This is a genomic window from Ciceribacter sp. T2.26MG-112.2, from assembly GCF_900492205.1.
Lineage (GTDB): Bacteria > Pseudomonadota > Alphaproteobacteria > Rhizobiales > Rhizobiaceae > Allorhizobium > Allorhizobium naphthalenivorans_A.
Genome location: NZ_UEYQ01000005.1, coordinates 1 through 111,720 on the forward strand (window position 1 = coordinate 1; position 111,720 = coordinate 111,720).

At 63.8% G+C, this 111,720-nt stretch carries 108 protein-coding genes, 1 tRNA gene and 1 riboswitch (1 of these 110 only partly in view); of the genes, 59 read left to right on the forward strand and 50 right to left on the reverse strand.

Features of this window, described 5'->3' with window-relative positions; genetic code table 11:
- Positions 1-200: 200 nt before the first annotated feature.
- Entirely contained in the window at positions 201-461 is a 261-nt protein-coding gene (locus DYZ14_RS09650) for a hypothetical protein (protein ID WP_154720480.1), read from the reverse strand.
- Positions 462-828: 367 nt separating this feature from the next.
- Between DYZ14_RS09650 and DYZ14_RS09655 the strand changes: the two genes are divergently transcribed.
- Positions 829-1,533, forward strand: a complete 705-nt coding sequence (locus tag DYZ14_RS09655) for a TetR/AcrR family transcriptional regulator (RefSeq protein ID WP_154720481.1) — start codon at positions 829-831, stop codon at positions 1,531-1,533.
- Positions 1,534-1,547: 14 nt separating this feature from the next.
- Positions 1,548-2,567, forward strand: a complete 1,020-nt coding sequence (gene ilvC / locus DYZ14_RS09660; RefSeq protein WP_115669207.1) for a ketol-acid reductoisomerase — start codon at positions 1,548-1,550, stop codon at positions 2,565-2,567.
- A gap of 67 nt (positions 2,568-2,634) precedes the next feature.
- Here ilvC and DYZ14_RS09665 read toward each other — a convergent pair whose 3' ends face one another.
- The gene (locus DYZ14_RS09665; RefSeq protein WP_154720482.1) at positions 2,635-3,015 is read right to left on the reverse strand and encodes a type II toxin-antitoxin system VapC family toxin; all 381 of its coding nucleotides are present in this window, start codon (positions 3,013-3,015) and stop codon (positions 2,635-2,637) included.
- Complete coding sequence (locus DYZ14_RS09670; protein WP_154720483.1) at positions 3,012-3,221, reverse strand: AbrB/MazE/SpoVT family DNA-binding domain-containing protein; 210 nt, start codon at positions 3,219-3,221, stop codon at positions 3,012-3,014. Before DYZ14_RS09670 ends, DYZ14_RS09665 begins: the two co-directional genes overlap by 4 nt.
- 194 nt (positions 3,222-3,415) lie before the next feature.
- Between DYZ14_RS09670 and DYZ14_RS09675 the strand changes: the two genes are divergently transcribed.
- Together DYZ14_RS09675 and DYZ14_RS09680 are read left to right on the forward strand one after the other, a co-directional pair.
- Positions 3,416-4,642 carry an aminotransferase-like domain-containing protein gene (locus DYZ14_RS09675; RefSeq protein ID WP_154720484.1) on the forward strand — a complete coding sequence of 409 codons (1,227 nt, stop codon included), beginning with the start codon at positions 3,416-3,418 and terminating at the stop codon, positions 4,640-4,642.
- A 232-nt stretch (positions 4,643-4,874) separates the two neighbouring features.
- Positions 4,875-6,056, forward strand: coding sequence for an acyltransferase family protein (locus DYZ14_RS09680; RefSeq protein ID WP_195949892.1), 1,182 nt, complete (start codon positions 4,875-4,877; stop codon positions 6,054-6,056).
- Positions 6,057-6,090: 34 nt separating this feature from the next.
- Here the strand turns inward: DYZ14_RS09680 and DYZ14_RS09685 are convergent, their stop codons facing one another.
- Positions 6,091-7,992, reverse strand: coding sequence for a CASTOR/POLLUX-related putative ion channel (locus DYZ14_RS09685; protein ID WP_154720486.1), 1,902 nt, complete (start codon positions 7,990-7,992; stop codon positions 6,091-6,093).
- Between the two features lie 262 nt (positions 7,993-8,254).
- On the opposite strand from DYZ14_RS09685, the gene DYZ14_RS09690 reads away from it, so the two are divergent.
- Genes DYZ14_RS09690 through DYZ14_RS09700 form a run of 3 tightly spaced genes read left to right on the forward strand, consistent with a single transcriptional unit; the run spans position 8,255 to position 11,958 of the window.
- A complete protein-coding gene (locus DYZ14_RS09690; RefSeq protein ID WP_154720487.1) occupies positions 8,255-9,235 on the forward strand; it encodes an ABC transporter substrate-binding protein in 981 nt (326 codons plus the stop codon).
- A gap of 12 nt (positions 9,236-9,247) precedes the next feature.
- Positions 9,248-10,942 (forward strand): ABC transporter permease, encoded by a 1,695-nt coding sequence (locus DYZ14_RS09695; RefSeq protein ID WP_154720488.1) that lies wholly within the window; start codon positions 9,248-9,250, stop codon positions 10,940-10,942.
- A complete protein-coding gene (locus tag DYZ14_RS09700; protein WP_154720489.1) occupies positions 10,930-11,958 on the forward strand; it encodes an ABC transporter ATP-binding protein in 1,029 nt (342 codons plus the stop codon). Before DYZ14_RS09695 ends, DYZ14_RS09700 begins: the two co-directional genes overlap by 13 nt.
- 10 nt (positions 11,959-11,968) lie before the next feature.
- Here DYZ14_RS09700 and DYZ14_RS09705 read toward each other — a convergent pair whose 3' ends face one another.
- Positions 11,969-12,355 carry a DUF4189 domain-containing protein gene (locus DYZ14_RS09705; protein WP_154720490.1) on the reverse strand — a complete coding sequence of 129 codons (387 nt, stop codon included), beginning with the start codon at positions 12,353-12,355 and terminating at the stop codon, positions 11,969-11,971.
- Positions 12,356-12,517: 162 nt separating this feature from the next.
- On the opposite strand from DYZ14_RS09705, the gene DYZ14_RS09710 reads away from it, so the two are divergent.
- The 5 genes from DYZ14_RS09710 to DYZ14_RS09730 all read left to right on the forward strand — a co-directional run bounded on the left by DYZ14_RS09710 (position 12,518) and on the right by DYZ14_RS09730 (position 16,125).
- Complete coding sequence (locus DYZ14_RS09710) at positions 12,518-13,624, forward strand: endonuclease/exonuclease/phosphatase family protein (protein ID WP_154720491.1); 1,107 nt, start codon at positions 12,518-12,520, stop codon at positions 13,622-13,624.
- The gene (locus tag DYZ14_RS09715; RefSeq protein ID WP_154720492.1) at positions 13,624-14,364 is read left to right on the forward strand and encodes an NUDIX hydrolase; all 741 of its coding nucleotides are present in this window, start codon (positions 13,624-13,626) and stop codon (positions 14,362-14,364) included. Before DYZ14_RS09710 ends, DYZ14_RS09715 begins: the two co-directional genes overlap by 1 nt.
- 73 nt (positions 14,365-14,437) lie before the next feature.
- Complete coding sequence (locus DYZ14_RS09720) at positions 14,438-15,355, forward strand: PhzF family phenazine biosynthesis protein (protein WP_154720493.1); 918 nt, start codon at positions 14,438-14,440, stop codon at positions 15,353-15,355.
- 125 nt (positions 15,356-15,480) lie between these two features.
- A tRNA-Lys gene (locus DYZ14_RS09725) sits at positions 15,481-15,556 on the forward strand.
- A 236-nt stretch (positions 15,557-15,792) separates the two neighbouring features.
- Positions 15,793-16,125 (forward strand): hypothetical protein, encoded by a 333-nt coding sequence (locus DYZ14_RS09730; RefSeq protein ID WP_154720494.1) that lies wholly within the window; start codon positions 15,793-15,795, stop codon positions 16,123-16,125.
- A 272-nt stretch (positions 16,126-16,397) separates the two neighbouring features.
- On the opposite strand, the gene DYZ14_RS09735 is transcribed toward DYZ14_RS09730, so the two are convergent.
- From DYZ14_RS09735 to DYZ14_RS09745, 3 genes are read right to left on the reverse strand one after another with little or no spacing between them, the layout of a single operon-like run.
- Positions 16,398-17,198 carry a heme ABC transporter ATP-binding protein gene (locus DYZ14_RS09735; RefSeq protein ID WP_154720495.1) on the reverse strand — a complete coding sequence of 267 codons (801 nt, stop codon included), beginning with the start codon at positions 17,196-17,198 and terminating at the stop codon, positions 16,398-16,400.
- Positions 17,198-18,286, reverse strand: coding sequence for a FecCD family ABC transporter permease (locus DYZ14_RS09740; RefSeq protein WP_154720496.1), 1,089 nt, complete (start codon positions 18,284-18,286; stop codon positions 17,198-17,200). The genes DYZ14_RS09735 and DYZ14_RS09740 overlap by 1 nt, the downstream gene beginning before the upstream one ends.
- Positions 18,283-19,176 carry a heme/hemin ABC transporter substrate-binding protein gene (locus DYZ14_RS09745; protein WP_154720497.1) on the reverse strand — a complete coding sequence of 298 codons (894 nt, stop codon included), beginning with the start codon at positions 19,174-19,176 and terminating at the stop codon, positions 18,283-18,285. The genes DYZ14_RS09740 and DYZ14_RS09745 overlap by 4 nt, the downstream gene beginning before the upstream one ends.
- A gap of 229 nt (positions 19,177-19,405) precedes the next feature.
- On the opposite strand from DYZ14_RS09745, the gene DYZ14_RS09750 reads away from it, so the two are divergent.
- From DYZ14_RS09750 to DYZ14_RS09785, 8 genes are all read left to right on the forward strand, one after another.
- A complete protein-coding gene (locus DYZ14_RS09750; RefSeq protein WP_154720498.1) occupies positions 19,406-19,747 on the forward strand; it encodes an antibiotic biosynthesis monooxygenase family protein in 342 nt (113 codons plus the stop codon).
- Positions 19,748-19,758: 11 nt separating this feature from the next.
- A complete protein-coding gene (hutX, locus tag DYZ14_RS09755; protein WP_154720499.1) occupies positions 19,759-20,280 on the forward strand; it encodes a heme utilization cystosolic carrier protein HutX in 522 nt (173 codons plus the stop codon).
- 112 nt (positions 20,281-20,392) lie between these two features.
- Complete coding sequence (locus tag DYZ14_RS09760) at positions 20,393-22,873, forward strand: mechanosensitive ion channel family protein (RefSeq protein WP_232365493.1); 2,481 nt, start codon at positions 20,393-20,395, stop codon at positions 22,871-22,873.
- 117 nt (positions 22,874-22,990) lie between these two features.
- The gene (locus DYZ14_RS09765; protein ID WP_154720501.1) at positions 22,991-23,254 is read left to right on the forward strand and encodes a hypothetical protein; all 264 of its coding nucleotides are present in this window, start codon (positions 22,991-22,993) and stop codon (positions 23,252-23,254) included.
- A gap of 295 nt (positions 23,255-23,549) precedes the next feature.
- Entirely contained in the window at positions 23,550-24,371 is an 822-nt protein-coding gene (locus DYZ14_RS09770) for a response regulator (RefSeq protein ID WP_115669225.1), read from the forward strand.
- A 125-nt stretch (positions 24,372-24,496) separates the two neighbouring features.
- Complete coding sequence (locus DYZ14_RS09775; RefSeq protein ID WP_154720502.1) at positions 24,497-25,831, forward strand: diguanylate cyclase domain-containing protein; 1,335 nt, start codon at positions 24,497-24,499, stop codon at positions 25,829-25,831.
- Between the two features lie 126 nt (positions 25,832-25,957).
- Positions 25,958-26,884 carry an ABC transporter ATP-binding protein gene (locus DYZ14_RS09780; protein ID WP_154720503.1) on the forward strand — a complete coding sequence of 309 codons (927 nt, stop codon included), beginning with the start codon at positions 25,958-25,960 and terminating at the stop codon, positions 26,882-26,884.
- The gene (locus DYZ14_RS09785; protein WP_154720504.1) at positions 26,881-27,642 is read left to right on the forward strand and encodes an ABC transporter permease; all 762 of its coding nucleotides are present in this window, start codon (positions 26,881-26,883) and stop codon (positions 27,640-27,642) included. Before DYZ14_RS09780 ends, DYZ14_RS09785 begins: the two co-directional genes overlap by 4 nt.
- 18 nt (positions 27,643-27,660) lie before the next feature.
- On the opposite strand, the gene DYZ14_RS09790 is transcribed toward DYZ14_RS09785, so the two are convergent.
- The 3 genes from DYZ14_RS09790 to DYZ14_RS09800 are packed head-to-tail and all read right to left on the reverse strand — an operon-like array spanning position 27,661 to position 29,402.
- On the reverse strand, positions 27,661-28,362 hold the full coding sequence (locus DYZ14_RS09790; protein WP_195949913.1) for a retropepsin-like aspartic protease family protein: 702 nt from the start codon (positions 28,360-28,362) through the stop codon (positions 27,661-27,663).
- Positions 28,359-28,580, reverse strand: coding sequence for a DUF1289 domain-containing protein (locus tag DYZ14_RS09795; RefSeq protein ID WP_154720506.1), 222 nt, complete (start codon positions 28,578-28,580; stop codon positions 28,359-28,361). The genes DYZ14_RS09790 and DYZ14_RS09795 overlap by 4 nt, the downstream gene beginning before the upstream one ends.
- Before the next feature lie 39 nt (positions 28,581-28,619).
- On the reverse strand, positions 28,620-29,402 hold the full coding sequence (locus tag DYZ14_RS09800; protein WP_154720507.1) for an adenosylcobinamide-GDP ribazoletransferase: 783 nt from the start codon (positions 29,400-29,402) through the stop codon (positions 28,620-28,622).
- A 130-nt stretch (positions 29,403-29,532) separates the two neighbouring features.
- Between DYZ14_RS09800 and cobT the strand changes: the two genes are divergently transcribed.
- Positions 29,533-30,552 carry a nicotinate-nucleotide--dimethylbenzimidazole phosphoribosyltransferase gene (gene cobT, locus DYZ14_RS09805; protein WP_154720508.1) on the forward strand — a complete coding sequence of 340 codons (1,020 nt, stop codon included), beginning with the start codon at positions 29,533-29,535 and terminating at the stop codon, positions 30,550-30,552.
- On the forward strand, positions 30,545-30,946 hold the full coding sequence (locus tag DYZ14_RS09810) for a diacylglycerol kinase (protein WP_154720509.1): 402 nt from the start codon (positions 30,545-30,547) through the stop codon (positions 30,944-30,946). The genes cobT and DYZ14_RS09810 overlap by 8 nt, the downstream gene beginning before the upstream one ends.
- 32 nt (positions 30,947-30,978) lie before the next feature.
- On the opposite strand, the gene DYZ14_RS09815 is transcribed toward DYZ14_RS09810, so the two are convergent.
- Positions 30,979-31,944 (reverse strand): endonuclease/exonuclease/phosphatase family protein, encoded by a 966-nt coding sequence (locus tag DYZ14_RS09815; protein WP_154720510.1) that lies wholly within the window; start codon positions 31,942-31,944, stop codon positions 30,979-30,981.
- Positions 31,945-32,051: 107 nt separating this feature from the next.
- On the reverse strand, positions 32,052-33,587 hold the full coding sequence (locus tag DYZ14_RS09820) for a sensor histidine kinase (RefSeq protein ID WP_154720511.1): 1,536 nt from the start codon (positions 33,585-33,587) through the stop codon (positions 32,052-32,054).
- On the opposite strand from DYZ14_RS09820, the gene DYZ14_RS09825 reads away from it, so the two are divergent.
- The 4 genes from DYZ14_RS09825 (at position 33,550) to DYZ14_RS09840 (ending at position 36,138) form a co-directional block, all read left to right on the forward strand.
- The gene (locus tag DYZ14_RS09825; RefSeq protein WP_232365494.1) at positions 33,550-34,287 is read left to right on the forward strand and encodes a thermonuclease family protein; all 738 of its coding nucleotides are present in this window, start codon (positions 33,550-33,552) and stop codon (positions 34,285-34,287) included. The two genes, DYZ14_RS09820 and DYZ14_RS09825, sit on opposite strands and share 38 nt — an antisense overlap.
- Positions 34,288-34,308: 21 nt before the next feature.
- Positions 34,309-34,920 (forward strand): glutathione S-transferase, encoded by a 612-nt coding sequence (locus DYZ14_RS09830; RefSeq protein ID WP_154720512.1) that lies wholly within the window; start codon positions 34,309-34,311, stop codon positions 34,918-34,920.
- A gap of 11 nt (positions 34,921-34,931) precedes the next feature.
- Positions 34,932-35,585 carry a uracil-DNA glycosylase family protein gene (locus DYZ14_RS09835; RefSeq protein WP_154720513.1) on the forward strand — a complete coding sequence of 218 codons (654 nt, stop codon included), beginning with the start codon at positions 34,932-34,934 and terminating at the stop codon, positions 35,583-35,585.
- A gap of 64 nt (positions 35,586-35,649) precedes the next feature.
- Positions 35,650-36,138, forward strand: coding sequence for an Lrp/AsnC family transcriptional regulator (locus DYZ14_RS09840; protein ID WP_115669237.1), 489 nt, complete (start codon positions 35,650-35,652; stop codon positions 36,136-36,138).
- Positions 36,139-36,148: 10 nt separating this feature from the next.
- Here the strand turns inward: DYZ14_RS09840 and DYZ14_RS09845 are convergent, their stop codons facing one another.
- The 4 genes from DYZ14_RS09845 to DYZ14_RS09860 form a co-directional block, all read right to left on the reverse strand.
- Positions 36,149-36,841, reverse strand: coding sequence for a DNA alkylation repair protein (locus DYZ14_RS09845; RefSeq protein WP_154720514.1), 693 nt, complete (start codon positions 36,839-36,841; stop codon positions 36,149-36,151).
- Complete coding sequence (locus DYZ14_RS09850; RefSeq protein ID WP_154720515.1) at positions 36,838-37,710, reverse strand: NAD(P)-dependent oxidoreductase; 873 nt, start codon at positions 37,708-37,710, stop codon at positions 36,838-36,840. The genes DYZ14_RS09845 and DYZ14_RS09850 overlap by 4 nt, the downstream gene beginning before the upstream one ends.
- Before the next feature lie 89 nt (positions 37,711-37,799).
- Positions 37,800-38,054, reverse strand: coding sequence for a hypothetical protein (locus DYZ14_RS09855; protein ID WP_154720516.1), 255 nt, complete (start codon positions 38,052-38,054; stop codon positions 37,800-37,802).
- Between the two features lie 95 nt (positions 38,055-38,149).
- Positions 38,150-38,959, reverse strand: a complete 810-nt coding sequence (locus DYZ14_RS09860) for a methyltransferase domain-containing protein (RefSeq protein ID WP_154720517.1) — start codon at positions 38,957-38,959, stop codon at positions 38,150-38,152.
- Positions 38,960-39,119: 160 nt separating this feature from the next.
- Here DYZ14_RS09860 and DYZ14_RS09865 point away from each other — a divergent pair, with 160 nt between their 5' ends.
- Positions 39,120-39,842 (forward strand): DUF2270 domain-containing protein, encoded by a 723-nt coding sequence (locus DYZ14_RS09865; RefSeq protein ID WP_154720518.1) that lies wholly within the window; start codon positions 39,120-39,122, stop codon positions 39,840-39,842.
- 6 nt (positions 39,843-39,848) lie between these two features.
- On the opposite strand, the gene DYZ14_RS09870 is transcribed toward DYZ14_RS09865, so the two are convergent.
- From DYZ14_RS09870 to DYZ14_RS09885, 4 genes are all read right to left on the reverse strand, one after another.
- The gene (locus DYZ14_RS09870) at positions 39,849-40,115 is read right to left on the reverse strand and encodes an usg protein (protein ID WP_154720519.1); all 267 of its coding nucleotides are present in this window, start codon (positions 40,113-40,115) and stop codon (positions 39,849-39,851) included.
- Between the two features lie 224 nt (positions 40,116-40,339).
- Positions 40,340-41,170 (reverse strand): ABC transporter permease, encoded by an 831-nt coding sequence (locus DYZ14_RS09875; RefSeq protein WP_154720520.1) that lies wholly within the window; start codon positions 41,168-41,170, stop codon positions 40,340-40,342.
- Positions 41,167-41,970: an ABC transporter permease gene (locus DYZ14_RS09880; protein WP_154720521.1), complete on the reverse strand. Its 804-nt coding sequence runs from the start codon at positions 41,968-41,970 to the stop codon at positions 41,167-41,169. Before DYZ14_RS09880 ends, DYZ14_RS09875 begins: the two co-directional genes overlap by 4 nt.
- A gap of 108 nt (positions 41,971-42,078) precedes the next feature.
- A complete protein-coding gene (locus tag DYZ14_RS09885; protein WP_154720522.1) occupies positions 42,079-42,855 on the reverse strand; it encodes an ABC transporter substrate-binding protein in 777 nt (258 codons plus the stop codon).
- Positions 42,856-43,218: 363 nt separating this feature from the next.
- Here DYZ14_RS09885 and DYZ14_RS09890 point away from each other — a divergent pair, with 363 nt between their 5' ends.
- A complete protein-coding gene (locus DYZ14_RS09890; protein WP_154720523.1) occupies positions 43,219-45,651 on the forward strand; it encodes an OmpA family protein in 2,433 nt (810 codons plus the stop codon).
- 82 nt (positions 45,652-45,733) lie between these two features.
- Here the strand turns inward: DYZ14_RS09890 and mobB are convergent, their stop codons facing one another.
- The 5 genes from mobB to moaA form a co-directional block, all read right to left on the reverse strand.
- Positions 45,734-46,258, reverse strand: a complete 525-nt coding sequence (gene mobB, locus DYZ14_RS09895) for a molybdopterin-guanine dinucleotide biosynthesis protein B (protein WP_154720524.1) — start codon at positions 46,256-46,258, stop codon at positions 45,734-45,736.
- The gene (gene mobA / locus DYZ14_RS09900; RefSeq protein WP_154720525.1) at positions 46,255-46,881 is read right to left on the reverse strand and encodes a molybdenum cofactor guanylyltransferase MobA; all 627 of its coding nucleotides are present in this window, start codon (positions 46,879-46,881) and stop codon (positions 46,255-46,257) included. The genes mobB and mobA overlap by 4 nt, the downstream gene beginning before the upstream one ends.
- A complete protein-coding gene (locus tag DYZ14_RS09905) occupies positions 46,878-48,098 on the reverse strand; it encodes a multidrug effflux MFS transporter (protein ID WP_154720526.1) in 1,221 nt (406 codons plus the stop codon). Before DYZ14_RS09905 ends, mobA begins: the two co-directional genes overlap by 4 nt.
- Positions 48,099-48,141: 43 nt before the next feature.
- Entirely contained in the window at positions 48,142-49,053 is a 912-nt protein-coding gene (locus DYZ14_RS09910) for a DMT family transporter (protein ID WP_154720527.1), read from the reverse strand.
- A 141-nt stretch (positions 49,054-49,194) separates the two neighbouring features.
- On the reverse strand, positions 49,195-50,184 hold the full coding sequence (gene moaA / locus DYZ14_RS09915) for a GTP 3',8-cyclase MoaA (RefSeq protein WP_154720768.1): 990 nt from the start codon (positions 50,182-50,184) through the stop codon (positions 49,195-49,197).
- A 209-nt stretch (positions 50,185-50,393) separates the two neighbouring features.
- On the opposite strand from moaA, the gene DYZ14_RS09920 reads away from it, so the two are divergent.
- Positions 50,394-50,756, forward strand: coding sequence for a gamma-butyrobetaine hydroxylase-like domain-containing protein (locus DYZ14_RS09920; RefSeq protein ID WP_154720528.1), 363 nt, complete (start codon positions 50,394-50,396; stop codon positions 50,754-50,756).
- A 29-nt stretch (positions 50,757-50,785) separates the two neighbouring features.
- Here DYZ14_RS09920 and DYZ14_RS09925 read toward each other — a convergent pair whose 3' ends face one another.
- The gene (locus tag DYZ14_RS09925) at positions 50,786-51,253 is read right to left on the reverse strand and encodes a MarR family winged helix-turn-helix transcriptional regulator (RefSeq protein ID WP_154720529.1); all 468 of its coding nucleotides are present in this window, start codon (positions 51,251-51,253) and stop codon (positions 50,786-50,788) included.
- 46 nt (positions 51,254-51,299) lie between these two features.
- On the opposite strand from DYZ14_RS09925, the gene DYZ14_RS09930 reads away from it, so the two are divergent.
- From DYZ14_RS09930 to DYZ14_RS09940, 3 genes are all read left to right on the forward strand, one after another.
- Positions 51,300-52,238 carry an alpha/beta hydrolase gene (locus tag DYZ14_RS09930; RefSeq protein WP_154720530.1) on the forward strand — a complete coding sequence of 313 codons (939 nt, stop codon included), beginning with the start codon at positions 51,300-51,302 and terminating at the stop codon, positions 52,236-52,238.
- Positions 52,239-52,309: 71 nt separating this feature from the next.
- Entirely contained in the window at positions 52,310-52,918 is a 609-nt protein-coding gene (locus DYZ14_RS09935; protein ID WP_154720531.1) for a pyridoxamine 5'-phosphate oxidase family protein, read from the forward strand.
- A gap of 111 nt (positions 52,919-53,029) precedes the next feature.
- A complete protein-coding gene (locus tag DYZ14_RS09940; protein ID WP_154720532.1) occupies positions 53,030-53,827 on the forward strand; it encodes a M15 family metallopeptidase in 798 nt (265 codons plus the stop codon).
- 15 nt (positions 53,828-53,842) lie between these two features.
- Here the strand turns inward: DYZ14_RS09940 and DYZ14_RS09945 are convergent, their stop codons facing one another.
- The 5 genes from DYZ14_RS09945 to fumC form a co-directional block, all read right to left on the reverse strand.
- Positions 53,843-54,910, reverse strand: a complete 1,068-nt coding sequence (locus DYZ14_RS09945) for a GGDEF domain-containing protein (protein WP_154720533.1) — start codon at positions 54,908-54,910, stop codon at positions 53,843-53,845.
- A gap of 224 nt (positions 54,911-55,134) precedes the next feature.
- Positions 55,135-56,742 (reverse strand): fumarate hydratase, encoded by a 1,608-nt coding sequence (locus DYZ14_RS09950; protein WP_154720534.1) that lies wholly within the window; start codon positions 56,740-56,742, stop codon positions 55,135-55,137.
- A 95-nt stretch (positions 56,743-56,837) separates the two neighbouring features.
- Positions 56,838-57,122 (reverse strand): type II toxin-antitoxin system RelE/ParE family toxin, encoded by a 285-nt coding sequence (locus DYZ14_RS09955; protein WP_154720535.1) that lies wholly within the window; start codon positions 57,120-57,122, stop codon positions 56,838-56,840.
- A 7-nt stretch (positions 57,123-57,129) separates the two neighbouring features.
- A complete protein-coding gene (locus DYZ14_RS09960) occupies positions 57,130-57,390 on the reverse strand; it encodes a ribbon-helix-helix domain-containing protein (protein ID WP_154720536.1) in 261 nt (86 codons plus the stop codon).
- Between the two features lie 49 nt (positions 57,391-57,439).
- The gene (gene fumC / locus DYZ14_RS09965; RefSeq protein ID WP_154720537.1) at positions 57,440-58,831 is read right to left on the reverse strand and encodes a class II fumarate hydratase; all 1,392 of its coding nucleotides are present in this window, start codon (positions 58,829-58,831) and stop codon (positions 57,440-57,442) included.
- 155 nt (positions 58,832-58,986) lie between these two features.
- Between fumC and DYZ14_RS09970 the strand changes: the two genes are divergently transcribed.
- The 4 genes from DYZ14_RS09970 to DYZ14_RS09985 all read left to right on the forward strand — a co-directional run bounded on the left by DYZ14_RS09970 (position 58,987) and on the right by DYZ14_RS09985 (position 62,730).
- Complete coding sequence (locus DYZ14_RS09970; protein WP_154720538.1) at positions 58,987-59,319, forward strand: ArsR/SmtB family transcription factor; 333 nt, start codon at positions 58,987-58,989, stop codon at positions 59,317-59,319.
- Positions 59,320-59,330: 11 nt separating this feature from the next.
- Positions 59,331-59,825, forward strand: coding sequence for an arsenate reductase ArsC (locus DYZ14_RS09975; RefSeq protein ID WP_154720539.1), 495 nt, complete (start codon positions 59,331-59,333; stop codon positions 59,823-59,825).
- A 24-nt stretch (positions 59,826-59,849) separates the two neighbouring features.
- Complete coding sequence (locus DYZ14_RS09980; RefSeq protein ID WP_210209286.1) at positions 59,850-60,524, forward strand: MIP/aquaporin family protein; 675 nt, start codon at positions 59,850-59,852, stop codon at positions 60,522-60,524.
- A gap of 313 nt (positions 60,525-60,837) precedes the next feature.
- A complete protein-coding gene (locus DYZ14_RS09985) occupies positions 60,838-62,730 on the forward strand; it encodes a L,D-transpeptidase family protein (protein ID WP_154720540.1) in 1,893 nt (630 codons plus the stop codon).
- 33 nt (positions 62,731-62,763) lie between these two features.
- Here DYZ14_RS09985 and gph read toward each other — a convergent pair whose 3' ends face one another.
- Positions 62,764-63,438: a phosphoglycolate phosphatase gene (gene gph / locus DYZ14_RS09990; RefSeq protein ID WP_154720541.1), complete on the reverse strand. Its 675-nt coding sequence runs from the start codon at positions 63,436-63,438 to the stop codon at positions 62,764-62,766.
- A 161-nt stretch (positions 63,439-63,599) separates the two neighbouring features.
- Here gph and rpiA point away from each other — a divergent pair, with 161 nt between their 5' ends.
- From rpiA to gor, 3 genes are all read left to right on the forward strand, one after another.
- On the forward strand, positions 63,600-64,298 hold the full coding sequence (rpiA, locus tag DYZ14_RS09995; protein ID WP_115669266.1) for a ribose-5-phosphate isomerase RpiA: 699 nt from the start codon (positions 63,600-63,602) through the stop codon (positions 64,296-64,298).
- Positions 64,299-64,316: 18 nt separating this feature from the next.
- Positions 64,317-64,853, forward strand: coding sequence for a DUF2059 domain-containing protein (locus DYZ14_RS10000; RefSeq protein ID WP_154720542.1), 537 nt, complete (start codon positions 64,317-64,319; stop codon positions 64,851-64,853).
- A 128-nt stretch (positions 64,854-64,981) separates the two neighbouring features.
- Positions 64,982-66,370 carry a glutathione-disulfide reductase gene (gene gor, locus DYZ14_RS10005; protein ID WP_154720543.1) on the forward strand — a complete coding sequence of 463 codons (1,389 nt, stop codon included), beginning with the start codon at positions 64,982-64,984 and terminating at the stop codon, positions 66,368-66,370.
- A gap of 505 nt (positions 66,371-66,875) precedes the next feature.
- Here the strand turns inward: gor and DYZ14_RS10010 are convergent.
- Positions 66,876-67,775 carry an alpha/beta hydrolase family protein gene (locus tag DYZ14_RS10010; RefSeq protein ID WP_154720544.1) on the reverse strand — a complete coding sequence of 300 codons (900 nt, stop codon included), beginning with the start codon at positions 67,773-67,775 and terminating at the stop codon, positions 66,876-66,878.
- Positions 67,776-68,039: 264 nt separating this feature from the next.
- Between DYZ14_RS10010 and DYZ14_RS10015 the strand changes: the two genes are divergently transcribed.
- The gene (locus tag DYZ14_RS10015) at positions 68,040-69,416 is read left to right on the forward strand and encodes a class II 3-deoxy-7-phosphoheptulonate synthase (RefSeq protein ID WP_154720545.1); all 1,377 of its coding nucleotides are present in this window, start codon (positions 68,040-68,042) and stop codon (positions 69,414-69,416) included.
- Between the two features lie 86 nt (positions 69,417-69,502).
- Positions 69,503-69,919 carry a GFA family protein gene (locus DYZ14_RS10020; protein WP_154720546.1) on the forward strand — a complete coding sequence of 139 codons (417 nt, stop codon included), beginning with the start codon at positions 69,503-69,505 and terminating at the stop codon, positions 69,917-69,919.
- Here DYZ14_RS10020 and DYZ14_RS10025 read toward each other — a convergent pair.
- Positions 69,883-70,803, reverse strand: a complete 921-nt coding sequence (locus tag DYZ14_RS10025) for a hypothetical protein (protein ID WP_154720547.1) — start codon at positions 70,801-70,803, stop codon at positions 69,883-69,885. The genes DYZ14_RS10020 and DYZ14_RS10025 overlap by 37 nt on opposite strands.
- Positions 70,804-71,026: 223 nt before the next feature.
- Complete coding sequence (locus DYZ14_RS10030; protein WP_154720770.1) at positions 71,027-72,955, reverse strand: LTA synthase family protein; 1,929 nt, start codon at positions 72,953-72,955, stop codon at positions 71,027-71,029.
- Positions 72,956-73,156: 201 nt separating this feature from the next.
- On the opposite strand from DYZ14_RS10030, the gene DYZ14_RS10035 reads away from it, so the two are divergent.
- The 4 genes from DYZ14_RS10035 to DYZ14_RS10050 all read left to right on the forward strand — a co-directional run bounded on the left by DYZ14_RS10035 (position 73,157) and on the right by DYZ14_RS10050 (position 78,767).
- Positions 73,157-74,836 (forward strand): NAD+ synthase, encoded by a 1,680-nt coding sequence (locus DYZ14_RS10035; protein WP_154720548.1) that lies wholly within the window; start codon positions 73,157-73,159, stop codon positions 74,834-74,836.
- A 36-nt stretch (positions 74,837-74,872) separates the two neighbouring features.
- Complete coding sequence (locus DYZ14_RS10040) at positions 74,873-75,706, forward strand: TolB family protein (RefSeq protein WP_154720549.1); 834 nt, start codon at positions 74,873-74,875, stop codon at positions 75,704-75,706.
- A 42-nt stretch (positions 75,707-75,748) separates the two neighbouring features.
- Positions 75,749-75,963: riboswitch (cobalamin riboswitch) on the forward strand.
- Between the two features lie 46 nt (positions 75,964-76,009).
- Positions 76,010-76,711, forward strand: a complete 702-nt coding sequence (gene bluB / locus DYZ14_RS10045; protein WP_154720550.1) for a 5,6-dimethylbenzimidazole synthase — start codon at positions 76,010-76,012, stop codon at positions 76,709-76,711.
- A gap of 178 nt (positions 76,712-76,889) precedes the next feature.
- Positions 76,890-78,767, forward strand: coding sequence for a methyl-accepting chemotaxis protein (locus tag DYZ14_RS10050; protein ID WP_195949895.1), 1,878 nt, complete (start codon positions 76,890-76,892; stop codon positions 78,765-78,767).
- 107 nt (positions 78,768-78,874) lie between these two features.
- On the opposite strand, the gene DYZ14_RS10055 is transcribed toward DYZ14_RS10050, so the two are convergent.
- The 5 genes from DYZ14_RS10055 to DYZ14_RS10075 all read right to left on the reverse strand — a co-directional run bounded on the left by DYZ14_RS10055 (position 78,875) and on the right by DYZ14_RS10075 (position 84,465).
- Positions 78,875-79,939 carry a DUF2865 domain-containing protein gene (locus DYZ14_RS10055; RefSeq protein WP_154720552.1) on the reverse strand — a complete coding sequence of 355 codons (1,065 nt, stop codon included), beginning with the start codon at positions 79,937-79,939 and terminating at the stop codon, positions 78,875-78,877.
- Between the two features lie 182 nt (positions 79,940-80,121).
- Positions 80,122-80,763, reverse strand: a complete 642-nt coding sequence (locus DYZ14_RS10060; protein ID WP_115669276.1) for an acyl-homoserine-lactone synthase — start codon at positions 80,761-80,763, stop codon at positions 80,122-80,124.
- A 129-nt stretch (positions 80,764-80,892) separates the two neighbouring features.
- A complete protein-coding gene (locus tag DYZ14_RS10065) occupies positions 80,893-81,636 on the reverse strand; it encodes a helix-turn-helix transcriptional regulator (protein WP_154720553.1) in 744 nt (247 codons plus the stop codon).
- A 153-nt stretch (positions 81,637-81,789) separates the two neighbouring features.
- Entirely contained in the window at positions 81,790-84,096 is a 2,307-nt protein-coding gene (locus DYZ14_RS10070) for an NADP-dependent malic enzyme (RefSeq protein WP_154720554.1), read from the reverse strand.
- Between the two features lie 183 nt (positions 84,097-84,279).
- Positions 84,280-84,465, reverse strand: a complete 186-nt coding sequence (locus DYZ14_RS10075) for a lipoprotein (protein ID WP_154720555.1) — start codon at positions 84,463-84,465, stop codon at positions 84,280-84,282.
- A 184-nt stretch (positions 84,466-84,649) separates the two neighbouring features.
- Here DYZ14_RS10075 and DYZ14_RS10080 point away from each other — a divergent pair, with 184 nt between their 5' ends.
- The 6 genes from DYZ14_RS10080 to DYZ14_RS10105 all read left to right on the forward strand — a co-directional run bounded on the left by DYZ14_RS10080 (position 84,650) and on the right by DYZ14_RS10105 (position 90,395).
- The gene (locus DYZ14_RS10080) at positions 84,650-85,255 is read left to right on the forward strand and encodes a TetR/AcrR family transcriptional regulator (protein WP_210209283.1); all 606 of its coding nucleotides are present in this window, start codon (positions 84,650-84,652) and stop codon (positions 85,253-85,255) included.
- A 94-nt stretch (positions 85,256-85,349) separates the two neighbouring features.
- Positions 85,350-86,204, forward strand: a complete 855-nt coding sequence (locus tag DYZ14_RS10085; protein ID WP_154720556.1) for a UDP-2,3-diacylglucosamine diphosphatase — start codon at positions 85,350-85,352, stop codon at positions 86,202-86,204.
- A gap of 189 nt (positions 86,205-86,393) precedes the next feature.
- Positions 86,394-87,542 (forward strand): ABC transporter permease, encoded by a 1,149-nt coding sequence (locus tag DYZ14_RS10090; protein ID WP_232365496.1) that lies wholly within the window; start codon positions 86,394-86,396, stop codon positions 87,540-87,542.
- Between the two features lie 8 nt (positions 87,543-87,550).
- Positions 87,551-88,378, forward strand: a complete 828-nt coding sequence (locus tag DYZ14_RS10095) for an ABC transporter ATP-binding protein (protein ID WP_154720557.1) — start codon at positions 87,551-87,553, stop codon at positions 88,376-88,378.
- The gene (locus DYZ14_RS10100) at positions 88,378-89,748 is read left to right on the forward strand and encodes an MCE family protein (RefSeq protein WP_154720558.1); all 1,371 of its coding nucleotides are present in this window, start codon (positions 88,378-88,380) and stop codon (positions 89,746-89,748) included. Before DYZ14_RS10095 ends, DYZ14_RS10100 begins: the two co-directional genes overlap by 1 nt.
- Before the next feature lie 29 nt (positions 89,749-89,777).
- On the forward strand, positions 89,778-90,395 hold the full coding sequence (locus DYZ14_RS10105) for an ABC-type transport auxiliary lipoprotein family protein (RefSeq protein ID WP_115669284.1): 618 nt from the start codon (positions 89,778-89,780) through the stop codon (positions 90,393-90,395).
- 154 nt (positions 90,396-90,549) lie between these two features.
- On the opposite strand, the gene DYZ14_RS10110 is transcribed toward DYZ14_RS10105, so the two are convergent.
- The gene (locus DYZ14_RS10110; RefSeq protein WP_154720559.1) at positions 90,550-96,270 is read right to left on the reverse strand and encodes an apolipoprotein A-IV repeat region-like domain-containing protein; all 5,721 of its coding nucleotides are present in this window, start codon (positions 96,268-96,270) and stop codon (positions 90,550-90,552) included.
- A 481-nt stretch (positions 96,271-96,751) separates the two neighbouring features.
- On the opposite strand from DYZ14_RS10110, the gene DYZ14_RS10115 reads away from it, so the two are divergent.
- Together DYZ14_RS10115 and DYZ14_RS10120 are read left to right on the forward strand one after the other, a co-directional pair.
- Positions 96,752-97,123: an Hpt domain-containing protein gene (locus DYZ14_RS10115; protein ID WP_115669286.1), complete on the forward strand. Its 372-nt coding sequence runs from the start codon at positions 96,752-96,754 to the stop codon at positions 97,121-97,123.
- A gap of 141 nt (positions 97,124-97,264) precedes the next feature.
- A complete protein-coding gene (locus tag DYZ14_RS10120; RefSeq protein WP_154720560.1) occupies positions 97,265-97,585 on the forward strand; it encodes a 2Fe-2S iron-sulfur cluster-binding protein in 321 nt (106 codons plus the stop codon).
- A 270-nt stretch (positions 97,586-97,855) separates the two neighbouring features.
- Here DYZ14_RS10120 and DYZ14_RS10125 read toward each other — a convergent pair whose 3' ends face one another.
- A complete protein-coding gene (locus DYZ14_RS10125) occupies positions 97,856-98,482 on the reverse strand; it encodes a DUF922 domain-containing Zn-dependent protease (RefSeq protein WP_154720561.1) in 627 nt (208 codons plus the stop codon).
- Positions 98,483-98,585: 103 nt separating this feature from the next.
- Here DYZ14_RS10125 and folP point away from each other — a divergent pair, with 103 nt between their 5' ends.
- The 3 genes from folP to folK are packed head-to-tail and all read left to right on the forward strand — an operon-like array spanning position 98,586 to position 100,328.
- Positions 98,586-99,455 (forward strand): dihydropteroate synthase, encoded by an 870-nt coding sequence (gene folP / locus DYZ14_RS10130; protein ID WP_445292373.1) that lies wholly within the window; start codon positions 98,586-98,588, stop codon positions 99,453-99,455.
- Complete coding sequence (gene folB, locus DYZ14_RS10135; protein WP_154720562.1) at positions 99,452-99,820, forward strand: dihydroneopterin aldolase; 369 nt, start codon at positions 99,452-99,454, stop codon at positions 99,818-99,820. Before folP ends, folB begins: the two co-directional genes overlap by 4 nt.
- Positions 99,804-100,328 carry a 2-amino-4-hydroxy-6-hydroxymethyldihydropteridine diphosphokinase gene (folK, locus tag DYZ14_RS10140; protein ID WP_269749444.1) on the forward strand — a complete coding sequence of 175 codons (525 nt, stop codon included), beginning with the start codon at positions 99,804-99,806 and terminating at the stop codon, positions 100,326-100,328. The genes folB and folK overlap by 17 nt, the downstream gene beginning before the upstream one ends.
- Before the next feature lie 47 nt (positions 100,329-100,375).
- Here the strand turns inward: folK and DYZ14_RS10145 are convergent, their stop codons facing one another.
- The 4 genes from DYZ14_RS10145 to DYZ14_RS10160 all read right to left on the reverse strand — a co-directional run bounded on the left by DYZ14_RS10145 (position 100,376) and on the right by DYZ14_RS10160 (position 104,224).
- Positions 100,376-100,927: a hypothetical protein gene (locus DYZ14_RS10145; protein WP_154720563.1), complete on the reverse strand. Its 552-nt coding sequence runs from the start codon at positions 100,925-100,927 to the stop codon at positions 100,376-100,378.
- 132 nt (positions 100,928-101,059) lie between these two features.
- Positions 101,060-102,142 (reverse strand): YcjF family protein, encoded by a 1,083-nt coding sequence (locus DYZ14_RS10150; protein ID WP_154720564.1) that lies wholly within the window; start codon positions 102,140-102,142, stop codon positions 101,060-101,062.
- Positions 102,139-103,614: a YcjX family GTP-binding protein gene (locus DYZ14_RS10155; RefSeq protein ID WP_154720565.1), complete on the reverse strand. Its 1,476-nt coding sequence runs from the start codon at positions 103,612-103,614 to the stop codon at positions 102,139-102,141. The genes DYZ14_RS10150 and DYZ14_RS10155 overlap by 4 nt, the downstream gene beginning before the upstream one ends.
- 112 nt (positions 103,615-103,726) lie before the next feature.
- Positions 103,727-104,224 carry a SixA phosphatase family protein gene (locus DYZ14_RS10160; protein WP_154720566.1) on the reverse strand — a complete coding sequence of 166 codons (498 nt, stop codon included), beginning with the start codon at positions 104,222-104,224 and terminating at the stop codon, positions 103,727-103,729.
- A 279-nt stretch (positions 104,225-104,503) separates the two neighbouring features.
- Between DYZ14_RS10160 and dksA the strand changes: the two genes are divergently transcribed.
- Positions 104,504-104,923, forward strand: coding sequence for an RNA polymerase-binding protein DksA (gene dksA, locus DYZ14_RS10165; RefSeq protein ID WP_115669517.1), 420 nt, complete (start codon positions 104,504-104,506; stop codon positions 104,921-104,923).
- 94 nt (positions 104,924-105,017) lie between these two features.
- Here dksA and DYZ14_RS10170 read toward each other — a convergent pair whose 3' ends face one another.
- Positions 105,018-106,439: a flagellar biosynthetic protein FliO gene (locus DYZ14_RS10170; protein ID WP_154720567.1), complete on the reverse strand. Its 1,422-nt coding sequence runs from the start codon at positions 106,437-106,439 to the stop codon at positions 105,018-105,020.
- A 277-nt stretch (positions 106,440-106,716) separates the two neighbouring features.
- On the opposite strand from DYZ14_RS10170, the gene cckA reads away from it, so the two are divergent.
- Both cckA and DYZ14_RS10180 read left to right on the forward strand, forming a co-directional pair.
- Positions 106,717-109,338 (forward strand): cell cycle histidine kinase CckA, encoded by a 2,622-nt coding sequence (cckA, locus tag DYZ14_RS10175; protein ID WP_154720568.1) that lies wholly within the window; start codon positions 106,717-106,719, stop codon positions 109,336-109,338.
- Between the two features lie 137 nt (positions 109,339-109,475).
- Positions 109,476-110,213, forward strand: a complete 738-nt coding sequence (locus DYZ14_RS10180) for a helix-turn-helix transcriptional regulator (protein ID WP_154720569.1) — start codon at positions 109,476-109,478, stop codon at positions 110,211-110,213.
- A 34-nt stretch (positions 110,214-110,247) separates the two neighbouring features.
- Here the strand turns inward: DYZ14_RS10180 and DYZ14_RS10185 are convergent, their stop codons facing one another.
- On the reverse strand, positions 110,248-111,174 hold the full coding sequence (locus DYZ14_RS10185; protein ID WP_115669518.1) for a pseudouridine-5'-phosphate glycosidase: 927 nt from the start codon (positions 111,172-111,174) through the stop codon (positions 110,248-110,250).
- On the reverse strand, positions 111,174-111,720 hold the 3' portion of the coding sequence (locus tag DYZ14_RS10190; RefSeq protein ID WP_195949897.1) for a carbohydrate kinase family protein. It continues 470 nt past the right edge of the window; 547 of the gene's 1,017 nt are visible here — the last part of the coding sequence; its start codon lies off the right edge, out of view — the gene reads right to left on this strand; its stop codon occupies positions 111,174-111,176. Before DYZ14_RS10190 ends, DYZ14_RS10185 begins: the two co-directional genes overlap by 1 nt.

Sequence of the window (111,720 nt, forward strand, 5' to 3'; positions counted from 1 at the left end):
CGGTCGATATTGCCGGACGAGTGTTCCACATTGGGGCCGCTGCGGCTGGCGGATTCCAGGGCGAAGGCGGAGGTCGTGCCGGCAAGCGAGGCGATGACGGCGGTTGCTGCGATGAGGTTCTTCATGGGAATTATCCTTTCTGAGTGAGGTTCACCCAGGTCGGCAGATGGAGTCGGCCTGAGAGGTTGGGGCTGTTCCGGTTATTCGTGGGAGGGCGTGCCGACGGTGACGCCGCGGCCGGAATCAAAGCCGTAGATGACATTGAGATTGCTGCTGTCGACTGGTGCGCGGTCTGCCTTGGCGCCCGTATCCCGGATGATGGAGCCGACGACCGTACGGTCGATATTGCCGGACGAGTGTTCCACATTGGGGCCGCTGCGGCTGGCGGATTCCAGGGCGAAGGCGGAGGTCGTGCCGGCAAGCGAGGCGATGACGGCGGTTGCTGCGATGAGGTTCTTCATGGTGTCGTTCCTTGATGTCTTCCGATTGGAAGCGGGGGGTAAATCGGATCGAACTGTTCGGTTCGATGAGTGTTATTTGCGCCCGGAACTTGAAGATTGCAATAGTTAGTTGCGCGCAATCGAACTCTTTGGTTCGACGTTACGTCTGCCCCTTGAAATTCCGTTCTAAGAATTAGTCTATTTAAAACAACTGGATAAGGCGTCATTCCTTGTCGGGAAAAGATGCAAAATGGGCCCGGTTACGCATTGTCAACAAAATGTGACGTGCCAATCTCGACCCTTGCGATCGGTGTTTCTGCCTACCGAAAACGCTTGACGAAGACCTCTCAACCCCTTAAACAGAACCGTACCGTACGGTACTTGAAAGATGTCCATCGTGCAGACCGAAACCGCCAATGCCGAATTTTCGCCGCGCCAGAGCGCCGTTCTCGCCGAAGCCTTGAGGCTTCTGGTGGAGGGGGGCGACAAGGCATTGACGACGGCCGGCCTGGCGCGGGCGGCCAATTGCTCCAAGGAGAGCCTGTATAAGTGGTTCGGCGATCGCGACGGGCTGCTCTCGGCGATGATTTCCTACCAGGCGAGCAAGGTTCGCACCTTCGAGCGCCCCGGCGAGCGGCTGACGGCGGCAAGCCTTGCCGAGCACCTGGAGGTGTTTGCCCACGACCTGCTCGAGGTTCTGGCGGGAGACGTGTCGCTGGCGCTCAACCGGCTGGCAATCGGCCAGACCAATCGCGACGGCTCGAAGCTCGGCACGCTGTTGCTCGAACGTGGGCGGCGGCAGATCGACCGGCGGGCGAGGGCGCTGCTGGACGCCGGCCAGCGCGACGGGCTGTTGCGCTTCGCCGACGGCGAGGAGGCCTATCGGACGCTTTACGGGCTGATCGTCTCCGACATGCACGTGCGCATGCTGCTCGGCGACATGCCGCAGACAAAGAGTTTCGCTGCCAGGGCGGAGAAGGCGGTCAACGCCTTCCTCACGCTCTACGGCACGGAAAAGGTTCTGGCCGGCCGCGACGGGGGAACCCGTTCCGGCCAGCCGGTCAATGACAGTCACCACAACCGACAAGCATAGGGAAGGAACTTAAAATGCGCGTCTATTACGATCGTGATGCCGATCTCAATCTCATCAAGGCGAAGAACGTCGTCATCGTCGGCTACGGCTCCCAGGGCCGCGCCCATGCGCTGAACCTCAAGGATTCGGGCGCGGCCAATGTCGCGATCGCGCTCAAGGCCGGCTCGCCGACCATCAAGAAAGCCGAAGCCGACGGCTTCAAGGTCATGACGGTCGCCGACGCCGCCAAGTGGGGCGACCTGATCATGATGGCGACCCCGGACGAACTGCAGGCCGACATCTACAAGGCCGACATCGCCGGCAACATCCGTGACGGCGCGGCGATCGCTTTCGCCCACGGTCTCAACGTCCATTTCGGCCTGATCGAGCCGAAGGCTTCGCTCGACGTCGTGATGATCGCGCCGAAGGGCCCGGGCCACACCGTTCGCGGCGAATACCAGAAGGGCGGCGGCGTTCCCTGCCTCGTTGCCGTTCACCAGAACGCCTCGGGCAACGCCCTTGAACTCGCTCTCTCCTACGCCTGCGGCGTCGGTGGCGGTCGTTCGGGCATCATCGAGACCAATTTCCGCGAAGAATGCGAAACCGACCTGTTCGGCGAGCAGGTCGTCCTCTGCGGCGGCCTGGTCGAACTGATCCGCGCCGGTTTCGAAACCCTGACCGAAGCCGGCTACGCGCCGGAAATGGCCTATTTCGAATGCCTGCACGAAGTGAAGCTGATCGTCGACCTGATCTATGAAGGCGGCATCGCCAACATGAACTACTCGATCTCGAACACGGCCGAATGGGGCGAATACGTCACCGGTCCGCGCATCATCACCGCCGAGACCAAGGCCGAGATGAAGCGCGTGCTGCACGACATCCAGACCGGCAAGTTCACCTCGGACTGGATGCAGGAATACCGCGCCGGTGCCGCCCGCTTCAAGGGCATCCGCCGCATGAACGACAGCCACCAGATCGAAGAAGTCGGCACCAAGCTGCGCGCCATGATGCCGTGGATCGGCAAGAACAAGCTGGTCGACAAGTCGGTCAACTGAGGCGGTAGGCAATAGCCGATAGGCAGCAGGATTTGAGGGCCGGGAAGGGCAACTTTCCCGGCCTTTGCTATGGTTGCTTCGGGTGGAAACGCACGTTTTGCAGATGCTCGAAATGCTGGTCGCACGTCAGAAGATCTGCGTCATTGCCGATTGCGGTCGCATAGACGATGGCATCAGCCATGGCGAGTTTATGTTCGCGGGCTACCTCGGCCGCCAAGAGCGCGATGCGGCTGTCCAAGGGGGCGACGATGCACGTCATCGTGAAGGCCAGAAGGCTATCGCTGATGCTTTCCCCGCGTTCGCGATTGAGCCATTTGGCCAACTCGTATTGACCGATCGTCGGAACGATGCAGTTCTCGGTTTGGGGGAAATCGTCCGCCAGGGCATCCCCCGTTTTGCTGCCAAGCAGCCATTCGATCCAGGCGGACGTATCGACGACCCGTTTCAAAAGCGGTCGCTTCGGTCGCGAATATCGGACGCGTCAGCGCCCTTGGCGATGCCCTTGAGTTCTGCGAGCTCGGGAACGGGCATTACCAATACGCCTACGCCTTTCGGAATGAAAACGAACCGCTGACCCGCCTTCCAGTTTTGCCGGTCGCGAACGTCCTTGGGGATGGATATCTGGAACTTGGATGAAAGTGTTGCGGTCTCCATCTCTTACCTCGTCTGCATCGATGGCCTTCGTTAAAAATATAGCACGATCCGTCGACAGTTGCGAGGTAGCCGCGCAGTGAGGGCATCGTGTCGGGGGGGGGGTGATCGACTGGCTCGATAGGTCAGCATTATTGACATATCTTCTATCGTGTGGTCATTTTCACCCTCAACGATAGAACGCAGAGGAAACCCCCGTGCTGAATTGGGATCATGTCTTTGCCACGCGCATGTCACGCATGCGCGCCTCTGAAATCCGCGAACTGCTGAAGCTTCTGGAGCGGCCGGACATTATTTCGTTTGCCGGCGGCATTCCCGATCCGACGCTGTTTCCCGAAGAGGCATTCAAGGCGGCCTATGCGGAGATTTTCAGCGGCGACCGGGCGGCGGCGGCGCTGCAATATTCGGTCAGCGAAGGCTACAGGCCGCTGCGCGACTGGCTGCGGGGCGAAATGGAGAAGATCGGCATCCCTTGCACCGCCGACAATATTTTCATCACCTCCGGCTCGCAGCAGGCGCTCGATTATCTCGGCAAGCTGTTCCTGTCGCCGAAGGATACGGCGCTCGTCACCTGGCCGACCTATCTCGGCGCGCTTCAGGCCTTCAATGCCTATGAACCGAACTACGACCAGCTGACGCTGGCCGGCAACCGCACGCCGGAAAGCTACAAGGCGACGGCCGAAAATCTGGGCGGGGCGGTCAAGTTCGCCTATCTTTCGGCTGTTTTTTCCAACCCGACCGGCGAGACGGTATGCCTTGCCGAGCGCGAGCGTCTGCTGAAGCTTGCCGAGGAACTCGACATCGCCCTCATCGAGGACGCGGCCTATCAGGCGCTGCGCTATGACGGCGAGGCGATCCCGCCGATCCTTTCGCTCGAGATTGCCGAGAAAGGGTCGATCGAGGAGACCCGCACCATCTATTGCGGCAGTTTCTCCAAGACGCTCGCGCCCGGCCTGCGGGTCGGCTTCGTCGTCGCCAACCAGACCGTCATCCGAAAGCTGGTGCTGATGAAGCAGGCGGCCGACCTGCATTCCTCTTCGATCAACCAGGTCGCCATCGCCCATGTCGCCGTGCGGCATTTCGATTCGCAGGTCGCCAAGATCCGCGCCGCCTATAGCGCGCGGCGGGACGCGATGCTGAAGGCGCTTGCCACCTACATGCCGGCCGGCACGACCTGGACCCGGCCGGAGGGCGGCATGTTCATCTGGGTGACGCTGCCGGAAGCAATGGACGGGGCCGAGCTTTTGGCGTGTTCGGTCGAGACCGAAAAGGTCGCCTTCGTCCCGGGCCAGGCCTTCTTTGCCGACCGGTCGGGCGCCAATACGCTGCGGCTCTCCTTCTCCTGCGCCAACGAGACGATGATCGACGAGGGGATCAAGCGCCTCGGTCGGCTGGTCCAGGGCGCGCTGGCCGCCGCCGCCTGAGGACCAACGGGATCGTCCTGGAGCGGTGGTGGCGTGGTCGCCGGCCTAGCGGCTGGTCGTCTGCGGCCCGTAGGGCCATCGCAGCCAGACCTTCCGCCGGACTGCACCGCTGCGGGGTCGTCGCTGCTTAACCTTGTTGGCGGAAACCGGCCCGGCGAATGCAGCCCGGCGTTGAAGGGGCACGGGGTTGCGTGACATGTTAAGGGCTGGCATGGGAAACCGAGGAGGGGGCATGCGGTTCCTGGCATTCGACGGCTTGAGAGGCCTGTTTTCGCTGCTCGTGGTCCTCGCGCACGTGCCGGCGGCGACGGTGCTGCGTCAGTCCGGCCTGAGTGCGACGGGCGATACGCTCGTCGATCTGTTCTTCGTCTTCAGCGGCTTCGTCATCGCCGCCGGTTACGAGACGCGGCTGCTTCAAGGATACGGCACGGGCCGCTTCCTCGTCGAGCGGCTCGGACGCATCTATCCCATCCACTTCGTCATGCTGATGGTTTTCATTGCCACCGAGATCGCCTTCGCCACCGTGCTCGGTTCGCTCGGGCAGCAGGGTCGGGTGCCCTTCGAGGGGGACAAGGCGGTGGAGGCGATCTTCACCCATCTGACCCTGATCCATGCCTGGAACGTCCATGACATGCCGACGTGGAACTACCCGACCTGGAGCCTGTCGACGGAGTGGGCGGCCTATATCGTCTTCGCGGTTGCGCTTCTTGTCCTGCGCCGGCGCTTCACAACTGCGGCCGTGGTCGGGATCGGCGTCTCCATCCTGGTCTTGCTGACGGTCGCCCCGAACGGCATGAAGTCCTACCACGATTATGGCGTGTTCCGGTCGATCCTCGGCTTTTCGGCCGGTGTGCTCGCCTATCGTGCCTTCGACGCCCTGAACCGCCGCCAGGCTTTTTCCGCGCTTTCGAGGCCGGTCTTTACGGCTCTGGAAGTCGGTGGACTTGCCGGGCTGTTCGGGTTGCAGGTGGCGTTCGGAGCTACGGATTTCGCCGTCGCGCTACCGCTCGTCTTCACGCTGCTGATGATCGTGTTCGCCTATGGCAAGGGCCATGTCTCTGCCCTGATGGGCAGCCGGCCGCTCGTCTATCTCGGTACGATTTCGCTGTCGATCTATGTCGTGCACGTCTGGATCATCATGCGCGCCGGCAATGTGGCGGCGCTCGCCGAACGGCTGACCGGCCTGGATCTCGTCACTTACGTCGCGGAGGGCGATTCACGCCATCTCGAACTCGCGCTGCCGCCGCTTGCGGCAAACCTCCTTGCCCTGCTGGTCGTTGCCGGCGTGGTACTCGTCAGCCACTTCACCTATCGCTACGTCGAGCTTCCCGGCCAGGCACTGTTCCGCCGCCTGGCGAAACGCCTGTTGCCGGCGGACACAGGGCCGGGACGGGCCGTGACCGTAAACCCCTGAGGGTGTCGCTTGTTTGCGGCGGATGCGACGGTTTTCAGTCCCGGGCGAGCACGATGACCATGTCTTCCGGGTGATACTGGATCGGATCCGAGCGGGACGGGTTGACCGTCACACCGCCGAGATTGCGGGTGTCGGCCTCGTCCTCGCGCTGGCGACGGTAGCCGATGGCGATCTCGCCGCGACGCAAGGCCGCGAGTGCCACGGTGAAGAAGTTCACCGGACGGTCGATCGCCACATAGTCGCTCATCGGGCGCATGTAGATCTCCGAGCCGTCCTCGTCGAGCAGTTCGGCAAAGATCGCCGCCATGAACTCGTTCTCGGAGGCCTGGGCGAGCATCAGGCTAACCAGCTTGTTGCTGACGACGAAGTCGTCGGCGCGCGTCACCTCGGCAAGCTCGCGGTTGCGCACGTCGGTCATTTCGCTCACCACATTGATGTGGCAACCGGCCCGCTCGGCGATCCTGCGGATATGCAGGAGGGTGATCAGCGTGCGCGTATCGGCCGACTGCATGCTCATGTCGTCGCTGTAGCCCAGCACCAGGACGTGGTCATAGCTCGGGATGTCCAGGCGATCGAGGGCGGTGCGGCTGCTGGTGTCGATCTCGTGGTATTCGATCGCCATATTGCCGTTTGGCAGCCGCAGACCGGCCATGTCCGCCTTGAATTGCGGCGTGTCGGCTGCGATCGTCAGATGCGAGCCGGGGGTGACATAGCGGCAGAGTTCGGAGGCGATGAGCGGGCCGCGGCGGTTCCAGCCGAGCACCAAGGTCCGTTCCGGCCCGGCAGGGCGCCTCACCGCAGGCAGGATCGCCTCCTTGGCGAGAGCAACGTCATTGCCCCAGGTCTTGATCGAGTCGTCGTCCTCGGCGATGATCACGACCCGTTCGCCCGGCTCGATCAGCCGGTTGGGGGCCGGGTTGAGGTGGATCTTGCCGGCGCGGTCGCAAAGGCCGATCAGCGTGCAGTTCTCATAGGCCATGACGCCGGCGGCGAACGGCTTGCCATGCAGCGCCGGTTGCTCGAGCGTGTAGATTTCGCAGCCGTCGAAATCGAGCAGCTCGGAATAGACGGCCGACAGGCCGGACTGCCGGCTGGTATGGACGACGATCCGCGAGATCAGGTCGTCGGCCAGCACCATCTGCATTTCCTTACCGCCGACGATGCGGGCGACCTCGGCATTGTGCGCGTCGCGGATCTCGGCGGCGATCATGTAGGGCTCAGGGCGGCGCTTCGGATCGTTGACCAGCGCCAGAACCGATTTGATGACCTGCGAATCCGGATCTTCGTCCTCGGGTGAGAGCACGATGATCGAGCGGGAGTTCTGCGGATTGACGATGTCGAGGTCGTAGAGATCGGTCGGGTCGCCGCTGCGGCAGATGATCTTGGTGTTCTTCAGATCGGCCACCTTGGTGGCGATCTCGTCTTCCATCTCGACCTTGTCCTTGTTCGCCATGATGACGATGCGGGGTCGCCGGCGGCTCTGGTTGGCGATCACCAGCTCCGAAATGACGTCGAAGATCGAAGACGACCAGTTGAGGATGATCGTGTGGTCGGTCTCCAGTACGCGCGAGCGGCCCTTGCGCAATTCGTCGAGCTTGTTCTCGAGGCCGGAGCTGATGACGCCGATCAAGGCGGAGAAGACGAAGATGCCGGCGAGTGTCACGACGAGCGCGACAAGGCGGAAGCCCCAGCCCTGGTCGCCACCCATGGTGCCGGCGTCGAAGGTGCGCATCAGCGATGCCCAGGTGCCCTCGATAAAGGAGACCGGTTCGCCGCCTTCCGGCGCGATGCCGGTAATGGCGAGAAAGGCGCCGGCCAGCGAGATGACCACCAGCGAGATCAGGGCCAGCCACCCGATCAGCGCCACCGCGCCTCCGGCCATGCTCTTGTCGAACTCATAGCGCATGCGCGCCCGCCAATTTCCGCCCGTCTTCATGCTGATGCTTTCATCTGGTCTTTGAGAGGTAAGTAAATCCGCCATTGCAGGAAATGCCAACTCCCGCAACGTCCAAGCTTCGCAAGGTTGAAGAAAACCCATAAAAGTCCAATGGCAAGGACAAGGTGAGGGGCCGCCGTGCCTCCATGACGACGGGCCGCAGGCGACCGGCGCGATTTGGCTGTCGAAAAAAGCTGAATGTCATCCACGTGTTATACATGCGCACTAAGCAGCGACATCACATCCACACGAGGACGTTCCGATGAAAACCCTGCTTTCCGCTTTCACCGCCCTTGCGGCCTTCGGTTTCATGGCGGTTTCCGCCAACGCCGCCAATCTGGTGCTCTACACCAGCCAGCCGAACGAGGACGCGCAGGCGACCGTCGACGGCTTCATGGCCGCCAATCCCGATATCAAGGTCGACTGGGTGCGCGACGGCACGCCGAAGATCATGGCCAAGCTGATGGCCGAAATCGAAGCCGGCAATCCGGCCGCCGACGTTCTGCTGATCGCCGACACGGTCACCATGGAGCGCATGAAGCAGGCCAACCATCTCCTGGCCTACAAGTCGCCGGAAGCGGCCAACTATGACGCTGCCCTCTATGATGCAGACGGCGCCTACTATTCGACCAAGCTGATTACCACGGGCATCATGTACAACACCGCGGCTGCCATGAAGCCGACCAAGTGGGCCGACCTCGCCAAGCCGGAAGCCAAGGGTCTCGTCACCATGCCGAGCCCGTTGACCTCGGGCGCCGCGCTCATCCATGCCCAGACGCTGGCTGGTGTTTCCAGCCTTGGTTGGGATTACTACAAGGCGCTGCAGGCCAATGGCGCCATCGCCGCCGGTGCCAATGGCGGCGTGCTGAAGGCTGTCGCTTCGGGCGAGAAGGCCTATGGCATGGTGGTGGACTTCATGCCGATCCGCGAGAAGGCCAAGGGCGCTCCGGTCGAGTTCATCTTCCCGGAAGAGGGCGTTTCTGCCGTCACCGAGCCGGTCGCCATCCTGTCGACCACCAAGAACGAAGAGGCCGCCAAGAAGTTCGTCGACTACGTCCTGTCGGAAAAGGGCCAGGAAGGCTTCCTGAAGCTCGGCTACATTCCGGCCCGCAACGGCATGCCGGTTCCGGAAGGTTTCCCGGCCCGTGACACGATCAAGGTCCTGCCGATCGACCCCGCCGCAGCCCTCAAGGCGACGGACGCCGACCTGAAGACCTTCTCGGGTATTTTCGGCACGAACTGATCGAACGGATCAATGCCGCATCACCTTGCCAAAGCGAACAGCCAGCCCCGCTGGCTGTTTCCTTTTGTCGTCTCGTTCGTCGCTCTCCTGTGCGTCCTGCCGCTGGCACGGCTGGTCGCAGCCGGCATTTCCACGCTGTTCTCCGGTCGCGCCCTCGACCTCCTCGAGGAACCGGCCGTGTGGTCGGCAGCGGTCAACACGCTCACCACCTCCTTTTTCGGAATGATCGCCGCGGTCGCGATCGGCGGGCTGTTCGCCCTGGCGCTGACGCTTGCCGAAGTGCGCGGCAAGTGGCTGCTGAGCTTCCTGTTCATGCTCCCGACGATGATTCCACCACAGGTTCAGGCGCTTGCCTGGGTCGGCATGTCCGGTCCGTCGAGCCCGCTATTGAAGGCGCTCGGCATCGCGCCGCCGATGGGAAGTCCGCAGCCGCTCTATTCGGTCGGTGGCATTGCGCTTCTTTATGGCGTCCAGCACGCGCCGCTGGTCTATCTTTCGCTCAGGGCCGGCCTTCTCGCCCTGCCGCGCGACGGCATCGAGGCGGCCAAGCTCGCCGGGGCCTCGCCGTGGCGGGTGCTGAAAGACATCATCCTGCCGCTGTCGCTGCCGGGCATCATCGCCGGGGCGGCCATTGCCTTCGTCTCCGGCGTGGGCAATTTCGGCATTCCCGCCATCCTCGGCCTGCCGGCGCAGATCTACACGCTGCCGACGCTGATCTATTCGCGGCTGGCGAGCTTCGGCGGCAATACGTTCGGTGACATCGCCGTGCTGTCGGCGATGATCGGCCTGATGGCGGTCGCCGGCCTGCAGATCCAGGAACGGGCGCTCAGGGGCCGGGACTATCGTGTCATTGGGCTGTCCGGCGCATCGGCAACCTTCCGCCTCGGACGCTGGCAGTCGCCGCTCGACGTTTCCTTGTGGCTCCTGCTGCTCATCATGCTGATCGCGCCCTTCTTCGCGCTTGTCTCCGCCTCGCTCGTGCCGGCCTATGGCGTGGTGCTGTCGCTCAAGACCGCGTCGCTTTCCGCCTATGAGGAGATCCTGTTCCGCCAGACGGTGACGAGGACCGCCTTTGCCAATTCGCTCTTCCTTGCGGGCACGACCTCGTTCGGGCTTCTCGTAATCGGCGTGCTGGCCGGCTACACGCTGACGCGCGGCACGAGCCGCTGGACCGGTCTGCTCTCGGCGATGATCGAAATCCCCTATGCGCTGCCTGGCATCGTCATTTCAGTCGCCTTCGTGCTGGTCTTTGCCGCACCCTTGCCCGTTCTCGGCGTCACCATCTACGGGACGATCTGGATCATTCTTGCGGCCTATTTCGCCAGCTTCCTTGCGGTCGGGCTGAAACCGGTGGTGAGCGCACTGCGCCAGCTCGACCCGGCGCTCGAGGAGGCGGCGCGGCTGTCGGGCGCCAGCTTCTACCGCCGGCTGTTCGACATTATCGTGCCGCTGATCGCGCCGGCGGCCGGCGCCTCGGTGATCCTGGTCTTCCTTATCTCCTGCAACGAGCTGACGGTCTCGGCCCTTCTGTGGTCGGCCGGCACCCAGACGCTCGGTGTCGCGATCTACAATCTCGACGACAGCGGTTCCTACGATCTCGCCTCGGCCCTTTCGGTCCTGGTGGTGCTGATGGTCGTGGTGTTGATGCTGCTGCTCGAACTGATGGCGGCACGGCTGCCGAAAGGAGTCGTCCCATGGCGAAACTGATCCTGCACAAGCTTTGCAAGGACTACGGCACGGGGCGGCCGGCGGTCGACGACGTATCGCTCGACATTCGCGAGGGCGGCTTTCTGGCGCTGCTCGGGCCATCGGGCTGTGGCAAGACCACGGTGCTGCGCATGATCGCCGGGTTCGAGACCCCGAGCGACGGTTCGATCCTGCTGGGTGAACGGGTGCTGGCCGATGCGAGCGGCGTCATTGCGCCGGAAAAGCGCAACATGGCCATGGTCTTCCAGTCCTATGCGCTGTGGCCGCACATGACCGTGGCCGCCAATGTCGGCTATCCGCTGAAGGTCAGGGGCATTTCCGGTGAGCGCTACCGGGCGAAGGTGACGGATGCGCTCAAGGCCGTGCGGCTCGAGGCCTATGCCGAGCGCCGACCGGCGGACTTGTCCGGGGGGCAGCGGCAACGCGTGGCGCTGGCGCGCTGCCTGGTGACGGCGCCGGACGTGGTGCTGCTCGACGAGCCGCTGGCCAATCTCGACCGGCACCTGCGCCAGGAGATGGAGGAGACGTTCCGCGAATTCCATGCCCGATCCGGCGCGACGATGATCTACGTCACCCACGACCAGGCCGAGGCCATGGCGCTGGCCACCGATGTGGCGGTGATGTCGGAGGGAAAGCTCCTGCAGGTGGCGCCACCGGCCGAGATCTATGCGCGACCCGAGGGACGTCTGGTCGGTGGTCTGATAGGGCAGGGGGTGATCCTCACACTGCCGGAGCGGGGCGCCGACCGGCGTGATCTGGGATGGGGCGAAATCCTGGCACGGCTGATCTCCGGTCAGGCGGACGAGCCGTCGATGGACGTGCTGGTGCGGCCGCAGGACGTCGTGCTCGGCGGCGACGGGCTTCCGGCGGAGGTCGAAGGCGTGTTGTTCGAGGGCGAGCGTTATGCCCTGCGGCTGAAGCTCGGCGACGGCCGGTTGCTGCGCGCCTACAGCCGGACGGCCTGCACCGAGGGCGAACGGGTGGCGGTGACGATCACCGCCGGTTGGCGCCTCTAGAGTTTGCCGTCTACTGCGCGCCCGAGCAGACCCAGCGCGCGACGCGGCAGCCGGCGCTGTGTTGGTTGCAGACGCCGATCGCCTCAAGTTCGGCCCGACGGCGGTCGGAGCCCCAGCCCGAGCCCCAGCCGCCGTTCTGGCCGACGGCAAGCGCGCCGCAGGCGTTCTTGAACCAGATCGCCACGCGGCAGTCGCGGGCGCGGCCGGAACATTCGCGCAGGGCCCGGCGCTCGGCATCGGCGCGGGTCGAGAAGGAGTGCGACCAGCCATCGGCGCGGGTCGTTGGCGAATAGGCGATCGCGCCGTAGCTGTCGGCACGGGCGGTGGTCGGGGCAGCGGCGGTGAAGGCCAGGATGAGGACGGCCAGGAAGGCTGACAAGGATCGGATGGCGTGCATGGAGAATTCCCCCGGTCATGCGTGATCTGAGGATCATAGGTTGAACGGCGCTGCGGGCGAAAGGACGTTTTTGGGGGCATGAGACCGGCCTGCGACGCTCTGGCCCTTTCGCACGCGGCACGGCGGCTCTAGGTTGGACCTTGAAACACGGAACGAAAAGCCATGACGCTCAGACTAGGCAGCTTCAATATCGAAAACCTGATGACCCGGTTCGATTTCACCGGCTTCCGCAACCAGTTGCGCAAGGATCGGGTGCTGCACCTGTTCGACGTGCGAAGCGAGCAGGACTATCAGCGGCTGGAAGCTGCCCGCGTCGTCGCCTCGACGGACGATACGCGCCAGCTTTCGGCGCTTGCCATCGCCGATGCCGCCGCAGACATCCTGTGCCTGCAGGAGGTCGACAGCATGGAGGCACTCAAGGCCTTCGAATACGGCTATCTGTTTCGCATGGTCGGCGCCGGCTATCGCCACAAATATCTGGTCGAGGGCAATGACAGCCGCGGCATCGACGTCGGCGTGATGATGCGCGACGAGACCCGCGACGGCGAGAAGATCGAGATTGTCGACATCCGCAGCCATGCGGCCTTGACCTATGGCGACCTCGATCTGTTCACCCCGGAACTTGCCGCCAATGCCAAGCCAGATGATCGGATCTTCAAGCGCGATTGCCTGGAGCTCGAGCTGAAGATCGGCGGGCGGCCGCTGGCGCTCTATGTGGTGCACCTGAAATCGATGAGCAACGGCCGCGACGGGGCCGACGGGCGAAGCTACACCATGCCGGTGCGCGAGGCGGAGACCAAGGCGATCCGCCACATCATCGAGGCGCGTTTCGGCAAGGGGCAGACCGCGGACAAGAACTTCGTCATCTGCGGCGACATGAACGACTATCAGGAGCGGGTGGACGTGATCGGCGACCGCCGCTCGGGCTATCGATTCGTTCCGCGCGACCGGCTGGAGAGCGCGCTCGACGTCTTTTCTGTCGACGGCTTTGCGGAAAACGTCATGCTGCGGCGCGACCCGCTCGACCGCTGGACGCTTTATCACGCGCGCGGGCCGGAGGAGCAGCATCTCTGCCAGCTCGACTATCTCTGGCTGTCTCCGGCGCTCGCCCGCAGGAATGCGGACAGGACACCGGAGATCATTCGCAATGGCCAGCCGTTCCGCACGCCCTTTCCCGAGGGGCAGGCGGTGGAGCGCTATCCGCGGATCGGCTGGGACCGGCCGAAGGCTTCCGACCACTGCCCGATCGTCATGGAGCTGGAGCTTTGATGTTCGATCGTGACGAGCGCTCCGCTGACGCGCCGCCGCCCGAAGGGCAGGTCTTTCCGCTGCAAGGGGTGCGGCTGCGCGTGCTTGAGGGCGAGCATCCCTTCCATCGGGACAATTACCGGGCCGCGACCTCAAACTGGCAGGCGGAAATCGCCGCCAAGCCCGCGCTTTTCGACGGGCGCATGATCTTCCAGCATCGGCTGAGGCTCGAAGAGGGCGTGCTCGAGGGGGAGGGCTATGTCGTTCCCTATTCGACCTACCTCTGGTGGAGACGGCAGCCGGACGGCGCCGGCGGGCGGCATGTCTTCGCATTTCCGGTGATCGCCTCGGCCGATGGCGCGCTGATCGCGGTGAGGATGGCGGAGCATACCGCCAATGCGGGCCAGGTCTATTGCGCTGCCGGTTCGCTCGACCCCGACGACGTCGTCGACGGCTATTGCGACATTGCCGGCAACATGGCGCGGGAGGTGCGCGAGGAGACCGGTCTCGACCTTGGCCAAGCCGTCACCGACGGGCGGTATTTCGCCAGCTATCGCGGCCGGCGCCTCACCATCCTGCGGCTTTATCGCTACCCGCTGACATCAGATGTCCTTCTGGATCGCATCGCCGCGCATATGGCGATCGACGAGGAGAAGGAGATCGCCGGGGCGGTCGCGATCCGCTCGGCCGATCCGGACGCGCATCCGTATAATCCGGCCATGTTGCCGGTTCTCGACTGGTTCTTCGGCGGGGCGTCCTGACATCGCTTGCTTGCGCAAGCGGCGAAGGTCGGGCAGTCTCTGGCCAAATCGATCCATGCCTGCGGAGGATGCCTTGGCGCGACACTATTCGATCTACGACGTCTTTACCGAGCGCAAGCTGGCCGGAAATCCGCTGGCGGTGATCTTTGACGGCGAGGATCTCTCCGACCAGGCGATGCAGGCGATAGCCGCGGAAACCAACCTGTCGGAAACGGTGTTCGTACAGAAGTCCGCCAATCCGGCCCACTCCGCCCGTATCCGCATCTTCACGCCGGCGCGCGAACTGCCGTTTGCCGGGCATCCGACCGTGGGCACCGCCGTGGCGCTGGCTGAGCGGGCCTATGGCAAGGAGAGTGGCGGGCTCGACCTCGTCTCGGTGCTGGAGGAAAATGTCGGGCCGGTCCGCTGTGCGGTGCGTCTGCGGGACGGCGAGGCGAGCTTTGCCGAATTCGACCTGCCGAAGACCTCCGTGCGCCACGAACTCGCGCTGGAGCGCCAGGGGATAGCCGACGCGCTTGCCTTGAAGGCGACCGATATCGGTTTCGAAAACCATGTTCCCTCCGTGTGGAGCGCCGGCGTGCCTTTTCTCATGGTGCCGGTGCACAATCTGAGCGCGGTGGAAGGCCTGGATTTCGATGCGCAACTGTGGGAACGCATCGCACCGCTCTGCGAGGGCAGCCTGACCGCGGCCTATGTCTACTGTCGGGGCGGGGTGCATCATGCCGCGAAGTTCCATGCGCGGATGTTTTCCACCGACATGGGCATCGTCGAGGATCCTGCGACCGGTTCCGCGGTCGCGGCGTTGTCCGGCGCGATCCACCATTTCGATGGATTGCCCGATGGCCATCATCCGCTGATGATCGAGCAGGGCGTGGAGATGGGCCGGCCCTCCTACATTCATCTGCACATCGATACCAAGGATGGCGCGATCAGCCGGGCGCGTATCGGCGGGCAGGCGGTGCGGATCGCGTCCGGAATTCTCGAACTCTGAAAACAAAGGGATTTTGCCGGTTTTTGAATTTTTTTTGAAAATCGGCGAAGTTTTTTCTCCCCGGTGCTGGACAACATCGGCGATGCTGTTTATACGCCCTCTCACACCGCCGGAAGGCGCTGGTCGGGTGATTAGCTCAGTTGGTAGAGCAGCTGACTCTTAATCAGCGGGTCGTAGGTTCGAGCCCTACATCACCCACCATTTTCAATCAGATGGACGTATTCTTCGAAGTTTTGCCGCAACTCGCGGGCGACGCGTTTTGTCGGATGCGTGACGCGCCTGCTTGAACGCAGAATGCCTCCTCGACCTGTTTCTGCGCCGACCTCTCTGGCCATTATTGGTACTAGCTGGCTTTTATCCGAAGCACGGATTGCGTCTTGTCCGAAGTGCCGAATATGTGGTCACGCCCAATCTCGGGCATGGAGCATTGCAGTTACATGAAACGCGTATTGTCCGCCGCCGGCATGCTGGCCGCCGTTCTTTTTTCGAGCACCGCCCAGGCTGAGGACCTGGTCTTCACGCTGACCAACGGCACGAATTCGGTGCTTACCCATTTCTACACTTCGCCGGTCGGCGTCGAAAGCTGGGAAGGCGACGTCTTCGGCGATCAGGTCCTCGAGCCGGGCGAGAGCATTCAGTTGACCATCGCCGACGGCCGCACCCAGTGCGAATACGACATGCGCTTCGAATTCGCCGAGAGCTCGGATCTCGACACGACCGAAGACACGCAGAACCTCTGCGAGATGGGCTCGTACACGATCCACGAATAAGCGTCCTTTTGGCCCCCATCTTGCCTCTCTTGGGGCCGTCGGCGGAGAACGCCGACGGCCCCTTCTGTTTCCGGTAGCGCATCGGCGGGGTGATCCGAGGGAGCCCTTTGCCGGCTATGCGGTGGAGTTGGGGTTTGTTCGCTGGCCCTGCGCACGCGATCTGACCGGAATGCTCGTTTGTTCCGCCGGCGAGACATGACCGTTCCCCCGATGTTCACGTATTTTGAACGAATCTGCCCATTTATGCCTGTGGATAGCTGTGGATAACTTTCTTAGCCGGCTTTGTAGCTTGCTGCGTGACGGGACTGCGGCAGCACGAAGGGTACGCATGCCGCGGGCAGCCGGCCGACCGTGCCGCCAATGCCATAGACGGCCGAAATGATGGCGTCGTCGATGACCGCAAGCGGCGTTCCTTCGGACATGATTCGACCCCGGTGCATGATGACGAGGTGATCGGCGAATTCCGCCGCCAGGTTGAGGTCGTGCAGGATGGCAAGAACCGCACCGCCACGGCGGGCGAAATCGCGGGCGGTTTCCAGCACGCTGATCTGGTGGCCGATGTCGAGGCTCGATGTCGGCTCGTCGAGGAAGAGCGCGCGGGCGCGTCCTTGCTCGACGGGATGCGGCACCTGCGCCAGCGCGCGGGCAAACTGCACGCGCTGTTGCTCGCCGCCCGACAGCGCCCGATAGGCGCGAGCCTCGAAGCCTTCCAGCCCGACACGGGCGAGCGCCTTGCGGGCGGCTTCGGTCGGGTCCCGGCTGCCATGGGCGATGGCGCCCATGCGCACGACTTCGAGCGCGGTGAACGGGAAGGACAGCGTGGTCGCCTGCGGCAGCACCGCGCGATCGGCTGCGAGTTCGACCGCCGAAAGGCGCGAAAGCGGTCGATCATGGCAAAGCACTGCGCCGCGGTCGGGAGAGAGTTCTCCTGACAAGACCTTGAGCAGGGTGGATTTGCCGGCGCCGTTCGGGCCGATCACCACGGTGAAGATCCCGGGGGAGAGTGTGAGATCGACGTCATCGACCAGATTGTGGCCGTCCCGGATGATGCTGACGTTTTGTGCAACGATCATCACAGGCCCTCCATCGCGGCGCGGCCATTGCGGCCGAGCAGCAGGATGAGGAAAACCGGTGCGCCGAGAATGGCGGTGATGATGCCGATCGGCAGTTCCGCCGGGGCGGCAATCGTGCGGGCAATGCTGTCGGCGATGAGAAGCAGGCCGGCGCCGCCGATCGCGGAGGCCGGCAGCAGAAAGCGGTGGGACGGGCCGATGGCGAGCCGCAGGAGGTGCGGAACGACGATGCCGACGAAGGAGATCGAGCCGGCGACCGCCACCGTCGCGCCGCAGGCGGCGGCCACCGCGAGGATCGACAGCCGCTTCAGCCGCTGGACCGGCACGCCCATGTGGAAGGCGGCGGCATCGCCCAGCACCAGCGCATCGAGCCCCCGGGCGACGAACGGCAGGGTGGCGAGGACCAGCAGGATGAAGGGCAGAATGGCCAGCACCTTGGCATAGGTAGCGCCGCCGAGCGAACCGAGCGACCAGAAGGTGATATCGCGCAGCGCCCGGTCGTCGGCGATGAAGATCAACAGGCCGGTCGCCGCGGCGCTCATTGCACCGATGGCGATGCCCGACAGGATCAGCGCCGTCGTCGAGGTCTGGCCGTTGCGGGTGGCGATGGCATAGAGCAGCAGGGTGTTGGCAAGCCCGCCGGCAAAGGCCATGAGCGGCAGGAACTGGTGGCCGAAGAGGGACTGGAGGGGGGCCAGCACCGTGCCGCCGAGGACGATCGCGCAGACCGCGGCAAAGGCGGCGCCCGAGGTTACGCCGACAATGCCGGGATCGGCGAGCGGATTGCGAAACAGGCCCTGCATCATCGCACCCGAAATGCCAAGGCCGGCGCCGACGAGAAGGCCCAAGGCCGTGCGCGGCAGGCGGACCGCTTCGAGGATGATGCGGTCCTGCGCGTCCAGATTGCCGATGTCGCCGGCGATATAGGCCAAGAGATCCTTCAGTCCGACCCCGGTCGGGCCGCTTACCAACGATAAAAGCACGGCAGCGGCGAGTAGGGTGAGCAACAGGAGGATGACGACGATGCCGAGGCCGGAACGGTCGCCGGGCGGCGAGTGCCGCCCGATCAGGGTGGTAACCGCGCTCATGGCTTGACGGTATCCGGATAGAGTCTTGCCGCAAGATCGAGTGCTGCGGCGGGTGTGCGTGGCCCAAGGCCGAGAAGGTAGAGGCCGTCCATGGCGATGAAGGCGCCGGTTTTCGCCGCCGGGCTGGTCTGCAGCGCGGGCAGGGCAAACGCCTGTTCGGCGGTCAGGTGAAGCTGCGGGTTGTCCATGACAAGGACCACGTCGGGGGCCGCCGCGATCACCGCCTCGTCGCTCAGCGGCTTATAGCCGGTAACGTCGCCTGCGGCATTGACGCCACCGGCGAGCCGGATGATCGCATCGGCGGATGTGTTCGTGCCGGCGGCCATGACGCGGCCGTTGGAAAGCGACAGGGCGAACAGCACGCGTTTCTTCGGCGCGCTGATCGCCGCGATTTTCTGCTTGAGCGCCGAAAGGCCGGCATCGACGTCGGTCGCCAGCTTCTCGGCGGCGTCCGGCGTGCCGACCGCGGCACCGACCGCCCGGATCTTGCCGGCAATCGCCTCAGCCTCCGGCGGCGTCGGGATGGAGACCATGGCCACGCCCGAGGCCTTGAGGATGGCGATCGCATCGGCCGGACCGGCGCCCGCCTCGGCGATGATGAGGTCCGGCTTCTGCGACAGCACGCCTTCGGCAGACAGCTGGCGGATATAGCCGACATCGGGCTTGTCCGCAGCGCTCTGGGGATAGGTGCTGGTGCTGTCGACCGCGATGACCCGCTCGCCTTCGCCGAGCGCGTGGATGATTTCCGTCACCGTGCCGCCGATCGAGACGATGCGCTGCGCGCCGCTGGGGCTCGATTGGGCGAGGGTGGCGCCGGCGGGGGCGACGATGAGGAGGAGGGCGGTGGCGAGCGTCCGTGCCGTCAGCCCGAGCGATCCGAATTGATCCATGCTTGTGAAATCCTATTGCCAATAATTGTGCGCTGCCGCCAAACTGGGTCGGCGGCCCTGCAGAAATTCGAGGGCCGCTGCCGGCGACATTTAACTTGACACAAATACACAAGTTTAAATACCAAGGCAACGCAAGGTGGTGGCCGGGCGGGCGGCCGGTGATGGTTGAATGCCGGCGCCCCGTCCGACGCTTGGCCGTCCCACCGATCAGAGAAAGGATTTTTGACAGATGTTTATTGCCATGAACCGTTTCCGCGTGGTTCCCGGTCATGAGGAGGCATTCGAGGCCATGTGGGCGAACCGCAAGGGCCGACTGGCCGAAGTGCCGGGCTATGTCGAATTCCACATGCTGAAGGGCCCGAAGGCGGAGGATCATTCGCTCTATGCCTCGCATGCCGTCTGGGAGACCGAGGAACACTTCAAGGCCTGGACCAAGTCCGAGCAGTTCCGCGCGGCCCATGCCCGCGCCGGCGAATCCAAGGTGCAGTATCTGTCCGGCCCGCATTTTGAAGGCTTCGAGGTCATCATTCATGAGGACCGTGACGGCAAGCGCGTCGACGAGGCCGCTTGAGGGACGAGGGAATGGCTATGTCGAGAGACAGTGAAGAACGGGCGGAGCGGGCACGCGCCGCGATCGCCGAGAAGCCCGACGGCGTCGTCGAGGCTATGGCTGCGCAAGCGAACGTGACGCCGGCGGAGATCCTGGCGATCCTGCCCGCCGGGGCGGCGGTGCTCGCTCCTGGCGAACGCTTCCTGACGATCTGGCAGGACATGGCCGGTTGGGGCGATGTCCTCCTGATTGTCCACACCGACGATATCGTGCTCGAGGTGGAGGGGGCGCTGCCCGAGGGCAGCGAGGGCCATGGATGGTTCAACATCCACGGCGACAGCCCGATCGGTGGCCATATCCGCAAGGATCGGTGCGTCTCGATCGCCTTCGTCGACCGTGGCTTCCATGGCCGGCGCTCGTGCTCGGTCTGGTTCATGAACGCCGATGGACGCGCCATGTTCAAGGTCTTCGTGCGGCGCGACGAGGAAAGGGCGCTGCTTGCCGATCAGTTGCAGCGTTTCGAGGCCTTGCGCGCGAAGATGGCCGAGGCCTGACCAACCATGAGCGGGGCACAGGATGCCGGTGCCTCGGCTTCGGGCGTTCTTTCTTTTGGCCAAAACAGTGACTATGGTCCGCGCAGAATCCAGATCAGCGCAAGGACCGAACTTGTCCCGCATCCACCGCCTTTCTCTTATCGTCATTGCCATGGTGCTCGCCCTCCAGCCGCTGGGGGGCGCCGATGGTGTCACGCCGGCCGTCGCGCAGGAAATCGCGCCGGCGCGCGACAAGATCGTCGGGCACGCTCTGGAACAGATATCCGAGGCGGAAAAGCAGATCGAGGCGCTGCAGTCGCAAGTGGAGGCCAACAAGAGCGACGACGCGGCGCTGGTCGACATCAAGGTCAAGGCGGACGAGATCATCCGGCAATTGTTGAAGATCTCGGTCGAGCTTCGCCCGCGCTTCAACGACGTCAAGGCCCGGCTGGCGCAGCTCGGCGAGAAACCGGCCGAGGGCGAGCCAGCGGAGGCGCCGGCGGTCACCGAGGAGCGCACGCGACTGAATGCGGCGCGTCTGGAGATCAATACGCTGACCGGGCGGGCGGAGGATCTGTCGATCCGGGCCTCCAACCTTTCCGACAGCATAACCGACCTCAGACGCGAATTGTTCACCGACCGGCTGTTCGAGCATACCGAAATTTCCGGCGACGTGGTCGATGACGCGCTCAATGCCTTTTCGGCGGAGTTCAACGACTTCCAGCGTACCGTCAGCAGCTGGTTCTCCTTCATCTGGAAATACAAGCGGGTGCCGCTCGGCACGGCCGTCACCCTGTCGCTGGCCATGGCGCTGGTGCTGCTCGCCGGCGAATACCGACTGTTCGGCTCGCTCATCCGCCGGGATCCAACGGTCAGCAAGCCTGCCTATATGAGCCGGTTCTCGGTGGCTTTCTGGTCGACGATCCTGCCGGCACTGGCGCTCGCGGCCTTTCTTGTCAGCAGCTTCTTCTTCCTCGATACCTTCAACGTGTTGCGACCGGACATCGCGCCGATCGCAGCCGCATTGTTCGGCTTTGCCGGGCTCGTCTTCTTCGTCGCCATGCTGGCGCGGGCGGTGCTGGCACCAAAGGCGCCGAGCTGGCGGCTCGTCAGGCTGTCCGACAAGGGGGCGCGTGACCTGAATTTCGCTGTGTTGTCGATGGCGGTGGTCAATGGTTCGGACTACGTGCTCGGCGCGATCAGCGAGACCTTGAGTTCTCCGGTGGTGCTGACCGTGATGAAGAGTTTTCTCTCCTCGGTCGTGGTCGGGCTCATCGTTGTTGTCGTCTCCTTCCTGCGTCCGATGGTCGCCCAGAGCGGCGATCCTTCGGAGCGGGGCCGCGCCTGGCCCAAGGCCGTCGCCTTGCCGTTGCGCATTATCGGCATCGGCCTCATCCTGCTCAGTGCGATCGGCTATGTCGGACTATCGCGCTTCCTCGCCACACAGATGGTGCTGACCGGCGCGGTCGTGGCGACGATGTATATCGGCATTCTTTCCGGCAAGGCGATTTCGGCGCCGAACCAGTTCGGCGAGACGCGGGTCGGCCGATACCTCCAGCAGCGCTTTGCGCTCAAACCGGTCGGCCTTGACCAGGCGGGTATCGCCGCCGGCTTGCTGATCTACGTGTTCGCGCTGTCGATCGGCATCCCGCTGATCCTGATCTCCTGGGGTTTCCAGCCGCGCGACCTGCAGATCTGGCTGATCAACATCTTCACCGAGATCAACATCGGCTCGATCCGCATCTCGATCTTCGGCATCCTCGGCGGGGTCCTGCTGTTCGCTCTCGGTCTGGTCGCCACGCGCTGGCTGCAGAAGTGGCTCGACGGCAATGTCATGGCGCGTTCGCAGGTCGATGCCGGCGTTCGCAATTCGATCAAGACGGGGGTAGGTTATCTGGGCACCGGTCTTGCCGGGCTGATCGGCATTTCCGCGGCGGGGATCGACCTGTCGAGCCTTGCGCTGGTCGCCGGCGCGCTGTCGCTGGGCATCGGTTTCGGCCTGCAGAACATCGTGTCCAACTTCGTGTCCGGCCTCATCCTGCTCGCCGAACGGCCGTTCAAGGTCGGCGACTGGGTGGCGACCGGAACGACGGAGGGTTTCGTGCGTCGCATTTCGGTGCGCGCCACCGAAATCGAGACGTTCCAGCGCCAGTCGATCATCGTGCCCAACTCGGAACTGATCAACGCTCCGGTCGGCAACTGGACGCATCGCAACAAGCTCGGCCGTATCGAGATCCCGGTCAGCGTTTCCTATGAGGCGGACCCGCGCCGGGTGATGGACCTGCTGATGGAAATCGCGCTCGCCCATCCCGGCTTGCTGCGCAATCCGGAGCCGGTGGTGATGTTCAACGGCTTCGGCGCATCTTCGCTTGATTTCGAACTGCGCGGCTTCATTGGCGACGTTCTGGGCGGACTGCCGATCAAGAATGAGCTTCGCGTGACCATCCTGGAGCGTTTCCGCGCGGAGAAGATCCAGATGCCCTATCCGCATCAGGAGGTGCACCTGCATCTCGACGAGGCGGATCGGCGGATCTTCGCCGGTCGCGGGAAGGGCCGTCCGGGAGAGACGGGCGATTTGCGCGAACCGCCGGATGATGACAAGATCCTGCCATGAACGGTATGTTCAGCCGGCGTTCAGGGGCGGCGGTCTAGAAGAGGGCATGTCTGGTGCGGTCAAGATGACCGCGAAACGGACAAAACGAGAGGACGGCGCCTCGGCGCCGGATGAGCGATGAAAAAGTTCCTGGCTGGCTTTGTGATTTTCCTCGGCGCGGCGAGCGGTGCCTTGGCGGCCTCGGTCACCAATAGCGGCACGGCATCGATCGTGCTTCAGGTGGTCGAGGATGGCAATCGGAGCGAGGTCGCGATCGATGCCGGCGCTTCGGAAACGATTTGCCCGTCGGGCTGTTTCGTCACGCTTCCCAACGGAGACCGCCTCGGTCTCGAGGGTGGCGAGTCGGTCGAGATCAAGGACGGTTCGGCGACCGTCAAGTAGGCGGTCAGTCACCATCTCGTGGAAATTTGCAGATTGAGGCGCCCGGATTCGTTCCGGGCGTTTGTGTTTTCGTCAGCGGATCGCACGGGCGACAACACATTTGAAGTCCTTCAGGTCAAAATGCCGCGGGCGAAAGCCGTCCATGAACAGTCAAAGATCCAAAAGGGGCAGAATTGGTCGCCTTTCCTTCAGCATGAGTTAATCACGGCATGCTTCGATCTCGCCTGCTCGATTAACGGTTCTGCAAGTCCAAACGACTAATTTGCTTGCAGTTCTCTCAGGTTAAAGGCGTGTCATGGCTTTTCTAGGCATATCCGGAATGCAATATTCCGGAGAGACTTTTCCGGATGTTCGTATCATCGTTGCCGAGGATTCGAATGTCTTCACGTCCATGATCAGCACGCGCATGAAGGAGTTGTTCGGCATCGATGTCGAAATCTGCCGCACCTTCGAGGATCTTCAGGCCGCGAACGAGCTGTCTGACGAGGCCGTGACGCTGGCGATCTCCAATATCAACCTGCCGGGAGCGGAAAACGGCGAGGCGCTGGAATATCTGATCGACCTGAACATCCCGGTGATCGTGTTTACCGGCACCTTCCAGGAGCAGACCCGCGAGAAGCTGCTGTCGAAGGATATCGTCGACTATATCCTCAAGGACAATATCTTCGCGGTCGAGATGCTGGCGGAGTCGGTCTATCGGTTCCTGACCAATCATCGCCATCACGTGCTGATCGTCGACGATAGCCCGACGGCGCGGGCGCTGCTTTCAAGCCGCCTCAAACGGTATAATTTCCGCGTCAGCACCGCCGAAAGCGGCGCCAAGGCGCTTGAGATCCTGAAGGCCAGTCCGGATATCGGCCTCGTGGTCACCGATTATAATATGCCGGACATTGACGGCTTCGAGCTGACGCGGCGCATCCGTGGCGCCCGTGGCAGCCACGAGCTTCGGATCATCGGTGTGTCGTCCTCGACCAACCGGCTGTTGTCCGCGCGTTTCCTCAAGGTTGGCGGCAACGACTTCATGCTGCGCCCGTTCATCGATGAAGAATTCTACTGCCGGGTGAATCAGAACCTCGACACCCTGGTACAGATCCGAGCGGCGAACGCGCGCAAATAGCGCGTCCACGCACTCGTTGAGGACAGTTTGGAAGAATTGCCGATCCGAGGCGATGCCTCGGATCTGGGCACATGCCTGTAGATACCGATTGTTGCAGAACGACTGATTTTCAAAGGCGATTTAGAATGTCAAAGCCGAGCGAACTGTCCGCAGGGTCCGTGCCTGCTGCGCGCAAGCGTGCGCATGTGCTGGTAATCGAGGATTCCCGTACCTTCTCATCCTTGCTCTGCCATCGCTTTGAAAATGAGAACGGCTATCTGGTGACGCATTGTGCATCGACCAAGGCCCTGCGGGATGCGGCGGGCCGCGCGGACCAGCCGTTCGATGCGGCCGTCGTCGACCTTAACCTGCCGGATTCGCCCGACGGCCAGATTCTCGACGAGGTGGTCGCCATGGGCGTCCCGGCCGTCGTCTTCACCGCCGACTTCAACCGCCATATGCGCGAGCGTCTGGTCGAGCGCGGGGTCGCCGACTATGTCATCAAGAACAATGAGCGGGCCGTCGACATGGTCGTCTCGGCCGTTGCGCGCATCCTCGACAACCGGCACGTCCGGGTTCTGGTCGTCGATGACGTGGCATCGGCGCGCAAGATGCTGGTCGATCTGCTCAATGTCCAGCAGTTCCAGGTATTCGAGGCGACAACCGGCAGCGAGGCGCTCGACATGCTGGTGCGCCATCCCGGCATCGACATGGTGATCACCGACTACAACATGCCGGACATGGACGGCTATGAGCTGACCCGGCGGATCCGCCGCGAGCACGGTTCCGACCGGCTGCGGATCATCGGCATTTCCTCCTCGGCCGATCGCCTCTTGTCGGCAAGCTTCCTCAAGGCCGGGGCCAACGACTTCGTCTATCGCCCCTTCGTGGTCGAGGAATTGCAGTGCCGCATCGGCCACAATATCGAGACCTTGTCCCAGATCCGGCAGCTGAGGCTCGCCGCCTTCAGCGATTATCTGACCGGCTTGCGCAACCGACGCCATTTCTTCGACGAGGGACCCGCCAGGGTCGCGACCTGTCTCGAACGCGACGAGGCGTGCAGCATGGCGATGCTGGACATCGACCATTTCAAGCAGCTCAACGACAGCTACGGCCACGAAGTCGGTGACCGGGTTCTCAAGGCGGTCGCCGCTCGCCTCTCCGACCTCGTCGACAATACCGACCACCTTCTGGCGCGGCTGGGCGGCGAGGAGTTCGGCATATTGCTGTCGGGAATGGATTCGGAGGCGGCGAGCGCGTTTTGCGAGATCGTCCGCTCCAGCGTGGCGGAGTTGCGTGTGGCGCATGCCGATACCGACATATCCGTGACCGCGTCGATCGGTGTGGCGGAGGTGGCAGGGCTGGAGAATTTCAGCAACTACCTCAACGCGGCCGACCAGTTCCTCTATCTCGCCAAGCGCTACGGCCGCAACCGGGTCTATTCCGACAATACGCTGCTGAAGATGGCGATCGGCGGCTGACGGCGGCAGTGAACGCCGTCGGTAGGCAGGCATTCCGTTTTGGCGGCGGTTGACAGCGCGCTGGTAAATGGCGATCCGCTTCCTATATTGGCCTGACGTTCCTCATTCCACACGGAGTCTCCGGCCATGGCCCCGATCATTTCCGTGCGTTCCCTGTCCAAGACGTATGCCAATGGATTCAAGGCACTCGACAACGTCTCGCTCGATATCGAGGAGGGCGAGATTCTCGCCTTGCTCGGTCCGAACGGCGCGGGCAAGACGACGCTGATTTCCATCATCTGCGGCATTGCCAATCCGAGCGAGGGCTCGGTAACCGTCGACGGCTATGACGTGGTGCGCGACTTTCGCAAGACCCGCGGCCAGATCGGCCTGGTGCCGCAGGAGCTGACGACGGACATGTTCGAAACCGTCGTCAACACCGTCAGCTTCTCGCGCGGGCTGAACGGAAAGAAGCCCGCGCCCGAACACATCGACAAGCTGTTGCGCGAGCTGACGCTGTTCGAGAAGCGCAACAATGCGCTGCGTGAGCTTTCCGGCGGCATGAAGCGTCGCGTGCTGATCGCCAAGGCACTGTCGCACGAGCCGAGAATCCTGTTTCTCGACGAGCCGACGGCCGGCGTCGATGTCAGCCTGCGCAAGGATATGTGGCAATTGGTGAAGCGGCTGCGCGAAGGCGGCGTCACCATCATCCTCACCACCCACTATATCGAGGAAGCGCAGGAGATCGCCGACCGGATCGGCATCATCGACCGGGGCCGGCTGATGCTGGTCGAGGAGAAGGACACGCTGATGCGCAAGCTCGGCGGCAAGCATCTCAGCATCGAGTTGCGCGAGCCGATCAACGAGATTCCCGCCTCCCTTGCCACCTGGAACCTCCAGCTTTCGGAGAGGGGCGACGAACTGGTCTATGAGTATGACGATGAGACCAATCATGGCGGAATTGCGCGACTGCTGGCGGCGGTCGAGGCGGCGGGGATCGGTTTTGCCGACATCTCCACCCGGCAGACCTCGCTCGAAGACATTTTCGTATCGCTGATCGGAGACGGCAGATGAATTTCGAGGCGATCAAGGCAATCTATTATTACGAGATGGCGCGCACCCGGCGCACGCTTCTGCAGAGCGTGGTGTCGCCGGTGATCACCACGGCGCTCTACTTCATCGTCTTCGGCGCGGCGGTCGGATCGCGCATGGAGGCGGTGGAAGGGGTCGGCTATGGCGGCTTCATCACGCCCGGTCTGATCATGTTGACGCTGATCACCCAGTGCGTGTCGAACGGCTCGAGCGGCATCTATTTCCCGAAGTTTACCGGCACGATCTACGAGATCCTTTCAGCCCCGATCGCCATGAGCGAAATCCTCATCGGCTACGTCGGAGCGGCGGCGACCAAGGGGATGATCATCGGCCTGATCATCCTGGCGACCGCAGCGTTCTTCGTCGACCTGCGCATCGATCACCCGGTCCTGATGATCCTCTTCATGCTGCTTACGTCGATCGCCTTCAGCCTGGCCGGCTTCATCATCGGCATCTGGGCGAAGAATTTCGAACAGCTGAGCATGGTGCCCATGCTGGTCGTTCCGCCGCTCACCTTTCTCGGCGGGACATTCTATTCGATCGATGTCCTGCCGCCCTTCTGGCAGGCGGTCAGTCATTTCAATCCGGTGCTCTATCTGGTGAGCGGCTTTCGCTGGAGCTTCTTCGAAGTCTCGGACGTGCATCCGCTGATCAGCCTGGCGATGATCGGCGTCTTTCTTGCGGTATGCCTCGGCTTTCTCGCCTGGGTGTTCCGCACCGGCTTCAAGCTGCGCGCCTGAGCGCGCGTGTCGCCAGCCTCAGTCGCGCAGGCGCAGTTCGTCGCTCTGCATCTGCAGGGAGCCGAGTGTCGACAGGAAGCTCATGCCGAGCAGGCTCTGGTCGAGCTGGCCTTCTTCTATCACGACCCCCTGAATGTCTTCGCGCAGGATGGGGCCGAGCGAGACCTGCCTGAGGCGGGCCGGCGCAGCCATGGCCCGGCCGTTGGCCGTCATGATCGTCTGGGTGAAGGACAAGTCGGCGGGATCGATGCCGATCCGGATGGCATCGCGGTAGCTCAAGGCCACGGAACTCGCACCCGTGTCGATCAGCACCGACACGGGCACGCCATTGATGGCGACAGAGGTCTCGAAATGGCCGCCGAGCGATTTGTGCAGCACGACTTCGGCGGTTCCCTCGCTGGTCGCGACAACGACGGCGCGACCGGGAACGAGGCCTGCGAGAAGACGGTCACCGACAGCCTGCAGCTCGAAGCGATAGAGATAGCCGGTGACCAGCGTGAGCCCGATCAGCAGCCAGATGGCGAACTGTCGTGCGCTCTGGCCGAGCGAGCGCCGGGATGCGACGAGCCCGACCGACAGCAGCGCGGCAAAGGGCAGCAGCCGGATGGCATCGCCGAAATCCTCGTTGGCCATGCCGAAGCTCTGGCCGCTGTCGTGGTTGACGACGAGCACGGCGAGGCCGAATGCGAGAATGGCGAGGGCGAGGATCAGCCGCATCAGCTTGTCTCGCGCTCCCGCGCCATCCTCGTGCGGCGGGTCTCGCGGCGCGGCTTGCGCTCGACGGTCTTAAGGCGCGCCGGCAGGCTTGCCATGATCGTCCGGCGCTCGGCGTCGCTATAGACCGTCCAACTGCCGATCTCGTCGCCGGTGCGGCCGCAGCCGAAGCAATAGCCGGTCTTCATGTCGATCGAGCAGACGAGGATGCAGGGTGTTTCCATCGGGCGGCCTTGATTTCGGATCCGGTTTATATCGGGTGCTCAGCTGGCCATGGCAAGGGCCGCAAGCGCGGCGATCTCGGTCACCTGCTGGGTGGCGCCGATGGTGTCGCCGGTGTGGCCCGACAGGACGCGGCGGATCCTGGCGGTAAAGGCGGCGGCGGCAAGGGCCGCGACAAGCACGGCGAGGAAATAGGCAAACAGCGAAGCCGCCGGCACCAGCAGGGCCGCCGAGAGAATCACTCCGGAAGACAGCGCCAGGTTGAGCGCAGACTTCAAGGGCGCGCCGACGGCCACCGCCAGACCATTGCTGCGCGCCGGCGGCAGGGCCGACCAGTGCCACACCATCAGCGCCCGGCTGAGGGCAGCGGTGGCGGGCAGGCACATGGCGGCCCCGAGTGGTCCGAGATGCGTGGCGAGTTCGGCAATCGCTGCAGCGCGCAGGCCAAAGGCGATGAGCAGGGCGACCGCGCCATGCGAGCCGATCCGGCTGTCCTTCATGATCGCCAGCGCATGGTCGCGGTCGCGTCCACCGCCCAGGCCATCGGCCGTGTCCGAGAGTCCGTCCTCATGCAACGCGCCGGTGACGAGCGCCTGGACGGCAAGGGCTGCGAAGGCGGCGAGCAGCGGCGTCGCGTTCAACACCAGCATTACGAACAGCGTCGTGGCGGCGGGAAGGGACACAAGCAGGCCGGCCAGCGGGAAGGCGCGAACGCCGCGCGACAGGCTGCCGTCATGGCCGTCGAATACGCTTGCCGGGACGGTGATGCGGCTGAGGAAGGACACCGCCCGGGCGGTGTCGGTCAGATAATCGCGCCAATCCATGGGATCGGATCACTCCATTTCAAAGACGACGGCACGCACCGTTTTTCGGCTTGTTGCGACAAGGCGCGGTCCGTATTAGAGGAGCCAACAAAGAACCGATTTGGAAGCAGATTACAAGGAAGCCTTGCTCATGAGCGTGACCGGCCTGCCATTCGACGATTTCCGTGCCCTGCTACGCGACCTGCCCGGGCCGGACACGGCGGCGCTGGTTGCGGCGCGCGACCGCGACCGGCAGCTTACGAAGCCCGCCGGATCGCTCGGCCGGCTCGAGGAAATCGCCATGTGGCTCGCCGCCTGGACCGGCCGTGCCCCGGCCGTGACGCGTCCGCTGGTGGCGATCTTTGCCGGCAATCACGGCGTCACCAAGCACGGCATCACGCCCTATCCGCCCTCGGTGACGCAGCAGATGGTCGAGAATTTTGCCGCCGGTGGGGCGGCGATCAACCAGATCTGCGTGACCTATGATCTCGGCCTGAAGATCTTCGACCTGGCGCTCGACTATCCGACCGGCGACATCACCTGCGAGCCGGCGCTTTCCGAGCGCGACTGCGCCGCCACCATGGCTTTCGGCATGGAGGCGATCGCCGGCGGCACCGATCTTCTGTGCATCGGCGAGATGGGCATCGGCAACACGACGATCGCGGCGGCGATCAATCTGGCGCTCTACGGTGGTACGCCTGAGGAATGGGTCGGGCCGGGTACCGGATCGGAAGGCGAGGTGCTGAAGCGCAAGATCGAAGCGGTGAAGACCGCGGTCGAATTCCACAAGGATCATCTCGGCGATCCGCTGGAGATCCTGCGGCGCCTCGGCGGGCGCGAGATCGCCGCCATGGCCGGCGCCATCCTCGCCTGCCGGATGCAGAAGATCCCGGTCCTGATCGACGGCTATGTCGCGACCTCGGCGGCGGCCATCCTCAAGGCCGCCAATCCGTCTGCGCTCGATCATTGCCTGATCGGCCATGTGTCGGGCGAGCCGGGCCATCTGAAGGCGATCGAGAAGCTTGGCAAAACGCCGCTTCTGGCGCTCGGCATGCGGCTCGGGGAGGGCACCGGGGCTGCGCTCGCCGCCGGCATCGTGAAGGCCGCCGCCGCCTGCCATTCCGGCATGGCGACTTTCGAGGCTGCCGGGGTGGCGACGCCAAATGGCTGACGACGCACGTAGAAATTCAGCGCCGGAGACCGGGCCCCCGGTCGAGAAGAAGACGGGTATTGCCCATTTCTTCGCAGCCGGCCGATATTCCCTGCAGGGATTCCGCCGGCTCGTCGGCGAGGCGGCGTTCCGCCACGAACTTCTGGCGCTCGCCATCGGTCTCGCCTTGTTCACCTTCGTCGGCGCGTCGGTCGGCGAATTCGTCACCTTCATCATCCTGATGCTGGTGCTGTTCTGCGTCGAGGCCGTCAACACGGCGATCGAGGAATTGGTGGACCGCATTTCACCGGAAATCTCGACCGTCGGCCGCAACGCCAAGGATCTCGGCTCGTTTGCCGTCTTCTGCCTGCTGGTCGCGAACGGCCTCTATGTCGGCTACGTGGTGTTCTTCTAGAAGCCTGAAGCGGTTCCTGGCGGGATCATATCCTAGAAACGAACCTTGGCCACGACCGCGCGGTGATCCGATGGCCATGGGGTGACGACGATATCGGCCTCCGGCCTCTTTTCGCCGACCACCGATACGCTCAGCGTCTCCAGCGTGGCGCTACGGCCGAACACGTAGTCGATGCGGTCGTGGTGGTCGTCCTTGTCGGTCGGCTCGGATGTCGGCGTCCAGGTGAAGGCGGGCTTGGCCACTTCGTCGGGATAGGCGGCGCGCAGCAGGTCCGTCATGCCGGCTTGCTGCTCGATCCTGAGCGCCGAGGGATACTTCACCGCCATCGGCTGGTGGCTGGCCTTGACGGCCGCGTCGGTCCAGTCGCGGTAGGACGGCTCGTTGAGGTCGCCGAACAGGAAGACGGCGTCCGCTGTCTCGGCCTGCTTCATATCCTTCATCAGCAGATCGAGCGCCGGGCCGCGGGCCTTGGCGGCCGCCGCCACGGCTTCGTCGGCGGTCTTCAGGTACGGCGCCGGACCGTAGTCGATGCCGAGCAGCTGATAGGGCTGGTAGGGGAAGTCGGTGAGGTGGATGTTGAAGGCGTAGACCTTGCGGCCGTTGACGTCGATCTCGGCGCCGAGATCGTTGTCGGTCGGCTTGCCGATCGGGTAGCGGCTGAGGATCGCGTTGGCCCAGAGGGCCGGATTGCTCTTGGCCTGCTCGTAGTAGTGGAAGCCCAGCGCCTCGGCGAGTTTCCTGGCGACGCTCGGCCCCGTCGGTACGCAATCGTCGGCATCGCAGACATCGGGTTCCGGCTTGGTCTCCTGGATGCCGATGATGTCGGCGCCGGCGGCGCGGATCACGGCAGCCGTTTCGGATACGTCCTTCTCTTCGTTCGCGCCGCCGCCCCAGATGTTGAAGCTCATGACCGTGAGCTCGCTCGGCGTTTCGGCGGACATGGCCGGTGCGCCAACAAGCGCCGCCGACAGGAGAATTGCACGCGGCAGCTTGGTCATGGAGGTCTCCCGAATCCGTCGATTTTCGCCGAAGATAGGCGGGATCGATGACAGACGCACGAAAGAAAAAGAGCGAACAGGGCGTGTGCCCGTGCACTGCCGGCCTGTCAGGCGAACTGGCGTTTGCGCGGCTCTACCGCCTGGGTCTCGGTTACGGCCGGCAGGCTCTCCAGCACGCGCCGGGCCGGCAGGATGGCGATCACCTCGGTGCCTTCGCGCAGCTTCGATTTCAGCTTGAACTCGCCGCCATGCTTGGCGAGGATCGCCTGGACGATCGGCAGGCCGAGGCCTGTGCCCTGTTCGGCGCTCTTGATGGCGATGGAACCCTGGCCGAAGGCGGACAGCACGACCGGGATCTCGTTTTCCGGAATACCCGGACCGTTGTCGCGAATGGAGACATACTGGCCACCGCCAACGGTCCAGCCGGCCTTGACATGGATCTCGCCACCCTGCGGCGTGAACTTGACCGCATTGGACAGCAGGTTGAGCACGACCTGGCGCATGGCCTTCTCGTCCGCCCATACCGCCGGCAGGTCGGGCTCGAACTGCTCGTCGATGGTGATGTTCTTGGCCCGGGCGCGCAATTGCACCATGCCGACGCAATCCTCGGCGAGGTCGAGCAGGGACACCACTTCCTCGTTCAGTTCATACTTGCCGGCCTCGATGCGCGACAGGTCGAGGATTTCGTTGATGAGGTCGAGCAGGTGCTGGCCCGAACGATGAATATCGCCGGAATATTCCTTGTAAAGCGGATTGTTGAGGGGGCCGAGCACCTCTGTAGCCATGACCTCGGAGAAACCGAGGATGGCATTGAGCGGGGTTCGCAGTTCGTGCGACATCGAGGCGAGGAAGCGCGACTTGGCAAGGTTGGCCTCCTCGGCGCGGCGACGGGCCTCGTCGGAGAGCGATTTGGCGACTTCGAGCTCGGCGATCAGGTCGTCCTTCTCGGTCTGGTAGGACAAAAGCTTGAGATTGGCCTGGTGCAGGCGGCTGGTGATGTAGATGAAGAAGACGAGCGCCGTGGTGAAGAGCGCGGTCACGCCGATGTCGAGCGAATGGCGCGTGGTGGCCGCGACATAGACGAGAGCGCCGACCGTGGGCAGGAAGCCGAACAGCACCGCCTGACGCAGCAGCATGTTCGACATGGCCGTGACCGAGAGCACGATCAGCAGGGCGGCGCCCTTGTAAAGCACGAAGGTGTCGCCACCGCAGCTGGCGCAGGATTGCATCGAAAACAGCGCCCAGCACACGCCCATGCCGGCCTGTCCGATCAGAAGGAGGCGGCGCCATTTGACAATGCTGGTGGTCGACAGGTCCTCGTTCGATGCCCGCTTGACAAGGATGATGTTGAGGGCATGGACGGTGAGCGTCGCCAGCGTCCAGAGGAAAAGCGTCGGGTCGGGATTGATATAGGCGCCGAATCCGCTGACCATCAGGATGATGATCGGCAGCACGGCGGCCCCTTGCAGCGAAGCACCGACATGCATGGCGAGCAGTTCGCTCTCGAACAGCATCGATCCCGACTGGCTGGACTGCAAGCGTTCGCGCGTCGTGCGGACCGCCTTCGCCACGGCCTTGTTGCGATGGCCGCGCGAGAGGTCGACGATGTTCTTGTCTGTCGAGGTCGGGACGCCTTTACTCATATTGCCGATGGTCACTTGTCGCGGATCAGGCGAGACTAGCGGGCATTTCTTAAGAAGATGCTGTCGAAAAGGATTTGTTTGCCATGATCGCCAAGGTTTCATTGTTGAAATGGGCCGAAATGTGAAGATCGGTGGACGGGTCCTGCGCGATGTGGTCGTCGGCGTTTCGATGCTGGTGCTCGGCCTCCTGATCGCCGCCAAGCTGGAGCAGGACAACAGGCGCATGCTCGCCGGCCGGTTCGTCGTCGTCGATGGCGATACGCTGCTGCTCAAGGGCGAGCGCCTTCGGCTGGAGGGGATCGATGCGCCGGAGCTTGATCAGGTCTGCAGCCTTGGCGAGCGCGCTATCCCTTGCGGCAAGGCTGCCCGGCGACGGCTGGCGCTCTGGACGGAGGAAGCGGCGTTTTCATGCGGCGGCGGCGAACGCGACCGTTATGGTCGACTGCTCGTACGCTGCAGCGTCGGCGATGCCGACGTCAATGCGGCAATGGTTCGGGACGGACATGCCGTGGCCTACGGCGACTACGGCGGCGAGGAGGCTGCGGCGAAACATCAGCGGGTGGGCCTGTGGGCCGGCGAGTTCCAGCGGCCCGACGACTGGAGGCGTGAACATCAGCCTTCGGAAGCAACGGAGGCAGGCGAGGTGGAACCGATCGCCCGGTTTTGGGCTTTCCTCCGAGGCTTGCTTGGTGTCAATTGAGGTTCAATCGCGGGAGGTATCATGAAGCTTTATGACGGCGGGCGGGCGCCCAATCCACGACGGGTGACGGTGTTCCTCAAGGAGAAGGGCATCGAGGTCGAGACGGTCGCGGTCGACATGGGCGCGTTCGGGCACAAGTCGGACGAGATCACGGCGAAGAACCCGCTGCAGCGTCTGCCGATCCTCGAGCTCGACGATGGGACGGTGCTGTGCGAGTCGGTTGCCATCTGCCGCTATTTCGAGGAGCTCCATCCGGAACCGCCACTGTTTGGCATCGATGCCAAGGACAAGGCGCTTGTCGAGATGTGGAGCCGGCGCGTCGAGCTGATGTTCCTCGCCTCTGTTGCTGCCGCCTTTCGCCACCTGCACCCGGCCATGGCTGGGTGGGAAGTGCCGCAGGTGCCGGCCTGGGGCGAGGCCAACAAGCCGAAGGTGCTCGACTTCCTGCGCTTCCTCGATGGCGAACTGGCAAGCCGCGAATTCATCGCCGGACCGCGCTTCACGATCGCCGACATCACCGCGATGATCGCCTTTGAGTTCATGAAGCCGGCGAAGATCACCTGTCCCGAGGACCTGACCCATGTCTGGCGCTGGTTCAGGGCCGTGCATCAGCGGCCGAGCGCGGCGCTCTGAGCGGTCGGGTCATGGAAGAGCAGGCAGGCGAGGGCAGGGACGAGGCCTTGGATGCGCTGAGGCGCGCCATTGCCGCTTGCCGTATCTGCCGCGAATGTCCGGCCGGCGGCCTGCAAAATCGCCTGCCGCACGAGCCGCGCCCCGTCGCGATCATTTCGTCGCGCGCCCGTATCCTGATTGCCGGCCAGGCGCCGGGGCTCAAGGTTCACGAGACCGGCCTGCCGTTCAACGATGCTTCGGGCGACCGGTTGCGGCAGTGGCTCGGGGTCGATCGCGACACCTTCTACGATCGCGACCGTTTCGCCATCGCGCCGATGGGCTTCTGCTTTCCCGGCTACAATGCCAATGGCCACGACCTGCCGCCGCGGCGCGAATGCGCGCCGCAATGGCGCCAGACGGTGGTGGCGGCCATGCCGCAGATCGAGCTGGTGCTGGCGATCGGACAATATGCGCAAGCCTGGCATCTGGGCACCCGCCGGCGAAAGACGATGACGGAGACCGTCGAGCATTGGCGCGACTACTGGCAGGGGAATGTCGAGGGGCCGAAGGTGCTGCCGCTGCCGCATCCGAGCTGGCGCAACACCGGCTGGCTCAAGCGCCATGCCTGGTTCGAGGCGGAGGTCTTGCCGGTGCTGAAAACCGAGGTGGAAAGGTTGATCGGCTGAAACGATTTTCTTTGCTTTAATAAAATGCGAGCTATATCGAGAAAATTATTCGAAAGGCTTTGGCATGGACCGACTCGACCGAAAAATTCTGCGCATCCTCCAGGAAGACTCGACGCTGGCCGTCGCCGATCTGGCCAAGAAGGTCGGCCTCTCGACGACACCGTGCTGGCGGCGCATCCAGAAGATGGAGGAAGACGGCATCATCCGTCGCCGCGTCGCGCTGCTCGACCCGGTCAAGGTCAATACCAAGGTCACGGTGTTCGTGTCGATCCGCACGTCCAGCCATTCGATCGAATGGCTGAAGCGCTTCTCCGAAGTCGTGGCGGAATTCCCGGAAGTGGTCGAATTCTATCGCATGAGCGGCGACGTCGACTACCTGCTGCGCGTCGTCGTGCCGGACATCGCCGCCTATGACGCCTTCTACAAGCGAATGATCGCCAAGATCGAGATCCGCGACGTTTCCTCGGCCTTTGCCATGGAGCAGATCAAGTATACGACGGAACTGCCGCTCGACTACATGCTGCTCGACAACCAGAAGAACTCCGAGGACTAAGGCCTTCGCTTCAAGGCTTGAGGCGCTTGAGGATGTTTTCGTTCGTCAGCTCGCGCACGGCATCCTTGCCGATCCAGCGGGCCGTTTTGTCGTCGCTCGCCGCAAGCTTCTCGGCGAGCGCGAGCGCCGGAGCGTGGCAGATGCGATTGCGTTTGCCGATATTGCGCAACGCCCAGTTGACTGCCTTGCGGACGAAGTTGCGCGGGTCTGTCGCGTATTTCTCGATCAGCGGAAGATAGGCGAGCAGGGCCCGATCCGGCTCGTCCTTGTTGTGGACCGTGGCGCCGGCGATCATGGCAAAGGCCGTGCGGCGGACATATTCGCGTTCGTCTTCGGCGAACTCCGCGACAAGCTCGCGCCAGTAGGGCGTCTCGGTGAACAGATCGGCGGCGGTGTCGACGATCTCCCAGGAGTTGAAATCGCCCGCCCAGGCGCGCGCCTCCTCCATCGTCAGCGCCTTGGGATCGGCCGTCAGGATCGCCAGCATGCGCGCATCGCGCAGGCCGGTGTCCCAGAGGGCGAGCGCCCTTGCGTGGTTGTGCTTCACCTGCCGGACGAGCGCCTGCATCTGCGGCGTCGTGATGCCGAGTGCCGTTGTGGTGTCGATGCCGAACCGCGCCATGCCGGCGATGTTGCCCTCGTTGCGCAACGACTTCAGGTGGGCGACGATCTCGTCGACCGAAGATGCGGGCTGGAGCGTCATTTCTTCTCCAGCCGGGCGAGCAGCGAGGACGTATCCCAACGGTTCCCGCCGAGTTTCTGCACTTCGCCATAGAACTGGTCGACCAGCGCGGTCACAGGCAGCGCCGCGCCGTTGCGGCGGGCTTCCGACAGCACGATGTCGAGATCCTTGCGCATCCAGTCTACGGCAAAGCCAAATTCGTACTTGCCCTCGTTCATCGTCTTGTGGCGGTTTTCCATCTGCCAGGAACCGGCTGCCCCCTTGGAGATGACTTCGATAACCTTTTCAATGTCCAGGCCGGCTTTCTTGCCAAAGTGAATCCCCTCGGCGAGGCCCTGGACGAGGCCGGCAATGCAGATCTGGTTGACCATCTTGGTGAGCTGGCCGGCGCCCGCCGGACCCATCAGGCCGACCATGCGGGCAAAGGCGTCGATGACGGGTTTTGCCTTGTCGAAGGTGGCCTGTTCGCCGCCGCACATGACGGTCAGAACGCCGTTCTCGGCGCCGGCCTGGCCGCCGGAGACGGGGGCATCGATAAAGCCGCAGCCCCTTGCTGCCGCTGCCTCGGCAAGCTCGCGGGCGACTTCGGCCGATGCGGTGGTGTTGTCGATCAGGATGGCACCGGATTTCATGCCCGACAGTGCACCGTCCCTGCCGATCGTCACGGAGCGCAGGTCGTCGTCATTGCCGACGCAGGTGAAGACGAAATCGGCGTCCCGTGCCGCTTCGACCGGGGTGGCCGCTGCATTGCCGCCAAACTGGGTAACCCATTTCTCGGCCTTGGCTGCTGTTCGGTTATAGACGGTGACGTCGTGCCCGCCCTTGGTCTTCAGGTGCCCCGCCATCGGGTAACCCATGACGCCCAAACCGATGAATGCGACCTTGGCCATGCTCAGAATTCTCCTGCCTCGTGTTTCGTGACGGCAGGATTAAAGCATAGCGGCGCGATAGAAAAGCGCGGCGGGCCGGTCCGGCTTTGTCAAAGGCCGGAAACTTTCAGGAGATAGGCGATGATATCGGCGCGCATGGCCGGATCGGGTGCCCGATGGTCGGCGAGCAAGGCGTCGAGATAGGCGGTTTTTGCCGCAACGTCATCGCCGGCGATGAAAGGGAGAATGCGGTCGGCGCTGCGGTGGCAGCGGGCGCAGGCCTGCGCATAGGCGGCTTCGCCGGCGACGGGATCGCCCGCGGCCAGAGCCTCGCCGGCAAGACAGAGCAGGAGGGCGAAAGACATGGCGCGGATCATGGGGAACCTATGACGAAAAGAGACGGGGCCGGCTCGGGCCCGCCCCGATAGTTTCTCATCAAATCGCCAGCGCGGCAATCGGTTCAGCCTTTCAGGCGTGCGATCACCAGGTGGCCAGGAGACGGTTTTCCGTCCTGCATGCGCACGTTGATATCGGAGATCTCGATGATCTCGAAGCCGGTCGAGGCGAGCCGCTCACGGATATAGGCTTCCGAGTGGAGGAAGCGCTGATGCGGGCCGACGGCATAGGTCCGTGTGTCCGAAGGATCGAGTGTTTCCGAGGAGAAGATGAAGAGGCCGCCGGCGACCATGTTTTCGGCGGCGCCGAAGAACAGTGGCTCGAGCGCGCCGAGATAGGGCAGCACGTCGGTCGCGGTGATCAAGTCGAAGGCCTCCTCGTCATTGTCCTCGAGGAAATCCTCGACCTCAGCGACATAGAGGGTCTCGTACAGATCCTTCTCGTGGGCGAGCTCGACCATGTTTTCCGAAATGTCGATGCCGGTGATGTCGTCCACCATGTCGCGCAGCGTGCCGCCGGTCAGGCCTGTGCCGCAACCGAGGTCGAGCATGCGCTTGAACGGTCCGAGTTCGAGCGCCTGCAATCGCTGGCGCACCATGGCCGGCACGGCATAGCCGAGTTGCTCGACGAGAATGTCCTCGAAGGCTTCGGCGTGCTGGTCGAACAGGGTCTCGACATAGGCGTCGGGCGCCTTCGGCGGAGCTTCGCCGCGGCCCAGCGAGGCGATCCGGACGGAAGCGCCGCCATGGTCCTCCGGGTCGATCGCCAGCACTTCCTCATAGGCCTTGACGGCCGCGTCGATGTCGCCGGACTTTTCCAGCGCGAGCGCCCGGTTGTAGGCTTCCGCCAATGCGTCTTCGTCGATCTTGGCCATGGGGAACTCCGGTCGTTCAGCGCCGACAGCCGGCGCCCCGTTCGGCCTGCGTCTAATCGGTCTTGGCGGATTTGGCAATGCGTGGCCGGGGAACAGGGTCTTGCCCTGTCTCGTTAGCCGCTGTAACCACGACGGGAAGCAAGGGCGATCGGACTGCGACATGGCAGATCAACACGACACTGTCCCGGTCACCGGGACTTCGCACGGGACGGCTCCCGCACTGCCGGCGACTTCGGCCGAAAAGGCCAATATGATCATCCACTACTATCGCGGCGAGATCGGCCGGATGACGAGTTGGCGCGACCGGATCGACCGCACCTCGAACTGGGCGATGACGGTGGTCGCCGGCTTGCTTTCGGTCTCGCTTTCGACCCCGAACTCGCATCACAGCGTGGTGCTTTTCGCCATGCTGATGATTTCGCTGTTCCTGATGATCGAGGCGCGCCGTTATCGTTTCTTCGATGTCTACCGGGCGCGGGTGCGCCAACTCGAGCGCTACTATTTCTCGCAGGCGCTCAATCCCCAGGCCGAACTCAACCCGGACTGGGCCGCCGCGATCGCCACGAGCCTTAGAAACCCCTCCTTTCTGATGAGCTTCCGTGAGGCCTTGTTCCGGCGCATTCGCCGGAACTATGTCTGGATGTATCTAATCCTCCTGCTGGCCTGGGGATTGAAGATTTCAAGCCCCAAACTGCTGCCGGAGGAACGCTCGGTCGAATTCATCCATTCCTTCGGCGAACTGGTCAGCAACGCCACGCTGGGGCCCTTGCCGGGCTCGGTGGTCTTGGCCGCCGTCGGCCTGCTTCATGGCGCGGTGATACTTTCAGCCCTGTATCGCGAGCCTGATGACGGCGAGTTCGCCCATGGCGAGGTGCATGTCTGACCGGTCTCAGTGGAGGATGAATTCACCCTTCAGGGCGCGCCACTCATGCGCCGCGATCATCTGCTTGTGCACGTAGCGCACCGAATGGAGCGGGCCGTCCAGTTTTTCCTGCCAGAATTTGAGGAAACCCTTCATCTCGGGGAAATCGGGGGCCAGATCATAGTGCTGCCAGACATAGGTCTGCAGCAGTGTCGGATGGTCAGGCAGCCGGTAGAGGATTTGCGCCGTCGTCAGGCCATAGCCCTTCAGCATCATTTCCATGTCTTGGTTCATGACAACCTCGTCTTCGTTCCCTTATCCAGAGGACCGGAGCCGGCGGTGTTCCGCTTCGGCGGACCGATCGGCCGCGCCATATGAGCGGCCTGCTGATATGGAAGCATCGCAAGGTTAACTGAAGCTTAACAGGGTTGGGGTGGTTCCGAATTTCCATTCGGAACCAATGCCTTGGCAGCGGCATCCATCGAGTGCTGCCAACACTGGCGGCAGACTTGCCGGAGTCAGCGCTTGAGGTGGCGCGTCAGCCGGGCTTCCATCGCCGCCCAGATATGGCGCATGGCCTCGACGATCGACAGGTAGAAGATCGCGGCCCACAGATAGGCCTGGTAGTCGAAGGTGCGCGAGAAGGTGTAGCGGGTCTGGCCCATCAGATCGAGGACGGTGACGACCGCGACGACGGCCGATGCCTTGATCATCAGGATGATCTCGTTGCCATAGGGCCGAAGCGCCACGATCAAAGCCTGCGGCAGGATGATTTTGCGGAAGGTGACGAAGGGGCTGAGGCCAAGCGAGTTGGCGCCCTCGGTCTGGCCGCGCGGCACGCTCAGGATCGCACCGCGCAGGATCTCGGCCTGATAGGCGGCGGTGTTGAGCGTCATCGACAGAAGTGCGCAGTACCAGGCCTCGCGGAAGAACCACCACAGACCGACAGCCTCGATTTGCGGGCGGAACGAGCCGAGGCCGTAATAGATCATGTAGATCTGGGCGAGCAGCGGTGTGCCGCGGAAGACGTAGACATAGGCATAGGAGATCACGTTCAGCACGCGGTTCTTCGACATGCGGGCAAAGGCGATCGGAACGGACAGGAGGGCGCCAACGGCGATCCCGACCACCACCAGCGTCATCGTGACCCAAAGACCGGAGAGATAGCGCGGGCCATATTTGACGAACTTGTCGGTGTCCCAGTTGCTGACCATCATATAGGCCAGCGCCAGGCCGAGCAGGGCCCAGAGCGCTAGACCGAAAAGGCCGATGATGCGCGAGCCGCTGATGGGCGGCTTGTAGGCGGGCGGGGCTGGACGCGCCGGAATGAGTTGCGTGGCGTAGCTCATCGGCGGCCTCCGGCGCGGTTGCTCCAGCGGTCGATGGCACTGATGCCGATGGACGACAGCATGGCAAGCGCGAGGAACAGGGCGCAGGCCAGCAGATAGAAGAAGAACGGTTCCTTGCTGACCTTGGCCGCAATGCCGGTCTGGCGCAGGATGTCGGAAAGGCCGATGACCGAGACCAGCGCGGTGTCCTTCAACAGGTTCATCCACAGGTTTCCAAGGCCGGGCAGGGCGATGCGGATCAGTTGCGGCAGGATGATCAGCCGCATGGTTCTGGCGCGATGGAAGCCAAGCGCGTCACCGGCTTCGTACTGGCCCTTGGGAATGGCGCGGAAGGCCGAGAGCAGCACTTCAGAGCAATAGGAGGAGAACACGACCGACAGCGCGATCATGCCGGCGACGAAGGCATTGATCTCGATCCTTTGTTCCTTGCCGAACCAGGCAAGGATCGACTGGATGCCCATCTGCACGCCGTAATAGACGATGAACAGGGTGAGCAGTTCCGGCAGACCGCGAAAGATCGTCGTGTAGATGCCGCCGGCGAGACGCAGGGTCTTTTCCTCCGACTGCATGGCCAGCGCCACGGCAAAGCCGAGCAGAAGGCCGATCGGGAGCGTCGCGAGGGACAGGGTGATGGTCACCTTGACGCCGAAGGCGATCTCGTCGCCCCAACCGGACGCGCCGCAAGCGACGATCGAAGAACTGCCGAACAGGGTGAAGAGGCCGGCCGGTCCGCACAGCGGATCGAAGGCATATTGAAACCAGGCCCAGAACGACCCGAGCGCGGAAAACAATCCGCTCATGCTGAACTTCCCCTCTGCGGTTCGAGCCGCAAATTATTGTCGTTTGTTGTCAAACAGAAATGGCGGAAGTTCAAGCCTTCCGCCATCCGAGGCTCAGATTTTCAACGCTTACTCGCCGTAGACGTCGAAATCGAAGTGCTTGTCGTTGATTTCCTTGTACTTGCCGTTGGCGCGGATCGCCTTGATGGCAGCGCTGAACTTGTCGGCAAGCGCGGTCTCGCCCTTGCGGACGGCAATGCCGGCGCCCGGGCCGTGGATTTCGATGTCGGGGGTGAGAGCCGTCAGGATCTTGCAGCAGGCGCCGGCGTCCGACTTTACCCATTCCGACAGGACAACGACGTCGTCGATGGCGGCGTCGATGCGGCCGCCTTCGAGATCGAGCTTGTATTCGTCGGTGGTCGGATAGAGCTTGAGTTCGGAATCGGCGAAGGCCTTTTCAGCGAAGTTGGCGTGGGTGGTCGACGACTGGGCGCCGAGAACCTTACCCTTCAGGCCGGCCACGTCGGTGATCGGCGAATCCTTCGGCACGGCGATCGCCGGCCCGGTGTTGTAGTACTTATCGCTGAAGTCGACCTTTTCCTTGCGTTCCGGGGTGATCGACATCGAGGCGATGATGGCGTCGAACTTCTTCGCCTGCAGCGCCGGGATGATGCCGTCCCAATCCTGGGTGACGAATTCACAGGTGACCTTCATTTCATCGCAAAGGGCCTTGGCGATGTCGATGTCGAAGCCGACGAGCGTGCCGTCCGATTCGAGGTTGTTGAAGGGCGGGTAAGCGCCCTCGGTGCCGATGATCAGCTTTTCGCCTTCGGCCATTGCGGCGCCGGCAAAAAGCGACAGGGCGGCAATCGAAGCTGCGGCGAAGAAACGTGTCGAAATACGCATGAGATCCTCTCTGTTGGTCGTTCGCGCGGTTGTTATCGGTCCTGCGCTGAACAGGGTAGCGCGGCAATGCGTGCCGGACTGGGAGCGATATTCCTACTCTTTTTCAGGGAAAATCAACTGCAAAGACGCGCCGCGGATAAAAATTGTACGGTTGAGCAACAGTGGCGCGCGGTGATTGCCGGCCAAATTTCCAGAAAAGCGCCGACGGCGACGAAACTTTTTCGTTCAGCCGAGGTTAATTGGCGGACACCTAGGTTCTGCCCGATCGGACCGGGAGAATCGGGCGGCCTTATAAAAGTCGCCTCGTCGGTGCTCCTTCCAACACTTCCCGCGTGGTAACACGCTCCGCCCAAGGAAACGCTTATGAATTTGAGATCGAAACTGTTCGCCACCGTCGCAGCACCCGTTCTGTCGGCGGCTGTGATGGTTGACCCGGTCGCAGCGGCAACCGTGCTGCGCTCGCAGCAAGCCGTTTCGCCCGTGTCGAGCCGTATGCTCGGGACCATCGAGCTTGCCCAGGCTGCCGTGACCTGTAGCGATGGAAGCCAGGCCGCGGACCAGGCGAGCTGCGATGCGATCGACGCTCAGCGTGCAGCCGAGCAGCAGCAGGCCGAAGAGGCGCAGAAGGCCGCCGAACAACAGGCCGCGCAGGAAGCGCAGCAGGCCGCCGAGCAGCAGGCCGCAGAAGAAGCACAGAAGGCCGCCGAACAGCATGCTGCCGAAGAGGCGCAGCAGGCTGCCGAACAACAGGCTGCCGAGGAAGCGCAGAAGGCTGCCGAACAGCAGGCTGCCGAGGAAGCGCAGAAGGCCGCCGAACAGCAGGCTGCCGAAGAGGCGCAGCAGGCTGCCGAACAGCAGGCTGCCGAGGAAGCGCAGAAGGCTGCCGAACAGCAGGCTGCCGAGGAAGCGCAGAAGGCCGCCGAGCAGCAGGCTGCCGAGGAAGCGCAGAAGGCCGCCGAGCAGCAGGCTGCCGACGAAGCCCAGAAGGCCGCCGAGCAGCAGGCCGCAGAAGAAGCCCAGCGGGCCGCCGAACAGCAGGCTGCCGAGGAAGCGCAGAAGGCCGCCGAGCAGCCGGCAGCGGAAGCCGTGACGTGTGCGGACGGATCGCAAGCGGCATCCGCCGATGCGTGCCCTCCGGGCGAACAGGCCCCGGCAGAACAGCCGGCTTCGGCGGAGGAAGCCCCGGCGGAAGAAGCTCCGGCGAAGCAAGCCCCAGCCGATGAGCCGGCCGCGGCCGAGGAACCTGCCACCGCGCCTGCCGCTCCTTCCAACGAGGCCGCCCCCGCCGATCAGGCGCCTGCCGAAGAAGCCCCTCAAGCGGAGACGGCTCCGGCCGAGCAGCCCGCTGAAAGCCCGCTGTCCAACGACGAAATGAAGCCCGCTCAGGAAGAGACGCAGGGTGAGACACCCGCAGCGCCGCAGGACCAGTCGACCGCCGAACCGGCGCCCGACCAGCAGCCTGTCGGCGAACAGGTCCTCGTTCCGGCCGTCGAGCCACCGGAGGATGCGCCGGTTACCGAGATCGTCGACGAGCGCAGCGCCGAAGACAAGCAGCAGATCGCCGAGGATCCGTCCAAGACTGCCGAGACGGTGGTTCTGCCGGTCGACAATGGCGCGGCCGTTCTCGACAGCGACAAGGATGCCGACAATAGCGGCGGTGCAAAAATACGCGATGCGCGCACCGTACAGCGCGAGGAAACGCCGGTCGTTGCCGCCCCGGCAAGCGATGCCGAGGCGCAGGGTGAGGCGCCGAAGTTCGAGCCGCAGGTGATGGAAGCGCTCATCGAGGAAAAAGGCGAGGCCAGGGAAACCGCCCCTGCCTTTGAGGTGCCGACTTCGGTGACCAATGTCACGAACGTGACGAATGTGACGAACGTGACCAACAACGTCACCAATGAGACGAACATCAACGAAACGAATATCGTCAACCAGGTGAACGAGGTGCGGGTGGTCGAGGAAGTCGATAACCGGACGATCATCAACGTCGGCAACCTGGAAGTGGTGCGCAACAACGACCGTTCGCGCCTGCGCTATGACGAGGAACAGACCTTCTACGAAGAACTGTCGCGTGGCCGAATGCGTGAGACCATCGAGCGCAATGACGGTTCGCGGCTGGTGACGATCTACAACCGATACGGCGACATCATCCTGCGTTCGCGCTTCACCGCGGGTGGCGAGGAATATGTGTTGTTCTATGCTCCGGAAGCCGACCGCGAAGAGCCACATGTCTATGTCGATGTGGGCTACAGCCTGCCGCCGATGCGCCTGACCATTCCGGTTCAGGACTATATCGTCACGACGTCTAATGCACCCGATCGCGATTATTACGACTTCCTCGCCCAGCCGCCGGTCGAGCGTGTCGAGCGGGTCTATTCGATCGAAGAGGTGAAGTCGTCGGCCCGTCTGCGTGACAAGGTTCGCCGGATCGACCTCGACACGATTACCTTCCCGTCGGGATCGGCCGAAGTGCCGCTGGCCCAGGCCAAGACCTTGCGCAAGGTCGCGGCGGCCATGGAACAGGTGCTTGAAAAGGATCCGGGCGAGACCTTCCTGATCGAGGGTCATACGGATGCCGTGGGTTCCGACCGGTCGAACCTGGTCCTGTCGGACCAGCGCGCTGAGACGGTCGCCAACCTGCTGACCGAAGTTTACGGCATCCCGCCGGAAAACCTCACCGTCCAGGGCTATGGCGAGCGCTACCTCAAGATTCGCACCGCCGGAGACGAACAGCAGAACCGCCGCGTCGCAATCCGCCGCGTCACCTCGCTCGTTCGCCCCGCGACGGCCTCGAACTGACGGCGACAAGGCCGAGACGGCCAATGGAAATGAAGAGGCCGCCGGAGATGATCCGGCGGCCTCTTTGCGTTTTCCGTTTTCTTCAGCCGGTCCGGGACGGTAGCTTGACGATGTCCGCGATGAAGTCGGCGATCGCCATGGTGTCGTCGAGGTCGAAGACCGGCAAGGGCGAATCTTCGACCGCATGATCGGCGGCGATCGCGACGATGTGCGGATCGCTCGGTGCCAGCGGTTCGCGGCTCCTGGCCTCCAGCCGCCGGGCCTCGATCTTCGGAACGGGCTCGCGCTTGTAGCCTTCGATCAGCACCAGATCGCAGGGTCCGAGCCGGCCCAGAATGTCCTCGAAACTCGGTTCGGCGGCTCCCCGCAATTCGTGCATGATGGCGTAGCGCGTGCCCGAGACAAGCGCCACCTCGTGCGCGCCGGCCTCGCGGTGGCGGTAGCTGTCGGCGCCGACCTTGTCGATGTCGAAATCATGATGGGCGTGCTTGATCGTCGAAATGCGATAGCCGCGCCGGGTGAATTCGGCCACGAGGCGAACGGCAAGGCCGGTCTTGCCGGAATTCTTCCAGCCGGAAATGCCGAAGATGCGGGGGCTGGTGGTCATTTCGACAATGCCTCGAGATAGCGTTCCGCCGAAAGGAGATCGGCCGGCGTATTGACGTTGAAGAAGGGATCGAGCGGCCCCGCCGACGTTTCGATCAGCGGGAAGTCGACGGCGAGCGAGGGATGGCGGGCGATGTAGGCTTGGAGACGGCGGTTGCCCGGATCGGCGAGCCAGATCTCTAGGTCATCGGCGAGCGACAGCGGCCAGAGAGCGACGACCGGATGGACCCGGCCGGCAGAGGCGGCCAGTAAGATGCGCGCCGGGTCGTCGGCGGCGGCGCAGAGCGTAGCGGCGAGGTTCGGCGGCAGGAAGGGCGTGTCGGCCGGAACGGTCAGCATGTGGCTGGCCGAACTCGTCGCTGCCGCGTGGCGCAGGCCGGCCAGGACACCGGCAAGCGGACCTTGACGATCGGCAATCGTGTCCGGCACGAGTGGCAGGCCGAGGTCGAGGGGAAAACCCTCCGGCGCATTGATCGCCAGCGAGATCACCTGGGGGGCGAGGCGTTCAACGATCCAGGCGATCATCGGCCGGCCGGCAAAGGGTGCGGTCGCCTTGTCGCGGCCCATCCGGCGGGAGGCTCCGCCGGCAAGGATCAATGCCTGGGGCTTCTGGCGGTCGCTCATCTTTCGTCATCCCTCCAGCTGTCGCTCTTGTCAGCATAATGGAGGAAGAGGAGGGCGGCGATGGCAAGCACGCCGCAGGCGAGCATGACCAGCAACAGCGGCAGGGCGCCGGTTTCGACGCTGAGGATGGCCGAGGCATAGACCGAAGTCGCCGCGCCGCCGCCCATGGCAATCGCACCGCTGAGGCCCGAGGCGGAGCCGGCGAGATGCGGTTTGACGCTGACCACGCCGGCATTGGCGCTCGGCAGGGTCAGGCCGTTGCCGAAGCCGACGATGACCTGCGGGCCGAAGAAGGCGAGGGCGGAGGAGGCCCCCGCCAGCAGGAAGAGGATCGGCAGCAATGTGCCGGCAATCAGCATGATGGTGCCGGCCAGCATCATGGCGAAGGTGCCGAAGCGCCTTGCATAGCGGCCGGACAGGTAGTTTCCGACCATGTAGCCGGCGGCGATGAAGATGAATTGCAGGCCGAGCGTGCTTGGGCTCATCTCCATCAGCGTCGCGCCGACGAAGGGGGCGCCGCCGAGAAAGGCGAAGAAGGCGCCGGAGGTGAAGGTGACGACGGCCGTATAACCCCAGAACTGCGGCGAAGCGAGCAGGCCCGGCCAGGCCTTGAACTGCGCGGAAAAGCTGGCGCTGCGATTGTGGTTGGTTTCGCCAAGGTCGGCGGCGACCAGCGCCAGTACGAGGGCAGCGAGAATGAAGAGCGCGACGAAGTTGGCGCGCCAGCCGAAGGCGTCGCCCAAAACGCCGCCGATGGTCGGGCCGATCATCGGCACGATCGTCATGCCCATGGTGACATAGCCGATCATCGAGGCGGCTTCTTCCATCGGCACCATGTCGCGCACGATGGCGCGTGACAAGACGATGCCGGTGACGACGGCGGTCTGCAGCATGCGGGCCGCGAGGAGCGTGTAGATGTCGGTGGCGACCATGCAGACGAGCGTGGCGAGGAGAAGGATGACCAGACTGCCGATCACCGTCGGCCGCCGTCCGAAGCGATCCGACAGCGGCCCGATGACGATCTGGATCAGCGCGGTGACCGCGATATAGCCGGAGATCAGGATCTGGATCGTGCCGTAGGATACGCCGAGATCCTTGGCCATGCTCGGGAGCGACGGCAGGAAGATGTTCATCGTCAGCGCCGAGAGGCCGGCTATCGCCACCAGGGTTACGATGTGCGGCGGCGACCGACGGTCGAGGAAGCGTGTGTCCGTCAAGACTTCGTCCCCCGTCGCGGCGGTCGGTGTCCGATCATAGGGCTCACGGCGCAGGCCCTCCGGACGCCGCCTCCAGCCGGGCCGCTTCCGCGCGACGTCTGTTCTCGCGGTAGAAGGCATAGAGGCCGGAGCCGATGACGATGACGGTGCCGGTGACCATCCAGATGTCGGGGACTTCGTTGAAGAAGATCATGCCGAGCGCCACGGCCCAGAGCAGGCTGGTATAGCGGAAGGGAGCGATGAAGGAAATCTCGCCCGTGCGCATGGCCATGACGATCGCCAGGTAGCCGACGAAAATCAGGCACGAGGCGAGAGCCATGATGCCGAAGGTCGAGCCGCTCATCGGTTGCCAGCCGCCGAAGGGAATGATCAGCGCCGCGCCGACGACTGTGATCCCGGCGGCGGTCGAAAGCGTGATGGCCAGGGAGGATATGCCGGGGTCGATCCTTTTCGTCACCAGGTCGCGGGCTGCCGCGAAGACCACGCTCAACACCACGTAGAGGGCTGCCATGTTGAAGCCCTCCGGGCCGGGCCGGATGATGATCAATACGCCGACGAAGCCGACCGCGATCGCCGTCCAGCGCCGCCAGCCGACGGCTTCCCCGAGAAAAAGGGCAGCCCCGAGCGTGACCGCCAGAGGCAAGGCCTGAAGGATGGACGAGACATTGGCGAGCGGCATGGCGCCCAGCGCATTGAGGAAGGTGATGGCGGCAAGCGTCTCGAACAGCATGCGCAACAGGACCATGGGCTGTATGAGCAGACGGATATGACCGAGCGCGCCCATCTGGCGGGCCACTGCATATACCAGAATGGTGGTCAGCGCGCCGCGCACGAACATCAACTGGCCGACATTCATCAGCGGGGTGACAGCCTTGCTCAAGGCATCATTCAACGTGAAGCCGGCCATTGCGAGCGCCATCAGCAGCGCTCCCTTGGAATTATTGGACAATGCCATGCGGGGGAATTCCTGGAATCTGCAAGGTTCGACCCATGGGAGGCGACAGCCGAGCGTTTTGCCGATGACGGCGGGTGAGGGGGAGTGGAAAAAGCAGCATGCGACGTGTTTGAACCTGCCCATGCGCGGCCCGGCGACGATTCAGCCTCCGGTGACGCTCATGTGGCGGGCGACCGCCGGGCGGAGGTGGTTGCGGTCGATGATGAAGTCGTGACCCTTCGGCTTGCGGCCGATCGCTTCGTCGATCGCGGCCGACAGGAAAGCGTCGTCGGACGAGGCGCGCAGCGCGGTGCGCAGGTCGGCGGCGTCGTCCTGGCCGAGGCACATGTAAAGCGTGCCGGTGCAGGTCAGGCGTACGCGGTTGCAGCTCTCGCAGAAATTATGCGTCATGGGCGTGATCAGGCCGAGCTTGCCGCCGGTCTCCTCGACCCGCACATAGCGGGCGGGCCCGCCGGTGGAGAGCGGCAGGTCGGTGAGCGTGAAGCTTTCCTCCAGCCTTTGCCGGACCAAAGACAACGGCAGGTATTGGTCGGTACGGTCTTCGCCGGTCTCGCCCATCGGCATGGTCTCGATCAGCGTCAGGTCCATGTCGTTGGCATGGGCATAGCGCATCAGTTCCGGGATCTCGTCCTCGTTGAAACCCTTGAGGGCGACGGCGTTGAGCTTGACCCGGATGCCGGCGGCCTGGGCGGCACGGACACCTTCCATCACCCTGTCGAACTCGCCCCAGCGGGTAATCGTCCGGAATTTTTCCGGATCGAGCGTATCGAGCGAGACGTTGATTCGGCGAACCCCGCAATCGGCGAGTTCGGCGGCAAAGCGTGAGAGTTGCGAACCGTTGGTGGTCAGGGTCAGTTCCTCGAGCACGCCGCTTTCCAGGTGCCGGGACAGGCTGCGGACTAGGAACATGATATTCTTGCGCACCAGCGGCTCGCCGCCGGTCAGGCGCAGCTTCCTCACGCCCTTGGCGATGAAGGCGGAACAGAGCCGGTCGAGTTCCTCGAGCGTCAGCAGGTCCTTCTTCGGCAGGAAATTCATGTTCTCCGCCATGCAATAGGTGCAGCGGAAATCGCAGCGATCGGTGACCGAGACGCGCAGATAGGTGACGGCCCGCCCGAAGGGGTCGATCATCGGTGCGTCGTTCGGCGCAAGCGCGGTTGCGTCCCGCCATGGACCGGCACTGGAATTCAAAGCATGACCTCCCCGTTTATATGAGCAAGATGGTCACCACGGCGCGCCGCGTCAAGCAAATGGGTGCACATCGTCCCGGCAAAATGTCTTGCGCTGCACAAGAGGCAGGCATAGTGCTCGACTTCGGGCGACAATTGACGGATGCGAAGATGAGCGATTTCTGGCCAAGCGAGTTGAAGGTGTCGAAGGACCGGCGGATGCTGTCGGTGACGTTCAACGACGGGATCGTGGCCACGCTTCCGGCGGAACTGCTCAGGGTGCTGTCGCCCTCGGCCGAGGTGCAGGGGCACGGACCCGGTCAGAAGGTCACCGTGCCGGGCAAGCGCGACGTGGCGATCCGGGCCGTGGCCCCGACCGGCAATTACGCCGTTCGCATCGCTTTCGATGACGGGCATGACAGCGGAATTTTCACCTGGAGCTATCTGCGCGAACTGGGCGAGACCGGGGAGGCCAAGTTCGCCGAATACGAACGCGAACTGGCCGAGAAGGGCCTCAGCCGCGATCGTCGCTGACATCGGGGCCGCGTGATGACCCGCGGCGATCATTCGCCGGCGGTTTCCTCGCTCATCAGGCGGGCAATCAGCTTTTCCATCGTCCCGGCCATCAGCAGACAATCCTCGATCGGTGTTGCCGAGAGGATTCGTTCTATCAGGTCGGTCTGGATGGCCATGGCCTTCCCGGTCAGTTCGCGGCCCTTGTCGGTGAGGAAGAGGCGCAGGATCCGCTTGTCCCTGGTATCGGCGCGCCGTTCGATCAGGCCGCGTTTTTCCATCTGCGGCAGGAGCATGCTCATGTTGGAGCGTCCGACGAGCAGCTTGCGGGCCAGTTCCTGCTGCGAGATTGCCTCGAAACGATAGAGATTGACGAGAATGTCGAGATGCGGCGGCTTGATGTCGAGCGGCGCAAGCGCCCGCGTCAGCGCCTGTTGCATGAGCTGGCAGGCACGACCGACGCTGACCCAGCTCTTGAATCGCGGATGGTCCCAGGGCAGGGCTTGATTTTTGTTCATCGTTGTACTTTATTGTTCATAGTTGAACATTTTGAGGATTCCGACTATGCCATCCTTTGCGGCCAAGGTCACCCGATTCGGTTTTTCGACGCTGGGGCGTATTTCACCGGACCTGGCAAGCCGCCTTGCTGTGGCTCTGTTCTGCCACACGCCGCCCAAGCGGCCGAAGGCTGCCAAGGCCCGCCAGTCCTTCGCGGACGGCGCGCGCAAGCTCGCCACGGCCGAAAGGCTGATGCTTGAGCTCCGCGGCGCGAAGGTCGGCCTCCGCAGGATCGGCGCGCCGCGTTGCTCGGCACCGCGCCTCCTCGTCGTCCATGGCTGGGGCTCGCGCGCCGAATATCTGGCCGACCTTGCCATGGGGCTGAGGGAGGCAGGCGCAGAAGTCTTCGTTCTCGACCTGCCGGGCCACGGACGTTCGTCCGGCCGGACACTCGACATGCGCATGGCGGCCGAAGCCATCGCCGCGGTGCAGGAAAGGTTCGGGCCCTTCGATGCGGCGGTTGGCCACTCGTTCGGCGGCGCGGCGCTGATGGCCGCTGCTGGCGGCAGTTTCCCCGGCGTGCCGGCCTTTGCGGCTCATCGCCTTGCCGTGATCGGCTCGCCGTCGCGGATCGAGGATGTCTTCGACGGTTTCGTCACGATGGCCGGCCTCACCCCGAAGACCGCTCGGGCCCTGGTCGCGCGAACCGAGCGGCGGGTCGGCTGCCCGGTCGAGGCGCTGGACGGGGTGGCGATCGCGCGCAGGCTCGGCCGGCCGCTGCTGGTGGTCCATGCCGAGGACGACAAGGAGGTCGGCGCCGACCAGGCGAAGCGCTATCTCGGCGTTTCCCATCACATTCGCCATCACTGGGCGAACGGGCAGGGGCATCGGCGCATCGTCCGCGCGCCGGAGGTGGTGGCAACCGTCTCGAACTTTCTTCTTGGTGACGGCTCGGCTGGCGAAATCGGCGAAACGGTGAGGCTGCGCACGGCGTCATCCGTCTGATACGGTCTCCTCGTAAACGGGGCCGACGGCGCGCGCCGCGTCCCGAAGAGACAGACCTGGAAGGAGAGGCCATGACGATCATCCGTACCCCCGACGCGCTGAGGGAGATTTATAGCGGTGTGTCGGAAGCCTCGCTCGTCAAGGTCACGCCGGCGCTGACCACGGATTATCGCCTGATGATCGAGCGTTCGCCTTTCATGGCGCTGGCGACCGTCGGTCCGGAAGGTCTGGACTGCTCGCCGCGCGGTGATCGTGGCGCCGTCGTGCGAGTGGAAGACGAAACGACGCTCGCCATCCCCGACTGGCGCGGCAACAACCGGATCGATTCGCTGCTCAATATCGTGCGCGATCCGCGCGTCGCGCTTATGTTCCTCGTTCCCGGCTCGAACACGGCGATACGGGTCAACGGCCAGGCTGTCGTCTCGGTCGATGCCGACCTGCTCGACAGCTTCGAGATGGACGGCAAACATCCGCGCAGCGTGGTGCTGGTCACCATCGGCGAAGTGTATTTCCAGTGCGCCCGGGCGATCATGCGGGCCGATCTGTGGAACCCCGAAAGCTTTGTCGACCCGAAGAGCCTGCCGACGCCCGGCGATCTGCTGAAGGCGGCGCAGGCCGATTTCGACAAGGATACCTATGATCGGCAATGGCCGGAGCGCGCTGCCAAGACCATGTGGTGAGCAGCCGTCGCTGGGCTCCCTTTCTCGGCGGCGGCGTGACGCATTGTCAGAGCCGGCAGCCCATGCGACGCTTTGGCTGCGGGACTATGGCAGCCCGCAAGGGAGGAGCGGATGAAGCGCGTCGGATCATTTGCACTGCTGTGCCTGGGGTTTGCGCTGGCATCCTGTGCCGCACGGGCCGGCGAACTGGGACTTGACGAAAAGCTCCGGCTTCTCGTCGCGGCCTATCCGGAAACGCTTGCCGGTGTCGAGGACGGCCGGTTGACCTTCCTGGACGGCGGCGAACCGCTTTTGATCGATGACGGCAAGGCGAAGGACCATTTCGCCAAGCTCGCACAGGGCGATGTCGAGGACAGCCTCTCGCAGGTCTATCCGGTCGGGCCATGCGAAACGAAGCCGGCGGTCAATGACGATCCCGGTCGTATCCGCAGCGATTCGCTGATGATGCGGCTCTATGGGGCATCGGCACGCGAGGTGGAGCGCTCGCTGGTCAAGGTGGCCTGGTTCGGCGAAAGCGTCAGGGTGACGAAAAGGCAGGGTGCGGCGGCGGCGCTAGAAAAGGTCCGCGACGAACTTAAGTCAAGACCCGAATTGAAGAAATACCTGTCGCCTTCGGCCGGCACGTTCAACTGGCGCAAGGTGGCGAACGCGCCGAATATGTCGGTCCACAGTTTCGGTGCGGCGATCGACATCAACACCAAGTTCGCCGATTACTGGATCTGGTCCGGCGGCAAGCCGGGCAAGGTGCCTCATTATGCCAACAAGTTTCCGCTCGCGATCATCGGCGTGTTCGAACGGCACGGTTATATCTGGGGCGGGCGCTGGTATCACTACGACACGATGCACTTCGAATACCGGCCGGAACTGATCGCGATCGCCAGGGAAAGCGGCGCTTCCGCCTGTCCGTGAGCGATCAGGCAAAACTCAGCGCTTGTAGATCAGCCAGCTCTTGGTGAAGTCCTTCTTCATGCCGTCCTCGAAGATCTTCGTGCGATTGCGGCCGGCATTCTTGGCGCAATAGAGCGCGATGTCGGACTTGGCATAAAGTTCGCCTGGATCTTCGGCTTCACCCGCCATGCAGAAGCCGAGCGACAGGGTGATCGGGCCGTAGTTCACGCCGGTCCTGGAGTTCTTGAAGGGGGTCGTCTCCAGGGCGGTCCGGACGCGCTCGCACATAAGGTTGACTTCTTCGGCGCTGTGACCCTCGACGATGATGGCGAACTCCTCGCCGCCGGTGCGTGCGACGAAACAATCCTTGCGGACATTGGCCCGGATCACCGTGGCGACGGTGGCAAGGATCTTGTCGCCGACCGGATGGCCATAGGTGTCGTTGATCTTCTTGAAATTGTCGATGTCGGCCAGCACCAGCCCGGTCAGCGGCGCGCTCGACGTGGCATTGTAGATCGACGCCAGTCGCTCGTCGAAGGCGCGACGATTGGCGATGCGGGTCAGCGAATCCGTGTTGGCGATGCGCTTGTATTCGTCCAGCTCCTTGCGGACCTGGTCCATCTCCTGGGACTTCTGGCTGACCTGCTCGACCGTCTGGGAGCCATGGGCCATGGTGTCGCCGGTGGCTTCCGACAGAAGGGTGATGGCGCTGCGCAGGATGTCGGCGCTGGTGTTGTTCTTCGAGTTGATGCGGGTGTAGGTCTCGCCAAGCAGCTTGTTGTAGCTTTCGAGCGATGTCTGCTCCTGTTTCAGCAGGCGCAGCAGACCGTCAAGTTCGCTGATGATCTTCGAATGAGCGCTCTCGACCACCCGGTTCTGGTGATTGCCGAAATATTGCTGGCCGATCTCGTCGAGTTCGTCCTGCGTCGCCTTGCTGCCGAGCGCGGCCAGATCCCGGGTCAGGGTCGGATTGGAGCCGATATAGGCTTCATAGAAGAGTTCGTAGTTGCGCGGAATAGGAGCAACGCCCATGCTTCGCATCGCATAGGTAATCTGCGCCGATATATCGGGAATCTGCGCCTTCGGCGTCGTTGCCGTGTTCATAGGCGAACTCCATTGATCTTTCGGATCCATGATCCTTTCTGATTGTTAGATCAAATTTGTTTGGAAATATTTAATGTCGAGTACCCGTGATTTCATCGGCGAAAATCTATGCCGAGCCGGTGTTCGCCATCCAAGTACATGAAAATTAAAGAATATTCCGTGCGGCGAGAAGAAAGGGCGCCGCTTGCGCGCCGCCCTCATGGTGTAATTCTCTTGCCGATCTCTCAGCCGAGGTTGAATTCCTGGAAAAAGTCATTGCCCTTGTCGTCGGTGACGATGAAGGCCGGGAAGTCGACGACTTCGATCTTCCACACCGCCTCCATGCCGAGTTCCGGATATTCGAGAACCTCGACATGTCTGATGCAGTCCTGGGCAAGGCGTGCCGCCGGGCCGCCGATCGAACCCAGGTAGAAGCCGCCGTGCTTCTTGCAGGCCTCGCGCACGGCGCGCGAGCGGTTGCCCTTGGCGAGCATGACCATGGAGCCGCCGAAGGACTGGAACTGGTCGACGTAACTGTCCATGCGGCCAGCCGTGGTCGGGCCGAACGAGCCGGAGGCATAGCCGGCCGGGGTCTTCGCCGGGCCGGCATAGTAGACCGGATGGTTCTTCAGGTATTCCGGCATGCCTTCGCCTTTTTCCAGCCGCTCGCGGATCTTGGAATGGGCGAGGTCGCGGGCGACGATGATGGTGCCGGTCAGCGACAGGCGGGTCTTGACCGGGTGTTTGGTCAACTCGGCGAGAACCGCGCTCATCGGCTGGTTGAGGTCGATCTTCACGACGGAGGAGGACAGTGCCGTCTCGTCGATCTCCGGCATGTATTTGGACGGATCGGTTTCAAGCTGCTCGATGTAGATGCCGTCGCGGGTGATCTTGCCCAGCGCCTGGCGGTCGGCGGAACAGGAGACGCCCAGGCCGATCGGCAGCGAGGCGCCGTGACGCGGCAGGCGGATGACGCGTACGTCATGGCAGAAATACTTGCCGCCGAACTGGGCGCCGACGCCGAGCGACTGGGTCAGCTTGTGGATTTCCTGCTCCATTTCCAGGTCGCGGAAGGCGTGGCCCGATTCCGAACCTTCGGTCGGCAGGCTGTCGAGATAGCGCGCCGAGGCGAGCTTGACCGTCTTCAGGTTCATCTCGGCCGAGAGGCCGCCGATGACGATCGCCAGATGGTAGGGCGGACAGGCCGCCGTGCCGAGCGAGAGGATTTTGTCCTTCAGGAACTCGATCATGCGGTCGTGGGTCAGGAGCGAGGGCGTGCCCTGGTAGAGATAGGTTTTGTTGGCCGAGCCGCCGCCCTTGGCCATGAACAGGAACTTGTAGGCGTCCTCGCCTTCCTCGTAGATGTCGATCTGCGCCGGAAGGTTGGTGCGTGTGTTCTTTTCCTCGAACATCTTCAGCGGCGCCAGCTGCGAATAGCGCAGGTTCTTGCGCTCGTAGGCGTCCATCACGCCTTTGGCCAGCGCCACCTCGTCGCCGCCCTCGGTCCAGACGCGGCGGCCCTTCTTGGCCATGATGATCGCGGTGCCGGTGTCCTGGCACATGGGCAGCACGCCGCCGGCGGCGATATTGGCGTTCTTCAAAAGGTCATAGGCGACGAAGCGGTCATTGTCGGTGGCCTCGGGGTCGGACAGGATCGAGGCGAGCTGCTTGAGGTGGCCGGGACGCAGCAGATGATTGATGTCGGCAAAGGCCGTCTCGGCGAGCAGGCGCAGGCCCTCCGGATCGACGGAAAGGACGTCCTGTCCCTTGAAGCTGTCGACGGAAACGTAGTCGGAGGAAATCTTGCGGTAGGGAGTGGTGTCTTCGCCGAGGGGAAAGAGAGCGTCAGCCATGGTGGACCTTTAGCGGAACAGGAAGCGGAAATTTCCGCTTCCGTCTAGTCCGACACCGGCCGTTTTGCAATGATTCCAAAGTGGGGAGGCGTTGCCTATCGCGGGTGTTCCATCTCGCGGGCGCCGTGGATGATCGCAATGACGAGAAGATGCGCATCGTGGGGCTCATAGATGATGACGTAATTGCCAACGACGAGAATGCGGGCAATGTCGCCGAGATCCGGCCTCCTTACGCCCATCAAAGGGTATTGCGCGGCAAGCTCCAGCCTTTCGAAGAATGCGGAAAGAAGAGCGTCGGCTGCCGGTTCGTTTTGCGCCGCGACCCAGCGCCAGATGTCCCTGAGGTCCTGCTCTGCCTTGGGACTGAAGACATAGGACATGACGGACTTAGCCGGCCGATTTCACGTCGCGCAGCAGGTCCGGCAGGCGCAGTTCGCGCGGCGGACCGCTGGCCTTGCCTTCGTCATAGGCCGCCTTCAGCCGGCGGTCGAAATCCCTGTTCGTGTTCGTGCCGGCCCAGAGCGCAAGGGCGGCTTCGACAACCTCGCTTGCCGATGTGAAGTCGCCAGACGCCACGGCGGCTTCGATCCGGTCGATGTCGGCCGGATCGAGAGAAACGGTGAGAGATCTCTTGGGTGAACTCTTCATTGGCCTAACCTAGTCGAGAAGGCGGGCGCCATCAAGTTTGCCGGCTTCCTTACTTCGGCCCGATCATCAGCTCCGGCCGCACCAGTTCGTCGAATTCCTTGTTGCTGAGATAGCCGCCGCCGACCGTTTCCTGCCGCAGCGTCGTACCGTTCTTGTGGGCGGTCTTGGCGATCTTGGCGCAGGTGTCGTAGCCGAGGCGGCTATTGAGGGCGGTGACCAGCATCAGCGAGTTTTCCACGCCCTTCTTGATGTTGTCCTCGCGGGCCTCGATGCCGACGACGCAGTTGTCGGTGAAGGAGCGGGCCGCATCGCCGAGCAACTGCACGGACTGCAGGAAATTGTAGGCCATCATCGGATTGTAGACGTTGAGCTCGAAATGGCCCTGGCTGCCGGCAAACGTAATCGCCGCCTGGTTGCCGAAGATGTGGGCGCAGACCTGGGTCAGCGCCTCCGACTGGGTCGGGTTGACCTTGCCCGGCATGATCGACGAGCCCGGCTCGTTTTCCGGCAGCGCCAGTTCGCCCAAGCCCGCGCGCGGTCCGGAGCCGAGGAAGCGGATGTCGTTGGCGATCTTGAACAGGGCGGCGGCGGCGGCGTTGATCGCGCCGTGCGAGAAGACCATGGCGTCGTGGGCGGCGAGCGCTTCGAACTTGTTCGGGGCGGTGACGAAGGGCAGGCCGGTGATCAATGCGATCTCTTCCGCCACCTTTTCGGCAAAGCCGACCGGCGCGTTGAGCCCGGTGCCGACGGCGGTCCCGCCCTGCGCGAGTTCATAGAGGCCCGGCAGCGTCAGCTCGATCCGTCTGATCGCCGAGGCGACCTGGGCGGCATAGCCGGAGAACTCCTGGCCGAGCGTCAGTGGGGTGGCATCCTGGGTGTGGGTACGGCCGATCTTGATGATGTGGGCGAAGGATTTCGCCTTGGCATCAAGAGCTTCGTGGAGGTGCTTCAGATTGGGAATCAGGCGGCGGACGATCTGTTCGGCGCAGGCGATGTGCATGGCCGTCGGATAGGTGTCGTTCGATGACTGGCTCATGTTGACGTGGTCGTTGGGATGCACCGGCTTCTTCGAACCCATCACGCCACCGAGCATTTCGATCGCCCGGTTGGAGATCACCTCATTGGCGTTCATGTTGGACTGCGTGCCGGAGCCGGTCTGCCAGACGACGAGCGGGAAATGGTCGTCGAGCTTGCCGTCGATCACTTCCTGCGCGGCACTCACAACTGCCTGGCCGAGCGCCGGATCGAGACCGCCGAGCGCCATGTTGGCGCGGGCCGCTGCCTGCTTGACGATGCCGAGCGCACGCACGACGGAAAGCGGCTGCTTCTCCCAGCCGATCTTGAAATTGCCGCGCGAGCGCTCGGCCTGCGCGCCCCAATAGCGATCGGCCGCGACGTCAATCGGGCCGAATGTGTCGGTTTCTGTGCGGATATTGCTCATGGGGTGACCTTGCTCTCAATCTGCTGCGTAAGGGGATGTTTAGCCCTAGCCCGGCCTGGTGCCAATGGGTTCCCTTATATTTGAGTGTCGAATTCAGGTTAAATTAAGCGATGGGGCCATCTTGTAAATTTCGATATTTCATGATTTCTGGAATTATGGATACGAAGCAAACCCTCGATTCACTTTCGGCCCTCGGTCACGAAGGGCGTCTGGCTGTCTTTCGCTTGCTGGTGCGGCATGCCCCGGAGGGCCTGAACGCCGGCGAGATCGCCACCGCCCTGAACTTCCGCGCCAATACGCTTTCGGCGAACCTGACCGTGCTGGCCAATGCCGGGCTGATCGCGGGCGAGCGGGAAGGGCGCCACATCCGCTACCGAGCCGATCTCGACTCCATGCGCGAACTCATGGGTTTTCTGCTGGAGGACTGCTGCGGCGGCTCCCCGGAGATCTGCCGCCCGATTCTCGATGAAATAACTTGTCGTTGCTAGAGGCCTCTTCCATGACCCAAGAGCATTTCAATGTCCTGTTCCTGTGCACCGGCAATTCGGCGCGCTCGATTCTGGCCGAATCCTGCCTCAATCGTGAGGGGCGGGGGCGGTTCACGGCCTATTCCGCCGGCTCGCATCCCAAGGGTGAGGTTCACCCGATGGCGATCGATCTGCTGAAGCGTAGCAATTATGACACGTCCGGCCTGCGTTCCAAAAGCTGGGACGAGTTTGCCGTGCCCGGTGCGCCGAAGATGGATTTCGTCTTCACGGTTTGCGATTCGGCCGCTGCCGAGGCCTGTCCGGTCTGGCCGGGCCAGCCGATGACGGCCCATTGGGGCGTTCCGGACCCTGCAGCGGTAGAGGGAACCGAGACGGAGAAAGCGCTGGCGTTTGCCGACACCTACCGGATGCTGAGCAACCGGATCTCCATTTTCGTCAACCTGCCGATCAGCAGCCTTGACCGGCTCGCCCTGCAGAAGCGGGTGAGCGAGATCGGCAAGCAGTAATCGCAGGCGGGGCCGAGGGGCGAAATCGTGAGCACAATCAGACGGATCGCCTCCGAGTTTCTCGGCACTGCCCTGCTGCTTGCAACGGTGGTCGGCTCCGGCATCATGGCCGAGGCGCTGGCCGGCGGCAATGTGGCGGTGGCTTTGCTCGGCAACACCATCGCCACCGGCGCGATCCTCGTCGTGCTGATCACTATGCTTGGTCCGGTATCGGGGGCCCATTTCAACCCGGCCGTGACGCTGGTCATGCTGGTCTCGGCAGAGATTTCCAAACGGCACGCCGTCTTCTACACCCTGGCGCAGATCGCCGGTGGACTGGTCGGCGTATGGCTGGCGCACTTGATGTTCGACCTTGCCGTGCTGCAGATGTCGATCAAGACGCGGACGGGAGCGGGGCAGTGGATCGCCGAGGGGGTGGCCACCTTCGGTCTGCTCCTCACCATCCTTCTGACGCGACGCCATCGGCCGGAGAGCATTCCGCTTTCGGTCGGGCTCTACATCACCGCAGCCTATTGGTTCACCGCTTCGACGTCCTTTGCCAATCCGGCCGTGACGCTGGCACGCGCCTTTTCCGACAGCTTTGCCGGGATTCGCCTGGTAGACGTACCGGCTTTCGTCGTCGTGCAGTTGATCGGCGCGATGCTGGCGCTTTTCCTGTCGCGTTGGCTGCTCGCCGGTACGGGCAAGTCGGCAGACTGAGAAGGCTTGTCGGCCGTGTCATATTTGGCACGTGTCCCGCCTAAATGAGCGGGCTTCCGCACGGCCATTCGCGGCTGTCCACAGTCCCGTGGCCGGGGAGTAAGGAAAATTTAACCAGTGTTTTCATTAAAGTCCGCTGATGTGCCGGTGCGCCGGACGTCGTGGATTCACGCAGAATTGAAACAGGCCGGCGCCGCGGGCGAAGCGGCGACAACTTTTCAATGTTATGCCTATCGGCTAGTGAACCGCGCCATGAACGGCGGCAGCCTCCCGGTTGCCGCTTCGCGACGAAAGAGCTGGAGCGAGTGCAGGAATGACCAATTACACCAGGATCGCGGCAACGACAGCGCTTGCCGCGATGACGGCCTTCTCGGCCTTGCCTCCGGCGGCCGAGGCGGCCACACTTCTCGACCTCTTGCGCGGCGGGCCGGGCAGATCCAGCGAGAGGCCCGGACTGCGCTCGATCATCGAGCCCCAGGCACGGGGCGGGCTGGAAATGGGCGATCCCGAGCCGCTGCCGAAGGTCGCCGGTCCGCGCTATTACACCTACAAGCCCGAGGCGACGCGGGCGATCGCGATCAAGGCACCGGTGGTGCCGGCCGCACCCGCGGAACCCGCTGCCGCGGGCTCTGATGCCGTAAGCTCGACCGTCGCTACCGACCAGCCGCAGGTGCGCCGTTTCCTCGCCGACACCGGCGTGCGCGCCACGGACGAGGTGGCGAAAGCCGTCGAGGCCTATTATGCAGACAATAAGCCGCTGATCTGGGTCACTGAGGCCGGCCTGACCGAGCGCGCCCGCCAGATGCTCGCCGGTCTGGCCGCCGTCGATGCGGTCGGCCTTGCCCCTGAGGATTATGCCGTGCCGGTGCCGGTCGAAGCGGCCGACCCGGCCGACCCCGACAGGCTTGCCCGGGATATCGCCCGGTTCGAGGTGGCACTGTCGGCAAAGCTGCTCTCCTATGTCGCCGACACGGAGCGGGGGCGGATCGATCCGAACAAGATTTCCGGCTATCACGACTTCAAGCGCAAGTCGGTCAACCTGAAGCCGGTGCTCAACATGTTGCGGCTGAGCCCGGACGTTGCCGCCTATCTCCGCTCGCGCGATCCCGACAATGCGCAGTTCAAGGCCATGACGGCGGAGCTTGCCCGCTTGCGTGCCGCCGACAGCCAGGCCGGGGCTCGGGTCGAGATTGCTCCGGGCACGTTGTTGAAGCCCGGCCAGAGCAATGCCGAACTCGCCAACATCCTCGCAGCCATTAAGGCCGAAGGGTCGGATGCGCTCAAGGCCGAGCATGCCGCCGCGCTTGCGGGCTATGCGGGCACGCCGGACTACACGCCCGACCTCGTCGCCGTCGTCGAGGCCTTCCAGAAGGAAAAGGGTTTGAAGCCCGATGGCGTCGTCGGGCGCGCGACCATCCGGGCGCTGACCGGCCACAGCAATGCCGAGAAGATCGACAAGCTGATCGTCGCCATGGAACAGATCCGCTGGCTGCCGGATGATCTGGGACAGCGCTATGTCTTCATCAATCAGCCGTCCTATACAGCCTATTTCGTCAACGAGGGCCGCGAGCAACTGGCGATGCGGGTGGTCGTCGGTTCCAAGTCGAACCAGACCTATTTCTTCCAGGACCAGATCGAGACGGTCGAGTTCAACCCTTACTGGGGCGTGCCGAAGTCGATCATCGTCAACGAGATGCTGCCGAAGCTGCGCCGCGATCCGTCCTATCTCGATCGCCTCGGCTATGAGGTGAGCTATGGCGGTCGCAAGGTTTCCTCGACGCAGGTCGACTGGAACACCACCCACAGCGTCGATGTGCGCCAGCCGCCCGGTGGCGACAATGCGCTGGGCGAGCTGAAGATCCTGTTTCCTAACAGCCATGCCATCTACATGCACGACACGCCGTCGAAGAGCTTCTTCCAGCGCGACATGCGGGCGCTCAGCCATGGATGTGTTCGTCTGGCCGAACCGCGCGTGATGGCGGCGGCGGTGATGGGCACGACGACGGCCGAGATCGCCAAGCAGATCGCGTCCGGGCAGAACCGCGCGGTTCAGGTGCCGCAGAAGATCCCGGTCTATGTTTCCTATTTCACCGCCTGGCCGAACAAGGACGGCGAGATCGACTATTTCGAAGACGTGTATGACCGGGATGAGGCGACCCGCAAGGCCTTCAAGGCGACCAGCGACGCCCGCGTCCCGCGCGGCTGACGATGACGAAGGCGGGTGGATGACCCGCCTTTTTCATTTCCGCAGCAATTGCGCGAGCAGGTCCGGCGTCAGTTCGTCGAAGTGATCGATCTGCCGGTCGGCTCCGAGTTCGGCGATGGGAACATCCGAATAGCCGAACGGCACGACGATGGACGGGATGCCGGCATTGCGAGCGGCAAGGATGTCGTTGACGCTGTCACCGACCATCACGGCCAAGCGCGGATCACCGCCGGCCCGCTCGATGGTCGCGGTTATGTGGCCCGGATCGGGCTTGCGCACGGTGAAGGTGTCGCCGCCGGCAATGGCCGAAAAATGGTGGGCCAGCCCCAGTTTCTCGATCAGCGGCAAGGCCAGCGATTCCATCTTGTTGGTGCAGACGGCGAGCCGGAAGCCGGCCTCCCGCAATCGTCCCAGGGCGTCGACGAGGCCCGGATAGGGCCGGCTGTCCCCAGGCATCCCCGCCATGTAATGGGCGATGAAGCGATCGAGCAGCGGCTGCAGGTCTTCATCCGCGAGCGGCGCACCGCGTAGCGCGAAGGCGCGGGCGATCATGGCGCGGGCGCCCTGGCCAACCAGATGGGTGAGATCCTCGTAACCCACCGGCGGCAGATCGGCGACGGCGATTGTATGGTTGAGGCTGGCGACCAGGTCTGGCGCCGTGTCGACGAGCGTGCCGTCGAGGTCGAAGACGATCGTGGGGGCTTTCATGGGCATGCTCCGTCACTGCTCAGGGAACGCGGGATCGCACTAGCCGGGTAGGCGAAATGCGGGCAAAAGGCAACCGATACCGCGGTATCGGAAAGGGGCTTTCGTTTGCCCGGCGAGGCGTGTAAACAGCTGTCGACGAAACGGACAGGAGCTCTTGGCGCATGGACGCCCGCGAAATGAAGATAAAGGCTGCGGCAGCGGCTTTGGAGCATGTCGAGGACGGAATGCGTCTCGGCATCGGCACCGGTTCTACCGCGGAGGAGTTCGTCCGGCTTCTGGCGGAAAAGGTGGCAGGCGGCCTCAAGGTCGAAGGCGTGCCGACGTCGGAGCGCACGGCGCGCCTGTGCCTCGAACTCGGCGTGCCGCTGAAGTCGCTCGACGAACTGCCGCAGCTCGATCTGACCATTGACGGGGCCGACGAAGTGGACGGCCGGCTGCGCCTGATCAAGGGCGGCGGCGGCGCGCTTCTGCGCGAAAAGATCGTTGCGGCGGCTTCCGAAAAGATGATCGTGATCGCCGACGAAAGCAAGGTCGTCGAGACGCTCGGCCGCTTTCCGCTGCCGATCGAAATCAATCCCTTCGGCCAGGTTTCGACCTGTATCGCCGTGGAGAAGGCGGCCGAACGGCTGGGGCTGACCGGTGCCATGACCTTGCGCGCCTCCGGCGACGGTCTCTTCACCACTGACGGCGGACACCTCATTCTCGACGCATCTTTTGGCCGTATTCCTGATGCAGAGGCCTTGGCTATCGCGCTCAATACCATTCCGGGTGTGGTCGAGCACGGGCTATTCATCAATCTGGCCACGCTTGCCATTATCGCCGGTCCGGCCGGCGCGCGGGTCATCGACGCAAAGAACTAGACAGGAGCTGTGAATTTCATGGTCAATTTTTCGAGCTTGGGACGTTTCGCGTCTGTCACCGTCATTGCCGGTAGCCTGTTCATGGGGCCGGTCGCCCAGGCCCAGGACGTCGCGCCGGAACACGTGCAGGCGGCCCGCGCGGCGATTACCGCGCTTGGCGTGACCGACCGTTTCGACACCATCCTGCCGGCGGTGTCCGATCAGTTGAAGACGCAACTCATCCAGGCCTATCCTGACCTAGAGAGCAAGATCTCCGAGACGGTCGATGCCGAGGCCATCAAGCTTGCGCCGCGCCGCGGTGATCTGGAGCGCGAGGCCGCGCTGGTCTATGCCAAGGCCTTCTCCGCAGAGGAGCTCAACGTGATCACTACCTTCTACACCAGCGAGGCCGGCAAGAAGTTGCTCAAGGACGGGCCTATCGCCATGCGTGAACTGTTGAAGGCCGCGGACATCTGGACGGCTGGGATCTCTCGCGATCTCGAAAAGCAGGCCAATGAGGCGATGCTGAAGGAGGTCGGCGCAACCGCACCGGCTGCACCGGCCGCCAAGCCCTGATCGCGGGCTAACGGCAAGAACACAGAGCCCGGACACGTTCCGGGCTTTTCTTTTGGGGGAGGGCGATCCTATATCTGGGCCGCTATGCCCATCAATGATTTGCCCAATGATCTGCAAGGAGAAACGCCATGTCCGGTTTTGACTATGATCTGTTCGTGATCGGTGGCGGCTCCGGTGGGGTGCGCAGCGCCCGCGTCGCCGCGTCGCTCGGCAAGAAGGTCGCGATCGCCGAGGAATACCGCTTCGGCGGGACCTGCGTCATCCGTGGCTGCGTGCCGAAGAAGCTGTTCGTCTATGCCTCGCAGTTCCACGAGCATTTCGAGGATGCGGCCGGCTATGGATGGACCGTCGGCGAGAGCCGTTTCGACTGGCCGAGGCTGGTCGCGGCGAAGGACAAGGAGATCGCCCGGCTCGAAGGCCTCTACCGCAAGGGTCTGGACAATGCCGGCGCCGAGATCCTCGAAACGCGGGCCGAACTGGCCGGCCCGAACAGTGTGCGCCTGCTGAAGTCCGGCAAGATCGTCACTGCGGAAAAGATCGTCATCGCCGTCGGTGGTGCTCCCAATCCGCATGCGGCGCTTCCCGGTCATGAACTGTGCATCTCGTCCAACGAAGCCTTCGACCTGAAGGAACTGCCGCGGGCGATCGTCATTGCCGGCGGCGGCTATATCGCGGTCGAGTTTGCCAACATCTTCCACGGCCTCGGGGTCGAGACGACGCTGATCTATCGCGGCGCGGAGATCCTCAGCCGCTTCGACCACGACATGCGGCACGGGCTGCACGAGGCCATGGAGGCCAAGGGCATTCGCATCCTTTGCCATGACATCATCGAACAGGTGAGCAAGGGCGCCGACGGTCGACTGGTGGCGGAAACCAAGAACAGCGGCGAACTGGTGGCGGACCAGATCATGCTGGCGCTCGGCCGCGACCCCTATACCGAAGGGCTCGGCCTGGAGACGGCCGGGGTGGAGACGAACGAGCGCGGGGCCATCATCGTCGATGCCTATTCGCGGACCAATGTGCCGAGCATTTTCGCGCTCGGCGACGTGACCGACCGGGTGCAGTTGACGCCGGTGGCAATCCATGAGGCGATGTGCTTGATCGAGACCGAATACAAGAACAATCCGACCTCGCCGGATCACGACATGATTGCGACCGCGGTGTTCTCGCAGCCGGAGATCGGGACCGTCGGCCTTTCGGAAGAGGAGGCGGCCAGGCGGTTCGCCGAGCTCGAGGTCTACCGCGCCCAGTTCCGGCCGATGAAGGCGACGCTTTCGGGACGCGCCGAGAAGACCATCATGAAGCTCATCGTCAATGCTGCCGACCGCAAGGTCGTGGGCGCCCATATCCTCGGGCACGATGCCGGCGAGATGGCGCAGATCCTCGGGATCACGCTGAAGGCCGGATGCACCAAGGACGATTTCGATCGGACCATGGCGGTCCATCCGACGGCGGCCGAAGAACTGGTGACGATGTACAATCCGAGCTATCGGGTGAAGAACGGCGAGCGGGTCTGAAGCCGCAACCGCCGTTTTCCGGGCCGGGTTGCTTCCAACGAAAAATGCCCCGTCGATGGGACGGGGCAATTGATGCGGAAGGAACCTCGGACAGGCGCCAAGGCGCCCATCCGACAAAGCTCAAACGCCGGAACGTCATGACGGTTCCGTTGCGAGCGAAAAATCTCTTCAGGTGAAGGCCAGAACCGGCGCCGCGAGCGCCATCAGTCCGAGACAGGAAGCGACTGCGAATTTCAGCCGCCGGATACGCCTGGTACGAACACCACTCCAATCATACGCCATAGCACAGATCCTCATGATCGTTACAAACACATGGGCACAATGGCCGCACCTGCTTCCCGTAGCCGTCGAGGCTGGCGCGAAGCTGACTGCACGCAATCCGGATGCGACCTCGCCCGTCGCCTCCAAAGATTAGAGTATGACAATTTTTCGATGGACGCCAGCCTCCATCGCTTCCGGACGAAACGACTGGGGGTGGCTGATATTCTAGTTACGGATCAATAGTTTATCGTACCTGGCTGAGCTTTGGCGCGACTGAGGGGCGGTTGTCTGCCAGCCAGTCGATCGCCGGCCGCCAGAGGGTTTCGCGGAAAGCCGGGCGGAAAAAGCCGAGATGACCGATCGGCTGACCGGCTGCCGCCGGTGATACGCGCATGCGCTCGACGGGGGCATTGACATAGGCCTTGAGGATGGCCTCCTGCGCCTTGGGTGTGCCCCATACGTCGTCTTCGACGCCGATCGACAGGATGGGGGTGCGGACTTCGGCAAAGCGCCGGGCGGCATCCATTTTGGCGTCGGCGAAGAAATAGTCGGGCGAGCGGCCCCAGCGAGCCCATTGGCGAAATACCGTACCGGGCAGCGTTTGCCCGAGGCCGATCCAGCCTGGAACGCGACCGGTCAAGAGCGCGAGCGGAACGCCGACAAGGTTCATCGAGGCGAAGACCTTGTAGGGCTCGGCGGTATAGGCCCAGTGGCCCGACATGACCGCGACCATCAGATAGCGGTCGAAGCGATTGGCGCGGCCGCAGAGACCGAGGCCCTGGCCGCCGAAGGACTGGCCGACGCCGACCATGGCATGGCCGGGGGCCACGCTTTCCAGACGGTCGACCGCCGCCGCCATGTCCTTCTCCGCCCAGTCGGCCATGCTCGGCCGGGCCTTCCAGCCGCGGGGAATGCGGGAGCCCGCGACGCCGCGATAGTCATAGGTCAGCGCGGCGCGAAAGCCGCGTTCGGCCACCAGGTGTTCGGCGAAGCGGGCATAGATGCCGCGCGGGACGGCGGCGGCGGACGAGATCAGGGCGAGGGGACCGTCGCCATCCCCGCGAAACAGGGTTCCGGCGAGGGGAAAGCTGTCCGAAGCGGCAAATGTAATCTCTTCGCGCACGAAGGCTATCCGGTTCTGCATGGCTGATCTCCTCCATCTCCCACGCCCAACGACGAAAATACTTACGTTTACGTTCATGTAAATGCAAGTCCGAGCAGTTGGCCGACAGGGGGCGGCTTATCAGGCCCGAGGGCAGAGGCCGTGGTGTCTTTTTCGCCGCCCCGGCAGAATCGTTGCCGGTGGCCCTTCAAGTTCGGCTTTGCAAGGCAAATATTAGGGTCTATAAGCCCCCGATCCAAAGCGGCCGGGAGGAGGCCGTCCTATTTCGAACAGCAGGTGACGATCATGGCACAGAATTGGACCCCGAGCAGCTGGCGCAGCAAGCCGATCAAGCAGGTTCCGGCCTATCCGGACTTGGGCGCCCTTGCCGATGCCGAAGCCCGTCTCGCCAAGTTTCCGCCGCTGGTCTTTGCCGGGGAAGCCCGTCGGCTGACCAAGGCGCTCGGCAATGTCGCCGAGGGCAATGGTTTCCTGCTGCAAGGCGGCGACTGCGCCGAGAGCTTCGCCGAACATGGCGCCGATACGATCCGCGACTTCTTCCGCGCCTTCCTGCAGATGGCCGTCGTTCTGACCTTTGGCGCGCAGCTGCCGGTGGTCAAGGTCGGCCGCATCGCCGGCCAGTTCGCCAAGCCGCGCTCGTCGGACTTCGAGAAACAGGGTGACGTCGAGTTGCCGAGCTATCGCGGCGACATCATCAACGGCATCGAGTTCACGCCGGAATCGCGCATTCCCAATCCGGATCGGCAGATCATGGCGTACCGCCAGTCGGCCGCGACGCTCAACCTTTTGCGCGCCTTCGCGATGGGTGGTTATGCCAATCTCGACAATGTGCACCAGTGGATGCTCGGCTTCGTCAAGGATAGCCCCCAGGCTGAGCGTTACCGCAAGCTCGCCGACCGGATTTCCGAGACCATGGATTTCATGAAGGCGATCGGCATCAGCTCGGAGACCAATCCGAGCCTGCGCGAGACCGATTTCTTCACCAGCCACGAAGCGCTGCTTCTCGGCTATGAAGAAGCGCTGACGCGCGTCGATTCCACCTCCGGCGACTGGTATGCCACGTCCGGCCACATGATCTGGATCGGCGACCGCACGCGCCAGGCCGACCATGCGCACCTGGAATACTGCCGCGGCATCAAGAACCCGCTCGGCCTGAAATGCGGTCCGTCGCTGCAGGCGGACGATCTTTTGAACCTGATCGACATCCTCAACCCGAACAACGAGGCCGGTCGTCTGACGCTGATCTGCCGTTTTGGCCACGACAAGGTCGCCGATCACCTGCCGCGTCTCATCCGCGCGGTCGAGCGCGAGGGCCGCAAGGTCGTCTGGTCCTGCGATCCGATGCATGGCAACACGATCACGCTCAACAACTACAAGACCCGTCCGTTCGAGCGGGTTCTGTCGGAAGTCGAAAGCTTCTTCCAGATCCATCGTGCGGAAGGAACGCATCCGGGCGGCATCCACATCGAGATGACCGGCAACGACGTGACGGAATGCACCGGCGGTGCGCGTGCGGTCACGGCGGAAGCCCTGCAGGATCGTTACCACACCCATTGCGACCCGCGTCTCAATGCCGACCAGGCGCTCGAACTGGCCTTCCTGCTCGCCGAGCGGATGAAGGGCGGCCGCGACGAAAAGCGGATGATGGTGGCGAACGGCTGAAGCTAAGCTTCAGATAAGCGCATTTGACCGACCGGGCCGGCTTCCCCAAGCTGGCCCGGTTTCTTTTTGTCAGATCGGGGTATCGAATGGACGAGCAGAGAACAGGGGCCTGCCTGTGCGGCGCAGTTCGATTCCGGACGAGCGGACCTCTGCGCGAGGTCGTCTTCTGTCATTGTTCGCAATGCCGGCGCCAGACGGGTCTATACTACGCGGCGACCGACGTTGCACACGACCGTATCGCGCTCACAGGCTCAGAGATGGTGGGCTGGTATCGATCGAGCGAGGAGGCGCAGAGGGGTTTCTGCACGCGGTGCGGTTCGGCCCTGTTCTGGCAGCGCGACGGCAGCGATCATGTCTCGGTCATGGCCGGCGCTTTCGACGAGCCGGGCGGGCTGGCCGCGGGCTATCATATCTTCTGTGCCGACAAGGGCGAATTCTACGCGGTCGACGACGGCCTGCCCTCCTTTCAGGCCGGCAGGCCCGCCTCCGCCAGCAGCGGATGAGAAGCCGTCGTGTTCGTGGCTATGCCGAGTTCGGCAAGGGCGTGGTGGAAGGCCTCTTCCAGGGCCGCGAATTTTGCCGACTGCCATTTAAAATAGTCGTCGACGAAGCGACGCGACAGCCACAGCGATCCGCGCCGGCGCGGTAGATCCCAGCCAAGCAGGCCCTCGGTCTCGGCCTTCGTGAACATGCGCTTCAGGTTCGTTGCCGAAATCATGTAGACTTCGCTTAGCTCGGGCAGCGACAGGCGGCCGACATCGATGCGGTCCGCCGGGTTCGGCGTGCCGGGAATCCGGGCGATGAGGTCATGCAGCACCATGCCGCCGAGATCCGACCAGAGGAAATGACCGATGCTGTCGGGAGGATCGCGCCAGATGGGGTCTTCGACTAGATGGGCGGCCGCCATGGGCTGGGCGATCCGGAAGATGCGCGGATCGGCCAGGGCAAGCGCTTCTCTCTCACCGCCGTCCAGCCGGTCGAGGCAGGCCATGTGGCCCATGAACCAGGCCTTCATCGCATCATAGGCGGTTTCGGTCGTTTCCAGCACGCGGACACGGCGGTCGGGCACGTCGGGGACGTCGCGCAGGAATTTGTAGGCCACCAGTTCGGCGAGGAAGGCGGTGGCCGTATTGCGGCTGGCCGCGCCCAGCTTCATGACGATCTCGACGAAGCGGGTGGCGGTCAGACCCGACAGGGGATCATCGTCCCTCCGCTGCAGGGACAGGGCAAAGAGCGAATGGGTCATCAGCCATTTGCGATGCGACGCCTTGAGCCGCGACAGGCGGGGCGTGCGCAGGTGTATGGCGATCAGGTGTTCGGCGATCTGTTTCTCGATCGTCGGGAACAAGGGGTGGACGGCGATCTCGGTGCGGGTCAGTGGCCGCATGGCTTGGCTACGCTTTGCTGAAAAACTTGAACATTATGGGGTCGGCCCAACCTCTGGCCGGCATCGTGGCAAACGGGATGACGGTGCAGCATGGAAGCCTCAGTGCTGGCTAGACAATTTCCATATCCGTTTTGTGTCAATGGCCGGTTTACGTCGGCGATGCAAGGCGAGGTCGGCGATCCGAGGGGGCAAGGGGCGGCGGCCCCGTTGCCCCGTCCCTCGCTCAGCTTGCAGGGGCCTCGAGCCGCTCGACCTGTTCGGGGAAGAAGCGCTCCGTGCCGAAGCCTTCTCCGAACATCTGGTCGTGCTGCAGATGGCGGTAGTCGCGGATCAATTGATCGACCGGCTCCCCGGAGGTCGCCCAGTCCGGGTGAGCCCGCGCGTTTCGTTCGATCAGTTGGTGACGGTCCACGACGGCATAGCGTTCGCTCAGTCGACCCAGCACGCCGGTGTAGAAGGCGTGGCGGTAGCCGGCGAGGCGCACCACGTAATGAGGCAGTTGCGAGGGGCTGATCGAGCCGAGGTCCTTCTGCACGCCACGCTTCGACGACCAGACGACCAACGGCGTTTCATGCTCGCGTTTCATCACGGTGACGGATGCCTTGCGGGTGGCCACCACGTCCGGCATGTAGCCGGTCTCGGTGTAGACATTGCCGAGCGGCGGCAGGTGATCGCCGAACAGGACGATGATGGTTTCGCGGCGGCGGGTCTTTGCCCAGTCCATCAAGGCCTTCAGGCTGTTGTCGGCTTCGCGCACGCCCTGGGCATAGGTGGCGAGGCTGTCGCGGCTTTCCGGCGAAAGCGATGCAGACTGCACGTCGATCGTGTTCTTCGCATAGCGGTTCTTCTCGTAGGGGCCATGGCCCTGGAGGGTTACGGCGAAGAAGAAGAAGGGCTTCTTTGTCTGGTCGGCGGTGCGGATGATCTCCTTGGTCAGCGCCTCGTCCGACGTGAACAGTCCACGCTTGTCCATGAGCGGCATGTTCTCTTCCGACATGAAGGACTGGAAGCCGAGCGACTGGTAGACATTGGCGCGGTTCCAGAACCAGCTCTGGAACGGATGGAAGGCCCGCGTCGTATAGCCCTTCGAGGCGAAGAAGGTGGCGAGCGAGGGCAGGGGCCGGCGCACATACTGCTGATAGGGAATGCTGCCATAGGGCAGGAAGGCGTTGGAGAAGCCGGTCAGCGCCTCGAACTCGACATTGGCCGTCATGCCGCCGAATTCCGGCGAGAACAGGTTGCCCGAGGAATTGGCGCGGATCGTCGGCATCGGGTCCGGCGAGAGCTGCGCGTTCGACAGGCGCGTCGGGTCCCACAGCGATTCGCTCATGACCATGATGACGTCGGCATTGCGCCCCCCGAAGAAGGTGGCCGGCAGCCGCTCCGGCGCAATATCGGCGATCGCCTCAGGGCCATAGCCGCCAGGTGCCTGGACATTGGCCATGGGCACGTTGAAGGCGAAGGCGAGCAGGAAGCCGTTGTGACGATAGTTCTCCTGCTGATCCCACATCATCGGAACGATGTTCAGCCGGTCGCGAATGTAGGAGAAGGAATTCGGATCCATCAGCGAGAGGAAGCCGCCGATCAACGGCAGGGCCACCAGCAGCCGAAACAGCTTGGACACTGCCGAAAGCGGTGGGAAATTGCGCCGGCCGAGGACCAGCAGGTAACCGAGCAGGGCGAGCAGGGCCAGGACGCCGAGCGCGAGGCCGATGGCGGCCAAGGGCCGGGCGGCAAACATGACAGGGACCAGTTCGCCGATCTGGCGACCGAACAGCATGTCGCTCGGATAGAGCGGGTCGGACAGGTATTGCTGCTTCTGCATCGACAGGAAGGCCGGCAGTATGGCCAGCGGAACCAGGATCAACGCCGATTGATAGGCCCGGCCGAACAGTGCGTCGGCGGCAATGAACACCAGGAACAGCATCAGCACGGCGACCATGCCCGGACGGCTGGCGGAGAAGAGATAATCCGAGACGCCGGAAAGCGTTTCGCGCGCCAACCATTCGGTGACGATGATCGTCAGGAGGGCGAGGACAAACGAATTGACGAGCGTGACGACGGCGCGCAAGGCCGTGCTGCGCAGGGCACGTGGCGCTGCCTTGCCCTTGTGGCTTAAGGCTTTGACGGGCATTCCCGGCTCGGAGATCATCTCGGCCAACGCGCTCTCCCGCGATCAAGAACAGACTTAACAAAACTTTCGCATAGCTGTCACATAAGCGTCATGAACGCTAGATGAACCGGGGCGCCGTCGGTTTGTTCCCGCGATTTTTCCCGTCTAATGTTGCAGTGCGGCACTCAGCCTTGGTTCGCCGACATTGCGGAGCCGGGCGCCACGCGCTAAACGATGTTCATGAGCGAAAATCAGACCCGACCCGATACCCTTCGCATTGCCATCGCGCAGCTCGACCCGACTGTCGGCGACGTCGCCGGCAATCTCGCCAAGGCCCGCGAGGCGCGGGCGGAAGCAGCATCCCAGGGGGCCGATCTTCTGCTCCTGACTGAGCTTTTCATCTCCGGCTATCCGCCGGAGGATCTGGTGCTGAAGTCGGCCTTCCTCAAGGCTTGCCGAGTGGCGGTGGAGCAACTTGCCGCCGATACCGCGGATGGCGGGCCGGGCGTCGTGATCGGTTTTCCCCGCGAGGATGAGAAGGGCCGCTACAATTCCGTCGCCGTGCTGGACGGCGGCAAGGTCACGGCGACCCGCGACAAGATCGATCTGCCGAATTACGGCGAGTTCGACGAAAAGCGCGTTTTCATCGCCGGCGAGATGCCGGGTCCGGTCAACTTCCGTGGTGTCCGCATCGGCATTCCGATCTGCGAGGACATCTGGGGGGATCTCGGCGTGTGCGAGACGCTCGCCGAATCCGGTGCCGAGATCCTGCTGGTGCCGAATGGATCGCCTTATTTCCGGGAAAAGGTCGATATTCGCCATCAGGTGGCATTGAAGCAGGTGATCGAGAGCGGTCTGCCGCTGATCTACGCCAACCAATTAGGTGGCCAGGACGAACTCGTGTTCGACGGCGCGAGCTTCGGGTTCAATGCCGACAAGACGCTGGCCTTCCAGATGAGCCAGTTCGAATCGACCCTGTCGGTGACCACCTGGAAGCGCGCTGCCGACGGCTGGCGCTGCGGCGAGGGGCCGATGTCGCGTATTCCGGAAAAGGAAGAGGCCGACTATCGCGCCTGCGTGCTGGGCTTCCGCGACTATGTCAACAAGAACGGCTTCAAGAGCGTCGTGCTCGGCCTGTCGGGCGGTATCGATTCGGCCATCTGCGCGGCGATCGCCGTCGATGCGCTGGGCGAGGAGCGGGTGCGCGCCATCATGCTGCCCTATCGCTATACTTCGAAGGAATCGCTGGCCGACGCCGCCGCCTGCGCCAAGGCGCTCGGCTGCCATTATGACACGGTGCCGATCGGCGAACCGGTCGACGGCTTTCTCTCCGCGCTCTCCGACATGTTCGAGGGCACCGAGAGCGGCATCACCGAGGAAAACCTGCAGAGCCGCGCGCGCGGCACGATCCTGATGGCGATCTCCAACAAGTTCGGCTCGATGGTCGTGACGACCGGCAACAAGTCGGAAATGTCTGTCGGCTATGCGACGCTTTACGGCGACATGAATGGTGGCTTCAATCCGATCAAGGACCTTTACAAGATGCAGGTCTACGCGCTGGCGGCGTGGCGCAACGCCCATGTCCCGCCGGGCGCGCTCGGTCCCTCGGGCGAAGTGATTCCGGCCAACATCCTCTCCAAGGCCCCGTCGGCCGAGCTTCGGCCCAACCAGACGGACCAGGATTCCCTGCCGCCCTATCCGGTGCTCGACGATATCCTCGAATGCCTGGTGGAGAAGGAAATGTCGGTCGACGAGATCGTCGCCCGCGGCCACGAGATCGCCACCGTGCACCGGGTCGAGCACCTGCTCTATCTCGCCGAATACAAGCGTCGCCAATCGGCGCCCGGGGTAAAGATCACCCGCAAGAATTTCGGCCGCGACCGGCGTTATCCGATCACCAATCGTTTCCGCGACCGCTGACGGAGACGGTCGCCGGGACTTTTGGGGGAGGGAGCGATGCGGAGTTCGGTCGAGATCTTCAATATCCGCAGCCGCTCCCGGCGCGTCGTGTGGCAGACGGACCGGCTGGTCGAGGCACCCAACTGGAGCCCGGATGGCGCATCGCTCGTCATCAACGGCGACGGATTGCTCTATCGCCTGCCGGTGGACGGCGGTGGAGATCCGGTGCAGATTGATACCGGCTTCGCCACGCGTTGCAACAATGATCATGGCATTTCGCCCGACGGCCGATGGCTCGTGGTGTCGGACAAGGTCGAGCACGGCAAGTCCTGCATCTACATCCTGCCGGCCGAGGGTGGCACCCCGCGTCAGGTGACGCAGACGCTGCCGTCCTACTGGCACGGCTGGTCGCCGGACGGCCGGAGGCTCGCCTATTGCGGCATCCGCGACGATCTCTTCGACATCTATACGATTTCGGTCGACGGGGGCGAGGAGACCCGGCTGACCTTCGGCGAGGGGCGCAACGACGGGCCGGACTATTCAGCCGACGGCAAATGGATCTATTTCAATTCCAGCCGCTCGGGACGGATGCAGATCTGGCGTGTCCCCGCCCAGGGCGGCCCCGCGGAGCGGATCACCGACAGCGCATTCGGCGACTGGTTCCCGCATCCGTCGCCGAAGGGCGACAAGGTCCTGCTCTTGTCCTACGACCCTGACGTCTTCGACCATCCGCGCGATCTCGACGTGCGGCTGCGGCTGATCGATCCGGACGGGGGCAATCCGGAGACTTTGTTCGAAATGTTCGGCGGGCAGGGCACCATCAACGTTCCGTGCTGGTCGCCGCAGGGCGATGCGTTTGCCTATGTCCGGTATTTTCCGGTGGCCGGCTGATCGCAGGCTGAGCAGGCCGTCTTGCCTTCGGGCCATGTTCCTGTAGACATTCTTCCGTCAGGTGCCTGCCCTCGTTGGGGCGGGAGAATCGGGAAGCCGGTGGGATTCCGGCGCGTGCCCAACGCTGTGACGGGGACGGCGGCCTCCGGGAAGGATCTGGAATCCTTTCCGTATTTTGCCACTGGTTGTTCGACCGGGAAGGCAGGGGCGGCCGGGCGATCCGGAGTCAGAAGACCGGCCTGAGATCATAGGCTTTGCCCGCGCGGACGGCGGGCGGTCGGACGCATTGTTGGGGATGTGACGATGCACGATGAACCGAACGACCACCTCGTCCGGGCCGGCGCCTTTTCCGTGGAAGAGCGCGAGGCCGTCTACCGGGCGATCCGCACCCGTCGCGACGTACGCGACCAGTTCCTGCCCGATCCTTTGCCGGAAGATCTGATCACGCGGCTGCTACAGGCCGCCCACAGCGCACCCTCGGTCGGTTTCATGCAGCCATGGAATTTTCTCGTGGTGCGCGACGTGGCCCGCCGCGAGGCGGTGTGGCGCGCCTTCGCCAAGGCGAACGAGGAAGCCGCCGGAATGTTTGCCGGCGAGCAGCGCGACAGCTATATGCGGCTCAAGCTGGAGGGTATCCGCAAGGCGCCGCTCGGCATTTGTGTGACCTGTGATCCGACACGCGGCGGACCCGTTGTGCTGGGCCGCACCCACAATCCGCGGATGGATAGTTACTCGACCGTCTGTGCCGTGCAGAACCTCTGGTTGGCGGCGCGCGCCGAGGGTGTCGGGGTCGGTTGGGTCAGCATCTTTCACCAGGCCGATCTTCGCGCCGTTCTTGGCATTCCCGACCATGTCGAAGTGATCGGCTGGTTCTGCCTCGGCTATGTCGACCGGCTTTACGACCAGCCGGAACTGGCGCTGAAAGGCTGGCGCCAGCGGTTGCCGATCGAGGAACTGGTGTTCGATGAGGTCTGGGGAACGCCTAGACGAACAGATATGACGTAAGCTGTTTGTTTTATTTCGCAGCAGTGTCGCTCAGGGTCGTTATCTTTAACGTGCGTTAAATATCGCAGGCTAAAACTAGCACTGCCTGGGAGTTTCCTCCACCAATTGCATGACGCAGTTCTGCGCACCGAATGTCCCGGTGAGGCTTTTCAACACGTCTTCGTTCATTGGGGCCATCATGAATCTTCTCAAAATCCGGCTTGGCAAGGCTGTCACCGCCGGCATCGGGGCACTCGTTCTCGTCAGCGTCGCCGTTCTGGCGGTTTCGGACATCGTCAGTCAGCGGCAGCTCGAGGCGGTCATCAGCCTCTACGAGGAGGAGCGCAAGACGGATATCCTGCTGCGCGAACTCATCGCCAGCCAGAAGGAAGTGGAACTCGCGATCGTCGGCACGCAGGAATCCCTGACCGACATTTCGGCGACGCAAGGCAAGGACGGTCTCGACGACGGTTTCCTGCTGGCCGAGCAGGAGGCCGCGCGGCTCGCCGAACTCGTCCAGCGGATCGACGCTCTGGCCGTGGATCTTAACGCCCCCGATCTCGTACCGGCAATGAAGCTGCTATCCGAGCGCTATGCCGCGTTCCACAAGGCGGGTATCGAGATGGCCAATGCCTTCATCGCCGGCGGTGCGACGGAAGGCAACAAGCTGATGGGCAATTTCGATGGGTTCTCGGATGCCCTGCAAAAGGAAATCGAGGCGATCAGCGCTATTGTCACGGCTATCGTCGATCGCGAGGGGAGCAAGGCCGAGGCCGACATTGGCGCCGCCCGCCAGCAGTCACAGGACATGGCGCTGGTGCTGGCCGCGCTTGGTGCGCTGGTACTGGCTTGCGGTGCCGGTCTTGCCACATTCGTGATGCGGCGTCTGCTGAACCCGCTCAACCGCGCGACCGCGGCGATGAACCGGCTGGCCGAGGGGCATGTCGATGTCGAGCTGGCCGGCGTGGAACGCGCCGACGAAATCGGTGATCTCGCGCGCTCGTTCCGGAACTTCCGCGAGAACCTTCTTGCCCGTCGCGACGCCGAGGCCGAAGAACAGCGAAATCGTGAGCGTCTCGCGCAGATCCAGTCGATGAACGAGGCGGAGCGCATTGCGGAACTCAACCGCACGAAGACGGCGGTCGATGCGCTGGCCGAAGCGCTCGACCGACTGGCGCAAGGGGATCTGACCTCGCGCATCAACACCAGCTTCGACGGAGACTATGATCGTCTGCGGCTGAACTTCAACCAGTCGGCGGACCGGCTGCAGGCCGCCATGGCGGATATTTCCGGTGTCTCCCATGAGATCCGGTCCAGCTCGGCAGAGATGCGCTCGGCATCCGACGACCTGGCGCGTCGCACGGAGCAGCAGGCCGCGGCCCTGGAGCAGACGGCCGCCGCGCTCAACGAGATAACCACGACGGTGACCAATTCGGCGGCGATCGCCGACAGCGCCAGCCGCAAGGTCGGCGAGGCCAACCGCCAGGCGCAGCAGTCCGACGAGATCGTGCGCAACGCCATCGCCGCCATGGGCAAGATCGAGGAGAGTTCGTCGCAGATCGGCAAGATCATCGGCGTGATCGACGAGATCGCCTTCCAGACCAACCTGCTTGCCCTCAATGCCGGTGTCGAGGCGGCACGCGCCGGCGAGGCGGGCAAGGGCTTTGCCGTTGTTGCCCAGGAAGTGCGCGAACTGGCCCAGCGCTCGGCCAATGCCGCAAAGGAGATCACCGCGTTGGTGGCCCGTTCGAGCGAAGCCGTCAGCTCCGGCGTTTCGCTGGTCAACCAGTCGGGCGAAATCCTCAGCCTGATCCAGGCCAATGTCACTGAGATCAACGGCGACATTCGCGCCATCGTCACCGGGGCCCACGAGCAGGCCACTGGGCTCTCCGAGATCAACGGCGCGATCACCCAGATGGACCAGGTGACGCAGCAGAACGCCGCCATGGTCGAGCAGTCGACCGCGTCCGCGCACAAGCTCGCGCAGGAGGCGGAGGAGCTGTTCACCCAGGTCGGGCAGTTCGAGATCAGCGCTAGCCGTGGCGGTTACGCCCCGGCGAGGGCACGTGCCGCCTGATCGCGGTCAGATCGATGGACATCAGCAGAACGCGGCCGGGCTCTAGTCCGGCCGTTTGCATTCCGCAAGAGGACAAGGGTGAAATCGGCGTCAAGCCTACGGTGAGGCTATTGCTGGAGCGGTTGGGGACCCGGAAGTGCCGGGTTGCGCAGATCGATGCTGCTGGTGGCCGTCGGCAGGAAGGTCGGGCCGACCTTGCGCACGGCAGCCGATTTCGGGTCATAGGGCCGGTCCTGCGGCATGGCCGTGGAAGCTTGCGCCGGAGATCCGTCCGCTGCCGCGCGTGCCGATTCCGATTTGCCGATTTCGACGACCGCCTTGTCGCTGCCGGGGGATTTGTTCTGCGCCCCATGCGTCTGCATCTTGCGGTAATAGCCCGGCAGGTCGCAGCCGCAGGAGGGCTTTTCGCCGGTCGGCCGGTTCAGGTAGGAGAAAGCGGTCGGCAACATCCTGTAGGGCTGGCCGGTCTCGGCGGAGACCATGTCGGCGCTCTCCGCTGTGCGCATCGAGTGATAATAGAGTTCGGTTTCGGTGTCGGGGCACATCTGCTGGCAGATTTGTGCATCGCGGCGGAAGTTGAGCGGTGACGTGTTGGACGAGATCGGGAAAAAGGCGCCGTCGCAGGTTCGGACACACAAGGTGCGCAAGCTGCCGTGACCGGCAAATGTCCGGAACCGACCGTCTCCCTCGGTCTCCCCGGTCGTCTGCGTAGGGTCGGCGGGTCGGCTGATCGTTCCGGGCGGCAATGCCGGTGCTTGGGCCGTGTCCGGCTGGTCGGCGTTGCAGCCATTGGCCTCGAGCGCGGCGAGAAGGCGCTCGCGCGCGGGGTTGTTTCCCGCCCCGTCGAAGCGCAAGGCATCGCGTTTGACGGCGAGCGCCCGCTTGTTGGCCTCCATCCGCGTCAGCGCCGCGGACAGCTCGCCGCACTGGCTGGTGCCGTCCGATCGGTATTCGACGATCGCGCCCTCGCAGCGCAGACGCCGCATGTCGTAGCGGACCTTGCGGATCTCCAGGTTCTGGCGAACGATCGCGCTCGAATAGCGGCGCATCTCGCGCGTATCGGCGACCACTTCCGGCTGGGAGGCGAGCCGCACACGCAAGCTCTCACAGACAACCGTTGCCTGCGCCGAAAGCGGCTGGCAGGTCAGGAACACCCCAAGCGTCAAGAGCAATCGATTTCTGCGATGGTGCAATTCGCATCCCCGGTGGCATCATCGTTGTATTGAATAGGGCCAGCCTATAGGCATTTTCACGATAGTTTGCGAGCGTCAATGCGCCAAGCGGGAACACAAATCTGTGTTAACGCGGAAGCGCCGCGACGGGCGCGGCGCTCCTCTTCGTCAAAGGGGTTCGTTCAGGCGGCGCGGGCCCGCTCGATCGCCAGCGGTTCGGCAAGTACCGGGCCTTCGATCTCGGCGACCGCCTTCATCCGTGCCAGCAGGTCGGGGGTTACCGCCCATGCGACCGCGACTGCATGGACCGAGCCGATTTTATGGGGCTCGGCGATGCGTTCGCCAGGGCAACCCATGCGGCGGAACATGCGCTCGAGAAAGACGTCGGTCACCGTGACGATATCGCTCAAGCCCAGGGCCAGGCCGAGTTCGCCGACGCCGCACATCAGTTCGGCTGCCGCTATCGTCACCTGGTTCGAGGCGCGGTCCTGCGATATTTCCGGCTCGATGCAGAAGCGGCTCGATTCCCAGATTGCCGCGCTGCGGATCTCGGGGCGGCCGCCGAGCAGGATCGGGAAGGTGTCGTCGAGCATGTTGGGGCCGAGCGTCGGCAAAAGCCGGAGCGAACCGCGCAACAGGCCTTCCGGTGAATAGGACAGGATGTAGACGGGATTGGCATCGTCGTAGTGGTCGATTTCCCGATCGCCCTCCACGATCACGTCCCACTTGAGGAGATCGTGGAAGACGCGCTTGCGCAGCCGATGCATGGCGGCGATCTCCTGGGGAAAGTCGTTGCGGTTGGCGCCATTGATGATCCGGATCATTCCAGTCTCCCTTGTTTGTCGAGGCGACTGGAAGATGGCGCAATACACTAGAAATGAAACTGTCGGTAGCGACAGGTCGCGCAGTTGCAATTGTGGATTATACTCATGCGCCGCTCAAGGTGGAGGAGGTCAGTGCAGGTCGGGGCCGGGCAGCAGGCCGCGCCATGCGGCCTCCGCCACTGCCTGGGTGTTGGAAACGACATTCAGCTTGCGGCGCGCGTTTGCCATGAAGTAGCGGACCGTGCGCTCGGTGATCCCGAGGATCACGGCGATCTCCCAGTAACTTTTTCCGGCCGCCGCCCAGTAGAGCGTTTCGCGTTCGCGTCGCGTCAGTCGGGGTGTCGCGGGCTCACCGCTGCCCTGTTCGCTGCCCTGCAACAGCGACGCATGGAATTCGACGGCAAGGGCGAACAGGTCGCGGTCATGAAGCCGGCGGAACCTGTGCCATTCGCAGGGTTCGGCAGCGACATGAACGGCGAGCATGGCCTGACGCCCTTCGCGCGAGATCAGTGGATAGGCGACGCCGCAGGGCGTGATGCCGAGACGTTCGGCGATTTGTTCAAGGCCATCTCGCGCCGGCGTGCCCGGTGCAAGCGTACTCCAATCGAGGGGCCGGATGGATGCCAATGCGTGGCGCAGCGGTGGTTCGAAGACGCCGGGACCGAGTGCCTTGACCGCATGCGCCGCCGCAGTGCCGAAGGTGTGGCACAGGCGGTGCGGCTTCACGCCCGCCGGTGTGCACGCGGCGTCGATGTATAAAATGTGGGCGATGCCGAACACGGCCTGCATCTGTCTGAAGAACGGCAGCGGACGCACGACCTTCTGATCTTGCAGCCAGTCCAGCAGGTCGAAGTAGCCGCCCTGGTTCGTCATTCCTGAAACCCTACAAAAATATGGGTCAAGAGTGTTCGCCGGACGCCGCGATGTCCAGACCGTATTTTGGAGGTATGGCGTGGCGCACGTGACGCCCCGTCATGGCCGATGACGGGGCTGATCGGGCTTCGGCCATGGGTCCGGCTCGACGGCTCAGTCCGGCTGCGACGCTTCGACCACGGCAAGCGCCGCCATGTTGACCACGCCGCGCGATGTGACCGAGGTCGACAGGACGTGGGCGGGCAGGGCTGCGCCGAGCAGGATCGGCCCGACATGCAGGGCGTCCATCATGGTGCGGACGATGCCGAGCGAGATATTGGCGGCGTCGAGATTGGGGAAGACCAGGAGATTGGCTTCGCCGGTCAGCGTGCTGTCGGGCATGGCCCGCTTGCGCAAGGCCTCGGAAAGCGCCGAGCCACCCTGCATTTCGCCATCGACTTCCAGCTCCGGCGCCTGGGCGCGGATCAGTTGCAGCGCTTCGCGCATCTTGCGGGCGCTGTCGGAATCGCGCGATCCGAAATTGGAGTGCGAGACGAGGGCCGCCCGCGGGGTGATGCCGAACCGGCGGATTTCCTGGGCGGCGAGGATCGTCATTTCGGCGATCTCGGCGGCCGACGGGTTGTAGGTCACGAAGGTATCGGTGAAGAAGATCGCGCCGCGCTGGGAAATCAGCAGGCTGAGACCGGAAAAGGCCCGCACGCCGGGCTTCTTGCCGATGATCTGGCCGACATCGCGCAGATGGCGGTCGAAACGCCCCTCCACGCCGCAGATCAGTGCATCGGCATCGCCGCGCCGGACGGCGAGCGCGCCGATGACCGTATTGTTGGTACGCACGATGGTGCGGGCGGCTTCCGGGTTGATGCCGACGCGGCCGACCAGGGCGAAATAGTCCTCGACATAGTCGCGGTAGCGGGGATCGTCCTCGGGGTTGACCAGTTCGAAATCGACGCCCGGACGGATGCGAAGGCCGAAGCGCTGCAGGCGGCTCTCGATGATGTGCGGGCGCCCGATCAGGATCGGCTTGCCGCTGCCTTCCTCGAGCAGGACTTGGGCGGCGCGCAGGACGCGCTCGTCCTCGCCTTCGGCGAAGATCACACGCTTGTCGGACGCCTTCTTCGCCGCGGCGAAGATGGGCTTCATGACGAAGCCGGAACGGAAGACGAAGCGGTTCAACTGGTCGAGATAGGTATCGTAGTCGGCGATCGGCCGGCGTGCCACGCCGCTCTCTTCCGCCGCCTTGGCGACGGCGGGGGCGATGCGCAGGATGAGGCGCGGATCGAACGGCGAGGGGATGAGATAGTTCGGGCCGAAGGTCGGCGATTCGCCGGAATAGGCGCGGGCGGCGACTTCGGACACTTCCTCGCGGGCAAGGGCGGCGATGGCGCGCACCGCGGCCATCTTCATCTCCTCGTTGATCGTCGTTGCGCCGCAATCGAGCGCGCCCCGGAAGATGTAGGGGAAACACAGGACGTTGTTGACCTGGTTGGGAAAGTCGGAGCGCCCGGTGCAGATCATCGCGTCAGGGCGGGCCGCACGCGCCAGTTCCGGCATGATTTCCGGCGTCGGATTGGCGAGCGCCATGATCAGCGGTTTTTCCGCCATCTGCACGAGAAGCTCGGGCTTCAGCACGCCGGCCGCCGACAGTCCGAGGAAGACGTCGGCGCCCTCGATCGATTCGGCGAGCGTGCGCTTGTCGCTGACCTGGGCATAGACCGACTTCCATTGGTCCATCAGCATTTCGCGGCCGACATAGACCAGACCCTCGATGTCGTGCACCCAGATATTCTCGCGCCGGGCGCCGAGAATCACCAGAAGGTTGAGGCAGGCGAGCGCCGCGGCGCCGGCGCCCGAGGCGACGATCTTGACGTCCTCGATCTTCTTGCCGGCGAGTTCCAGGCCGTTGAGGATGGCGGCCGCGACAATGATCGCCGTGCCGTGCTGGTCGTCGTGGAAGACCGGAATGTTCATCTTGGCGCGCAACTGCTGCTCGACCTCGAAGCATTCCGGCGCCTTGATGTCCTCGAGATTGATGCCGCCGAAGGTCGGCTCGAGCGCCGAGACGGTCGAGACCATCGAATCGACGGTCATGGCGTCGATTTCAATGTCGAAGACGTCGATGCCGGCGAATTTCTTGAACAGGACGGCCTTGCCTTCCATCACCGGCTTGGAGGCGAGCGGACCGATATTGCCGAGCCCGAGCACGGCTGTCCCGTTGGAAATGACGGCGACGAGATTGCCGCGTGCCGTGTAGTCGGCGGCGGTCTCCGGTTCGTCGCGGATGGCCAGACAGGGGGCTGCAACGCCGGGGGAATAGGCAAGTGCCAAGTCGCGCTGGTTGCCGAGCGGCTTGGTCGCCTGGATCTCCAGCTTTCCCGGTCGCGGATAGCGATGGTAGAAAAGTGCCTGTTCGTCGAGGTCCGCCGTGGGGGCTGCCGGCTTGTTCTTGTCGGTGGTATCCATGCTTTTCCGTGTCCGGTTCATTCACTGGTATGCGTTCCTGCATACACCAAATGAACCGGACTGGGAGTACCCCGCCGCTCTCCCCACCGATTTTGTCGGGCTTGGAGCCGCAGGATGCAATCCTCGGAAGCAAGGCGGCGCCCGCCATGGGGCAGGGCGTCGCCTCTGCCGGGGAGATGCGGATCAGGTCGAGGGGGAGATGACCGGCGGCAGCGAGGTCGGGCGCAGGCCGTATTTCGACTGGGCGCACTGTTCGTCGGAGAGGCCAGCCTTGGCGCAGGCCACCGCCTTTTCGTCGGTGGTCCTGGTGGTCTGGGAGCAGCCTGCAAGCGCGGTAAGCATGAATGTAGCGAGAATTAGTTTCTTCACGATCGGTCTCCTGAACTTGGCCTGTGTTGCGATGGGTGAACTGATGCGACCTATATTGAACACAGGTGTTCAAATGTCAACATTGATGTTTTTGGCGGCAAATGCTATGGCAACGGTCCCGCCCTTGGCTTGACAGCAGGCCTCAGTTGCCAAGGATGGTGATGCAAGAACCGGGAGGGTCCGCGTGAAATCTGTCGTTCAGTGCCGTATTCACGAGGCGGCCATGCGTCTCTTTGCCCGGGTCGGCGCCTGTCGGGTGAATGTCAGCGATCTCGCCGAGGAGGCGGGGGTCGCCCGCGGGACGATCTACAATGCCGTGCCCAATCCCGACAGCCTGTTCGAGGATGTCGCCGGTGACCTCGCCGGCGAAATGCAGGAACGCGTGCGCACCAGCATAGACGGGCTTCAGGATCCGGCGGCAAGGCTCGCCTGTGGCATACGCCTGTTCATCCGCCGGGCGCACGAGGAGCCGCAATGGGGCCGCTTCATCGTGCATTTCGGTTTCAGCAACAAATCCCTGCGCGGCTTGCTGACCGCTTCGCTCACCGATGAGATGGGCGAGGCGATCACGCGCGGCCGCTATCGCATCGCTCCGGACCAGGTGACGTCGATGGTGGCGGTGATCGGCGGCGCGACGCTGTCCGGCATGATGCTGGTGCAGGAGGGCTACAAGAGCTGGCGCGACGCCGGCAGCGAGGTGGCGGAATTCATTCTGATCGCCATGGGCATCGAGCGCGCCGAGGCGGCGCAAATCGCGCGATGCGAGCTGCCGCCATTGAAGGGCACCTGAGGGCTGCTCCAGGCACCGGTGCATGGCGGTGTCATGTTCCTGAAACAAGAGTCTGATTTGGAAAAAGGGCAAAGGCTCGTCAAGCGAGAGGCCCATGACCGTGAATACAGATCCGGAAATCCGTCACTTCAGAACCCTGTTCATTTCCGACGTGCATCTCGGCTCGAAGGCGGCCAAGGCGGACTTCCTGCTGGATTTCCTGAGGACCCATGAGGCCGAGACGATCTTCCTGGTCGGCGACATCGTCGACGGTTGGCGACTGAAGCGCAGCTGGTACTGGCCGCAGGACTGCAACGACGTCGTGCAGAAACTGCTGCGCAAGGCGCGCAAGGGAACCCGCATCGTCTACATTCCGGGCAATCACGACGAATTCCTGCGCGGCTTCCCCGGCACGCATTTCGGCGGCATCGAGGTTGCCGAGCGGATGATCCACGAGACGGCCGACGGGAAGAAGTACCTGGTGCTGCACGGCGACGAATTCGACGTCGTGGTGCGCAATGCCCGCCTCGTCGCCTATCTCGGTGACTGGGCCTATGACATGGCGATCAACATCAACATCCTTTTGGCTGCGATCCGCCGCCGCCTTGGCATGCCCTACTGGTCGTTCTCCGCCTGGGCGAAGCTTCAGGTCAAGCAGGCGGTCAACTTCATCGGCGAATTCCAGAAGGTCGTTGCCGAGGAAGCCCGGCGTAACGATGTCGACGGCGTCATCTGTGGTCACATCCACCATGCGGTGATGGAAGACATCGACGGCATCCACTACGTCAATACCGGAGACTGGGTGGAGAGCTGCACGGCGATCGTCGAACACCACGACGGTCGCTTCGAGTTGATTTCCTGGGGACACCGGATCGGCGCTGCTTCCAAAAAGGTGGCGACGCTCGCCCTGCCGCGCCCTTTCCCAGCCGCTGCCGAACCGGCCGAAGCCAAGGATATTCAGGCCGCCTGACGGGGCAGCCGGCCCAGCCCCACCCCGGGGCGGCGGTTCTTGTGGCTTGAAGGTGACGCAGGCGGATAAACGCTTTCTCAAGGATTTCATTGTCCGCCGGTCTGGATATACTGCGCGACAGAATGATTTGCGCCGCCAAACCGATTTGGCCAAGCCTGCGTGACGCAATGCGTGGAAGTTGTCAGAGCCTTGAAGTCCGTACATCCAGAGAGCGCCGCGATCGGCGTCGATGAACTGCCGGGCGAGGGGCATCGCATCCGGCTGTCCGGCGCCTGGCGCAACAACAGCCTTGGACCTCTCCTGCAGAACGATGGCCGGTTGATGCCGACCAATGGCGGCAAGTCGGTCGAAGTCGACCTGAATGCCGTTTCCGAAATGGACATGGCCGGCGCCTGGCTCATCCGCCGCTTCATCGCGGTGCGCCAGAAGGAGGGCGCCGAGGTCAAGCTGACGGGGGGTACGTCGGCGATGCGGGAGCTGCTGCGGGTCCTGCCGGAAGACGTCAAGCATCCGCCGCCGCCACCGGCAAAGGGACCCCTGTTCCAGCGGCTGTTCGCGCCTGCGGGCAAGGTTATGGTCGATCTCTGGTCGGACGTCGTGGCGATGATGTTCGTTCTCGGTTCCGCCGTGCACGGTGCGCAGACCAAGCTCGGGCGCGGCAGCGGCATTTCGCCGGCCTCGGTGGTCACGCAGATGGACCATATGGGTGTGCGGGCCGTGCCGATCGTCGCGCTCATGTCCTTCCTGATCGGCGCGATCATCGCCCAGCAGGGAGCCTTTCAGCTGCGCTATTTCGGCGCGGAGATTTTCGTCGTCGACCTGGTCGGCATTTTGCAGTTGCGCGAGATCGGTGTGCTGTTGACCGCGATCATGGTTGCGGGTCGGTCTGGCAGCGCGATCACGGCCGAGATCGGCTCGATGAAGATGCGCGAGGAGATCGACGCGCTCAAGGTCATTGGGCTCAATCCGATCGGCGTGCTCGTCTTTCCGCGGCTCGTGGCCCTGACGATCGTCCTGCCCTTGCTCACCATCCTGGCGAATTTTTCCGCCCTCTACGGTGCCGCCCTGGTGGCGTGGAGCTATTCGGGCATCACCTTCGACGTCTTCACCACCCGCCTGCATTCCGCAGTCGACTATTCGACCGTCGCATCGGGCATGATCAAGGCCCCGTTCATGGCGCTGATCGTCGGCATTGTCTCGGCGGTCGAGGGCATGAAGGTCGGAGGCAGCGCCGAATCGCTCGGGCGGCATGTGACGGCTGCGGTGGTGAAATCGATCTTCGTGGTCATCCTCGTCGATGCCCTGTTCGCCATGTTCTATTCGGCGATCGACTTTTGAGGGGCGGGATGGACGACAAGACTCCGGTGGCGAACGAGGGCGAACGCGAGAAGGTTCTGTCGGTCAAGGGGCTGACGGTCGGCTTCGGCAGCAAGATCGTGCTCGACAACCTCGATCTCGATATCTATCGCGGTGAGATCCTCGGTTTCGTCGGTGCCTCCGGCGCCGGCAAGTCGGTGCTGATGCGCACGGTCCTGCGGCTGCTGCCGCGACGGTCGGGAACGATCGAAATTCTGGGTTCCGATTATAATACGGTGGACGAACGCACGCGGATGGAACTCGATACGCGGCTGGGCGTCTTGTTCCAGCACGGCGCGCTGTTCTCGGCGTTGACCGTCAAGGAGAACATCCAGCTGCCGATGCGTGAATATCTCGACCTGCCGAAGTGGCTGATGGATGAGCTTGCCTATCTCAAGCTGGATCTGGTCGGCCTCGACCCGGATGCGGCGGACAAGTATCCGTCGGAACTGTCCGGCGGGATGATCAAACGCGCGGCGCTTGCGCGCGCGCTGGCGCTCGACCCGGATCTGGTTTTCCTCGACGAGCCGACCTCCGGGCTCGATCCGATCGGTGCTGCGGAATTCGACGAGCTGATCGCAAGGCTGCGCGACACGCTGGGCCTGACCGTCTATATGGTCACCCATGACCTGGACAGCCTGTTTTCGGTCTGCGACCGCATCGCCGTTCTCGGGCAAAAGCGAGTCTTGGTCGAAGGCACCTTAGACGATATGCTCGCCAGCGAAGATCCGTGGGTGAAATCCTATTTCAGGGGCAAGCGGGCCCGATCCATTCCTCGCCGGGGCGACCCGGTGGCATCCGGTAGAGTGACTGACTGATGGAAACCAAAGCCAATTATGCGATCGTCGGATTTTTCACGATGCTCGTCATCGCGGCCGCCTTCGGCTTCGTCTACTGGATGGCCGAATATGGCCGCGGCGGGACCCTCGCGCCCCTGGCAATCCGCATCCCGGGTTCGGCCAACGGCTTGAGCATCGGCTCGCCGGTGCGCTTCAACGGCATCGCCGTCGGTTCCGTGCGCAGCCTCTATATCGACAAGGAGGATCCGCAGTTCTCGGTGGCCTTCACCGAGGTCCGCGAGGACGCGCCGGTCACCGCCTCGACCAAGGCCGTGCTCGAGATCCAGGGCCTGACCGGGGCTGCCTATATCGAACTTTCCGGTGGCAATGCGGGTGACGCCAACATTCTCGAGAAGGCCATTGCCACCGGTGAGCCGGCGGTGTTGCTGGCCGACCAGTCGAGCGTCACCAATCTTCTGGCGACCGCCGACAAGATCCTGAAGCGCGCCGACGACGCGATCGGGCAATTGCAGGGCTTCATCACCGATGCCCGCGATCCGCTGACCAACACTGTCAAGAACGCCGAGACCTTCTCCAAGTCACTGGCCGACAATGCCGATGGCATCGACAAATTCCTCGAAAGCGTCAGTGCTTTGTCGAATTCGGTATCCGGCCTGTCCGGGCGGCTCGATTCCACGCTCGGCGCGGCCGAGAGCCTGTTCAAGGCGCTCAATTCGGACAAGATCGACCAGATTCTCACCAATACCGAGGCGTTCACCGGCAACTTTGCCGACGCCTCGGACACGATCGGGCCGGCCATCGAGACCTTCCGCGAGACCGCGGCGACCTTCCAGAAGTTCGGCGAAAATGCCGACAAGACGCTGTCGCGGGTCGACGAGGTCGTCGCTGCGGTCGATGCACAGAAGATCACCAAGGTCATGGACGATGTCTCGGTCGCCTCTGCCGATGCGCGCGAGGCGATCAGCGGCTTCAAGGATCTGAGCCAGAGCATCACCGACCGCACCCAGGACATCGACCAGGCGATCACCGATTTCACCCAGCTTGCGAACAAGCTGAACAATGCCTCGGACCAGATCGACGGCATTCTGACCAAGGTCGACGCATTCCTCGGTTCCGGTGAGGCGGATTCGCTGAGTGCTGAAGCGCGCAAGACGCTGGTGTCGATCCGCGGCGCTGCCGACAACCTGAATTCCAAAATCGGACCGATCGCCGACAATCTGGCGCGATTCTCCAATACCGGGCTGAGAGACATCCAGTCGCTGGTGACCGATACGCGCCAGACGGTGCGCGGTCTCAACGACGCGATCACCAATTTTGACAATGATCCGCAGCGCCTGCTGTTTGGCGGGGAAAACGTCAAGCAGTATGACGGGCGGACGAGACGATGACGAACATGACGGGAAGGGGCAGGGGTCACATGGGCGGAACCGCTATCATGGCGCGTTGCACGACGGCAATGAAAGCGGCGATCCTCGTGCCGCTGCTGGTCGCAGGGCTTTCGTCCTGCGGGTCTAAGGCTTCAAACGATACGTTCGACATCACGGCCGCACCGGATGTGAAGACCAGCACGCCGGCCCGTAGCCGCCAGTTGCTGGTGGCTGATCCGTCGGCGCTGAAGGCCTTGGACAGCGAACAGGTCCTGGTCCGCGTCTCGCCCTCGGAGATCCGCTATCTGTCGAATTCGCAGTGGAGCGACAAGCTGACCCGAATGGTGCAGGCGAAACTCGTCGAGACCTTCGAGAATACCGGCAAGCTCGACGGCGTCGGCAAGCCGGGGCAGGGACTGGCGATCGACTACCAGTTGATCACCGATGTTCGGGCCTTCGAGATCGATACGGTGGGTGGTGACCGGGGTGTCGTGGAGATCTCCGTGAAGCTGCTCAACGACCGGAACGGTTCGGTCAAGGCGCAGAAGGTGTTCAGCGCCAGCCAGCCGGCGTCGGGAACGTCGAACGAGGCCTATATCCGGGCCATGGACCAGGCCTTTGCCCGGGTGAGCGCCGAGATCGTCACCTGGACGCTCAGTCTGCTCTGAACGCATCCGTCTGATCGGCAAGCTTCGCCGACGACCGATCGCGGCGGCCAGCCAGGAGAAGAACAAACGAAAGCCCCGACGCCTGGGCAGGCGCCGGGGCTTTCGTTTTTCGTGATGCAGAGGAGGCCGGCGGTCACCCGCCAGCCTCTCCTGTTCAGCTGAACCGGCCTGCGGCGTGGGCCAGCATGGTGTAGACCTTGCCGGTATCCGAGGTGAGGTAAGATTGGGTGACCGTCTTGTCGCGGTCGGTGCGGGCGACGTCGCCGAGCAGCTTTTCGAAATCGGCGATGTAGCGATCGACGGCGACGCGGAATTCCGGCTCGCGGTCGTACTTGCGCTTGATCTCGTCGAAGGTTTGCTGGCCCTTGAGCGTGTAGAGGCGGCGGGTGAAGACGTCGCGCTCGCCGCGCTGGTAGCGCCGCCACAGATCGACCGATGCGTCATGGTCGATGGCGCGGGCGATGTCGACCGACAGCGAGTTCAGCGATTCCACCATGTGCCGCGGATTGCGGGTATCGGCCTGGCGTGATGCGGCCGGCGCCTCGGCCGGACGCGGCGTGGGCGCGCGCGGTGCGGGAGCCGCCACCGTCTCTGTATGTTCGTCGCGCGATGCGCCGCGCAAAAGGTCGCTGATCCAGCCGGATTCACCGCGCGTGGCGGGCGCCGGGGCGGCTGCGGGATTGATGCTGCCACGCAGGCCGAGTGGCTCCATCGCACGTGCCGGGGCAGGCGCCGGAGCTGGGGCCGGGGCAGGCGCCGGAGGGGCGACGGGTGCGGCGACAGGCTGCTGGGCAACCGGGGCCGGAGCAGGGGCCTTTCTCGGAGCCTCGACCGGCCTTGCCTCGGCCAGCTTGCGGGCGACCGGCTCGGAGATTTCCAGTGACTGGGTCGAGCGGCCGACGAGCTGCGAAATGTCCTGCAGCGCCTTGATCTGCTCGGACACGGCACGCCGCATGGCGGCGGCGCTTTCCTTTGCCTCTTCCGGAAGATCGAAGGCGCCGCGCTTCAATTCGCTGCGGGTCATGTCCAGTTCCTTGCGGATATCCTGGGCCGAGCGGCGGATCTCGTCGGTGGCGCCGGCAAAGCGGGTGACGGCCTCTTCGACCGCCTCGCGCATGGCCTCCCGCAGGTGGCTTGCGGCACCGTCCGACTTGCGGCCGGCCTCGCCGAGCAGCTTGTCGACGTCGGACAGCGAGGCGGTCAGGCCGCCGCGCAGGCGATCGGCGAGATCGCTGGACCGCTTTTCGGCTTCCGACAGGGTCTTTTCGATCGAACGGGTGGCGTCCTCGCCAGCTGACATCAGCGCGCCGCGCATGTTGCCGGCCGTTGAAAGCGCCTGCTTCTCCGTGTCGGACAGGATCTTGCCGATATCGGCAAAGGAGGTCTGGATGCTCTGGCGCAGATTTCCTGCAACCTGGCCCGAGCGCTGCTCGGCCCGCTCGAAGGCGCCGTCGACCATGGCGCCGAGGTTCTGCATCGTTGTTTCGATCTCTTCCGAACGCTTGACCAGGCCGACGGCCAGGTCGCGGAGCGCCTGCTGGCGCTCCTCGAGCGTGCCAACCAGATTGGACTGGGCGGCGGACAGGAGTTCGGAAGCCTGGCTCAGCATCTTGGAATGGTCGCCGAAGCGCCCGACGATCGAGGTGACCTGCGACAGGGTTTCGCCGGAGACCGCGGACAGACGCTCGAGCTTGCCGTCGAGCAGACGGCCGGAGGTCTGCAGCAGGTCGGCGGCCTTGGACGTGGTGTCGACGAAGCGCTCGGTGGTCTGGTTGAGCTGTCCGTCGGCTGCCGCGATATTGGTGGCGACCTGCTCGATCATCGCGGCGAGGCCCGAATTGCTTTCGCTGAGCCGTTCGATGAGGCGGCCGGCACTGTCGGTCAGGCTGAGTTCCGCTGCACCGATAGTCTCCGCCGCCTTGTCGGCACGCGTGCTGATCGCCGCGACGATGGCGTCGTTCTCGGCCCGCAGGCGTTCAGCGCTCAGCGATGCGGCTTCCGTGATCCGCTCGGCGGCGGCGCGACCGGTCTCGGCATAGTCGGCAATCAGCGGAGCCGCCTTCTCGTCGATCAGGCGCGACAGTTCGGAGGAGCGGGAGGCGAGCATGGAATTGAGCTCGCGGGTCCGCTCGTCGAGCACCGTCCGGATGGTGTTGCCGCGTGCTTCGAGCGCCTTTTCGACCGCGTCCATGGTCGAGGCGATTTCCTCGGTATTGCCGGACAGCTGCTGACGAATGGCGGCAGCGCGGGCTTCGAGCGTGGTTCCGGCATCCGACAGCGTGCCGGACAGGGCGGAGATGTGGCTGCCGACGAGGGCTTCGGCCTCGGCCACCTTGTTGGCGATGACGTCGCCGGCCTCGGCGAAGGTCTGCGCCACGGCGGCGGCCTGGCCGGCAAGCCGGGTCTGGGTCTCGGAAATCCGGTTGGCGAGATCCTCGGATTTTTCTTCGACCGTGCGGCTCAGTTCGGCACTGCGTTCGCCGATCCGCTCGGCAAACTGCGCACCGGTCTGGTTCAGCAATTCGACGGAGCGCTGGGCTTCGCCGTCCAGCTCGCGCGCGGCGTCGGCTACCGCGCCACGCAGGGCGGCGGCAAGACCCGCTGCCTTGCCTTCGATCGTGCGGTTGACGTTGTCGAGACCGATGGTGAGGGCGCGGTCCATGGTCGAGAGGCGTTCGTCGATCTGGGCGGTGCGACCGTCGAATGTCTCCGCGACCTTCGCGGTACCATCGTCGAGCACGCGGGTAACCCGCTCGACCGCCTCGCTGCCGACGCGCTCCAGATCGGAGACCTTCTCCGACAAGCGGCTGGCGAACTTCTCGCCAGCATCGCCGACGCGGATGTCGACGCCGTCAAGGCCGCTCTTGATACGGTCCTCGAGGGTCTCGAGGCTGAGTTCGATACGGCTGCTGGTATCGTCGAGGCGCGTCGACATGCCGCCGACCGACTGCTCGATCCGGCCGGAGAAATCCTCCGCGGTCCGGGTAATCTCCTTGGCTGCCTCGCCAAGCTGGCCGGCGAGTGCGCCCGCCGTGCCGCGCAGACGCTCGTCGAGCATCTTGCCGCTTTCGTCGATGGTCCGGCGAAGCGCTTCTTCGCGCTCCTCCAGCGTCATTTCCAGCATGCCGGTGGAGGCGGCGATCGATGCGCCGATCGCGGCACCCTGTTCGGCGAGCGTGCCGTCCAGCTGTTCCTGGGCCGCGCGCAGCGTGACGTCGATCGCGTTGCCGCGTTCTTCCAGCGTGGCGCGGATCCGCTCATGGGTGTCGGAGAGCTTGCCGTCGATGCTGGCAAGACCGGAAACCATCGTGTCGCCAATGCCGGAAAGGCCAGACGCCATCGTGTCGCTGATGCGGCCGGTGCCTTCGCCAAATGTCTTTTCGAGTTGCTCGCCGGCCTGTTCCAGCGTGGAGGCGAGATAGCTGGCGTGGCCTGCCAGCGACAGGTCGAGCCGATCCTGGTTCTCGTTATAGGCGCTGCGGATCGCTTCGGCCTTGTCGGCAAAGGCGGCTTCGATCCGCTTGTCGGCGTCGGCGACGGTGTCGATGATTGCCGTGGTGCGACGGTCGAGAGCGTCGGCGAGGCTGCGTTCGGTTCCACTGACCGCTTCAACGAGGGTTGATGCGCGGTTCTCGAGCGTCTCATCGATACGGCGCTGGCCCTCGGCGAGTGCCGAGGCAATCGCCTGGCTGCGGCCGTCGAGAACGTCTGCCAGCCGGTCCTCCGTGCCCGAGACGGCTTCGATGATCGAGCTGGTCCGGCTTTCGAGGGTTTCGTCGATGCGGCGCTGACCATCGGCGAGCGTCGAGGCGATCGCCTGATTGCGTCCGTCCAAAACCTCGGCAAGGCGATTTTCCGTACCCGATACCGCTGCGATGATGGAAGTGGCGCGGCCCTCCAGCGTTTCATCGAGACGCTTCTGGCCGTCGGCCAGGGTGTCGGCGATCGCGTGGCTCTTGGTGTCGAGGGTCTCGGCGAAACGCTCCTGATTGCCCGACAAGGCGTTGACGATGGTCTCGGCGCGGGTCGCAAGCGTTTCTTCAAAACGCGACTGGTTGTCGGCGAGCGCCGAATAGAGGGCGCCACCGCGCTCTTCCATAACGGCGTCGATGCGCTTCTTCGCGTCTTCAAGGCTTTCGCTGAGCGATAGCGCGCGGGCCGACATCGCGTCGGCGATTTCCTGGGCGCGGGTCGAAAGTGCGTCGTCGATCAGTTCCTGGCCGGTGCCGACCGCCGTGGCAAGGGCAAACGACTGGTCGGTCAGCGTCGAGCCGAGGCGCTCGATGCTGGAGTTGAGAATGCCGTCGATCGCCTCCGAGCCGCCCGTGACGGTCTCGTTGATGCGGGCAAGGCTTTCCATGAGTTTGCTGTCGAGCGAACCGGCGCGCTGGTCGAATGCGCTGGCGAATTCGGCGACGCGCTCGTCGAAGGCCGCATTGACCTGGCCGATCGTTGCCTGCAGGCGATCCTCGAACAAGCCCGAGCGCAGGTCGAGGTCGACGATCGCGTCGTCGGCGCTCGATTGCAGGCTCTGGCGGAAGGCGGCACCCCGGTCGTCGAGCGTGGCGTTGAGCTTGGCCAGCACCAGGTCCAGCGAGCTGGTGATTCCCTGCTCGCCGGTGGTCAGGCTGTCTGCCAGTTCGCGGGTGCGCTCGGCGAGCGTTTCGTTCAGCTGGCGGGCCCGTTCGCCGAGCGCCGCATTGAGCTTTTCGGTATTGGCGTCGAGCGTCGAGGCGCGGGTTTCGAACTCGCCGAGCAGTTCACGGCCGCGCTCCTGCAGGGTGCCGGTCAGCTGCTGCAGGCGGGTGTCGAACTCGCTGGCGAGCGAAATGCCCGAGGCGCTCAACGTCTGGACGAGGTTTTCGGTCTTGCTCGACAGGAGGCTGCCGATCGACGTCGCGGCGGCGTCCGATTTTTCCATCAGGGCGGCGGCGCGGGTGTCGATCAGCGAGGCAAAGGCCTCGCCAGAGGTGGCAAGGCGGACCGCGATTTCCTCGGTTGCCAGCGACAGCTCTTCCTTGAGCTGTTCATGGGCGCCGACGATCGAGCTGCGAATGCGTTCCGCGTGGTTGACGATGGCGTCACGCTCGGAACCGAGTTCATGGACGAGGCCGCGGACGCGCAATTCATTATCGGTATAGCTGCGTTCGAGCGCGGTGACCTCTGAATGCACGAGCGTCTCGAGCTCGGTGGCGCGCGCGATGGTGCGCTCGATGCCCTCGTTCATCGCCGAGACTTCACGGCGCACGGCCTGGCCGACGGTCATGATGCGTTCAGACGCGATGGTCTCGGGTTCGGCGAGGCGCAGGGCGACCTCGGCCATGGACCGAGCCGCATTGCGCAGGTCGTGGGCGCGAGCCATCATGATGGCGAAGGCGAAGAACAGCATGACGGGGATGATCGTGCCGACGAAGATCGCCACGACGCCCGGCATGGCGACGATATCGGCGACGCTCTGGGCCTGCCAGATGGCGGTACCATAGAGAATCTGGCTGAGGCCGATGGCACCCAGCACCCAGAGGACGGAGATGATCGTCGCGTTGCGCATGGCGCTGCGCATCGATGCGCCTTCCAAGGTCTTCATGATGGCGGCCGGGCTGCGGCGCGAGGCGTCGTTGGCCGGTTCGAAGGCGGGCGCCCTGGGCGCCATTTCGGGCGCGAGCTCGGCGCCGCGCGCCGCACGGCGTTCGGACGGCTTCTTGGGCACTGCGGGACGCGGGTTGGTGGACTCGGACACTTTGGCCTCCGGTGCGTCTGACGTCTGCCTGCTTCGGCCGGCGGACGTCTCCTCTTCGTCGAAATCGATCCTCAGAGCCGCTTCAAGCGCCTGAAAGGCACTGTCGTCAATCGACTCGACCGTCTTGTTGTTCGCCATAGGGTTACGCCTCGTTACCAAGCCTATTGGGCCGTCCTGCCGGATGCCCCGCTCTTCGGAGTCCGGGCGCCTGGAAAGACCGCTTTTCACGGGGATCCCATCCTGCCGCCACGCCAGATGAAATCACCATCGGAATACACAGCCGGAATTGCCCCGTTCTAGAGAGCATGACGATATTTTCCTATCATCATCCGGCCTTAGGGCAAAGAGACCCACCCTTTGCCCATATCAGTCGTATCGTAGTGACACATTCAGAATGTCGAGACAATTAAGGGGGGACGGCATTCCTAACGCGATGGAGCCATTGTTAACAGCATTTAAACTAAATTAGCGCGTGAAAAACCATACGCTTCCGTCGTTTAGGCGGCGTTAACCATATCGTAATGTTTTGTCCTCACATGAGCGCCGGTTTAACCGGATCTGGACGCTGCCTCGCCAAGGATGAGCGTAGCAACAAAACCCATAAGAAGGAAATCGACCCATGGCCGCGCTCAGCATCGCTTTCGAAGCCCCCGAAAACATCGGCGGGCTTTGCCCCTCGAAGGACCGCCCGATCGACCTGGTCCAACTTGCGACCACGACGCTGGGCGACAAGGCGGTCGAGATCGAAATCCTGCAAATGTTCGCCCGTCAGGCGCGCGGTTGCCTCCAGGCACTTGCCAGTGAAACCGAGAATGCAGCACGGGTCACGATCGCCAAGCGCCTGAAGGGTGCGGCAGGCGCCGTCGGCGCCCATGCCGTGCTGCGCGCCGCCGAGGCCGTCGAGTGCGATGGCGCGGATGCCGGCCGGCTTGCGGCAGTCGCCGCCAGCGTGATCGAGGCCGAGAACTTCATTCTCAAGCTTTGCCGCTGAAGGCGGCTTCCTGCGCCGGTGGCTCGCTTCGAGCGACGCGGCTAATGACGGGAAATTCAGCCGCCTGAATGTTGACTGGCCCATCGTTTTAGGGGATGACTTCGCCGTTTTTTGCAATCGGCGAAGTCTGGACATCTCATCATGGCACAACTCACCATCATCGCTTTCGACGGCACGCGTTATGAACTCGCTGCGGACGAAGGATCCACGGTCATGGAGAATGCCGTGCGCAATTCCGTTCCCGGCATCGATGCCGAATGCGGCGGCGCCTGCGCCTGCGCGACCTGTCATGTCTATGTCGACGAGGCCTGGACCGAGAAGGTCGGAGCGCCTTCGCCGATGGAAGAGGACATGCTCGACTTTGCCGTCGATGTGCAGCCCAATTCCCGTCTCTCCTGTCAGATCAAGGTCACGGCGGCCCTCGACGGCCTGGTCGTGCGCGTTCCCGAACGCCAGGGCTGATCGATCGAAAAAAAAGCCTCGCTCTTCGACAAGCGAGGAGCGAGGCAGGAGGGCGCATCGCCATAATCAGGCGAGGGAGGAACACCTGTGGCACCTGGATGCGCCAGGGAGAACTCGGAACCGGACATGTGACCGACTGAATTCGAGGACATTTATATTTCAGTATTCGTTCAAGTACCACGCCGAGAAATAGTCAGTTATTCACAGGCTCGCCTGCAAGTTTCGCGCAAGCCCTGTGGCATTTTTGCCCGGTTGCTCGCCTGAGCCACCTCAATTTTTGGGGGTATTTTGCCCGGCTCGGTATTCGAGGATGCGCATCATGCGATTCTCGAAGTTGACGGCCTCGACGCGGTCGAAATCCATCTGCGCGGTGTCATGGGCGGCGATCACCCCGTCGGTGGCTTCCGCGACCTTCGCCTGCATGGCATCGCAATTGCGCTGCGGGCGGAGCTTCTTCAGCGTCCTTTCCAGCTTCCGCGCATATTGCCGCGCGATCTCCGCGTGGCGTTCCTCGTGGCGCTTGATGTCGCTGGAAAGGGCGTCCCATATGAGCGCGAGATCGCCCTTGGCCCTCTTGCGGTTCTTCCACTGCGGCAGGATGATGCGCGTATCAAGCGTCACGTCGACATTGCCGATCCGGCAACGCCCCGCGGATTGCACATAGTCCAGTTCGCCGCCGAATTTGATCTGGGTCGCGCCGGGGTGACGCGATCCGCTGGCGCGGGTCGTGGGTCCGCGGCGCTCGAGTTCGCGGTCGAGATCCTCGGCCGTGGTGCCGCCGATCTGGAAATAGGAGACCGATTTGCGGACGATCGTCTCGGCCTGGGTCATTCCCCCCAGAGCGAGCCACAGGCCCGTGGCGGCAGTGAGGACGCCAAATCGGCGTGCAGTCTTCATTCTCGATGGTCCGCCAAGTTGAATTCGGCGCGACCTTGGGGCATAGGCTCTCCAAGTGCAATATCAGCCCAGGCAAAATTTGCACCGGAAAGGGACAAGTCGGGTGAACAGCGGAACGAGCGGATACTGGCGCGCGGCCCACGGTTGCGGCATCGCCCTGGAGGGGCGGGGCCGGCTCATGGCGATCGTCAACGTCACGCCGGATTCCTTTTCCGACGGTGGCCGGCATTTCAGCGTCGACAGGGCGGTCGGCCATGCTCTCTCATGTGTTGCGGAAGGGGCCGATATCCTCGATATCGGCGGTGAATCGACGAGGCCCGGTGCGACACCCGTCAGTGCCGCTGAGGAGCAGGATCGGGTATTGCCGGTGATCGAGAGGCTCGCGCGTGAAACCGATGCACTGATCTCGATCGACACCTATCGGGCCCGGACCGCACAGCTTGCGATCGCAGCCGGTGCGCATATCATCAACGACGTGCACGGCCTCCAGCGCGAGCCGGAAATCGCCGCGCTTGCCTCGGAGACCGGCGCGGGGCTGTGCATCATGCACACCGGGCGCGGCCGCGACCGGCTCGCCGATGTCGTTGCAGACCAGTTCGACTATCTGAACCGCTCTCTGTCGATCGCCGCTGCGGCCAATGTGGCGCGCGAGACGATCGTGCTCGACCCGGGCTTTGGTTTTGCCAAGGAGACGGTCGAGGAGAACATGGCGCTGATGGCGCGCTGCGACGAACTGCTGGCGCTTGGTTATCCGCTTCTGGTGGGGACCTCGCGCAAGCGATTTCTCGGCACGCTCACGGGCCGGGATGCAGGCGAACGCGATGCGGCGACCGCGGCGACGACCGTGCTCTTGCGCATGAAGGGTGCTTCGGTTTTCCGGGTTCATAATGTCGCGATCAACCGGGATGCCCTGGCGATCGCCGATGCTATGATCGCCGCCGAACCCAAGACCGGTGAGGAACAGGTACAATGACGGACGTCTACACCATTACCCTGAAGAACTGCGCCTTCTTTGCCCGTCACGGGGTCTATGCCGAGGAAGAGTTTCTCGGCCAGCGCTTCTTCGTCGATGCCGAGCTGGAGGTTGCCGCCGGGAACGCGCTGGAAAACGACGACATAGGCGGCACGGTCGACTACGGCATCGCCTTCAAGGTGATCGAGGAAACCGTCATGAGCAGCCGGCGCTTCCTGATCGAGGCGCTCGCCCTGGCGATTGCCAAGGAGCTCTGCCAGCGCTTCGGCCAGATCCGGCGGGCGAAGATCGCGGTGCGCAAACCCAGCGCACCAGTGCCGGGTATCCTCGATTATGTACAGGTGAGCGTTGAGCATTTCAATTGAGGAGGGCTGGCGTCCGGCGACGCTTGGTCTCGGCGGCAATATCGGCGATCCGGTGGCTGCCATGGCCCTGGCGTTGCGCCGGCTCGACGCGCGCGACGACTGCCGGGTCACGGCAGTTTCGCGGCTCTACCGTACGCCGCCCTGGGGCAAGACCGACCAGGCTGACTTCTACAATGCCTGCGCCGCGATCGAGACACGGCTTTCGCCGGCCGGGCTGCTCGAGGTCTGCCTGGACATCGAGCGCGACATGAAGAGGGTGAGATCCGAGCGTTGGGGGCCGCGCACGCTCGACATTGACATCCTGACCTTTGACGGTTTGCAGATCGACGAACAGGCTTTGACGGTTCCGCATCCGCGCATGACCGAGCGCGCCTTCGTGCTGATGCCGCTCGCCGATCTTGACGGTGGTCTGAAAGTGAAGGGCAGGGCGGTCGCCGATTGGCTGACCGGGCTTGCTGCCGACGGAATTGTCGTGGCAAACGAAAACCGCGCCTGGTGGCGCGGCTGATTGCATGCGGGCTATGATCGCGGCGAGGCGGACAGGCTCAGCCGGTCTCAGTTCTTGATGTCGCCGGCATAGGCGTCGGCCTGCCGGTTCAACTTCAGACCGATGACCGGGATCATCCGATCCTCGACCTTGACGGAAATGGTGATGTTCATCGCCATGTCGTTTTGCAGACGGGCGACCATGGCGCCGTTCAGCTTCTTGCGGTTGATGCCCATGACGACGCGATCGCCGGTCACGGCACCCGAGACGATATCCAGCCCCTTGCCTTCGGCGCCATCGAGGAACTGGCCCTGATACTTGCCGCCGACCTCGGAAATCGTCGCCTTCATCGGTTGGGAAAAGACGCCGACCCGGCACGTGCCGTCCAGTGTGATGCCGGTCAGGTCGCCGTCCGGCGGCAGGCCGGTCAGGCTGCAGGTGAATTTGGTGCCCTTGTACTTGCCGGCAACGATCTCGCCCGGGCCCTTCCAGACGCCTGCGACGGACTGGAAGAAGCGCTTGTCGCGCGATGCGGCATCGGCCACGGGTGCCAAGGCAAGCATGGCGGCGGCGGTGACGACGACAACGCGGCTGAATGACGAGATGGAACGATGCGACATCGACTTGAACCTTGGTACGAGCAACCCATGAACCCGCAGGCAAACTAACGTGAGAATGGTTAATGCATCCTTGCCCTAGCCGCAAAAGGGCTTCCGGGCAACGGCAAAAACTGGACGAGAACGCGGTTTGTCTCAGCCGGCGGCCTTGGGCGGATTGCCTGTTAGGCCGGGCGTCAGGTCGGAAATGAAATCACCGATGCCCGGGCGCTTCACCGCACGGAACGGCAAGGGCCGGCAAAGGTCCATGGCGGCGATGCCGATTCGTGCCGTCATCAACCCGTTGATCACGCCTTCGCCGAGGCGTGCGGAAAGCCGCGAAGCGAGCCCATGGCCGAGAATCTGCTGGGCGAGGCCATCGCCCACGGCGATCGAGCCCGTGACGGCGAGATGGGCGATCACGTCGCGCATCAGCCGAAGCATGCCGACCGTGCCCGGCCGGCCGCCATAGAGTTCGGCCATGCCGCGCACCAGGCGGAAGACCTCGAAGAGCACATAGGCCAGATCGACGATGGCCCGCGGGCTGACCGCGGTCACCACCGACACCCGCTTCGAGGCGCCAAGGATCAGCCCGCGCGCTCGGATATCGAGCGGCGCCAGCAGCTCGCGTTCGGCCAGTTCGATCAGCTGCGGTGCGTCGATGATGTCTTCTTCTGTCGCTTCCAGGGTCGCCCGGCCGCTTGCGGTTTCCGGGCGTGAGGAAACCAGTCTCGCCAATTGCCGCACCACGGCGCGGGCGGCGGGCTTGCGCCCTTCGGCGGCCGCCTTTTCTGCGTCGGCCTTGAGGTTCTGCACCGCTTCCAGTCGGTAGAGCCCGACGACCTCGCGGGCCAGCAGCAGGAAGAGGGCGAGGAGGCCGACGGCGAGGACGGCCATCGCGGCATAGCCGAGCCAGTCCGAGCGGGAAAAGAGGTCGCGGATCAGTCCGTCCAGCCAGAGGCCGATCGCAAGCGAGAGGAGCAGGCCGAAGGCGCCGGCGGCGATCTTGCCGAGAGACAGGCCCCTGCGGCGCGGCCGGGCGATTGCCATCGGCTCGATTGCGTCCAGTTCGGCGCCGAGGAAGGGATCGGCTTCGTCGGGGGTGATTTCAATGCCCTCGTCGAAGCTCTGCGGCGCGCGCGGTGCCGCGGTCTCGGGGCGCATCGGCTCGTCCGGCTCGATGGCGAAGGAGACTGGACGCCGGCGCGGGGCCTCAGGCGAAAGCGGTGGCCTTTTCATGCGAGGCGATCTCCGAACAGGAACTGCATGGCACGGTCGAGCCGGATATGCGGCACGGACAGCGTGATCCCGCCGCCGGTCTCTTCGATCAGCGGCGGGCGGAAGCGGACGATGTCGAGGTCGGGCAGGTCGAGATGCGGCGCCCCTTCGTCGAGCGAGCGGAAGAAGGGCTGGGGATCTTCCGGCAGGTCGCCGGGAAAGACGGCCGTCTTGCGCTTGCCGTCGAAGCGTTCGGAGCCGACCTTCTCGCCCTCCATCGGCGTGCCGACGATGACCGGCAGGTCATGGCCGTCGCGCTTGACGGTTGCCTCGCGGGTGGCGCGCACCGAGGCGATCGCCATGACGTCGATGCCGGCGCCGGACATGCCGATCGTCTGGATGGCACGATCGACGAGACGGCGGGTGATCGCCTGCAGCCTGTCGTGGCTTTCGTGGTGCAGGTGGTCGGCCTTGGTGGCGGCGACCAGCACCCGGTCGATCCGGCGGCGGACGAGCGAGGAAAGCATGGAGTTGGTGCCGGCGCGGAAGCAGGCGAGCACGTCGGCGAGCGCCCGCTCCAGATCCTGCACCGCTTCGGGGCCGCGATTGATGGCCTGCAAGGCATCGACCAACACGATCTGCCGGTCGAGCCGGGCGAAGTGTTCGCGAAAGAACGGCTTTACCACGACGGACTTGTAGGCCTCGTAGCGGCGCTCCATCATGGCGCGCAGCGATCCCTTCGGCGGGCGGGTTTCAGGCATGCCGACCAGCGGCGCAAAGGTCAGTGCCGGCGAGCCCTCGAGATCGCCGGGCATGAGGAAACGGCCGGGCGGAAGCGTGGACAGCGAGCGTTCGTCGGCCTTGCAGGCGCGCAGGTAGGCGGTAAACGTGGTCGCCAATTGCCGCGCCACCATCTCGTCAGCCGGGCCGTCCATGTCGACAGCGGCGCAAAGGTCGAGCCAGTCGCGCGCCAGTTCGGCGCGGATGCCGGTACGAGCAAGGTCTGCCGTCGCCTCACTGAACCGGCGGAAATCCTGGCCGAGCAGCGGCAGGTCGAGCAGCCATTCGCCGGGATAGTCGACGATGTCGATCGACAGGCGTCCGGGCGAGAACATCCGGTTCCAGCCGCTGGCGCTCCTGTATTCTATCGTCAGGCGAAGCTCGGAAATGGCGCGCGTCGAATCAGGCCAGACCCGGTCGCGCACCAGGGCGCGGATATGATCCTCGTACTGGAAGCGCGGCACGGCATCGTCCGGCTGCTCCTCGAGGCGTGTCGCGGTCACACGGCCAGAGCGGATCGGCTCGAACAGAGGCAGGCGTCCGCCATGCAGCAGATTGTGGACAAGGGAGGAAATGAAGACCGTCTTTCCCGCCCGCGACAGGCCGGTGACGCCGAGGCGCAGCGTCGGATTGACGAGATTGGCGGCGCGGTCGGCCAGATTGTCGAGCGCGATCGCGGCTTCGTCGGTCAGGCTGGTCAAGGATGGCGGCAATTTTCTCGTCCCTGCGTGATGTGCGTCCCGTCATATAGGAAGGATGCGGGCGCGGAAACAGGGTCGGAAGGGCGCCGGATCGTCGCGGCCTGAAGTCTGCGCTGCGTGAGGATCAACCGACCAGGAAATCCCGCAAGAGCCAGTCTTCGCCGTCGCCGTTGCGGTCGAGAACGGCAAGCCCCGACGTCGGATAGCCCTCCGGTATGGTCCGGTTGACGACGTCCATCCCGACCAGCGTCGCGAACAGCTCCTCGATCGCCGGATTATGGCCGACCAGCATGACCGAGGAAAAGGCATCGAGTTGACCTAGCGCGTCGACATAGCTTTCCGCCGGCGCATTGTAGAGTTCGTCGGCGAAGCGGAATTCGGTATTGCCGTCGATCGCGCGCTGCACGGCCTCTGCCGTTTGCCGGCACCGCATCGCCGAAGACGAGAGCACGAGATCGGGTCGATAACCGCGCGAGGCGGCCTCGTCGGCGACCTGGGCCGCCTCTTCCAGGCCTGCTTGATCGAGGGTGCGGTCGAAGTCGCGTCCACCCGGCATGGCCCAGCCGGACTTCGCGTGCCTCAGGAGGTAGATGCGTTCAGGGGGCGAGGCAAGGAGGGGCATCCGAGGAAATTCCGCGACTGGGCTTCTTATCCTGAACTAGCTTTTGTCGGGGAGGTCCGTCAACTGCTGTTCAAACCGATTAGACCACAGTCGGGTATGCCGCGTGACGCCTGTCAGGGCGCCGCACTGCCGAAATTTAAAATAGTGGTTAGAAAATATGCCCTTAGCCTAAAAATGTGACAGATTTAAAAATGGCTTAATACGCAGCCATTAGGCTTGAACCCCGGTTATCGAAAGGATATACAGCCGGCCATTGAGATGTTCTTCAGGAGAATCGCGTTGAGTGAGAAGATCAATCTTAGCAATTATGTTCTCTCGGAAGACGACGAGTTCATGAACGCCAGCCAGAGGGCCTACTTCCGCGCCAAGCTTATCGCCTGGAAGAACGACATCCTCCGGGAAGCGCGTGAAACCCTCGAGCACCTTGCCGAAGAGAGTGCCAATCATCCCGATCTTGCTGACCGGGCTTCCTCTGAAACCGACCGTGCCATCGAGCTGCGCGCCCGCGACCGGCAGCGCAAGCTGATCTCCAAGATCGACGCCGCCCTGCAGCGGATCGATGACGGAACCTATGGCTATTGCGAGGAGACGGGAGAGCCGATCGGCCTGAAGCGGCTGGATGCGCGGCCGATCGCCACATTGTCGATCGAGGCGCAGGAGCGTCACGAGCGGCGCGAGAAGGTTTATCGCGACGAATAGCGTGACGCCGCGAGCCAACGCTGGCTCTGTTCACATGGCTTGGATAAAAAATGAAATGCCGGCTCGCGCCGGCATTTTCGCGTTCAGGAGCGCCTCAGTGGCGGTCGGCGGACATCTCGCCGAAGATGCGCGCGATCTCGTCCTGCAGGTCCGGCTCCTGCTTGCCGGGGACGCCCGGGCGGCTCGCGTCATTAACCACAGGCCCGGCAATCGGCGGCACGAATGGGCGGTCGGCGCGCGTTTCGGGCAGGATCGGCTGGAAAGGCGGCGATGCCGTCGGCTGAGCGTCGTTTGCCGCAAGATGCAGGGCCATCTCCTCTTCCAGAACGCGTTCGAACTCGCTCTGTTCACCGGACCGGACGGGCATTTCGGGCATGGTGGATGGCCGATCCGGGCGGGGGTCGCTGCCGCGGGAGGGCGCGGATACCGGCGAAAGCACCCGCTGGCGAGCCGCCTCCAGAATATCGGAGGCGTCCTCCTGCGGGATGATGTTCGGGTCTGCAGTCGGTTTTGACGGGCGTTCCATCGGCTGGCCGACGGCCGCGGGCACTGTCGCTGCGGCCGCCGCCGGTGCGGCGAAGCGAGCCGAAAGCTCGAGCGGGCGCGGCTCAGGCGTCCCCATCGGGGCCGCAACCGGGCCGGCCTGGATCGCGGGCGCGGCAGGCTGCACGGGCGCGGCCGTTTGGGCAGCGGGTTTTGCCAAAGCGACGGGCGACGGCTGGGGCAGGGCCCCGGAAAGGGGGCGCGCGACCGGGATCTCCGCCTTGGGGTCTTCGGACGGAACGCTCTCGGTGGCGTCGAGCCCCGGGCGGGCCGGTTCGGGCCTGACCATCGGGGCCGGAGCCACTTCCGCTACCGGAGCCTCGGGTTTGCGCATTTCGACGTTTGACGGCGATGGGCGTTGTGGTTGTGTAGGCTGCGCGACCGGTGCAGCGGATGGCGCAGCCTTTGGCACGATCACGGAGGGCAGAGGTGCTGTTTCCGCAGCCGGTGCACTAGCAGGGGGCGTCATGGGGCGAGCGGCGATTGGAGCGTCCGGCCTTGCCGCCTGAGTGCGTTCGTCCTTCGCTGCGGTCGCAGCCTCGGGCGCCGCCGCTGGCGCAACGGGTGTGTGCAACCGGTCGAGCGCGCGCGGCGCCGTAGCCGGTCCCGGTTGCGATGCCGGCGCGACGTCGGTGGCCACCTGCAAGGGCGCGTCGGTCACCGGCCTGGCCGAGAGATAGGCGCGCTCGTCGCCTATGCCGCTTTCGATGACGATGTCGGTCGGGCCGCCGATCATCACCAGATGTTCGACATTGTCGCGGCGGACCAGCACCAGACGCCGGCGCGCATCGACGGCGGCGGCATCCAGCACCTGCAGGCGCGGCTGGCGGTTGCGACCGCCGCGGACGAAGGGGGAAGGCGCGCGGTTGCGCAACAGCCAAAGCACGATGAACAGGCACAGGAGCGCAAGGCTGACGCCGAGTGCCGCGACCAGAAAACGGTTCCCGTAGGCGGTCACCAGTTCGTCAAACATGTCGCGTTCTCCCTTTTTTCGCTTTCTCGCAGAAGATAGGCGATTTCGCAATCCGGCAAGGGCGCAGCACACGGCCCGGAGCGGGTTTCGCTCAAAAGGCTAAGGATCGCCGGGAAATGAGGCATTCCTGTGGGGATTGCTGTGTATGGTACCCCGCAATATGCCGGCCCGGAGCTTTTTGCCGCTGCCGCAAATTGCTAAAGAGGTTCTACACGCCCCGATTCCCTTAAGCATCGCAGGCGGCGACGCGCAATCCGGGCTCGAGTACGAGGCACATATGACAAGAGAGCCGAAGGGCGCAGACGACGAAGGTCCGCTGGTGGATCGCGCAACGCGTTCGGGCACGGCTCTGCGCGTCATCCTGCTTGCCTTCGTACTGCTGGCCGCCGCAGTCGGCTTCGTCGTGTTCCGCGGCCAGCTCGACAACGAGATCGTGCTCGGCCTCCTCGGCATCCTAGCCATGATGGGGATATTCTTCATCGTGGCGGCGGTGATCGGCTTCGTCGAGGTCATGCCGCAGTCCCATTCGGATACCTTGGCGCGCAGCTTCCTCGCCAGCCAGCCCGACGGCATCCTGATCACCGACGCCGATGGTCGCGTCATTTATGCCAATGGCGCCTATGGCCGCATGACGGGCGCCAAGAAGGCAACCGAGGTGCAATCGCTCGAGGCGCTGCTGTCGCGCTATCGCGAATCGAGCGAAGCGCTCTATCGCCTGACCAACGGCTTGCGGGAAGGGCGCGAGGGTTATGAGGAGTTCCGCCTGCTCAAGCCGCTCGGTACCCATACCGGAAGCGGCTCGGGTGCGCATTGGTATCGGCTGAAGGCGCGGATGCTGGCGGGCGAGCGCCGGCTCGGCAAGAAGCTGCATATCTGGCAGATCAGCGACATCACCTCGGAGCGCGACGACCAGGAGCGCTTCTTCAAGGAATTGCAGCACGCCATCGACTATCTCGACCATGCCCCGGCCGGCTTCTTCTCCGCCGGTCGCAAGGGCGAGATCTACTATCTAAACGCGACACTGGCGGAATGGCTGGGGGTCGACCTCACCCAGTTCAGCCCGGGCTCGATGACGATTGCCGACCTGGTGGCCGGCGAGGGCATGGCGCTGATCAATTCGGTGCAGGCCGAGCCCGGCCAGTCGAAGACGGAGACGCTGGATCTCGACCTGAGGCGTGTCAACGGACAGAGCTTGCCGGTCAGGCTGGTCCATCGGGTCCGCTCGGCGCGTGACGGCGCGCCCGGCGAGAGCCGCTCGATCGTGCTGGCCCGGCAGGACGGCGGCAGCGACCAGTCGGCGTCGATCGCTTCGATGCGCTTCACCCGCTTCTTCAACAACACGCCGATGGCCATTGCCTCGGTCGATGGCGAGGGACGGATCCTGCGCACCAATGCGCCGTTCCTCAAGTTGTTCTCCGATATCGTCAGCCGCGACGACGTCGATCGCGGCGGCAAGCTGGAGGTCGTCTTCCACGAGAGCGAGCGTGAGCGCTTTCGCGAGGCGCTCGCCGCGGCCAAGGATCGCCAGGTAGACATTGCCCCGATCGACAGTCGCCATCCGGAGAGCGATGCCCGCCATTTCCGCTTCTACGTCAATGCGGTCATCGACCAGAGCGACGAGGCGCCGGAAGAGGCGGCGATCGTCTATGCCGTCGACGTGACCGACCAGAAGGCGCTCGAGACGCAGATGGCGCAGACGCAGAAGATGAATGCGGTCGGCACGTTGGCCGGCGGCATAGCGCACGACTTCAACAATGTGCTGACGGCGATCCTGCTGTCCTCCGACCACCTCTTGCTGCAGGCGCGGCCATCGGATTCGAGCTTTGCCGATCTGATGGAGATCAAGCGCAATGCCAACCGTGCCGCAGTCCTGGTGCGTCAGTTGCTGGCCTTCTCCCGCAAGCAGACCATGCGGCCGAGCGTGCTCAACCTGACGGATGTGATCGGCGACCTGCGCATGCTGGTCGACCGGCTGATCTCGGGCAGCAATGTCAAGCTGAAGGTCGAGTATGGGCGCGATCTATGGGCGGTGAAGACCGACCTTTCGCAATTCGAGCAGGTGTTGATCAACCTGTGTGTCAACGCCCGCGACGCCATGCCGGACGGCGGTACGATCACTGTGACGACCCGCAATATTTCTTCCGCCGAGGCGGCGGCCTTCAACTATCGCGGCCTTCCGGAGGAGGAGTTCGTCCTGGTGGAGGTGGCCGATACCGGGACCGGCATCGCGCCGGAGATCATGGACAAGATCTTCGAGCCCTTCTTCACCACCAAGGATGTGGGCAAGGGGACCGGCCTCGGCCTTGCCATGGTCTACGGCATCGTCAAGCAGTCCGGCGGCTATATCTATCCGGTGTCGGAAGTGGGTCACGGGACGAAATTCAGCATCTTCCTGCCGCGGCACATTCCGGAGATTGTTCCGGTGTCGGCAACCGCCGGTGTGGCTGGAGCCGGCGAACAGGCCGTCGGCGCTTCCCAGCCGCCGGCCGGCCCGGACGCCAAGGAACCGGCCGACCTGACCGGCAAGTCCGCCGTGGTGCTGCTGGTCGAGGACGAGGAGGCCGTTCGGCGCGGCGGCAAGCGCATGCTGGAGACCCGCGGCTATACGGTGCACGAAGCCGGCTCCGGCGTCGAGGCGCTTGACATCATGCAGGAACTGCAGGGAGCGGTGGATATCGTCGTCTCCGACGTCGTCATGCCCGAAATGGACGGCCCGACGCTGCTCACCGAGCTGCGCAAGAATTATCCTGATCTCAAGTTCATCTTCGTCTCCGGCTATGCCGAGGACGCCTTTGCCCGCAACCTGCCGGCGGACGCGAAGTTCGGCTTCCTGCCCAAGCCGTTCTCGCTCAAGCAGCTTGCCGTCGCCGTCCGCGAAATGCTCGATGGGGCAAATTGACTTTGAGCAAGATCATGCGCCTACTGTCATGACGGCCGTCACTTCGGCGGCCGGCGCGCCGCGGCCGCGAACCGGGTAAGGATCGGCTCGGGCGCGAGTGAGTTGCAGGCAGGCGTGCGGCATGTGGTCGAGGTGCGATGGACGGTGAAGGGGTGGCAGACGGCGGTGGCAGGGAACTGCTGGTGCGAATTCAGGCGGTGGAGAGCCTGAGCGAGATCGGCGCCGTGATCCACCTTTTGCTGCGCCGTTTTCGTTTCGACTATTTCAAGCTTTTCGCCGCGCGCTCCGCCCCGACCGGCTCGCTTCGGGATCACCTTCTCCTGACCAATGTTCCCCCCGCCTTCATCGACGGATTCGATACCATCGGCGGGCTTCCGGCCGCGCCGGTGCGCATCTTCGCCACATCCGACCGGCTGGCCTATCAGTGGCATGTCAGCGATCTGAGCGTGAAGGCGCAAGGGTCGGCACAGGTGGGGCAACTGATGGCGCTGCTTGAAGAACACGGCATGAGCCAGGGCGCCTATGCGGCCCTGCCGACGCTCGACGGGCGCAAGCATATCTTCGGTGTCTATGGCGAACGCGAGGCCCTGACGCAGGCGGACCTGGACGAGTTCAGCTTTCTGTCGATCCATTTGCTCGACCGGCTTGCGACGCTGGAAAAACGGCGCGCCGGACAGCAGACCGGCATATCCGGCCTGGAAATCGAATGTCTGCTGATGACGGCCGCCGGTCACGATACGGCGGCGATCGCGCGCAGGCTTTCGCTTTCGACGCGCACCGTCAACTATCTGGTGGGCTCGCTGTGTCGCAAGCTCGGCACCGACCGCCTCGAGCATGCGCTGACCGAGGCGGCACGGCTGGGCTATCTCGACTGACACCCGACCTCCTGGCGGGTCGGTTCAGAAATTCTCAGGCATTCATCGCAACCGCAATCTCGGCGGCAAGGCGCGCATTGTTCTCGACCAGGGCAATATTGGTCTTCAGGCTGCGTCCGCCGGTCATGTGGAATATCGTGTCGAGCAGGAAGGGCGTGACCTCCTTGCCGGTGATTTCCTCGCGTTCGGCGCTGGCGAGCGCCCGGCCGATGTAGATCTCCATCTCTTCGCGGGGGATCTCGGCTTCGAGCGGCACGGGATTGGCGATCAGCATGCCCCCGGCGATGCCCAGTTGTTCACGCATCCGCTGGAAGTTGGCGATCGCCGCCGGGCTCGGCAGGGTCAGCGGGCTCTTCAGTCCCGACGAGCGCGACCAGAAGGCGGGGAATTCCTCGCTGTCGAAGCTGACCACCGGGACACCGCGGGTCTCCAGCACTTCGAGCGTCTTCGGAATGTCGAGTATGGCCTTTGGGCCGGCGGAGACGACGATGACGGCCGTACGCGCCAATTCCTCGAGATCGGCGGAAATATCGAAGCTCTCCTCCGCGCCGCGATGAACACCGCCGATGCCGCCTGTGGCAAAGACCGAAATGCCGGCGCGGGCCGCGGCGATCATGGTGGCCGCCACCGTTGTCGCCCCGGTGCGGCGCTCGGCAAGCGCAAAGGCGATGTCGGCGCGCGACAGCTTCATCACGTCGCGCATCTCAGCCAAGGCAGCGATCTGGGCCGGTTCGAGGCCGATGTGCAGGACGCCTTCGATCACCGCAATGGTGGCCGGCACGGCGCCGTTCTGTCGCACGATGTGCTCGACGCTGCGGGCCATGTCCAGGTTTCCCGGAAAGGGCATGCCATGGGTGATGATGGTCGATTCGAGCGCGACGATCGGTGCTCCGCGCGCTTTCGCGGCGACGACCTCGTCCGCGTAGACGATCGGCAGAAGGGGAGAAATGGAGCTTGTCATCATTCGTGTCCGGAATTGAGCGGGTTTCGTGGCAGGATAGCGGCTGCCGGCACGAGGGCCAGCCCCGACTTTAGGAGTTCTCTGGTAAGGTTCTCTGCCGTGGCATGGGGAGACCGCAGGGTGATCGCCGCGCAGGCGGTGCCGTGGCGCAGCGCCTCGCCGATCGTCTCCCCGGAGATCCTGGCGGACAGGAAACCGGCGGCGAAGGCGTCGCCGGCGCCGGTGACGTCGGATATGGCCTCGAGCCGCGGCGGGGCGAGCAGGGCGATGTCATTCTCGTCAAATGCGACGGTCGCGCCGGCGCCCATGGTGACCGTGCCGGCGCGCAGACCCGCTCGCCGCAATAGGTCCGGCCAGTCTGCGGGATCAACGGCCCGCGCCCCGGCCAGAACTTCGGCCTCGGCGGCGTTCATGAAGACGTGGTCGAGAAGCGGCAGGCAGGCCTTCAGGCGGATCGCCTTGGCCGGAGAAATGGCGATGACGGCGATCGGCTTGCCGAGCCGGGCGGCGCTGGTCGCCAGGGCGGAGATCGTGTCCCCTGGCAGG

Excerpts from the sequence above, each read along its gene's own strand:
- DYZ14_RS09785 (WP_154720504.1), top strand. The coding sequence starts at position 26,881 with ATGAATTTCGAGGCGATCAAGGCAATCTATTATTACGAGATGGCGCGC.
- DYZ14_RS09880 (WP_154720521.1), bottom strand. The coding sequence starts at position 41,970 with ATGAGCGGATTGTTTTCCGCGCTCGGGTCGTTCTGGGCCTGGTTTCAA.
- mobA (WP_154720525.1), bottom strand. The coding sequence starts at position 46,881 with ATGAGCGACCGCCAGAAGCCCCAGGCATTGATCCTTGCCGGCGGAGCC.
- DYZ14_RS09925 (WP_154720529.1), bottom strand. The coding sequence starts at position 51,253 with ATGAACAAAAATCAAGCCCTGCCCTGGGACCATCCGCGATTCAAGAGC.
- DYZ14_RS09885 (WP_154720522.1), bottom strand. The coding sequence starts at position 42,855 with ATGCGTATTTCGACACGTTTCTTCGCCGCAGCTTCGATTGCCGCCCTG.
- DYZ14_RS09875 (WP_154720520.1), bottom strand. The coding sequence starts at position 41,170 with ATGAGCTACGCCACGCAACTCATTCCGGCGCGTCCAGCCCCGCCCGCC.
- DYZ14_RS10125 (WP_154720561.1), bottom strand. The coding sequence starts at position 98,482 with ATGAAGACTGCACGCCGATTTGGCGTCCTCACTGCCGCCACGGGCCTG.
- DYZ14_RS10145 (WP_154720563.1), bottom strand. The coding sequence starts at position 100,927 with ATGTCGCATCGTTCCATCTCGTCATTCAGCCGCGTTGTCGTCGTCACC.
- DYZ14_RS10030 (WP_154720770.1), bottom strand. The coding sequence starts at position 72,955 with ATGATCTCCGAGCCGGGAATGCCCGTCAAAGCCTTAAGCCACAAGGGC.
- DYZ14_RS10180 (WP_154720569.1), top strand. The coding sequence starts at position 109,476 with ATGGACGGTGAAGGGGTGGCAGACGGCGGTGGCAGGGAACTGCTGGTG.
- DYZ14_RS09800 (WP_154720507.1), bottom strand. The coding sequence starts at position 29,402 with ATGGATTGGCGCGATTATCTGACCGACACCGCCCGGGCGGTGTCCTTC.
- DYZ14_RS09975 (WP_154720539.1), top strand. The coding sequence starts at position 59,331 with ATGACCCAAGAGCATTTCAATGTCCTGTTCCTGTGCACCGGCAATTCG.
- DYZ14_RS09830 (WP_154720512.1), top strand. The coding sequence starts at position 34,309 with ATGAAGCTTTATGACGGCGGGCGGGCGCCCAATCCACGACGGGTGACG.
- DYZ14_RS09705 (WP_154720490.1), bottom strand. The coding sequence starts at position 12,355 with ATGCACGCCATCCGATCCTTGTCAGCCTTCCTGGCCGTCCTCATCCTG.
- DYZ14_RS09795 (WP_154720506.1), bottom strand. The coding sequence starts at position 28,580 with ATGGAAACACCCTGCATCCTCGTCTGCTCGATCGACATGAAGACCGGC.
- DYZ14_RS09780 (WP_154720503.1), top strand. The coding sequence starts at position 25,958 with ATGGCCCCGATCATTTCCGTGCGTTCCCTGTCCAAGACGTATGCCAAT.
- DYZ14_RS09840 (WP_115669237.1), top strand. The coding sequence starts at position 35,650 with ATGGACCGACTCGACCGAAAAATTCTGCGCATCCTCCAGGAAGACTCG.
- DYZ14_RS09690 (WP_154720487.1), top strand. The coding sequence starts at position 8,255 with ATGAAAACCCTGCTTTCCGCTTTCACCGCCCTTGCGGCCTTCGGTTTC.
- DYZ14_RS10185 (WP_115669518.1), bottom strand. The coding sequence starts at position 111,174 with ATGACAAGCTCCATTTCTCCCCTTCTGCCGATCGTCTACGCGGACGAG.
- DYZ14_RS10110 (WP_154720559.1), bottom strand. The coding sequence starts at position 96,270 with ATGGCGAACAACAAGACGGTCGAGTCGATTGACGACAGTGCCTTTCAG.
- DYZ14_RS10050 (WP_195949895.1), top strand. The coding sequence starts at position 76,890 with ATGAATCTTCTCAAAATCCGGCTTGGCAAGGCTGTCACCGCCGGCATC.
- DYZ14_RS09945 (WP_154720533.1), bottom strand. The coding sequence starts at position 54,910 with ATGAACACGGCAACGACGCCGAAGGCGCAGATTCCCGATATATCGGCG.
- cckA (WP_154720568.1), top strand. The coding sequence starts at position 106,717 with ATGACAAGAGAGCCGAAGGGCGCAGACGACGAAGGTCCGCTGGTGGAT.
- DYZ14_RS10015 (WP_154720545.1), top strand. The coding sequence starts at position 68,040 with ATGGCACAGAATTGGACCCCGAGCAGCTGGCGCAGCAAGCCGATCAAG.
- cobT (WP_154720508.1), top strand. The coding sequence starts at position 29,533 with ATGAGCGTGACCGGCCTGCCATTCGACGATTTCCGTGCCCTGCTACGC.
- DYZ14_RS09685 (WP_154720486.1), bottom strand. The coding sequence starts at position 7,992 with ATGAAGACGGGCGGAAATTGGCGGGCGCGCATGCGCTATGAGTTCGAC.
- DYZ14_RS09855 (WP_154720516.1), bottom strand. The coding sequence starts at position 38,054 with ATGTCTTTCGCCCTCCTGCTCTGTCTTGCCGGCGAGGCTCTGGCCGCG.
- DYZ14_RS09940 (WP_154720532.1), top strand. The coding sequence starts at position 53,030 with ATGAAGCGCGTCGGATCATTTGCACTGCTGTGCCTGGGGTTTGCGCTG.
- bluB (WP_154720550.1), top strand. The coding sequence starts at position 76,010 with ATGCACGATGAACCGAACGACCACCTCGTCCGGGCCGGCGCCTTTTCC.
- DYZ14_RS09865 (WP_154720518.1), top strand. The coding sequence starts at position 39,120 with ATGGCAGATCAACACGACACTGTCCCGGTCACCGGGACTTCGCACGGG.
- DYZ14_RS09655 (WP_154720481.1), top strand. The coding sequence starts at position 829 with ATGTCCATCGTGCAGACCGAAACCGCCAATGCCGAATTTTCGCCGCGC.
- DYZ14_RS10065 (WP_154720553.1), bottom strand. The coding sequence starts at position 81,636 with ATGACGAACCAGGGCGGCTACTTCGACCTGCTGGACTGGCTGCAAGAT.
- DYZ14_RS10160 (WP_154720566.1), bottom strand. The coding sequence starts at position 104,224 with ATGCCCCTCCTTGCCTCGCCCCCTGAACGCATCTACCTCCTGAGGCAC.
- DYZ14_RS09935 (WP_154720531.1), top strand. The coding sequence starts at position 52,310 with ATGACGATCATCCGTACCCCCGACGCGCTGAGGGAGATTTATAGCGGT.
- rpiA (WP_115669266.1), top strand. The coding sequence starts at position 63,600 with ATGGACGCCCGCGAAATGAAGATAAAGGCTGCGGCAGCGGCTTTGGAG.
- DYZ14_RS09825 (WP_232365494.1), top strand. The coding sequence starts at position 33,550 with ATGTTCTTGTCTGTCGAGGTCGGGACGCCTTTACTCATATTGCCGATG.
- DYZ14_RS10025 (WP_154720547.1), bottom strand. The coding sequence starts at position 70,803 with ATGCGGCCACTGACCCGCACCGAGATCGCCGTCCACCCCTTGTTCCCG.
- DYZ14_RS09850 (WP_154720515.1), bottom strand. The coding sequence starts at position 37,710 with ATGGCCAAGGTCGCATTCATCGGTTTGGGCGTCATGGGTTACCCGATG.
- DYZ14_RS09670 (WP_154720483.1), bottom strand. The coding sequence starts at position 3,221 with ATGGAGACCGCAACACTTTCATCCAAGTTCCAGATATCCATCCCCAAG.
- DYZ14_RS10095 (WP_154720557.1), top strand. The coding sequence starts at position 87,551 with ATGGACGACAAGACTCCGGTGGCGAACGAGGGCGAACGCGAGAAGGTT.
- DYZ14_RS09970 (WP_154720538.1), top strand. The coding sequence starts at position 58,987 with ATGGATACGAAGCAAACCCTCGATTCACTTTCGGCCCTCGGTCACGAA.
- DYZ14_RS10170 (WP_154720567.1), bottom strand. The coding sequence starts at position 106,439 with ATGTTTGACGAACTGGTGACCGCCTACGGGAACCGTTTTCTGGTCGCG.
- DYZ14_RS09950 (WP_154720534.1), bottom strand. The coding sequence starts at position 56,742 with ATGGCTGACGCTCTCTTTCCCCTCGGCGAAGACACCACTCCCTACCGC.
- ilvC (WP_115669207.1), top strand. The coding sequence starts at position 1,548 with ATGCGCGTCTATTACGATCGTGATGCCGATCTCAATCTCATCAAGGCG.
- DYZ14_RS09860 (WP_154720517.1), bottom strand. The coding sequence starts at position 38,959 with ATGGCCAAGATCGACGAAGACGCATTGGCGGAAGCCTACAACCGGGCG.
- DYZ14_RS09810 (WP_154720509.1), top strand. The coding sequence starts at position 30,545 with ATGGCTGACGACGCACGTAGAAATTCAGCGCCGGAGACCGGGCCCCCG.
- folB (WP_154720562.1), top strand. The coding sequence starts at position 99,452 with ATGACGGACGTCTACACCATTACCCTGAAGAACTGCGCCTTCTTTGCC.
- DYZ14_RS09770 (WP_115669225.1), top strand. The coding sequence starts at position 23,550 with ATGGCTTTTCTAGGCATATCCGGAATGCAATATTCCGGAGAGACTTTT.
- gor (WP_154720543.1), top strand. The coding sequence starts at position 64,982 with ATGTCCGGTTTTGACTATGATCTGTTCGTGATCGGTGGCGGCTCCGGT.
- DYZ14_RS10020 (WP_154720546.1), top strand. The coding sequence starts at position 69,503 with ATGGACGAGCAGAGAACAGGGGCCTGCCTGTGCGGCGCAGTTCGATTC.
- DYZ14_RS10060 (WP_115669276.1), bottom strand. The coding sequence starts at position 80,763 with ATGATCCGGATCATCAATGGCGCCAACCGCAACGACTTTCCCCAGGAG.
- DYZ14_RS10035 (WP_154720548.1), top strand. The coding sequence starts at position 73,157 with ATGAGCGAAAATCAGACCCGACCCGATACCCTTCGCATTGCCATCGCG.
- DYZ14_RS09820 (WP_154720511.1), bottom strand. The coding sequence starts at position 33,587 with ATGAGTAAAGGCGTCCCGACCTCGACAGACAAGAACATCGTCGACCTC.
- DYZ14_RS09870 (WP_154720519.1), bottom strand. The coding sequence starts at position 40,115 with ATGAACCAAGACATGGAAATGATGCTGAAGGGCTATGGCCTGACGACG.
- mobB (WP_154720524.1), bottom strand. The coding sequence starts at position 46,258 with ATGACCACCAGCCCCCGCATCTTCGGCATTTCCGGCTGGAAGAATTCC.
- DYZ14_RS09695 (WP_154720488.1), top strand. The coding sequence starts at position 9,248 with ATGCCGCATCACCTTGCCAAAGCGAACAGCCAGCCCCGCTGGCTGTTT.
- DYZ14_RS10040 (WP_154720549.1), top strand. The coding sequence starts at position 74,873 with ATGCGGAGTTCGGTCGAGATCTTCAATATCCGCAGCCGCTCCCGGCGC.
- DYZ14_RS09735 (WP_154720495.1), bottom strand. The coding sequence starts at position 17,198 with ATGATCGTTGCACAAAACGTCAGCATCATCCGGGACGGCCACAATCTG.
- DYZ14_RS09815 (WP_154720510.1), bottom strand. The coding sequence starts at position 31,944 with ATGACCAAGCTGCCGCGTGCAATTCTCCTGTCGGCGGCGCTTGTTGGC.
- DYZ14_RS09985 (WP_154720540.1), top strand. The coding sequence starts at position 60,838 with ATGACCAATTACACCAGGATCGCGGCAACGACAGCGCTTGCCGCGATG.
- DYZ14_RS09890 (WP_154720523.1), top strand. The coding sequence starts at position 43,219 with ATGAATTTGAGATCGAAACTGTTCGCCACCGTCGCAGCACCCGTTCTG.
- hutX (WP_154720499.1), top strand. The coding sequence starts at position 19,759 with ATGGCTATGTCGAGAGACAGTGAAGAACGGGCGGAGCGGGCACGCGCC.
- moaA (WP_154720768.1), bottom strand. The coding sequence starts at position 50,184 with ATGATCGACCCCTTCGGGCGGGCCGTCACCTATCTGCGCGTCTCGGTC.
- DYZ14_RS09765 (WP_154720501.1), top strand. The coding sequence starts at position 22,991 with ATGAAAAAGTTCCTGGCTGGCTTTGTGATTTTCCTCGGCGCGGCGAGC.
- DYZ14_RS09745 (WP_154720497.1), bottom strand. The coding sequence starts at position 19,176 with ATGGATCAATTCGGATCGCTCGGGCTGACGGCACGGACGCTCGCCACC.
- DYZ14_RS09740 (WP_154720496.1), bottom strand. The coding sequence starts at position 18,286 with ATGAGCGCGGTTACCACCCTGATCGGGCGGCACTCGCCGCCCGGCGAC.
- DYZ14_RS09835 (WP_154720513.1), top strand. The coding sequence starts at position 34,932 with ATGGAAGAGCAGGCAGGCGAGGGCAGGGACGAGGCCTTGGATGCGCTG.
- DYZ14_RS10010 (WP_154720544.1), bottom strand. The coding sequence starts at position 67,775 with ATGCAGAACCGGATAGCCTTCGTGCGCGAAGAGATTACATTTGCCGCT.
- DYZ14_RS09710 (WP_154720491.1), top strand. The coding sequence starts at position 12,518 with ATGACGCTCAGACTAGGCAGCTTCAATATCGAAAACCTGATGACCCGG.
- DYZ14_RS10085 (WP_154720556.1), top strand. The coding sequence starts at position 85,350 with ATGACCGTGAATACAGATCCGGAAATCCGTCACTTCAGAACCCTGTTC.
- DYZ14_RS09955 (WP_154720535.1), bottom strand. The coding sequence starts at position 57,122 with ATGTCCTATGTCTTCAGTCCCAAGGCAGAGCAGGACCTCAGGGACATC.
- DYZ14_RS10150 (WP_154720564.1), bottom strand. The coding sequence starts at position 102,142 with ATGAAAAGGCCACCGCTTTCGCCTGAGGCCCCGCGCCGGCGTCCAGTC.
- DYZ14_RS09650 (WP_154720480.1), bottom strand. The coding sequence starts at position 461 with ATGAAGAACCTCATCGCAGCAACCGCCGTCATCGCCTCGCTTGCCGGC.
- fumC (WP_154720537.1), bottom strand. The coding sequence starts at position 58,831 with ATGAGCAATATCCGCACAGAAACCGACACATTCGGCCCGATTGACGTC.
- DYZ14_RS09920 (WP_154720528.1), top strand. The coding sequence starts at position 50,394 with ATGAGCGATTTCTGGCCAAGCGAGTTGAAGGTGTCGAAGGACCGGCGG.
- DYZ14_RS09680 (WP_195949892.1), top strand. The coding sequence starts at position 4,875 with ATGCGGTTCCTGGCATTCGACGGCTTGAGAGGCCTGTTTTCGCTGCTC.
- DYZ14_RS09715 (WP_154720492.1), top strand. The coding sequence starts at position 13,624 with ATGTTCGATCGTGACGAGCGCTCCGCTGACGCGCCGCCGCCCGAAGGG.
- DYZ14_RS10120 (WP_154720560.1), top strand. The coding sequence starts at position 97,265 with ATGGCACAACTCACCATCATCGCTTTCGACGGCACGCGTTATGAACTC.
- DYZ14_RS10115 (WP_115669286.1), top strand. The coding sequence starts at position 96,752 with ATGGCCGCGCTCAGCATCGCTTTCGAAGCCCCCGAAAACATCGGCGGG.
- DYZ14_RS09845 (WP_154720514.1), bottom strand. The coding sequence starts at position 36,841 with ATGACGCTCCAGCCCGCATCTTCGGTCGACGAGATCGTCGCCCACCTG.
- DYZ14_RS09730 (WP_154720494.1), top strand. The coding sequence starts at position 15,793 with ATGAAACGCGTATTGTCCGCCGCCGGCATGCTGGCCGCCGTTCTTTTT.
- DYZ14_RS10070 (WP_154720554.1), bottom strand. The coding sequence starts at position 84,096 with ATGGATACCACCGACAAGAACAAGCCGGCAGCCCCCACGGCGGACCTC.
- DYZ14_RS10100 (WP_154720558.1), top strand. The coding sequence starts at position 88,378 with ATGGAAACCAAAGCCAATTATGCGATCGTCGGATTTTTCACGATGCTC.
- gph (WP_154720541.1), bottom strand. The coding sequence starts at position 63,438 with ATGAAAGCCCCCACGATCGTCTTCGACCTCGACGGCACGCTCGTCGAC.
- DYZ14_RS09960 (WP_154720536.1), bottom strand. The coding sequence starts at position 57,390 with ATGAAGAGTTCACCCAAGAGATCTCTCACCGTTTCTCTCGATCCGGCC.
- DYZ14_RS09930 (WP_154720530.1), top strand. The coding sequence starts at position 51,300 with ATGCCATCCTTTGCGGCCAAGGTCACCCGATTCGGTTTTTCGACGCTG.
- DYZ14_RS09910 (WP_154720527.1), bottom strand. The coding sequence starts at position 49,053 with ATGGCATTGTCCAATAATTCCAAGGGAGCGCTGCTGATGGCGCTCGCA.
- DYZ14_RS10105 (WP_115669284.1), top strand. The coding sequence starts at position 89,778 with ATGGGCGGAACCGCTATCATGGCGCGTTGCACGACGGCAATGAAAGCG.
- DYZ14_RS09775 (WP_154720502.1), top strand. The coding sequence starts at position 24,497 with ATGTCAAAGCCGAGCGAACTGTCCGCAGGGTCCGTGCCTGCTGCGCGC.
- DYZ14_RS09750 (WP_154720498.1), top strand. The coding sequence starts at position 19,406 with ATGTTTATTGCCATGAACCGTTTCCGCGTGGTTCCCGGTCATGAGGAG.
- DYZ14_RS10000 (WP_154720542.1), top strand. The coding sequence starts at position 64,317 with ATGGTCAATTTTTCGAGCTTGGGACGTTTCGCGTCTGTCACCGTCATT.
- DYZ14_RS09700 (WP_154720489.1), top strand. The coding sequence starts at position 10,930 with ATGGCGAAACTGATCCTGCACAAGCTTTGCAAGGACTACGGCACGGGG.